Here is a 115343-nt window from a genome sequence, read left to right as displayed (position 1 = left end):
AATGTAATATCGTAAAAAGGAAGCGTTACCGCCTTTATTTCATTATAAGTGAGTGCTGTTGGAAATAAGTCTGCTAATAGATACTTAATTATTTCTTGATTATTTTCAATAATTTCAAGGTTATCAATTCCTTCTCTAAACTCTGGTTTGTCTTGAATTTGACCTAATAAACCTTTTGCATAATTGGATCTGTAGTCAATATCTGATAATGCTATTTGTTCCAATCCTTCAATTAATTTGTGAAAAGAAATTAAAATCTTGAAAGGACTAATGTATTTGTAATTCTTAATCATAGAATTGTATTTAAAACAAATTTAAGCAATATTTTACTTTTTTATTGTTAAAGACTTCTTTAAACAATTTCCTTCATTATTGTATATAAAATGTAATAACAAAATAATATCCACTAAATGCATCATGGCATAAAATGTATTGTAATATTGGAATTCTGATTCTAAAAAAAATGCTTTGAGAAAAGATAATTGCACATAAAAAATTGAAATAAAAATAAATATACCAAAGTCTCTCTTCGTTATTTTTCTTATTGTAAAAAAAAGCAAAGCACCAATTAAACAGGGCAAAATACTTGAAAAAACAACGTTCAACATCGTTAATGGTACACTAACATCAACTTTAAGTCCATTTGAAATTTTTCCATTACTAAAAAATATAAAAAACATAATTCCATTAATTACCAATGCAAAACCAGAAGCAATTATTCCTGCTAAAAGAGACTTTTTAAAACTTTTATTTGGTTTCATCATTTTGTAATTCTTTAAAATTAAATCTCAAAATATTTAATCTATAAACGTATATTTTTTACTTATAATGAGAAAATCCCTATATATGAATTCCTCCTGACACTTCAATTCGCTGTGCATTTATCCATTTTGAATCATCAGAACATAAAAATGCAACTACACTTCCAATATCATCAGGTAAACCAACTCTGCCTAAAGCAGTATTGTTAGCAATCATATCATTTAAAACTTTATTATCTCTTACAGCACCTCCACCAAAATCAGTTTCAATAGCTCCAGGCGCTATAGAATTCACCCTAATTTTTAAAGGTCCAAATTCTAATGCTTGATAACGTGTTAAAGAATCTATTCCTGCTTTCATTATAGCATAAGCAGCATAATTTGGATAACTAAAGCGTACTAAACCTGAAGATGTATTAACAATACTTCCTCCTTCTTTAATCAATGGAAGGAGCTTTTGCGTAAGAAAAAATGGTGCCTTTAAATGAATACTTGACATAGCGTCAAAAGCAGCTTCTGTTGTTTCAACAATTGGAGCATAATAAGCCGAACCAGCATTGTTAACTAAGGCATTAATCTTAGTTTCACTGAAATCTTTTTCTAAAGTTTCTTTTAGGTTCGAAATGAAACCTTCAAATGATTCTGATTTTGAAACATCTAACTGAAGTGTGGCTGATTTTTTCCCTAAGTATCTTATTGTATTTGCTACATCTTCTGCATCCTTTTTATTTGTATGAAAGGTGATAATTACATCAAAACCACTTTTTGCTAATTGTATAGCCGATTCTTTACCAAGTCCTCGACTTCCGCCTGTTAACAGGACTATTTTATTATTATTTGTCATTTTTTATACTTTATAGTTTTATCATTTAGTTGACTTATGGTCTTATAAACTATTTTAACGCTGTGAGTTAAATTCTACCACCACCGTTTACAATTATTTGTTGCCCATTTACCCAACCTCCTTCAGCACTTGCAAGAAATGCCACTACACTAGCAATGTCTTCTGGCTCACCTAATCTTCCTAAATTCATTCCTTGAGCAATTCGTTCCATTTCTTCATTAGAAACTTCTTTTTCCATCATAGGCGTTCTGGTTGGTCCTGGAAAAATACTATTGACTGATATTTGACGATGACCAAGTTCTTGTGCCAAGATTTCGGTAACTACTTTTCCAGCTGCTTTACTAGGAGAATAAATACCAAGACCTGCTGCTGGATAAAGTGCACTTGTAGAGGAAATTTGTATAATTCTTCCGCCATCTCTTACTTTTTTGGCTGCTTGTTGCAAAACAAAATAAGTTCCTTTATAGTTCACAGCATTAATACGATCGAAGTCGTCTTCTGTAACATCAGCAATCGGGATTCCCATTTTTGCTATTCCTGCATTAGCAACTACAATGTCGATTCCTCCAAATTCTTGAATTACAGCATCAAAAAGACCAATGATTTCTGAAACTACACCAACATTTGCCTCAAAGCTAACTGCGTTTCCTCCAGTTTTCTTAATTTCATTAACTACTTCATCGGCTGATGAAGAATTGCCAATATAATTAACGACTACCGTGATTCCGTCTTTCGCTAAACGTATTGCAATAGCACGACCAATGCCTGTTGCTGCTCCAGTTACCAAGGCTATTTTTTTTGTTGAGGTTGTCATAATTTGATAATTATTTTACTTGAGATTTTATTATTGTATCAGCAATTTTTTCAGCAACTGCAATTACCGTTATATTTGTTGCTGCTGAAATAATATCTGGAAAAATAGACGCATCAACTATGCGAAGTGATTCCACGTGATGAACTTTTCCTTCTAAATCAACAACAGCTTCTTTAGAATTTATATCTCCCATCGGAGCACTACTTGTAGGATGAGCGTAACTTGCGATATTTTGCTTAATGGCTATTTCCAATTCTTCATCTGTTTGCACTGAAATACCAGGAGCTAGTTCAGAATGAATAAAATTAGAAAACGGAGGCATTGCGGCTATTTGTCTTGCAATTTTAGCTCCTTCTATTATTCGTTTAGTATCGTATTCGTCATCCAAAAAATTTAAATCTACTTTTGGATTGATGTTTGGATCTTTTGTTTCAATCCATACTTTTCCTTTAGAGTTTGGCGTGGTTACTGCTACTCCCAAGACAAAACCCATTTGTGTTGGGCTATATTCATGTGGGAAAAGATGGGTAGCCGTAATGTGTAAGTCTAATTCTCCTTCTTTCGAAATAGATGTTGATGTCCATAGATTTGCAGCAATGGGAGGAGTTATTTTGTCCACCATTTCTTTATGTAGTGCAAAAGCAGCATAATGAAAAGGATGGTCTTTCATATTCTTTCCTACAGGAAGATTAGCAATAACAGGTATGTCTAGTTGTTCTAAATCGCTTTTTGTTCCTATACCTGAACGAAGTAGTATTGCTGCACTCCCATAAGTACCACCAGAAAGTATAATTTCGTTAGCAAAAAATTGTTCTCCATTTTCCAATAAAATTCCAATTGCTTTTTTACCTTCAAACAAAACCCTATCAACAATTGCTTCTGATATAATCGTAAGGTTTTTACGTTTGCGAACAATATCATTAAGATAGGCCATTCCTGTATTTACTCGCACACCATTTAATACATTCATACGATAAGGACTAACACCATTAGCATCAGCTCCGTCATAATCTTCGATGGCTTTGTAGCCTACATTGATTGTTGAGTCAACAAAAGCTGCCTGAACCGCAGTTAAATCATTCTTTCCTAATTGACGAATCGGTAATGGACCATCAAAACCATGTATTGCTGGGTCACCTGAATCACTTGTTTCCAATTTTTTGAAATAAGGAAGAACATCTTCATAAGACCAACCTGGAAGATTCCAGTTTTTGAAATCTTGTGAACGTGCTCTTACAGCAGCTGCTCCATTAATAGCAGAACTCCCTCCTAAAACTTTTCCTCGTGGTAAATCTATTTTGTTTCCATAAGTAGTAGGTTCCGATTGAAATCCCCAGTTATGCTCTGCATCTCCTCCAGGATTATTGGCACTTGAAATTGCACTAGGATAATCTGAGGCTGGATAGGCTTTCCCTCCTTCAATTAATAAAATATTTTGATTGCTTTTCTCACTCAAACGTGATGCTAATACAGCTCCTGCTGATCCACCTCCAACTATTATAAAATCATAATTAACGGAAGGGTTTTGTGAATTTTTCATAAGATTTATTTTTTAATCGTTAAATTCTTTTTGATTTATTTTGAACAGATTATGCCAAGTAAATCATTCTTAACTATGCTAAAACCGAATAATCGGTATAACCTTTTTCATTTCCTCCATAAAATGTAGTACGGTCGGCTTCATTGAGTTCAGCGTTAAGTTCAAAACGTTTTACCAAATCGGGATTTGCGATAAAAGACACTCCAAATGAAATCATGTTTGCAATTCCTTTTTCTAATTCTTGTTCTCCTGTTTCACGTGTATAACCCGCATTTGCAATTAAAAAGTGTTTGGTTAGCTTACCCAATGTTCCTATTACATCTCTTGGGTATTGAGGTAATCCATTTTCAGGTAGAAATAGCGCATTCATAAGATGAATGTATGCTAATGGTAATACATTCAATTTTTCTATCAAATAAGTATAGTCTTCAAGTGGATTACTATGTAAAATACTATTGTAGGGCACGCTTGGAGATAGCTTAATTCCTACTTTATCAACACCAATAGCTGTTACCATTTCTTGCATTATTTCCAAAATAAAGCGACTGCGATTTTCAATATTACCACCATACTGATCTGTACGAAAATTTGAACTTTCAGCTAAGAATTGGTTTGGTAAATATCCTGTAGCAGCATGCAATTCAACTCCATCAAAACCTGCTTTCATTGCATTGATAGCAGCTTGCTTGTAATCTTGAATAACTACTTTTACTTCAGCTGTTTCTAAAGCTCTTGGAATTTCATAATCCAAAAGACCTTGAGACGAAAAATGTTGTTGTCCTTCAATTGCAATAGCTGATGGAGCAACTGGTAGATTTCCCATTTTATCTACTGAATGAGCAACTCGACCAGTATGCCAAAGTTGAGCAAAAATTTTACCGCCCTTTTGATGAACTGCATCGGTGACTTTTTTCCATCCAGCTATTTGATCTTCGGTATAAATTCCTAAAGTGAATGGACTCCCTAATGCTTGTTCTGAAATATTTATCCCTTCTGTTATTATTAATCCCGCACTCGACCTTTGTGTGTAATACAAAGCCGTTAGATTATTAGCAATTCCGTTACCTTCACCACGAGCTCGAGTCATCGGTGCCATTGCTATACTATTTTTAAATTTTAAGTTTCCTATTTGATTTGGTACTAATAATTTCATTTTAAGCACTTTTTTTAATTAATTTGATTTCTCCATATTTTCCTGCGTAAAAATCTCGGTATGCCTCCGCAATTTCACCTAACGTATTCATTACAAATGGTCCTTCAGCTACTATTGGTTCAGTGTATTCTTCTCCTCCAAATAATAACACCTCAATCGCAGTATTAGACGTGTTTTTAATTTCTATTTCGCCTGCATTTCTTCCAAATTCGATAAACTCTCCTGCTTGAAATTCTTCATCATTAAGAAGAGCATTTTTAGTAGGTAAAAAAGCTGCGACTTCCGTTTTTTCAACCATGTTAATCGAAAATTCTTTACCTGCTTCCAATTGAATATGATATAGAAACTGTTCGGAATAATTTGGAATTTTAGAATTCAATCCTTCATAATTACCTACAATCACTTTAATCCAACCGCTATTGTTTGACAGTTTCTTCATAGGTATTTCCTCTGCTTGGATAGCAATATGAGCTGGGCTTTCTGCTTTTATTTTTGCAGGAAGATTAATCCAAAATTGAAAACCATGAACGTATTTACTATCAGTAAGAGAATCATAATTAAAATTCTCATCGTGGATAATTCCATTACCAGCTTTCATCCATTGTGCACCACCAGAATGTATTTCGCCTGTATGACCAGCACTATCAAAATGTTCTACTTCACCTTGGAGAATATAAGTTAATGTTGCAATTCCCCTATGCGGATGTGCTCCCATCCCATTTTTAGTAATTGTCTTTTTAATTGCAGGAGCTACATAATCAAGAAAAACAAAAGGTCCAACTTTATCAGCATAACGATTAGGCAATAATCGATTAATTGTCAAAGGTCCTAAATCGGCTCTGTATCCTTTTGTTGAAAAACTAGTTTGCTTTTTCATTACTTGCTTCATTATTATTTAATTTGTTCTGGAAATAATAGGATACAACCAAAATCACTAAAAATACAATTGGTGGAATAGCAACAGACATAGCATCACCAACTGAAATATGTGCAATAAATGCAGAAAGGAAAGTTATAGCAAATCCGAAATAAGCAAATGATTTTATCTTATTTGAAACCATTGGAAGTAATAAAGCTAAAGCACCTAAGACTTTCAATACGCCTAATTCAATTCTGAAATAATCTGGAAATCCTAAATGCACGAATGCCGCTTTCATATCAGGATTAGTAAAATAACCAAATGCACTAAAAAGCATCATAGCACTAATAATTCCAGTTGTTGTCCAATAAATAATTTTGTTTGTTTTCATTTTTTTTTAATTTTTAAATGTTATTTTTTTTAATTTCTATGATGTAAAGTTGCATCTAAAACAAACCTGAAAGCGATGAGATATGATAAAAAAAACCGTTGATAAATGTCAACGGTTTTTAGTTTTATTAGGTTTTACGACAACTATATTTTTACTACAATTTTTCCAAATTGTTGGTTAGATTCTAGATAATTATGAGAAGCAATGATGTCATTAATGTTAAAAGTTTTATCGATAACTGGTTTTAATTTTTCTTCTAATAATCCTTTATCAATAAAAGTGATGGCTTGCATCAAAACTTCCATATTTCCCATTACCTCAATGGCAGAATACCCTCTAATGGTTGGTGTTTTCATTAAAACATCAAATGCTGGAAAACTTGCTGGTTCATGACTTAAGGCACCATAAACAAATACTTTTCCGTTTTCGGCTACAGAACTTAATAGATTGCTGAATTTAGCTCCCACAACAGGATCTAAAATTAAATGTGCGCCTACATTATCAGTAATCTTTAAAACTTCAGTTGCAATATCTTGTTCCGATGTTACAATTACATGAGCTGCCCCAGCTTTCAGTAAAGCTTCCTTTTTCTTAGGTGAAGTAGTTAGTGCAATAGCAATTCCACCAACATAGTTTGTCATTTGAATAGCTGCCAAACCCGCACTGCTTGAAGCAGCATTAATTAAAGCAAATTGACCTGCCTTTAATTGACCTGAATGTACTACCATTCCATACATTGTTAAATAACTTGTCCAAACAGAAGCAGCTTCATCAAAAGTCAGATTAGAAGGATATTTGTGAACGGCATAGGCTGGCATATTAATATATTCACCATAAGAAGCATAATTGTGTAATGAAAAACCTGGAATAACATTTACGACATCACCAACTGCTAAGTGCTTAACGTCATCACCAACTGCCTCTATAATTCCAGCCGCTTCATAACCTATTTGTGCTGGAAAAATAGGATTTTCAATATACATTCCTTGACGGTACATAGCATCTGCTCTATTAATTCCAATTGATTCAACTTGTATTCTTACTTCTTGAGCAGCTGGAAAAGCTACTTCTATTTGTTCTACTTTTAATACTTCAGGAGCACCTGCCTCGTGAAAAACAACTGTTTTTGATAATTTTGTATTCATTTGATTTTTTTATTTGATTAAATTTAATTTGATAGGCAAATTTGCGATACAAGTAAGCCTCACAACAATGAGATTTGATAAAAAAAACCGTTGACATTTATCAACGGTTTTAATTAGATTGAGTTATTCAGCAGCAAAACTTCCACCACTCATTGCTTTCATAAATGCTTGTGGGTTCCAGTATTCACGATAGTTTACAATAAGTCCATCTCTAAAAGTTACGAAAGTTGCATAACTCATTTCATAAGGATTACCATTACCAATTACAACACCTGATGCACTCCACTCTGCAATAGCTACATTTTCATCATTTGTAGGGTAAATTTTTAAAGTAGGAAGAGATTTTACATCAATGTAACTTGGGTAATCTTTTAAATAAGCATATAGTGCATCACGACCTTCAAATCGTGATTGAGCGCCTTCTGGGGCAAAAGGGAATTCTGCAACTACATCTTCCGCACAAAGCTCAGACCAAGCTATCATATCTTTAGCAAGAAAAGTATCTAAACTATTTTGTAATAATTGGGTTGCTGGTGTGTTTTTTAAATTTTCCATTTTTGTTTCAATTTTAATGTTATTTTATTTTCTAATTTGATAAGGCAAAGTTGCATTAGAAAGTAATTCTATAACAATGAGATTTGATAAAAAAAACCGTTGATATTTATCAACGGTTTTTTATAAATGGATAAAAACTTTATATTATTTTAATGATTGTTTCCTTATTCTACTTAGGGTTTCTTTAGTTATTCCTAAAAATGACGCTATTAGATGTTGTGGAAATCGTTGAATAAATTGTGGATGATTTTTAGCAAATTCATCATAACGCTTCTCTGCAGTTGTACTCAAAGTTGCATTTAATCTTCTTTGATTTGCTATTGCATTTCTCTCATCCATTGAACGAATCATTTGAACTAAAGCAGGTATCTTTTCCATTAAATCTAACATTTCTGCCCTTGTAATAATTAATAAATCTGTATCTTCCCAAGCATCAATATTATATTTGGATGGAGTAAGCATAGTGGAACTTTCACGGTCATTTGCCCAATAGTTTTCGATATAAAGATGTACTATATGTTCAGCGCCTTTATCGTCAACACTATATTGACGCATTGCACCCTTAACAATAAATCCAGCGAACTTACAAACATCACCTTCTTGTAAAAAATATTGCTTTTTTCTAAGCTTTTTAGGTTGAAAAGTGGCAATAACTAAATCTTCTTCTTCTTTAGAAAGAGGTGAAGATGTATGTTGGTTTATATAGGCTATTAATTTTTCGTGCATTAGTTTACTAATTTTATTAAAAACAATGCAAGGTATAAAAAATGATTTTATTTAATCGCATTATTAACAGTTTGACTATCCACAAACTGTTCAAAGCTTATAATTTTTCCATCTCTCAATTTCCAGAGGTGAGCTACTCTTGCTGAAAATACTTTACCTGTAAGCTTGTAGGTTCCTAAATAAGTTCCGTATGCAACAACTTTGTTATCACTTGCCACATAATCCTCTGGAGTAAATTTATAATCTATCCATTCACTGCCCAATCTACTAAAAACATTTTTGATTACATTGTCTAATCCTATATAAGTTCCTGCATAAGGAAAACCTTTAGCTTCAGTCCAACTAATATCATCAGCAACATATTTTGCTAAGTTTTTACCATTTTCTTCCGAAGTTTTACCTTCGTAAGTACTCTTTATAATTTCAAGATTTGTCATTTCACTATTATTGATTGAACAACTTGACAACACAAAAAACATTATCAAGTTGTAAATAATTGATTTTACCATTTCATTTCACCTGTAGTTACTTTTGCTCCAATTTGTAATGCAATTTCAAAAGTTAATGTTGGATATTTTACTTTAATAGCTTTTATTAAATCTTCTGATTTTTTGCTTATTTTCAAGGCTTCTTCGTAAAATTGAATATACGTTTTTGTATGCTTTACAGCCGAAATATCGAATGGAGAATTAGTATTTGCGTGGGCTGGAATTACAATTTCAGGATTCAATGCTGTAATTGTATCTAAAACAGAAACCCAACTTTTTCGAGCTTCTGGCGTTTGCGCATCTGCCATCCAAAGGTTAAATGTTGTACCAAAAACATTTATTCCACCAACTACTGTTCTAATTGAAGGAATCCAAACAAAAGTCTTTGTTGGAAACTCTTCTAAACCAATAATTTCTAATTTATGACCTTCCAATTCAATAGTGTTTCCTTTTAAAACTTGGGGTAAAATTACGTTTGATGTAATATTTTTACCTAATCTTTCTCCCCAGACTTCTAATTTCTTTTGAGCTGTAGCCTTGATATGTTCTACTGTTGCAGGAGAGGAAAAAGCGATAACTTCAGGAAAATATTTTTTAAAAACTTCCAATCCGAAATAAAAATCAGGATCACCGTGAGATACATAAATAGTGGTTAATTTTTTCCCACTTGTTTTAATTTCCTGTGCTACTTTTTCGGCATCAGCCAAAGTAAATTGTGCATCAATTAAAATCGCATCTGTTTTTCCAGATACGATTACCGATGCTACTCCAAAACTATTTTCTGAAGCGTTATAAACTTGAATTTTTAAATTGTTAGCTTCAATAGTCTTGAAACTTTGTGCTTGTGATTCCATATTGAATAAAATTAAAATTGTTAATACTAGTTTTGTGATACTTTGTTTCATGTTCTTTAATATTTAAATTAATATTACAAAGATGAAACCTAATGCTATCTCAAAACATTAAACTAGTTTAATAAATCAAAATGTAATTTTTTATTTTTTTAAAGCAATTTTCTTTCGAATATTACTTAAAAAAACATTAGTTATTCCTAAATAAGCAGCTACTTGTATATTAGAAAGACGTTGTATTAATTGTGGATATCTTTGTGCAAATTCTAAATATCTATCTTCCGCTGTTTTACTCAGATTATTTATCATTCTTCGTTGAAGCGCTACATGTGTTTTTTGAGTCATTACTCTGAATAATTTTTCAATTTTTGGTAGATTGGTGTAAGCAAATTCTTTATCTGTTTTGGAAATTACGAACACCTCACTATCTTCCAGAGCTTCAATAAAAAGTTGTGATGGTTTTTCATTTGTGAAACTATCAATATCAGTGATCCACCAATTTTCCATAGCAAAATAGAGTATTTGCTCATTACCATTTTTATCAATATGAAAAACTCGAAAAAGACCTTTAGTAACAAAACCTTCAAACTTACAGACTTCACCTTCTTTTAATAAAAAACTCTTTTTAGGTATTAACATTTGCTCGAATAAATTACAAAATGCTTCCACTTCATTTTCGGAAAGTGATATGTGTGCTGTAATATTATTTTTGAGAAGTTTAATCAAGGCTTTAAATTATTGAACATAAATATAATCATATTTGATAGTTAGTTGAAATTTTTTTTTCTGGATTTAAGTTTCTCTTTTTATTACGATATGATTTATCATAAAACTAAATTTTGGAACAATAACTTCAAATCATCTTTAAAAAAGTTCGAAGCACCTCCGCTTTGCTCCACAAAAAACCCTGTAAAGTATTGAATTTACAGGGTTTTTTATTTTAGTTGCCGTTTTTGTTACCGTTTAATTATAAGATTTTGTTATATCAATGTCATTGTAAATTCAATATCTTGAAGTTTTTAATCAATACTACAAGCCAAATGTTGATGAAAAAATTGATTTCATGCAATCAGTATTTATAGTATGGATAAATCATAATTTAGTATCGTAATGAAAATTTAATTCTTTTTATGATTTATTCTATAATAAACAACAAAATCTGAGAAAGAAGATATATAACCTTTTTTCTGTAAGATGCTTAATAAATTATAATTTAAAGTATTCTTTTCAATTTTTGCTTTAATTTTTTTGTTTGTAATTTGACTGTAATTACCCCCAAGACTCAATAGAAATGATTCAATAAATGAGAGACTATATTTTTGATAATTTTTATTAAAAATCAAGATACGCTCGTTAACGGAAACTAAACTATTGTTAAGAATTGAATTCAAAATTGTATCATTTACAACAAACGAATTATCATTTGAAATTAATAAACTTAATTGTTTTAATATATTATTATTTTGGATTATAATTCCCTCTGAACATCTCCCTAATATTATTAGTTTTTCTGAGTTTGTAATAATTTTTGATTTTAAAATCGATTCAACATCATAACTATCAAAAGTTAGTTGATCTAAAATTTTAAAATATTCTTTTTTCCTAGACTCGAGTAAATAAATATTTAATCCTTTGAAATTTTCTTTTAATACATTAAAACTTTTATCTGTGGGATTAATACAATTATTATCTATTAGCGATTTAATCTTGTTTTCAGATAAATTTTCAAATTCGAGACTATCATACCACCAAGGACTTGATTTTGTAATCAAACTATAATTCTCATCATTAATTTCATTAACTTGAATGAGTTTTCTCCAAAATTTTCCATAGATGTTAACACTGTTAACTTCTTTTGGAATCCTTTCCATTGATAATTCTTTAGCATTCTCAATTTCATTTATAAATTCAATTATTGAATCAGAAATTTCTTGATCCAAATTTTCTTCATTATCAGTTTCCTCATTTTCGATATATCTATTATTATACTCATATAATAAATTATCCCATCTGGGAACTATTTTATTATTTACTAATAATAGAGTATAAATATCTGAATCGTCTATTTTTTGCATCACTGAAATTTTTGTTTCTACTTTTTCAATGATTTTTGTTTTTAGTTCAATATCTAATTTTTCATCATTTAACAGATCAATTAATGCTTCTTCGTTTTCTTTAACATTATCCTCTAACTTTAAATATACCTCATTGACATATAGATTAATTTCTGAATTAATATAGTCAATTAAAGGTTGACAATTTGAACTCATAATCTCATAATAATTTGATGTTTCAAAATCATCAAAATTTATATTTTGTCCAAATGATTTAAGAATTAGAATAATGTTTTTACTATTTATTTTATAATGTCCATTTTGATAAATGAATTCATTCAATTTATATAAATTATCATTATTAAACTCTAAGCTATCAAATTTAACATCTAACTTAGTAATCAAGTCTTGAAGCTTATTTTTTAAGGTTATATCATAATCCTTACCATCTCCTTTTAGAATTATTTTGATAAAGTCAATGTTAGTTTCAAATGCTTCTTTTATTTTTTCTTTATTTTGATTAGCTAATATTGAATCAACTGTACAATAATCAATTATTAATCTTAAATAGATTAATTGTTTTTCATAACTGTAGTTAGAATAACAATATTCCCAAAACCTTATCCAATTATTAGATAATTTAGTAATAAAAACAGAAAGAGGTCTCTCTTCATTTTTAATATATTCATCTATAAACTGTATTGATTTTTCTTTTTCATTACTTAATAATCGAATAGTGGAATCATATTGTTCGGCATGTTTATTATAGTTATTTCCAAGGTAATCTAATAAATCAAAATTTAATATTACTTCTCTTTCAAAATAGATTTTATTAATTCTTTCTACTAAATTTTCAATTTTATCGCTTAATCTATAATTAAAATCTGTTGAATATCCTCCTTTAATATTTCTCTCAAAATTATAATCTTCCTTTGTTATAGATACTTCATGAAATAATGAAATGTAATCATTATAATTTTCATTGATGTAGCCATTTAAAATAAAATTCCTTAACAAACCATTATTTGAAAAGTCGTTTAAGAATTGATCAATATCAATTTCACAAAATACTCTTTTTAATTCCCAATTTTCAATTTCAGATTTATTTGATTGCAATTCTTCAATTTCGCTCTTTAATAAATTGATCTTATTATTATTTTTAAATCTTATTAATTCAGATCTTTTTAAATATGAATAATTAGGATTAACTTCATTTTCGATTTTATTAAAATTAAAAGAAAAGTTATTATTAGATTTAACATACATATTATAAGAACGGTGAAAAGAAAATTGTTCATAATCTAAATTACCATTAATTATAGCTTTAAACCCCTCTTCACTTATAAGTTCAATTAATACATCCTTATTAATCACTGCTTCAGATGGAAGCTTAGCCAAAACTTTATTAACATAAATACCTCTTAATTCTTCAATATCAGATATTGTGTGTTTTTCAATTTCGGTTATTAAAGAATTTTTAAGCAATATTTCAACATCTATCTTTTCAATAAATTCTTTAACATATTCTTTTTTATTATTAACTAATTCGTATAAATTGCCCTCTCTCTTATTAAGCTTATTAAAATCTTTAGGATCTATGTTTTTATAAGTTATCATTGCAAATAACTCATCATTTTTCTTAATAAACTCAGGTTTTAATGCTTTTCTATAAATTACAAATTCATGAAAGATATTTGTTAACAATCGCATATCTATATCATCGATAAAAATCGTTACATCAGAAATAAATTCTTTAGTAAAAATACTTTCATCTAAACCAGAGTTTCTAATTAATGTTTTTAGTTGATCATCTGCATTAGAAGAATTAATAAAAGGAATAACAGGTATAATGTATTCAAAGAATTTTACTCTCTCTTTTTTATCATCAAATAAATCGTCTCCAACCGCATAAACAAAATTAATTTCTCTGTTTATGAGTTTTGAATTATTTAAAAGAATATTTATTTCTCTAAGTTTTGTAAAGATATCAGTACTATCAAATCTATCTAAATCTTCTATTATTATAACATTATATTTTGTTCGTTCAAAGAAGTACAATATTTCTTCTAAATGTTCATTAAATACGGATTTATTTGCATTATCTCCTAACTCTAATTCTCCCTTAATGTTTACTTTATTAATTTTTGAGTTACTGAATAATTTGATAATCAACTTTGAAAATAAACCTAATCCACTAAATGCTATTGTAAATATTAATAGTGCAAAAAAATCGAAACTATCCTTGCTATCCCAGCTATTCGGATTAATTTTATCTAAATAATCGTATTTTAATAATAAAACTGAACTTGAAACCCACAGAATAAAACCGATTGAAATACACCATATCTTCCAATCAGGAATATTGATAATTCTTTTAAAACGAGATTCAGGAATTTCATCTGGTTTAACATGATAAAATATTTGTTGTAAAATACTAACCTCTAATAATCTTTCTAATTCTTCTTTTTGCAACTTTAATTCTACTGCTGTTAATGTATCATCCGTTTTTTTCTTATTAAATGATGCTAAAGAAATATTTAAGAACTCATATTGTGGGTTTAATTTTTTAAATGTAGCTAGAATTGTACTTTTTCCGGAACCATATTCACCCGTTAAAGCAATGTTATTAATCCCTTTTGAATCTATAGTTTCATTAAGCTTGTCTAAATAAGGTTGAACCTTATCTAAATCTTCTTTTTTAGTTAAAATTTTTGGCGCAAGTGAAGATATAGGAGATTCACTTTTTCCATCTTTACTCAATTTTATTTTATCCCAAGAAAAAATATGGTTTTTAATTTTAACTTTAATCACTTTATTTGTCTTTACAATTGTTAATTCTCCAAACATAACTAAAATAAAACACCCATACAACCCGTAAAAATACCTGATTTTCAAACCAGGTATTTTTACGGGGGTACCTTTGGGAGCTAAAGTAAATAATGGGTTTCAATAAATTTTACGGAAAACCGTAAACCATATTAATAAAAATAAATATTTTCAAAAATTAATTATTGAGCCAAATCAACAGACAACCAATAACTAAACTGTCTATATTTTGATCATTTATAAAATCAATTTACTTCATCTTTTTTTTAAATAGCAAAATATATTCGATTACAATTATGAGTTGATTAAAAATAATTATTTGCAAAATAACTTATTAACAATAATTACAATTAAATTGTTGATTACTATTTATTCAAACAAGACTAAAAAGTCTTTTTAATATCTAAATTTGCTCCATACCACAATAAAATTCTGCAATATGGACAAATTTGTAATCAAACGAAATGGCACGTATTTACCCTTTGAACCTTTCAAAATAGAAGAAGCCATTACAAAAGCTTTTGCCAGTGTAAGCGAAACTTTAAACCTAAAAGTTATTGAAACGGTGTTCCAATTGTTGTCTCATCAAGACACTTGGGCAGTAGAAGACATTCAAGATAAAATTGAAAAAACACTTTACGAATATGGACATTATGAAGTAATGCGTTCTTTTATGTTGTTCCGTCATACTCGAAAACTTCAACGCGAACACGTATTAGGCTTGAATGATGACACCACTTATGTTGACAGTACCCAAACCATAGAAGAATACACTAACCAAACCGATTGGCGCATCAATGCCAACGCTAATACTTCGTATTCCAACGCAGGTTTAGTGAATAATGTCGCAGGAAAGATAATTGCAAATTATTGGTTAGACAAAGTCTATTCTAAAGAAGAAGGCTACGCACATCGAAATGGCGATATTCACATTCACGACTTAGATTGCTTAACCGGTTATTGTGCGGGTTGGAGTTTACGTGTTTTATTAAATGAAGGTTTTAACGGTGTTCGTGGAAGAGTGGAAAGCAGACCACCTAATCATTTCAGAGAAGCATTAGGGCAAATGGCCAATTTTTTAGGAATTTTACAAAGCGAATGGGCAGGTGCTCAGGCTTTTAGTTCTTTTGATACCTATTTGGCTCCTTATGTTTTCAAAGATAATTTAGCGTATGAAGATGTTTTAAAAGCGATTCGAAGTTTCGTTTACAATTTGAATGTTCCAGCACGATGGGGACAATCGCCGTTTACGAATATTACTTTGGATTGGGTAGTTCCAGACGATTTAAAAGAGCAAATTCCAACACGAAACGAACAACATCTATTCAAGGGAATTAACAATGATGACTTTATACAAAGAGCACAAGAAAGAGGCGTTTCAGATGTAATTGAAATGCGTTACGAACATTTTCAAAAAGAAATGAATCTCATCAATAAAGCGTATTATACCGTTATGACTGAAGGCGATGCGCATGGACAACCCTTCACCTTCCCTATTCCAACGGTTAATATTACCGAAGAATTTGATTGGTACGGAGAAAACACAGATATTCTTTTCGAAAATACAGCTAAAATCGGTTCGTCTTATTTCCAGAATTTTATCGGAAGTCAATATACCTATGATGAAAACGGAAATAAAGTTGAAAATCCAAATGCCTATAAACCGAATGCCGTAAGAAGCATGTGCTGTCGTTTACAACTCGATTTACGTGAATTATTAAAAAGAGGTAACGGTTTATTCGGGAGTGCTGAAATGACGGGAAGTATTGGTGTCGTGACAATCAACATGGCAAGATTAGGTTATTTGAACAAAGGCAATAAAGCCAAATTATATTCCGATTTAGATCGTTTGTTAGAAATTTCGAAAGCTACATTAGAGAAAAAACGTGTTTTTATTCAGGAAATGTATGACAGAGGATTGTTTCCATATACTAAACGTTATTTGCCACATTTCAGAAATCACTTCTCCACAATTGGCGTAAACGGTATTAATGAAATGATTCAAAACTTCACCGATGGAAAAGAAGACATTGTTTCCGATTACGGAATGGTATTCGCAACCGAAATTTTAGAACAAATCCGAACCAAAATGAGAGCCTATCAAGAAGAAACAGGTAATTTATACAACTTAGAAGCGACTCCAGCAGAAGGCACTACATATCGTTTTGCCAAAGAAGATAAAAAACGCTATTACGATATTATTCAAGCGGGAGAAGGCGAAAATATTTACTATACAAATAGTTCGCAACTCCCTGTAGATTACACCGAAGATCCGTTTGAAGCTTTATTATTACAAGACAATTTACAATGTCAGTACACTGGCGGAACGGTCTTACACTTGTATATGAATGAAAAATTGAGTTCGGTAGAAGCGTGTCGCAATTTTGTTAAAAAAGTAATTACCAATTTCAAATTGCCTTACATCACGGTGACTCCTGTTTTTAGCGTTTGTCCTAAACATGGTTATTTGAATGGCGAACACGAATATTGTCCTAAATGCGATGAAGAATTATTAGCAACCTTAAAAACAACATCTTATGCAAACAAAAACGACTGAAGCCTTGCTTCAACACAACGAAAAGAGAACCAAATGTTTGGTTTACACACGAGTAATGGGCTATCACAGACCCGTAGAAAGTTTTAATATTGGAAAAAAAGGTGAACACAAACAACGTACCCATTTTAGAGAATGTAAATCTTGATTTTCTAAACAAAAAAGCCATTCATAGTTTTACACCCTTCACCCTATTAGATTATCCTGATAAATCGGCTTGTATCTTATGGTTTGCAGGGTGTAATATGAAATGTGATTATTGTTATAATCCAGAAATAGTTTTCGGGAAAGGCTTGTTTTACTTTTCTGAAATCTTTTCGTTTTTAAAAACCAGAAGAAATCTGTTAGATGCTGTTGTGCTTAGTGGTGGCGAATGTTTGATTCACAAAGACATTATTCCATTTATCAAATTAGTCAAAAGTTTAGGTTTTTTAATTAAAGTGGATACCAATGGAAGTCAGCCTAAAGTACTTGAAAAACTAATTAAAGAACAGCTTATTGATTATGTAGCTTTGGATTTTAAAGGCACCAAAGAGAAATTTTTTGCTATTACAAAATCGGATTTTTATTCACAATTCATTTCTTGCTTTGAATTACTTCAGAATAGTTCTATTCCGTTTGAAATTCGCACTACTTATCATTCTTCTCTATTAAATTCTGATGATATTGCTGCAATGCAAAATGTTTTATTGGAATTAGACTACGATAAAACCTATTACATTCAAAACTTTAGAAATTATCAAAACACCATTGCTCCACTCGCCGATTCGCAATCTATTTCGGAAAAGGATATTCATCAGAATATGACTAAAATCATATTTCGATGATTTAAAATCCCTAACTTTGTGTAAATTTTAAATATGTTTTCAAAAACCTGTGAATATGCTATACGAGCTACCATTTACATTGCCTCAGAATCGTCTGCTGGTAAACGTTGTGGTATTCGAGATATTGCCAGAAAAATTGAATCACCAGAACCTTTCACTGCTAAAATATTACAGCGTTTGGTAAAAGCGAACATCATAAATTCTATCAAAGGAAATGGAGGTGGTTTTGAAATTGAAAAAGCACAATTGAAACAAATAAAATTAGACCAGCTGGTAAAAGCTATAGACGGAAATGACTTATTTGACCGATGCAGTTTAGGACTTCACGATTGTTCAGACAAACAACCTTGTCCATTTCATCATAAATATAAGCCATTACGTGAAAATTTGAAGAAAACTCTTAGAGAGACTTCCCTTCTTGATTTAATTAGTGAATTCAATACTGGAGAGACTTTTCTTAAGCTTTAAAAAATTTACTTATATAGAAGATAAAAACATCCTTTAATGAAAACGATTACGGATTTAAAAGAAAAGATTCTTGCTCTAAAGAAAGAAAAAAATGCAGTTATTCTCGCCCATTATTATCAAGAAGAAGCTATTCAAGAAATAGCGGATATTGTAGGTGATAGTCTGGAATTATCAAGAAAAGCATCTCAAGTTGATGCTGATATTATTGTTTTTGCAGGTGTTTATTTCATGGCAGAAACAGCTAAAATTGTCAATCCTAATAAAAAAGTAATCGTTCCTGATGTAAAAGCAGGATGTTCACTTGCCGATGGATGTACACACGATGAATTCAAAGCCTTTTTAGAAAAATATCCAAATCATACCGTTGTAACATACATCAATTGCACAGCCGAAGTGAAAACTTTAACCGATATAGTTTGTACTTCTTCCAATGCTAAAAAAGTGATTGCTTCCATTCCAGAAGACCAACCCATTGTGTTTGCTCCCGATAAAAATTTAGGCAAATATTTAATCGCACAAACTGGAAGAGATATGGTTTTATGGGAAGGCTCTTGCATTGTTCACGAAGCGTTTTCCTTAGAAAAATTAATCGACTTATATAAAAAACATCCAACCGCTACCATCATTGCTCATCCTGAATCGGAAACGCATATTTTAAAAGTAGCACACTACATTGGTTCCACTTCGGGAATGCTGAATCATGTAAAAACTAGTTCGAATGACACTTTTATCGTAGCCACAGAAGCGGGAATTTTACACCAAATGCAATTGGATAATCCAACCAAAACATTAATTCCAGCGCCTTCAAAAGAAGACAATACGTGTGCGTGCAGTGAGTGTGCGTTTATGAAAGTCAACACCTTAGAAAAACTCTATCAATGTTTACAAGATGAAAGTCCAGAAGTACATTTGGATAACGAAATCATCGAAAAAGCTTTACTTCCTATTCAAAGAATGTTAGCGCTAAACTAAAACATCATGCAAAATTTAGAAACAGATATATTAATAGTAGGCACAGGATTAGCAGGATTATCTCTAGCGAAATATCTCAGTGAACAAAATCCAAACCTACAAATCACCTTACTTAGCAAAACTTCCATTGACGAGTGCAATACCTATTACGCTCAAGGCGGAATTGCCGTAGTACACGACTTTATCAAAGACAGTTACCAACAACATATTCAAGACACCTTACTTGCAGGAAAAGGCATTTGCGATAAAAAAGTAGTCGAACATGTGATTACAGAAGCTCCTGCCCGATTGCAAGAATTGATTCAATGGGGCGTGGAATTAGATAAGAATAATTCAGGCGAATTGGATTTAGGATTAGAAGGCGGCCATTCTCAAAATCGTATTGTACATCACAAAGACAAAACAGGATTAGAAATTGAAACCAAGTTGATTCAAGTCGTTCAAAATTTGGCGAATGTTACCATAAGAACTTCTTTTTTTGCCACAGATGTTTTGCTAGATGATCAAAAATGCATCGGAATCATTGGATTTGATGAAAAAAGTGAAGTGACTTCCATCGTAGCAAAAGCAACTGTTTTAGCAACTGGTGGATCGGGACAAGTGTTTAGCGTTACTTCTAATCCGTTTGTTTCTACTGGAGATGGTGTGGCGATGGCATATCGAGCGGGCGCTAAATTGGAAAAAATGAAACATATTCAATTTCATCCCACAGCACTTTACGAACCTAATAAAAGTCAGGCGTTCTTAATTACCGAAGCGATTCGAGGATTTGGAGCTCATATTTTAAATCATAAAATGGAGCGTTTTGTTTTCGAATATCATCCTGATGGTGAATTAGCAACTCGAGATATTGTTTCGAAAGCCATTTCTGACGAAATGAAGAAAGAACATTCTAAACACGTTTGGCTCGACGTAAGACATTTACCGTTAGAAACGTTTAAAACAAAATTTCCAAAGGTTTACAACTATTGCTTTGAAAACGGAATTGATGTTTCCAAAGATTTAATTCCGATAACTCCTGCAGCGCATTATCAATGTGGCGGAATTGTGGTGAATGAAATGGGAGCTACTTCTATCAAACAATTGTTCGCCATCGGAGAATGTTCGCACACGGGACTTCATGGCTCGAACCGATTGGCTTCTAATTCACTATTGGAAGCGATTGTTTATGCGCATGATTCGGCTAATCATTTGATTTCTCTAATGGATACTATTAAAATGAATAAGGTTGAAATTATCCCTATTCGTTATAAAAACATTCATCATGACGAAGTTTTGCAATTTAAAAACCAACTGCAACATTTCATGAAATACGATTCGTTATATGCCAATACCAAAAACACTGAAAAAGTATTTGAAATGGTAACTGAAATGAGCAAACGATTCAAAATGAAATTTAAAAAATACGATTCGCATCCATTTTTATGTGAAACGTACAATTTAATTCAAACGGCTGAAATTATTTTAAAAGATAGTTTACCCAAAAGATATCGAGTAAAATCTGTCAAAAAAGAAAAAACTACTTCATAATGCTGAACCTTTTTGCCCATCCGAGACGCATTTTTTTCGTTCTTTTCCTTTGTTTCATTGGATTTAGCATTTGGATTTATGCTATTCCCCTTTTTAGTCCAACTAAATATTCTGAAAAAGAACTTCAAATAGTAGGCGAAGGACGATTGGTTTGGCAGAAATACAACTGTCATACGTGTCATCAATTGTATGGTTTAGGCGGTTATTTGGGTCCTGATTTAACCAATGTGTATTCTAGAACTGCCAACAATGAAGCGTATATAAAAGGCATAATAAAATCAGGTGTAAAACAAATGCCTGCCTTTGAAATATCGGAAGAGGAAATGAACGCGCTTTTGCAATTTTTAAAAAATGTAGATCAATCGGGAACATCTAATCCACAAGATTATCAGCCTGAAATACTAGGAACTTTTAGCTTAGAAAAGAAATGAGAAATATTGGAATTTGGCTCATCAGAATCGCCTTGTTATTATTGTTAGCAGGACTTTTTTTTGGACATTTAGCTTCTGAAAGCTACAGAATAACCGAACCAAAATCGGGTGTAATGGGATTTTTGTCGCTTCGACCACTTCATGTGAGTAGCGCCTATTTGGGCATCATAACAGCGGGCTTAGGTTTTTTAACTTTAATCATTCAGAAAAAAAGAACTTCACAGTTTGGTACCTTTCTACAATACCTTCATTTTACGCTTTGGATAATTGCTTTAACTGGGATTTTCTACAGTTACTTTACAGGTGATTTTGGAGGAAGAGAATATTGGGAATTCAATCCAGTGTGGGCTTTGCCTATTTTTATCTCTTTCATTGTCTTCTTGATTTTCTATATTCATCAAATTGGATTTAAAGTAAAATGGCCTGTATATTATTGGATGTGGCTAACCGGATTGGTATTCTTCATTTTTACTTTCATTGAAAATTATTTGTGGATTTTTCCTTATTTCAGAGAGCATTTTATTGCCGATATGACCATTCAGTGGAAAGTAAATGGTTCGCTAGTAGGTGCTATAAATCAAATCATTTATGGTGTTGCATTTTACTTGATGGAAAAAATTAGTGGCGACGAAAAATCGTCCTACCAAAAACTATCATTTGCGATGTATTTTTTAGGAATGTTTAATTTGATGTTCAATTGGGGACATCATATTTACTTGCTTCCAACCGAAAAATTCATTCATTACATTGCCTATGCCGTGAGTATGACTGAATGGATTATCTTGATTCGAATTTTTTATAAATGGAGCAAACAAATAAAGGAAAACAAGCAGTTTTATTATTTCTTTCCTTACCGATTTTTAATGGCTGCTGATTATTGGGTAACCATAAACTTATCACTTGCGCTATTTATGTCAATTCCCGCGATTAACTTGTTCACACACGGAACACACATTACAGTGGCTCATGCGATGGGAACCACCATTGGAATTAACACCATGATTATCATTGCTGCTGCCTTTTATTTCATAAAACCTACTTTTAATAACAGTAAATGGAAACAATTTGGTACCATTACCTTTTGGGTAGTACAAGGTACACTCTTCCTTTTTCTGAGTTCATTGATTGGGATGGGAATTCATCGTGCGATTTGGCAAGCAGGATTAACTTCGGAAAGCTTTAGTAAAATGAGTAGTTCTAGTGAAAATTGGGTTTTACTATTTATTATATTTGGAACTATTTTATTTTTAAGTATGGGAACTTTTATCGTGTATTTGTTTGTCAAATCTTGGAAAAAAAACAAATTCGATTTTCCTTATTAAAGAATGTTTAATTGAAAAAGTGATGATAAAAATCATCCTATTAATACTAATTACATTGTATATTTGGCACTTAATTTTATAATTAACAACCGATTATGTTTTCAAAATCATGTAATTATGCTATAAGAGCTACCATATTTATTGCCAAACATTCTTTAGAAGAAAAAAAAGTAGGTTTTGTAGATATTTCAAAAGAAATTGATTCACCACAAGCTTTTACGGCCAAAATTCTACAAATATTGGTTAGAGCTGGAGTCATTGATTCTGTTAAAGGTGTTAATGGCGGATTTTATATTCCAAAAAAACGGATTGCTACAACTTTTTTAGTTGAAATTGTTAACGCAATTGATGGTGATGCAGTTTTTCATGGTTGTGGATTAGGTTTATCACAATGTTCAGAAACGCATCCTTGTCCAGTACATGATAAATTTAAAAGTATAAGAAATGAACTGGCTCACATGTTAGAAACCACTAATTTAGAAGAATTAGCTTTAGGCATCAAATCAGGGGAAACTTTCTTAAAGTCGTTGTGATTTGTAAAACCAATTCTTCTAAAAAGCAGTAAATTTTAAAACTGAAACATCAAATTTATAAAGATATTTCGTCCCATTCTTGGAAGATTTTTCCAATCGGTGTAGGTAGTATAATTGGAATCGAAAACGTTTTCAACACCCGTGTTGAGTACTAATTTAGCTTTATCAAAAGTAAATTTGTAACCAAAGTTAGTGTTTAATATCACATAATCAGGCGTTTTGTCTTCTCCATAAAAAGTATTGTATTCGGTTTGTGTGGCATTCCCTTTTAAAATTATTTCAGAGGTAAATTTTCCTGGTCTAAATCCTAAAGAAGTCATGTAGTTAAACGGACTCATAAAAGGCAATCCTTTGCTTTCATTGTCCTTTCCTAAGTTATACACCAATTGTCCTTTCCAAATCCAATCATCTGAAAATTGATAACTAACTGTAAAATCGGAAGAAAAAATAGTAGCAAAATCTAAAGCGGTATATACTTTAATTCCATTGGCGCCAATAGTCATAGGCGCTACCGAAGCATCCGGAATTCCGATGATATAATCGTAAATATGAAAATAGGAAGCCGAAATTTTAGTTTGCCATTGTGCTTTTTTGTAGCCAATAGTCGCATTTCCTTCTAACGATTTTTCATTTTTTAAATTTGGATTCCCAATATAATCAAATCCGTCAAAACTATTGAACAGATAAAACCCATAACCTTCCGAAACCGATGGAGCGCGTTCGCCATACCCCATTCCAAATCCATACGAAATCCCGTCTTTGTTATAGAAATAATTAGTCGAAATACTTTTTAGGAATCGAGAATTTGAAGCTTCCATTTCAGGATAGAAAATCTGTAAACTTTGTAAGCCAAAATCACTTGCTACATTGTTATTATGAAATCCCAAATTCGTAGTTAATTTCAAATTAGAATGGCAATTGATTTCGTAATTATCTTCCAAATAAATTCCAGAATACAACGTGCGAACATCAGGCCAAGTGTACATGAACATCAAGTTTTCGTTTGGATCGGATGGATACATCGTCATTTCGGCAACGGAACGATTATAAAACGAATTCAAATTGCCTAAAAATTGATGTTTTTTATATTTTCCATTGATTTTTGAATAAAAACCATAGGTATCACTCCAACCTGGCATGTCCATGTGAATATGGACATCAGGACGTTTGGTGTCGTCCATGGTGTGCGTAATTGTATTGAAATAGAGTTTGGTTTCCCAATTATCGATTTGCTCTGAATTAGGTTTATAATTGTATTTCAACGAAGTAATTAAAGCTTCCGCCAAAGAAACATCCATTGGTAATGCAGGATAACCAACATCGGTAGCTCTATCAAAAATTACTGAAGCTTCAATGTTTTTATTAGGAGACAATCGATAACCAGAAGTGGCCGATAAATTCAATTTTCTGAACTGTGAAAAATGAATTTCTTTATCATTTCCTGCTTTATAATTTTCGGCATCGCGATACATTACATCAGTATCTACATAAAACAAACTATCGGCATAATTGATTGCTGAACCAATGATTTTTTGATGGTTATTCGTTTCATAACCTGAGTTGACGAAGAATTCCCAACCTGCATTGGTAAATTGGCGTTGGCTTCTTTTTAAATCTATTGAACCACCAATCGTATTTCCATGACAACTTCCTTGTTGTCCTGATGAAATCGTAGCTTCTGATAAATTAGATACTTCAACATACGAAGTTACTGGGTCCATTTTATCAGTACAGGCGCCAAAGATTCGCATTCCGTCAATAGTTATAATAGTGCGTTCGGATGCCATACCATTAATAATAGGTTCCCAGGCATAAGCACCTCTTTTAATTAAATCTACTTTGGTTGATTTTTGCAAAAATTCGTCTAAAGTAGCGAGTGTTTTTCCTTGTTTTTCATGCAATGGTGCTTTTGTTCCCACCACCAAAACTTCTTTAAGTTCTTTGGTTTTTAGAGAATCTAATTCCTGACTGAATGAAAAATAAAAGGAAAATGACAGAAAAAATACTACTAATTTTTTCATGATAAGTATTTTTTAAAAAAGGTCATTACTAAAAGAGATAATGACCTTTTTTAGATGAGATTATTAGAATTCAATTTCAAAGAAAATACTACTAGCAGTAACGGTTTCTGTTATTTCTTCTCCTTTTAAAACAGTTCCTTCTGCATTTGCTAATTGTAGGTTTATTTTCCAATACCCCGTCATAGTCAACGATAATTTTCCATCGTATAATCCACCAGTAGTAGCTTGTGTAGCATGAACGTTATTTGGAGAAGTATGATTTCCCATACTGGGCATTCTTGGGTCGATTTTTACAGTATAACCATCCACAACTGGGAAAGTCATCATATTTTGCATTTTCCAAACACCAACTTGCATGTTATTAATTGCAACTTTTGGGGTATTCGGTTCAATTAAAGCTACTAAGTATTTTGTACCATCCGAACCCATAAATGTATTTACTTTACGTTTTGCAGAAGCTGGTACATCAATAACTTCAGTTATAGTGTAAGTTACTTCATCAATTGTGTAATCAATTTTTAAATCCCAATATTCTGTTTCATTTTGAGCCATTTGAAACATAATATAACCACTATATAAAGTACCTTTTTCGGTTACTTTTTCTACTGCTGAATATGGGCATGAATGCGACATAGAAGTCATGTGCATTAATGGTGCCCAACTTACCTCTGCATTTTTGATGTATTTATCTGTTGTATTGTCTTTAATTCTTAGGCTAATTTCATTGTATCCTTGCTCTAAACTTCCCATTTGAGAATACAATTCAATCGTATGAATATCGTTTGTAATTTCTTTTATTTTAGTGATTCCGTCTAATTCATTTACTGTAGTTTCATCATCATTTGAACAAGACACAAAAGTGAAGGCGATAGCAAAAATAGCTACTAAATATTTTATTGAAGTTTTCATTTTATTTTTAATTAAAGTGTATTATAATTGTATCCGAAATCTATTTTCAGACAAATTATGACATAAGTTGAGTGGGTTAATTCATTGTAAGAACTAACAAAAACCAATATTTAATTAAGAAATAAATGTAGGCGGATGAAAGAAGGCACAATCATTCAAGTGAAAGTATAAGTTAGAATAATTGTTACCAATAGAAGTTTTATTTAAAAAATAAATTTGTCTAATCTCAATAGGTTTAATTTCTAGAAAAAATACAATTTCAGTTTGCTCGAAAGTTATTTTTTTATCAGAAGAATTATCAGAATTACCTTCTGAAGCTTTTGCTAATTCTTTTGTTAAATGACACTTCCCATTACATTTTAGTTCAGGTTTCAATTTATTTTCACAAAGTTCATTAACAATATAATCATAATTAACCACGTATTCTAAAACCGGAAGTATTGGCTTTAAAAACATTAAAAAGGTTAGTATGACTAGTAATTGCTTCATGGTACAAATTTAAATGAAATAAATAAGGGTTTAATATGATTTCAGTCATATTTTGTTTAATTTTATTGAGATTAATTTGTGCTTTATCTAAAATAACTGAAGCCTATAACATCCCCCTTATGCAGATAGACTTAGATTTATTATTTACTTGGGGCGCTATTGCCAAAGAGTATAAGAAAAACGAAATTATTTTCCATGAAGAGGAATCGGCAAATTTTTACTATCAAATCATTGATGGTTGCGTAAGAATGTTTAATTCAAACGAAGAAGGTAAAGAATTTACTCAGGGCTACTTTAAATGTGGTCAGAGTTTTGGAGAACCTCCTTTATTTATTGATGAAGTTTATCCATCAACAGCGATAGCTTTTAAAGATTCTAAGCTAATTAAAATTTCGAAAGAGAAGTTTTTAAGGATTTTAGAGGAATATCCATTTATTCAGAAACAGTTCTTGAATCTGATGGCCGAACGAATTCACACTAAAGCTAGAACTACAAAAGACATTGTAAATCAAAAACCTGAATTTAGAATCATTGCGTTTTTAAATGCACATAAAAATCCAAATTGTCCTAAAAAAGAATTGGTTGAATTTACAAGACAAGAAATCGCCAACTTTACTGGTTTACGTGTTGAAACTGTGATTAGAGAACTTTCAAAATTGAGTAAAACAAATAAAGTGGAAATTATTAATCATAAATTATATTACTAATGCTGTTTAAAACATCATTTTGGATCCGATTTTCAATATTTAATCTACTTTTAGTAGCTCTTCTTGGTCTTTTAATGCGCTATAAAATAGGTTTCGAATTTCCACTACTTGATCAAAAAAGTTTACAACATTCGCATTCTCATTTTGCCTTTGCTGGTTGGGTTAGTCATACTTTGATGACCTTACTTATTTCGTTTCTACAAAAATATGACCTTAAGAATAAAATCATTTTTAAAAAATATAATTCTATTTTAATTGGGAATTTAATTTGTTCTTATGTGATGCTATTCTCATTTATTATTCAAGGATATGGCACCGTTTCAATAACTTTTTCTACCCTTTCAATTTTTGTTTCTTATTGGTTTGCTTATGTATTTTTTAAAGATTGCAAACAAATTGAAACGGAATCTATTGCTGTAAAATGGTTTAAAGCAGCTTTATTTTTTAATGTAATTTCTTCTTTAGGTACTTTTGCATTGGCTTTTATGATGGCCACCAAAAACATCCATCAGAATGAATATTTGGCTTCCATTTATTATTATTTACATTTTCAATATAACGGTTGGTTTTTCTTTGCTTGTATGGGATTACTATTGGATTATTTAAAAATCACAACTAGTTCAAATCGTATTTATTCTCAATCGTTTATACTTTTATTTTGGTCATGTATTGCGGGTTATTTTTTATCAACGCTTTGGTTAAATTTACCTCTTTGGATTTATATTATAACTGCCATTTCTGCTGTTGTTCAAGTAATTATTTGGTATTTATTATTCAAAACTATTATTAAAGAGAACAAATCCATCTTTGTTAATCTTCCAGGATACTTAAAATATTTAATTATTTTTATCAGTTTGGCTTTAAGCGTAAAATTTTTATTGCAATTAGGTTCAACTATCCCTGCAGTAAGTGAATTAGCTTTTGGTTTTCGACCAATTGTGATTGCTTATTTGCATTTGATTTTATTAGCTATTATTTCGCTATTTCTTCTATTTTACGTTTATGCAAATAATTTTGTAGTAATAAATAAAAAAACCATTTTAGGACTGATTTTATTTAGTCTTGGAGTTATTTTAAATGAAGTAGTTTTAGGAATTCAAGGGGTTGCATCATTAAGCTACACTTTAATCCCTTTCATAAACGAGAGTTTATTTGGGATTGCCCTACTTCTTTTTACAAGTATTTTATGGACAACTTTTTATTCAAAAAAAAGATAAAAAAGTATTTTTTATGATTCAACTCATAAAATAATATTCAGATAATCAAGTACTTTGTGTATATAATTTTTTACACATTGTACATTATGAAAAATTCCATTAAAACTTTATTATTAGCCAGTTTACTAATTACATTTGGTTGTAAACAAGGCGAAGAAACAACTTCAGAATCTACATCTGAAACAACTGAAGTACCATCTGGCGGACAGGAAAATGTGGTTGATGCTACATCAAATCCAAATATTGTACAAGTTGCATCTGGAAGTAAAGATCACACCACATTAGTAACAGCAGTTAAAGCGGCTGGATTGGTAACTTCTCTCAGTAACGCTGGACCTTTTACTGTCTTTGCTCCTACTAATGCAGCATTTGATAAATTACCTGCTGGAACCGTTGAAGGGTTATTAAAACCAGAGAAAAAAGGTGATTTACAAAATATATTAGGTTATCATACTTATGTAGGCTCACTTAAAACAGAATATATGCAAGATGGTCAAGAATTTGATATGGTATATGGTGGGAAAGTAAAAATTACCAAACAAGGAGAAAAAACGTTTGTTAATGGATCTGAAATTGTTGCTACAATTGAAACATCAAATGGTATCATACATGTAATTGGTGACGTTTTACTTCCAAAATAAGAAACAATTATTAATTCATCTTTTTTATAAAGGTAAAAAGCGTAGACTTTACTAGTTTACGCTTTTTGTTTATATGCTTGCTATGATAATTATTAATAAAGATATATTAACTTAATGTTTTATACATGATTACATTGGCAATATTGAGTGCTCTCTCTTTAATTTCTGTTGCTTTTTCGCCTTCAAATAACGTATCAACGGTAGCGGTAAACAAGTGTACCCAATGTTCGAAATGTTCGGGTCTCATAGGACATTTACTATGTAAATCCTTATGTACTTGCATTGGACTTCCGCTATAATTTCCGGTGTAAAAAAGTATGTTTTCCCAAAAATCGTACATTTTAGGTAAGTGTTCATCCCAATTTACTTTAGCAATTTCAGTAAACAGAAATCCTATTACCGAATCGGTTTTAATAGTATCGTAAAAAGTATTTACTAAAAGTTCAATATCTTTTCTATTTCTTATATCTGTTTTCATTATTGCAATTTGATTTAGTAGAAAAGCAAATTTCTGTTATAAGTCTTTCTTGTTGAATTTTCGCAATGAAATGAAAAAGGGAATAATTGCCCACAAACTCAACAATCCAAAAGAAACAATTAAGCCAATGAATGTACCAAAGAAATCTTTAAATATAGCGCCGGTGTACCCCATCATTGCTGAAACATCTAAATGCAATAAAATTTGAATTCGAGCCAAATCTATCGGACTAAAAGCGGTTATACCTACCATCATATTTTCAATAGGATATTCGGCTAATTGAAACAATAAAAACAATACCATTCCGTCAAATAATAGTGCGAAATACAACCAAATCATAATCGCTAAACCAATTCCTTTTGCTTTATCTCGTGTTAAAATTGAACTCAAAAAAGCCAAAGCAACAAATATGACCGAAATTAGACATCCATTGAGCAACATCATAAAACCGATACTATCTGGAGAATTAATCAATAACGGAATCCCTGCTCCAATAAAAAAAGCAAAAACCATTGCCGATGAAAGTCCAAAAAACAAACTCAACCAAATTTTTCTTCTTTTTATGGGTTGACTTAGCAAAAGCTCAATAAACTCAGCACTGTTGTACAAATAAATAGTCGCAAATAATATTGAAACCAATGGAACTGTAAATAAAATTACGTTTAAGATAGTCAATAATCCTTTTGCAGAATTATCTTCCAACGCAAAAGAACTCCAAGATAAAATTGACAAAATCAGCGTGTAAGCTAGAACAATCTTATTTCTGATGATATCTGATAAGATGATTTTAATTATTCGGTTCATTTTTTTTGTCCTTTAAAATTTTAGCAATCGCTTTTGATATTTTTTCTTCTCCGGTATTTTCTTTTAACTCGTCTACTTTTTGATGAAAATGCACTTTTCCTTCCTGCATGAAAATGATTTCAGTAATTAAATCGTCAAGTTCACTTAGTAAATGCGAGGTAATCAAAATCAATTTTCCTTTCTCTTTTTCTTTGATTATTTTTTCTTTTAAGACCTCAGCTGCTAATGGATCTAAACCAGCAGTGGGTTCGTCTAAAATCAAAACATCTGGATTAAAAAGAAACGCCAAAACCGCACTTACTTTTTGTGTGGTTCCACCAGATAAAGTTCGCATTTGCTTATCAAACATTTTCTCTAATTCGAAAGCATTGAATAAATCTTCGTCCAAATTGTTAGAAGAATTTCGAATTTTTTTTATCATTTCAATAATTTGACCAATAGTCATATTATCTGGATATCTTCCAATCTGTGGCATGTAGCCAATTTTTTCTCTGTACAGATATTCTCCTAAAACAGAGTTTCCGTTAAAATGAATTGTTCCGGTATCAGGCAGAACCATTCCTAAAACCGCTTTTATCAAAGTGGTTTTTCCACATCCGTTTGGACCAATTAAAGCGATGCATTCTCCTTTTTTACAAGAAAGATTGATGTTCGTTAAAACTTCAAATTTTCCAAACTTTTTATTCAGGTCTTTTATCTCAATCATAGTGGCAGTGACTTCATTAAGGGCTTATTATCAATAAAATTATCTGGTGTTATACTAGGTAATACTTTTTCAGATTTATCTAAAAGCGTTATCATAAAACTTCGATACAACAACATGGCAGAAGGCGTGTTTTCGGTAAGTACAGCAAATAAACTGAGCGGATGATAAGGAACGTCGCCCATCCCATCTTTATTTAAATCATAACCTTCATATTTATCCCAATAATTAGCATTGAATGTGTTTAAAACCAAGCTACCATTGGTACTAATATCAAAAGTGTTTTTTAAAAAATTATTGTTTACAATTTCGTTATCCATACAACTAGCTTGGATTTTCATTCCCCAACCATTTGATTTAAAAACGTTTTTTTCTACTTTAATTCGGGAAGTTCCTTCCATGTAAATTCCAGAAGTATTTTGAGCGAATCGATTATTGAAAATATAACTATCTGAAATTTCTTTCAGCAATAATCCATAGGCCGAATCTCCCCAATTTTCCTCAAAATAGTTATTGAACATTTTTACATTTTTGGTAAACATAACAGCTACTCCAGCACCATTATTTTTAAAAACATTAGTAATATAAGCATCGTCATTTGAAAACATGAAATGTAATCCGTATCGTATGTTGTTATTAGCAATATTTCTCCAAATTACGGAATTCGTAACAAATTCGAAATAAATTCCGTCTCGGTGACCTTCAATTCTATTAGCAATAATTAAAATATCTTTTGATTTCCAACAATGAATACCGTTGCCTAATTTTTGCTCTTCTTTTCCATATGCCTTTAGCGTATTATTTTTAATAATACAGTTTTGAGAATTTTGTAGATATATTCCAAAAAAATTATCGTCTAAAACATTATTTTGAATTAAAACATGACTTTTATTGTAAACTTTGATGCCGCATGGATCTGTAATAGTTGCATAAGCGCTTCGTATTACCTTGAAACCATCAACTACAACACTATCAGCGTGTATTGATAAAACTTCATGCTTTTTTTCACCATCTAAAACAGGTAAATCCTTTCCTAAAAAAACAATTTTTTTATCAATTATTATATTTCCTTCTTTGTACCATCCACTATGTACAATAACTGTATCACCCACTTTAGCTAAACTAATTCCTCTTTTAACAGACTTAATTGCATATTTTTTACCTACGTGAATAGTGGTGGCTTTTAGAGAAAGTGAAAAAAAAAGGAAAATAATTAAAAAATATTTCATTTGATTTTATTTAATTATTTCACTCCAAGATGTTGGATTTGCTTTATATTTTTCAATTACTTTATTTGCTTCTTCCTCTGTTTTTACAGCAATTATATTGCCACGCATTGGGCTATTAATCTCCCCTCCTTTCGCATAAAAAGCAGTTTCAGCAGGAATCAAAATATTATTTTCATTAAAATCATGAATATAAAAAGATTGAATATTTGTTGTTTGATTTTCTTTGTGATAACTAATCATACAATGCATATCATCAAACTTATAAATTCTTCCTTTATTAGTAATTAATTCTGCTCCGAATTTTCCGTCTGAAATTTTCATTTTACAAAACTCACATGCGTCTGAATTTAACTTAATTGGTTCTGCTTCTTTTGTTACACAAGAAACCGATACTAATAAAATTAAAAAATAAGATAACCATTTCATTATGTTAATTTTTTAAATTTGAATTCTTTTAAAACTATTGCAAATAATATTCCCCCAGCAACTACAAGCATCCAACCACCAGTATCTGGTATTGAATAAGCACCAAAATTTAACAATTGCTTATACCCAATTAATGGAGGTTGATAAGCCATGCCTGGCACTTTTATAGCGGCATTTGGATCAAGATTATGTCCATATTCGTAATTCCATCTATAAAAATCAAATCCTGCAAGAATTACAAAGAGTATAAATATTACAAGAAAACCAAAAACAGCTTTTCTATTGTTAATGAATACTAAAATTAATGAAGTTAATGCAAAAGCACCAAAAATATAGGGAAGAACTGTAAATTCAAAAAAGTTTTCTGAATGTAAAGTTGCCATACCAATGTAGTGATTTAACCCATTTATTATATCAACATCTCCACCAATTTTATTTGCATGAAGTTGTAACATTAATCCTTCTGGGTATTGTGGAGCATCTAATTCAATTCTCCACATGGGCACAAATAATGAACCAATAAATAATAATCCTACTAGTACCAACAAAACTTTAGAAAGTATTGTTAAATTGTTTTCTTTCATGATTTCTATTTTTATGTTAAAATCATAGATTGTTTCAAATAAATTATTGTAGTTTTTCTTACAATTAGAAAAACAATAATGACTTTTAATTATAGTTTTAAGTGAAGATTTTTTGTTTTATTGGTTAAAAAAAATTAGGGAGCATTCCTGCTCCCTAAAAAAATTATTTTGTTGAAGAAGCTGGTAAATTTGTACCTAAGCTATAACTAATTGGCACATTACTTCCTGCAGGAGAAACTCTAATGTATCCTGACATTTCTTGGTGTAATGCACTACAGAAGTCTGTACAATAAAATGGAACAATACCAACCTTAGATGGTTTCCAATTTAAAGTTGCAGTCTCTCCTGGCATAATTAGTAATTCAGCTGTTTGTGCTCTTCTAATTGAGAATCCATGAGGAACATCCCAATCTTGTTCAAGGTTTGTAATGTGGAAATATACATCATCTCCTACTTTAATTCCTTCAATATTATCTGGAGAAAAGTGTGAACGAATCATGGTCATGTAAACATGTACTTTATTTCCTTCTCTAACTACTTTTGTTTCCTTTTCACCTTTGGAAACTCTTGGATGTTTATTGTTTTTTAAATCGTAAAATTTCAACTGTCCATTATTACGAATCAAATCAGCTGGAGCTGCTTGAGCATAATGAGGTTCTCCAATAGTTGGGAAATCTAATAATAGCTTCATTTTATCTCCACTAATATCATATAATTGAGCAGATTGTGTTAATTCTGGACCAGTTGGTAAATATCTGTCTTTCGTAATTTTGTTATACGCAATTAGATATTTTCCGAAAGGTTTTTTTGAATCACCACCAGGAATACATAAGTGACCTACCGAGTAATAAGTTGGAACTCTATCTAAAACTTTTAATGTTTTAATATCCCATTTCACTACTTCAGAAGATACGAAGAATGTGGTATAAGCATTTCCTTTCCCATCAAACTCAGTATGTAAAGGTCCTAATCCTGGTTTTTGAACTTCTCCATGAAGAACAGAGTTGTATTTTAAAACTGGAATTCCTTCATAATCACCTTCATAATCTTTTTTACCAATAGCTTTTACCATTTTATCAAAGCTAAATACTGGAATTAATGCTGCTAATTTACCAGAACCCACTATGTATTCACCTGTTGGGTCAACATCACACCCATGAGGTGATTTCGGACATGGCATTAAATAACAAATATCTTTCATCGCCATAGCGTCTAAAACTAAAACTTCATCTTTAATTACTGAAGTTCCTGTATGCGTTTCGTCATTCCATGTGTTATGTGCATATTTTGTTTTTTCAATTTTACCTTTACCAGCTTTGATATATTCTTCAGCTTTTTTCCAATTGACAGCCATGATAAAATCTTTATCATTTTGAGAAGCATTTACTTCTAAAAGGGTATTTGCTTGTTCAGAATTGTAACAAGTGAAGAAAAACCATCCATGAGATTTTCCTTTACCAGCATGGGAAAGGTCAAAATTCACACCTGGTAAACGTAATTGGAAAGATAAATCCATTTTACCAGATTCTTTATCTACTTTAATAAAACTGATGTGAGCTTTAAAATTTTCTTTATACGTATTAATTGGCACATCTCCTTTATCGTAATCCCCAGGTACACCAAAACGTGTTCCAGCAACTACATATTCTGTGTTTTCAGTAATAAAAGGTGAAGAGTGGTTACCAGCAGAGTTTGGTAACTCAATAATTTCTGAAGTTTTAAAACGTTTTAAATCAACTCTTGCGATACGTGGTGTGTTGTTTGCATTAGCAAATATCCATCTACCATCAACTTCACCGTTAGTTTGAGATAACTCTAAGTGATGTTGATCATCCCAAGGAATAAAACCTTCAGAAGTGTTTAACATAGGTTTTGTTTCTTCACTAAAACCCCATCCACTTTCAGGATCAACAGAGAAAATAGGAACAACCTTCAACATTCTACCGCTTGGAAGTCCATAAACACTCATTTGACCACTAAAACCACCAGATACGAAATTATAAAATTCATCGTATTTACCAGGTGCCACATAGACACGTTGGGCAGCATCTCCACTCACGGCATCCCCTGAACTTTTTGGTTTACATGAAGTAACCAAAGCACTTCCCAATACAATTACTAGAATTGCTTGTACAAATTTATTTTTCATGATATATGTAATTAAAATTTGGGATGTTGAGTCACTTTCACCCGATCCAACATCCTTATTCATTTATTTCACACCATCGTTTTGACGCATGTATTCCAAAATTCCTCTGGCTTCATCATCAGAAACACCTTGATTAGGCATACGAACCAAACAAATCTCAAGTTGAGCTTGCACTTCTGGGTCTTTGTCAATCATAGGATCTGGATTGGTAATGAAGTTCATAATCCATTGAGGAGTTCTTCTTTCGGTTACTCCTTTCCATCCTGGTCCAACTAATTTTTCATCTGTCATTTTATGACACGATGTACATTTTACACCTGCAACTTCTTCACCTTTTGTGGCCATCGCTTGATCTAAAGTTGCTCCTAACTCAACGGTATCGTATTTTCCTTCACCTCGTTTTGGATCATACGATGCAGGATCTGCTGCTTCAGTTGTAGCTTCACCTCCACCAGGCTGATAATTATCTTCAGCAGACGCTTCTTTTTTACCACATGCTATAGCTAAAGCAAGAGATAAAACAAGTAAAATTGATTTGTTCATGATTTTTTAATATTAAAATTATTACTACAAATTTCTGAAATTGAGCCGCTTAAAAGTATGATTACAATCATAAAAAAGGATATTTTTATCTTTATTATTAACAATTGTTTAATAAAAAAGGTTGTCTCCAAAACTGGAAACAACCTTTACAAAAACCTATTTATAAAAATTACACTACCTTCACTTCAAAATCTAAAACCACATTTGAAATAATCGAATTAGAAATTAAACACGCCTTTTCTGATTTGTGCAAAATGCGTTCTGTTTTTTCAATTTCTTCTTGATTTTTGATGTACACTATTGGTTTTAAAATAATTTCTGTCATCAAAAATTTTCCTTCAATCGATTCTAAAATTCCTTCTGCTTTGCATTCAAATTTTTCGTATTCTAGCTTGGAATAGTCGGCAATGGCCAAAAAAGTAGTCATAAAACAACTTAAAACCGAAGCAGTAAATAAATGTTCAGGAGACCAATGGCCTGCGATTCCTTTATCAAATTCAGGAGGCGTAACCACCTCAATTGTAGATGGAAATTCAGGTGATGATAAAATCCCTTTTCTATCTCCTGTCCATTCTAAACTTAAATTATAACTGTGTTTTTCCATAATTAAGCGGGTATTGTATTAAATTCTAAACTTGTTAGTTGGGATTCCATTTTTAGCATTTCTTTTCTTATTACTTGGTTGTTACCTTGAAAATAAGAACTGTTTTCAAAAAACGATTTGTAATATGAAATTCCATTTAAAAGATTGATTTTAAACGTTTCCCATTTTTTAATCTGTTGAGGCGTTATTTCCAAAGCCTCATTAATTTGGTTAGTTAAATAGGAAACATATAGGCCTAATTCCTTAACAAACATATTGGGTCTATTTGTGTGATTTTCTATTTTCTTTTTTCCATAGATGTGCTGAATCATCTCTTTTAGAGACACTTCATTTGAAAAATACGCCATATTAGGTCCAGGACAAACCACAACGCCTTGAGACTGTCCTTTAATTGGAATTCCAAGCTCTAAATGACTTGCATTTGCTAATCCAACACACAAACATGATTTTTCGGTAATGGCTGTATATTCTTTCATATATGCTTCATAAGAAATCGAGTTACGTTTATCTTCTAATTCTTCAATTTTCTTGTCTTGATGTTTTTTAGATGCGGTACAACTTCCTTCCTTTTTATATTCTTTACTTAATGCTAAATATTTCTTAGGGCACGAACTTCCAGCTTTTCCAGACGCAATACGTTGGCTTTTAAAAAAATCATTGGTTGTGCCTTTGATCGTATTGAACGGAACTCCTAAAGGCGAAATGTTACTCAAATACAAATCTTCTTCTTTGGCATTGGCCAATAATTTTCGTGTTTCTATATCAACTGAAGTAGCTTCTGGTACTAGAAGAAATGGAGAACCCCATCCTACCGCATCCACTTGATAATGGTCTAATAAAAACTGGTGTTCTTCTGCTGTTCCTACTCCACCTTGCACAGTAATTTTTAAAACGGGTGGTTCATTTGGAACTTCTTTATTTTTCGATGTCAGAGCTTGTGTAAACAAAGCATAAGCCGATTGCATCAACTCGTCTTTCTTATTTTTAAATTCTTCTAAAATAGGTCCTAATAAAAATCCGTCGGTAGCAAAAGCGTGTCCACCACAATTTAGTCCTGATTCAATTCGGTATTCTGAAACCCAAAGACCTTTTTTAGCTAAAAAATTTCCTTGAATCATGGCCGAACGGAAATCGCTTACTTTTAGAACAATTCTCTTTTGAAATTGTCCGTTGGTATCGGGATAAAATTCGTTAAAGGATTCCATGTAACTGTATAATCTTGGATTCATTCCAGCAGAAAAGATTACTGATGAATTTGTTGTACTGTTTACAAAACCTCTCAAAGCGGCATGAGCATCGTTATAGATTACTGGCAATTGTTCGTCATCAATAAAGTTATCTTTATCAATTTTTGTCATGATATTCACATCGATACTTCCTGGTGCAAAATGATGGTCTAGAATAGTTTTTAACTCCATCATATTGTTTTTTCCAGACGCTATTACTTGTTCCAATTGCAATTTTAATTCAGAACTTGAAGGTAAAATGGAGATAAAATCTTCTAATTGTGTTCTTTTTTCTATCAATTCTGATTTGAATGATTCGAATTTTTGAGTCACCACTTTATCTAATAAATTCAGATAATTAGTAATTCGCTTTGCTCTAAAATCTTCTACCTTTTGTGATATTTCTTCGTAAGGATGTTTGAATTTTTCTGCGTAAAAAGCGGTCATTTTTTCAATCAAATCGTCATCCATTATGGAAATTACAGAATCAATTCCGTATTGAGCTACTCGCACGGGACTGTCAATAGTAAAAGCTAATCCCATAACTGGAATATGAAAGCTGTGTACGTTTTTTTGTAAAATCATTATTTATATTTTTTGTTCGTTGCGATTTCAATTTATTTCTTCCCAAAATAAATAGGAACAAATAAAACACAATCTATCAGATTAATATATGATTATTATCATGCTTTGAAATTTGAAGAAACTAGAGTAAAATAACTAAAATGATTCCCATCAAACCACCAAAACCTAAAATCAAATATTTCCAAAAAGGATGTGCTTTTTTTAATTCCATAAACTGAAAAGCTACTAACCAAAATTTAATAAACGCCAGGGCAACAACCGTGGTAACAATGATTTCTGGACTAACATTAGATGCCGCAAACGCAGCCACTAAAGTAAGCGTGAGCAATAAAATAAACGTTGAAGTAATTGTATCTTTCATAACCTATATAATTAAAAAAGTAAATAAATAACTGGAAATAAAAGCAACCAAATTAAATCGCACATATGCCAAAAACTGGCGCTGGCTTCAATGTCTTCAAAGGATGCTTCTGTTTTTTTTTCTCTGATAGAAAACGTAATTATTATTAAAATTACCAATCCCACAATAACATGTATAAAATGAAAACCCGTTAATAGCCAATAAAATCTAAAAAACGAATTATAATCCATGTGTAATCCAGCTTCTAATTTTTCATAATATTCTATTGATTTTAAAACTAGAAATCCGAAACCTCCAACCATTGCCCAATTGAAATAGGTTAATGTTTTTTTGACATTGGATGCTTTAAAAAAGTGAATTCCTTTGGCTACAAAAAATCCGCTGGTTAATAAAAGAATCGTGTTTATTGTTCCAATTGTTTTATTCAGTTTCAAACTACTATTGTGAAATAATTCTCGTTCTTCCGAACCGTAATAAGCCAAGGCTAAAATGGCCATTCCAAAAGTGATAAGTTCCAAATAAATGATTATCCAAATTAAAATGCCTCCTGGCGGATAATATATTGATTTTGTATTGTTCATTATTATAAAAATTCTACTTTACCTGTGTGTAAGTCATAAAATGTTCCTACTATTTTGATTTTTTTCTTGTTGACCAATTCTCTAATAATTTGACTTGATGACAAAATATGATCTATGGTTGAAAGTACGTTTAATCGTCCTGCTTCATTGGATAAATGTTCTGGTAATGGATACGTTCTGTGATGGCTAAAAGCGACTTTAATTTGATTGGTTAACTGCGTAAGATGTCCCAAATTCACATTATCAATTGCTCCTTGAACCGCACCACAATTGGAATGTCCTAACACAACCAATAATTTGGTTCCTTTTACCTGAACAGCATATTCCATGCTTCCTAAAATATTGTCGTCTTCGATATTTCCAGCAACACGCGCTACAAATAAATTTCCAATTCCTTGATCAAAAACAATTTCGGGCGGTACACGCGAATCGATACAAGACAACACAAAAGTGTGCGGATGTTGGTCTTTTTCTGAATGGTGTGCTTCATCAATAAAATCATGATGCATCAATTTATTGTTTACAAATCGCTCGTTTCCTTCTATCAATTCTTTTACTGCTTCATCCGCTGTTTTAGGTACATGATGATATTCTATTGTTTCACAAGAAAAAATAAAAAGGATAAAAATGCTGAATAAAATGGTACCTATAATTCTCATAATTTTCTAATTAATTATTTCCATTCTAACAATCGTTTTTCACCATCAATTTGCTTGATTTCGGTGATGTCTTGTGACATTTCGATTACGCCTTTATATTTTTTTTGTTCATCTCTAACTGCGAAATAGCGAATGTATATTAGACGTTCTTTATAATTTATCCAGAAGGATGCTTCATTTTTTTCTCCTTTTCTAAAGGCTTCTAAAATTTGTAAAACGGTATCGACACTTTTCGGTGGATGACAAAAACGAACTTCCCTGCCAATAATTCCTGCACTTCTTGGAAAAACACGTTCTTCGCCTCGATTATAAAAAATTACTTTATCGTTTTCATCTACATAAGTTAAATCGATAGGTAATGTTTTGAACATTAAGTTTACTTGTTCTACCGTCATATATCCTTCATCGTAATGCGCTGCTTTTTCGTCAAAAACAACATCCGTTCTTCTTTCTGTATCTTGAGATGGATGAATGTACTCCGATTCTTTTGGGAATTTTGGCGGCGCTTCGGCTAACATCCAACCAATTTCTTCTTCTCCTTTTCGCATTTTAATCCAATCTTCTTCTGATAATAAATCCAACGCATTTGGAAACAACACATTTTCTTCTACATCCAATAAGCGATATAAACTTTGAGTTATTAAATTGGTATTGTGTTTGGCTGAAGTAAAATCTTGTTCTTCTAAATTTTTTCTAACAATGCGAAACATTTCTCTAATCGTATCGTGAAACGACCACATATTTCGAGAAGGTCCTGTCCAACCTTTTTGCTCTAAAAACGGAAATAATTGATTTTCTTTTCGTTCAAAACGTTTTTCAACTGTTGCTAAATGATTAAAGACATTATAGAATTTCTGAAATTCTTCTTTTGGATTAATGGTATTTAATTCTTCTAATAATTGATGTATTAAATCGCTTTCTACGAAATAAGTATGAATGGGATGTCCTTCAATCACGTTTGTATGTGTTTCTGATGTTGACATTTTATTGATGTTTGATTTTCTCATAAAGTTTTACCAATGATTTCAGCAAAGCTTCAGGAGATGTTAATATTTGATAATGATTTTGACCGAACATTTGCGGTAAATAATATTTGGCTTGCGCTTCAATAGCTAACGCATAGGAATTAATTTTTCGTTCATTTAGTTCTCGTAACGCTTGTTTGATGTCTTGAATACCGTGTTGACCTTCGTATTTATCGTAATCGTTTGGTTTTCCATCGGAAAGAACGATAATCCATTTATTTTTGGCATCCAATTGATCCATTCGTGCTCCTGCATGACGTAAAGCGGGACCAATTCGAGTGTAGCCATTAGGTTCAACTGCGCCTATTTTATGTTTGGCTTTGTCCCAACTTTCGTTGAAATCTTTCAAAGTTAAATAGGTTGTGAAATTTCTGGTTTTGGAATAAAATCCGTCAATCGCAAAATCGATGTCGAACTCATGTAAAATTTCACCAAATAAAATGGAAACTTCTTTTTCTACATCAATCACCCGATTTCCAGCGGCATAACCATCGCTTGAAAGACTAATGTCTAACAAAACCAAAATAGCAATTTCTTTATTTTTCTTTCTTTGGGATAAATAAATGCGTTCGTCAGGCGATTTTCCAGAATGAATATCGGTATATAAATCGGTTAACGCGTCTAAATCGAAAGCGTCACCTTGTAATTGTCTTCGTTGTTGTTGCATTTTATTATTCACGCTAGTAAGCATTTTTCGTAAACCATTTAAAGTGGTTTTGTACTTTGCCATCGTGTTTTTATAATAAGTTGCGTGAGTTTTAAGTTGGGTTTTCGGATATACTTTACAGAAGTTTGTTAAGTAATTTCGTTTTTTGAAATCCCATTCGTTATATTTTAAATGGAAGCCTTTTTCATCTACCTCAGCACTTTCGGCTATGGAAGTATTTTCGACAAAATCCGCTTGATAAACGGAATGCACCATATCATCTACACGAACGGTGAATCGCATGTTCATTTCTTCTAAAGCTTCTTGATGTTGTTCTAAATCATCGGCACCATCAAAATCGCGCCAATTTCCGTTGAATTCTTCTGCTGTTTCAATTTTCTCGAAACTGTGCATTAATACGTAATCTTCTTGTTGTTTTTTGTCAATCGCAAGCGATTCTATTTCTTCAACGGCTTTCGCATGAAGTGTGGTTTCGGCTACTACGTTATTTTGAATTTTCTTAGTATTGTCATCAAAGCTTTTCAACACATTTTCGTCTTCAATTTCGGGCGTATTTTTCATCCATTTTCCGTACAACCAAGAATAATCAATGGTTTGATCTTTTTTATTGATGGGTAATTTTGACACAGCATCATAATAAAACTCTTGCATGGATGGATAATCCTGAAACATTTTTTCTAAAACCAATGGTGCGGTTTCTGTAGCTTTTTCCAAAGAAAGTTCAGGTAAAATGTCTTGGTTATCCCAATTCAAATTCAATTGTTTTTGAACACTCAAATACACCGTTCTAAAAAAATAGAATTTTAGATTTTCTTCTTTTGTTGGAAATAGCGAACAATTAATTGGTAAGAAAAAGTTTTTGTTTTTGTAACCCCCTTCGCGTTCGGCAGGAAAAATTTCGATTGGAGCACCAGAGATGGCTCTTGCAAAAAGTGTTAATCGTGGCTTAATATCAGACAAGTTGATTTGACGGCTAAGAGTTTCAACATCATTTAGTCGCTTGTTTTTAAAGTATTTGAGTACTTTTTTATAAATAATCTCATCTAATTCAAAGCCCATTTTTCAATTCTTTTAAATCATTAAATCACACAAATCTTTTAAGGCTTGAATGGTTTCTTGTTCGTCTGTTAAAGGTTCTACAACGGCAACGTGAACCGCTAATCGTTTTGGTAATCCGTTGTTGATCAATTTGGCTGCGTCAACTAATAATCGAGTAGAAACGGTTTCGGTTAAACCTAATTCGGTAAGATTTCTAATTTTAGTTCCTATAGTAACTAACTTTTGAGCAATATCAGCTTCAATTCCTGTTTCGTTAATTAAAATTTCTGTTTCAACTTTTGGATTTGGATAATCGAATGAAAGGGCAACGAATCGTTGACGAGTGGATGGTTTTAATTCTTTAAATCCTTTTTGATAACCTGGATTAAACGAAGCGACTAATAGAAAATCAGGATGTGCTTTAATAGTTTCTCCTAATTTATCAATGAAAAGTTCTCTTCTGTGATCGGTTAAGGAGTGAATGGCTACGATGACATCTGGTCGTGCTTCGGCAACTTCATCAAGATATAAAATATATCCGTTTTTTACGGCTATGGATAAAGGTCCATCAATCCAAATAGTTTCGGCTCCTTTGATAATGAAACGCCCAATTAAATCGGTTGCTGAAGTTTCTTCGTGACAACTTACGGTGACTAATGTTTTATTCAATTCATTCGCCATGTATTCGATAAAACGAGACTTTCCAGAACCTGTTGGCCCTTTTAATAATAAAGGCAATTGCAATTGGTTAATCTGATTGAAAACTTCAATTTCTGAACCTACTGCTTTATAAAATATTGTTTTTTCTGCTACTATCATGACAATTTATTTTAAAAAAAACCGAAACCAAATGCTGGCAGCGACAACTCTGGGCACTTGGTCTCGGTTAGCTATTAATTTTAAATTTCTAACCAAAATAATTAATAACTATTCTTCTTTTACAAGTGCTTCATCTGTGGGTTTACCATATTTGATAAACTCAATAATGAATAATGTAATTCCTATTGTAAAAAGGGTTGCACAAAGCAGTAACACTACGAAGTGAATTGCAATTTCATTTTGAACATCCATAAAATCTAATTTCATTTTACGTTCTAAATATACTTGAGCAACACCAGCAACTCCAAAAGCTACCGTCATTCCTAACATTCCCACATTTGACAACCAAAAAGCCATATGACCACTTGTATTGTTGTAACGTTTTCTTCCTGTTAAATTGGGCAACGCATAGCTGATAATTGCTAAAACAATCATAGCATAAGCACCCCAGAATGCGTAGTGACCGTGCATTGCTGTTACTAATGTTCCGTGTGTGTAAAGATTCGTTTGTGGTAATGTATGTGCAAAACCTAATAACCCAGCTCCTACAAAAGATACGATAGAAGCGCCAATTGTCCAGAATAAAGCAATTTTGTTTGGATGTGATTTTTCACCTTTTCTATACATGTACACCGCGAATAATGCCATCGCTAAGAACGCTAATGGTTCTAATGCTGAGAAAATTCCACCTACGATTAACCAAATTTTATTAACTCCTATATAATAATAATGGTGACCTGTTCCTAATAAACCTGAAAGGAACGTTAATCCTACAATTACATATAACCATTTTTCAATAACTTCTCTATCAACACCAGTAAGTTTGATTAATAAGTACGATAAAATACCTCCCATGATTAGTTCCCAAACTCCTTCAACCCATAAATGCACTACCCACCAACGGAAGAATGAATCGGTGACTTGACTATCAAACCAAATCATACCAGGTAAATATAACAATGCTGCGAAAACCAATCCCATTGTTAAAACCAAGGAGGTTGTTGTTCGTCTTTCTGCTTTATATAAAGTGGTGAGGATTAATCCTAAGAACAATAAAACATTGATAACAACCAAAATATCTAATTCTCTTGGAATTTCAAGGAATTTTCTACCTTCCCAAATATTAAAGTGATACCCAACAATAGCTAAAACTCCAACAACTGCTAAGGAAATCAACTGTACATATGCCAATTTTACATTGACTAATTCTCTTTGTGCTTCTTCAGGAATAATATAATATGCGGCTCCCATGAAACCAGTTAATAACCAAACTACTAATAAATTAGTGTGAACGGCTCTCGCTGTATTGAACGGAATAAAGTCATGAAGACCATCCATTCCTATTCGGGCAAAGCCCATAATAAAACCATAGATAATTTGTAATGCAAATAATAACATGCATAATCCAAAGAACCAATACGCTACTTTTTGTGATTTATATTTCATAACTCTATATTTTGGATTATTTTTTGTCTTTAGCTAAAGGAGAAACCACTCGATCAAAACCATTCAAATCAATGTTACCAATCCATTTAAAGTAAGCGACCATCGCTTCTGCATCGGCATCATTCATTTCGTATTTGACCATTTTTCTGCCTTTTGGTCCCCAAGGAACAGGAGATTGTAAAACGGCTTTTACGTAGCCTTCTCCTCTTCTTTCTATAACTTTTGTTAGCTCAGGAGCATAATACGCTCCTTCACCAAGTATGGTATGACAACCCATACAATTATTCGATTCCCAAATTTCTTTTCCTCGAATAACTTTTGCATCAATCTTATCATGATAAGTTTGATCATTTTTAGGCATGAACGAGTAGATAGTTAAGCCAATAAAGACTAAAAAGGTAACTACTGTTCCGCCTAAAAAAAATGCTCGTGCTTGTGATTTTGATAACATATTTTAGATATTAGTTAAGAATAATTTATAATTAAGGACTTTTTTATCCTTTTTAATTATACAGCAAAATAAACAACAAAAAAAAACATTAAATATGATTAAAATCATATAATGAAAATTAAATTAAGGATAAATTTGTCTTTTATAATATTAAATATAGAAATATGGTTATAGATTCAAACAAAACAGTAGGCACAATAGTAGCTGACGATTACAGAACCGCAGGTGTTTTTAGTCAACTAGGTATCGATTTTTGTTGCAAAGGGAACCGAACTATTGATGAAGTATGTGCAAAAAAAGGACTAGATAAATTTGCTCTTTTAGATGAATTAGAAAGAGTAACATCTAACAACAATAATCAAGGCATTGATTTTAAATCTTGGGAATTAGATTTACTGATTGATTATATTGAAAAAAAACACCATCGTTATGTGGAAGAGAAAATCCCGCAATTGCTTTCGTTTTTAATTAAGCTAGAGCAAGTACATGGTGCACAACATCCAGAACTTTTTGAAATTAAAAAATTATTCAAAAGAAGTGCTGATGAATTAACGCAACACATGAAAAAAGAAGAGTTAATTTTATTTCCATTCATCAAAAAAATGGTGGAAGCCAATAGAAATAATTCACCTATAAATATTCCTGGATTTGGTTCTGTAGCCAACCCAATTGCCATGATGATGGAAGAACATGAAAATGAAGGTGAACGATTTGAAAAAATTGTAGAATTATCAAACAATTATACACCGCCTGCAGATGCTTGTAACACGTACAAAGTAACGTACCAAATGTTACAAGAATTTGAAGCAGATTTACATGCGCACATTCATTTAGAAAATAATATTTTGTTTCCAAGTGCCGTTGTTTTACAAGATAAGTTTTATTAGTTAATTAGGTTCTTTAAACGGAGTCGTCATAATTACATGGCGACTCTTTTTAAAGTAAAAGGACTGCTAAACTTTATATTAGCAGTCCTTTTTTAATTAACAATAACCCTATTTATAATTAATTAACCTATTTTTTATATGTAAACAATTGCGGATTAAATGATACCATTACCCAAGCCCAATTGTTACAATTGTTGTTATTCCCTCCTTTTAAAATTTCCATAGTGTTGCTTCCAAACATTTTAGAAACACCTCCAGAAATTATAAAGTTTTTATCTAATTTATAAGTCCCTGTTATATCGATTTCTGTTCCTAAATAATTGTCTTGTTCTTCTAAAGTAGTCATGTTGTAAACTGATGCCGAACTATAAAATAAATGTGGAGATAACGTTACTTGCCATTTATTTTTATCGTAAATAAACTTAGTGTAAACATCTTGCAATCCTACTGAGTTTTTATGATTTCCAACATAGAAATAATCCATAAAACCATTGAAGCCGTGGTTGGTTCCAAATATTGGCGTGAATGATTTTACTTTTGTATCAGTATCATTTTGATCTTTTCCTGATAAATATTCAAAACCTAATTCGGCTTTAAATGGAGCTGTGAATTTGTATCCTAAATTAAATCCCGCATAATACGCACCAACATCAACTTTATCGTTAATAACAGCAGCTTCACCTGTTTGAGCATACAAACCGAAATTACCATAGAATTTTGAAGTATCCCATTTTCCATAAGTTCCAAGGGTTTGCAAATACGCTACTTGGAATTTATTTTCGGTTAAATTTTCATATTGATAGCCATTATTCAACGCTAAAAAGCTTAAACTTAGTTTTGAAAATTTTTGGTTGAACCAAATAAACTGCATGTTTTTATAGTTCGTCACATATGCAGATTCGTAAAGAGCTTCATTGTTATTATTCAACGCAGCTCCGAAATCCATTTGGTAGTTATTTTTTTTATTTGTAACCAAAACCGCATCGTGACTTTGGCCTTGTTGTAACCAATCGATTCCACCCATAATTCTTTGATTATCGTATGAAAGCACTTGTCGACCGAATTTAGCTGTCCAGTTTGTATTGAAATCATACGAAATCCAAGATTCGAATAGAGCCACTCCATTTTTATCAGATGGTGAAGTTGTAGCCACATCGCCCCAAACTCTTACGTTTTGAAGTGATAAATTGGCTTTAAATTTTTCTTGTTTGTAGAAAAAAATCATTCTCGAGCGTTGGGAAACAAACGAAGTTGGATAAAAATCATCTTTCATTAGTTCTTTGAATCCATTTCGGTATTCAAAACGAGGTCTTATTTGTAGGTTAACTTCTAACTCTTGAGCAAAAGAACCCGCTGTTGAAATTGCAAAAGCAACTGCAACCATAAATTTATTGTGAAGTTTCATGTTTTTTTGTAGATTTTGAATTGGAAGCCACTACTCTACTTTCTCTGCTTCTTCTTTGATTTTTGAAACCGTTTTATCGTAACTAACTCCTAAACCTTCTTGTTGGAATGCTAATTCACCTTCCGCATTAAATACACTAATTATATTGGAATGTGAGAAATCAATTGGAGATATTTTTTTATAATTTACTGCTAAAACCGCTGCAAACTCTCTAGTGTTTTCTTCATTAGAACGTAAGAAAACCCATTGATTTCCAGTCATTTTATTTTCGATAGAGAAATCTTTTAATCGTTCTGGAGTATCTACTGTTGGATCGATACTTACTAAAACCATTTGGACTTTATCTTTGTATTCTTCCGGAATTTTAGATTCAATATTTCGCATATCAGCTACTAATCTTGGACAAGCAGATTTACATGAAGTATAAATCATCACCATAACTAGTACTTTTCCTCTCAAATCTTTCAGCTCAATATCTTTTCCGTCTTGATTGGTCCATTTTTCAGGCAAATTATAAATTGATAAATCGGTTATAGGTTTATCTTTTATATTTTGTTTTTCTTCTTTTGAATTGCATCCTAAAATAAAAATAGAGGCAATTACTAGTAAAATTATCTTTTTCATGACATATTTTTTTAATTGAAAACTCAATTAGAGATGTTTTTGGCACATCTGAAGCCTAAATTTTTTGTAGTGTAATTCGCTTTTATACTGCCTCTAAAAGCATAGCGCATAAAAGCGGCATAATTCATTAAATCGGTTGCGTTGACAGAACCACTTCCGCAGAACAAATCTTTATCGGTATCTTTATCTTTTCTAGATTCTCCTGATAAAAAGATGCTATTAAAATCGAAAGTCCATTCCCAAACTAGTCCGTGCATATCGTAAACACCCCAGTAATTTTTGAATGTTTTCCCAACAGAATTATTATAGGTTTTGTTTTTTTCGTACCAACTCAAAATGTATTTATTGAATTCTTCTCTTGAACGAGCGTCTTTTCTTTTTTCGTCGGCCATAGCTACATATTCCCATTCTTCTAATGAGGCTAATCTTTTGCCTTGGCATTCACAATATTCTTTTGCCGCAAACCAAGAAACATTGGTAACAGGTGCATTCGGATTTAATTTACCGAAATTCAAATCGCCACTCCATTCATATAAGTAAGTGGTATTGGCAAAAAGACGTTTGATTTTTGATTTTCGGTAAGCCGAATTGGTTTTTAAGAATTCTAAATATTCTTGATTTGTAACCGGATATACATCTAACAAAAAGGATTTGATGTAGACTGGTTTTTTATCTGCAGTTCCATATAAAGGAACATAACTCCCTGCTCCTATGGTTACCATATCTTCGGATACCTGAGAAAAAGAAATGGAAACCCAAAATAATAAAATTAGGCAGTAGTGAAATCGTTTAATAAATTGAGCTTCCATTCTTTATTTTTTTATATTAATGTATATCTTTTGTTTTTGGTGCTGGTTTTGCTCTCTGCATTTTAACCATTTCTGGAGTTACTTTTGTTTTGTTGTTTCCCCAACTATTATATACATAAGTTAAAACATCTGAAATTTCTTGATCCGTAAGGTTTTGACTAGTCATTACTGAATTAAATTTTTTACCATTCACTGTAATTTCGCCGCTTAAACCATGAAGTACTGCGCTTATAGCTCTATTTGGATCTGCATTTAAGAAATCTGATTTAGATAGCGGAGGGAACGCTGCAGGAATACCTTGTCCTTCTGACTGGTGACATGCAAAACAAGTTCTTGAATAAATGTTTTTACCATCTGTCATTTGTTGGCTTAAAGTTTTATTAACGACAACTTCTTTACCATTACCAGTTTTTGGCATATTTTGGATGGTTCCTCCTTCTGGATGATATATTCCTTCTTGTGTAGTACCTGAGTAAATTTTAGCATTTTCGGCTCCTTCTACTTTTAACATTCCTAAGGCTCCTTTATTAAATGCTCTAAAAATGGAATGGTCTACTAAAATAAATGTTCCAGGAACATCCACTTTAAACTCTACAATAGCTGAACCACCAGCAGGAATTAAAGTAGTTTGTACATTTTTGTTGATCATGTCACCACCTTCTATATGTACTTTATCAAAAATTTCTCCAATAACGTGAAAGGATGAAACTAAGTTTGGACCACCATTACCCATGTAAATTCTAACTGTTTCACCTACTTTAGCGGTTAAAGCTTTATCACCTGTTAAAGCACCTACTTTTCCGTTAAAGACTACGTAATCCGCATGTTCATCTACTGCTTTTGTCATGTCAAAAGGTTGCATTCCTGGTTCTCCATATTTACCTTTCGTATAAAAATCACCCTGCATTACGTAGTATTCTTTGTCTACTGGAGGTAAACCACCTTCTGGTTCTACCAAAATTAAACCATACATTCCGTTTGCAATGTGCATTCCCACAGGAGCTGTTGCACAATGGTACACATACAATCCAGGATTAATACATTTAAAATTAAATGTTTTTTCATGTCCTGGCGCTACTAAAGAAGATGCTGCTCCACCACCTGGACCTGTAACGGCATGTAAATCGATGTTATGAGGCAATTTGTTGTCTGGGTGATTTTTCAAAGTAAATTCAACTTCATCACCTACTCTAGTTCTAATAAAACTTCCTGGAACACTACCTCCAAAAGTCCAGTAAACATACTTAACACCGTCGGCCATTTCTCCTTCGATTTCTTTGATTTCCATGTTTACAATTAATTTTTTAGCAGGACGATCTCCAACAGGTTTTGGAACAAATGGAGGTGCTGTTAGTTCTGCAATCATTTGATCACCAACTGCAATATCAGCATAATTGGTGGTTGAGTCACCGTTTTGTTTACATGCTATACTTGCCGCACAAGCTACACATAATACCAAAACTTTTTTAATAAAATTACTCATGGTAGAAAAATTAGTTTTAAATATTGGTTTAAATAATAGTTTCGTTACTATCATTTTATAGGTCAAAATTAAAAGACAAAAACATCCTTTAATATGATAAAAATCATGTTTCAAAAAAAAGTTAAAAAAATATTAAAATGATTTATTAATAGTTAAACTGAAATAAAAAAAGTACATTTGTTAACCAAATGGTTAAACCAAATAGTTAACTTATGACAACAGAAGAAAAAATATTTGAGGCCGCATTTAGAGTATTCCAATTAAAAGGGTTTAAAGGAGCAAGAATGCAAGAAATTGCAGATGAAGCAGGTATAAATAAGGCCATGCTTCACTATTGTTTCAAAAACAAAGAGTTATTATTTGAAGCTGTATTTATGAATGCATTTGGAAAATTAGCTCCACAAATAAATGAAATATTTAAATCTCAGGATTCCATCTTTGAAAAGATAAAAAAATTCACTGATAGTTATATTTCATTTGTAATGAATTATCCATTCTTACCACAATTCATAATTCAGGAAATGAATAATAACCCTGAGTTTGTTACAAAATTTCTTAAAAAAGAGAATCGACCAGATCCAACAAAATTAATTCATCAAATTGAAAATGAAATCAAGTTAGGTATTCTAAAACCAATTAATCCAAAACAATTATTGATAGATATTTTTTCAATGACAGTTTTTCCTTTTGCAGCTCAAGCTTTGCTTAAAGGTATGATTCAGGTATCTAATGAAGAATTTATGCAACTAATGGAAGAACGTAAAAAATATATTTACGAACAAATTATCACCTCAATTAAAAAGTAATGAAAAATCTAATCTTAATCTTTTTTGTAACCTTATATGGTTATACAAATGCACAAGAGAAAATTTCTCTTGATAAATGTTATGAATTAGTACGAATTAATTATCCGTTATCTAAACAAAATGAAGCTTTAAATTCTCAGCTCAAATTACAAAATGAAATAATAGAATTAGATAAATTACCAAAAGTATCATTAAACGCTCAAGCAACCTATCAGTCAGAAGTAACACAAATTCCATTTTCACTACCTAATGCAACTATAGAGCCATTAAATAAAGACCAATACAGAGCAACTCTTGATGTCAATCAGCTGATTTATAATGGTGGATTGTTAAATGCTCAGTCAAAACTAAAAGAAATTCAATTTAAAACACAACAACAACAAATTGAAGTGTCTCTATATCAATTAAAAAATATTGTTAACCAATACTTTTTTGGCATTTTATTATTGCAAGAAAAAAATGAATTATTGCAATCAAAAATGAGTTTATTAATAGAGAAGAACAAAGAAGTGAAAACGGCTGTTAAATTCGGTGCAATATTGCCAGCTTCTGAGCAAGTTTTAGAAGCTGAAATCATTAAAATTCAACAACAAATAAACGATTTACAATTTGATAAAAGAAAACTACTGTATCATCTAGAAAAATTAACCGCAACAAATTTTGATGAGAATATAATTTTAGAAAATTCAATATCATTAGAAACTACAGAAGCATTACGTCCTGAATTTGATTTTTTTAATTTACAAAACCAGCAATTAGAAGCTTCACAAATCATCGTTTCTAAATCAAATCTCCCTAAATTAAATGCTTTTATACAAGGCGGTTACGGAAACCCCGCATTGAACATGCTAAATAATTCATTTGAAGCTTTTTATGTGACAGGAATTGGATTGAATTGGACATTATTTGATTGGAATAAAACAAAAAAAGAAAAAGAAGTTCTTGAAATATCAAAACAATTAATAGCATCTGAAAAAGAAACTTTTCAATTAAACTTAAATAGACAATTACAAGAAACAGATTTTGAAATTCAAAAAATAAATCAACAACTAAAATCGGATGAAGAAATAATTGATTTACGCCAAAAAATAGTAAAATCGTCTGAAGCTCAAATGAAAAATGGTGTTATTACAACTTCGGAATATTTAAATGAAATTGATAAACTTTTTGAATCAAAAAACAATCAAAAATCACACCAAATACAGCTACAATTAACTCAAGCAAATTATCAAATTATTAAAGGAAATTAAAATGAAAAATATAGCCTTACTTGTATTAGCAATGTTTATAATAAGTTGCAATGAAAATAATGAAAAAGCAGATGCTTATGGAAATTTTGAAACTACAGAAATAACTGTTTCGTCTGAGAGTAATGGAAAAATTGAGTTTCTAAACCTCGAAGAGGGTGATGTTGTGGAAAAAGGTAAAACTGTTGGTTTAATTGATACTTTGCAATTATATTATACTAAAATGCAACTTATAGCATCTCAAAAAACAGTTAGTTCAAAATCAGGAAATGTGTTGTCTCAAAAACAAGTGTTACAAGAACAATTAAAAACAGCAAAAATAGAACAAACCCGAATTAAAAATATGTTTTCAGAAAATGCTGCTACAAAAAGGCAAGTTGATGAAATTAATGGAAAAGTAAAAGTCATTGAAGAACAAATTAAAGGTGTAGGAACTCAAAATGCACCTATTAAAAATGAAGCCAATTCATTTTCGGTGCAAATTGAAAAAATTAACGATCAAATAAAAAAATGCAATTTAGTAAACCCTATTAAAGGAACTGTTTTAACTAAGTATGCTGAACCTAATGAAGTTACAACATTTGGAAAACCACTTTACAAGATTGCCAATCTTGAAGAAATGAATCTACGTGTTTATATTTCAGAAACTCAATTATCAAGTATTAAAATTGGACAACAAGTTAAAGTAAAAATAGATGATTTTGAACAAACCAAAGAGTATACTGGAAACATTATATGGATAAGTTCACAAGCAGAATTTACGCCGAAAATTATACAAACCAAAGAAGAAAGAGCTAATCTAGTTTATGCAGTTAAGATAAGAGTAAAAAATGATGGAAGCTTAAAAATTGGAATGCCTGCAGAGATCTGGATAAAATAAATAGTATTAATTAATCAAAAAAAATAAAAGAATGAAACAAATTGCCATAATCGCAGTATTATCAATAGTTATTGGATGTAAAACATCTGAATCAAATTTAAAAACAACAAATACTATGAATTTAAAAAACCTACATACTGAACAAAAAGCAGTACAAACTCAAATTTTATTTCAGCCAACAGAGGCTAAAGTAATTTCATTACAAATAGCAAAAAATGAACAATTAGCAGAGCATATAACAAAAGTACCAGCACTCTTAGTTTGTGTATCTGGAAATGCAACTTATAATGATGAAAAAGGAGAAAAAATAAATCTAAAATCTGGTAGTTATGTAAATATTCCTATCAACATAAAACATTGGATTGACGCTCATGAAGAAAGTAACTTTCTTTTGATAAAATAAAGCGAAATGAGTATTTCAGTACAAAACATATCAAAATCATTTAAAAATGTTTCTGCCATACAAAACATTTCATTTGAAGTGAAAAGCGGAGAATTGTTTGGCTTAATTGGTCCCGACGGTGCTGGAAAAACAACGCTTTTTAGAACCTTAACTACATTATTGATTCCAAACGAAGGTAATGCTATTGTTGCAGGGCACGATATAATAAAAAACGTAAAAGAAATTCGAAATTCAGTAGGTTATATGCCCGGAAAATTCTCGTTATACCAAGATTTAACGATTGCTGAAAATTTAGCTTTTTTTGCGACAATTTTCGGAACAACTATTGAAGAAAATTACGATTTGATTGAAGATATTTACGTGCAAATAGAACCTTTTAAAAATCGAAGAGCTGGTGCATTATCAGGTGGGATGAAACAAAAATTAGCGCTTTGTTGTGCCTTAATTCACAAACCAGAAGTATTATTTTTAGACGAACCTACAACTGGTGTAGATCCCGTTTCAAGAAAAGAATTTTGGGAAATGCTAAAACGCTTAAAACAAAAAGGAATTACAATTTTAGTATCTACTCCATATATGGACGAAGCGGTTTTGTGTGACCGAATCGCCTTAATTCAAAAAGGTGAAATTCTAAAAATTGATACCCCCGAAAATATAGTTAGCTCATACAAAAAAACGATTTATGACATAAAAACCAATAAAATGCATCAATTGATTGAACATTTAAAGAAATTCCCAACTCAATATAGTGTTTTTGCATTTGGCGAGTATGTGCATTACATCGACAATAATATCGAATTAGATCTTCAAAATTTAAAAATTTATCTCGAAGAAAAACAGCATACAAATATTATTATTCAAAAAGCAACTACAACAATTGAAGATGTTTTTATGGATTTATAAAAAATGAAAAAATGGTAAACCATATTAGTAATGAAAAAGTCATAGAAGTAGAAAATCTTACCAAAAAATTTGGTGATTTTACTGCTGTAAAAGGAATTTCTTTTCATGTGAATAAGGGCGAAATTTTTGGCTTTCTTGGAGCAAATGGCGCAGGAAAAACTACAGCAATGAAAATGCTAATAGGTATTTCAAATCCTTCAAGCGGTAATGCTAACGTGGCGGGTTTTGATGTGCATACCCAAAGCGACGAAGTTAAAAAAAGTATTGGCTATATGAGCCAAAAATTTTCAATGTACGATGACTTAACTGTTCAGGAAAATATTACCTTTTTTGGAGGAATTTATGGTCTTCCAAGAAAACAAATTAAGAAAAAAACAGCTGAACTTATTGAAGAATTGCAATTAGGAGATATTACAAAATCAAGAGTAGGATCATTACCATTGGGATGGAAACAAAAACTAGCTTTTTCAGTTTCTTTGTTACATGAACCAAAAATTGTTTTTTTAGATGAACCTACAGGTGGTGTAGACCCTATAACCAGAAGACAATTTTGGGAACTTATCTATACGGAAGCAGATAAAGGAACCACTATTTTTGTAACCACACATTACATGGATGAAGCCGAATATTGTGATCGTGTTTCTATTATGGTAGACGGTGTTATTGAAGCCTTGGATACACCTAAAAACTTAAAAAAGCAATTTGATGTGGACTCTATGAATGAAGTATTCTTAAAATTAGCTCGAAATATTGAATAAAAGTATATACTATGAAACGATTTAAAGGTTTTGTAAAAAAAGAATTCTACCATATTTTTAGAGACAAACGATCATTGTTTATACTATTTGGTATGCCAATTGCTCAAATTTTACTGTTTGGCTTTGCTATAACAAACGAAATCAACAATGTAGATATTGCCATTTTAGATTATGCAAAAGATGCTGAATCTGAGAAAATTATCCAAAAAATAAAAGCATCAAAATATTTTAATATAGAGAATCAAATAGATAATGAAAAAGCTATTGAATCCGAATTCAAAAATGGAAAAATAAAAGCTGTATTACTATTTGAAAGAGACTTTGCAAAAAAATTAGAAAATCAAAAAAAAGCAACTGTTCAAGTTATTACTGATGCTACAGAACCTAATGTTGCTAATACTATTACAAACTATACACAATCAATAATTCAAAATTATCAAAATCAAAAAAACACAACTCAAGAACAAAGTGTTTCAATTGTTATGCAAACTCGAATGTTATACAATGCTGAACTAAAAAGCGTTTTTAACTTTGTACCTGGTGTAATGACAGTGATTTTAATGTTAGTTTCTGCCATGATGACCTCTATCTCTATTACAAGAGAAAAAGAATTAGGAACTATGGAAGTATTATTGGTTTCACCTCTAAAACCTTTTCAGGTGATTATTGGAAAAGTTTTTCCTTACGTTTTTTTATCAATTATAAATGCCGTTGTTATTGTTTCAATGGGCTATTTTATTTTTGGAATGCCAATAAGAGGAAGTCTTTTTTTATTAGCTTTTGAAAGTATTCTATTTATCATTACGGCACTTTCATTAGGTATTTTGATTTCAACAGTTTCAAATTCGCAACAAACCGCAATGATGCTTTCTTTAATGGGGTTAATGCTTCCTGTTATAATACTTTCAGGGTTTATTTTTCCTATTTCGTCCATGCCATTACCCATGCAAATTATGAGTAATATAATTCCCGCAAAATGGTTTATTATTATTGTAAAATCAATTATGCTTAAAGGAGTAGGAATAAGCTATATTATCAAAGAAACATTGATTTTGACATTAATGACATTGATTTTTATTGGGCTAAGTATCAAAAATTACAAAACCCGATTAGAATAAAAATTTAAAAAATGAGAACTATTTTATTCATAATACAGAAAGAGTTTAAGCAAATTTTTAGAGATAAAAGCATGCTGAGATTGATATTTATATTACCAATATTACAACTATTAATCCTTTCTAATGCAGCAACTTTTGATGTCAAAAACATTAGAATTTCATTTATAGATTCAGATAATTCTATTTCTTCACGTGTTTTAAAAGATAAATTTAATGCTAACAGTTATTTTAGTGTGACTAAAGAACTTACAAACCCAAAAGAAGGTTTAGATTTTTTACAAAAAGGAAGTACAGACATTGTGATAGAAATTCCCAATCAATTTGAAAAAATGCTTCAAAACGAAAAAAAAGCAGAATTACAAATCCAAATTAATGCCATAGATGCTGCTACAGCAGGAGTTCAAAATGTTTATGTCTCTCAAATAGTACAACAAGTAAATCAAGATATTGCTGTTAAAATTTATAATACAACTGAAAATCAAATTATTCTTAGTAGGATTGAAACTATACCCTCATTTTGGTATAATAACACTTTAAATTACAAGACCTTTATGGTACCTGGAATATTAGTTTTATTGGTAACAATGCTAACGCTTTTTCTTTCAGCTATGAATATTGTTAGAGAAAAAGAATTAGGAACTTTAGAACAAATTAATGTTACACCTATTAAAAAATATCAATTCATAATTGGAAAATTATTCCCTTTTTGGGTGCTTGGACTTATTATATTGAGTGTTGGATTAGTTATTTCAAAAGTAGTTTTTAATGTTCCAATGTTAGGAAGTATTCTTTTAGTTTATGGATTTACTTCTATTTATTTACTCTTAATTTTAGGATTTGGACTTTATATTTCTAACCACACTGAAACACAACAACAAGCGATGTTTATTGCGTGGTTTTTTATGGTAATTTTTATATTAATGAGTGGTTTATTTACACCTATTGAAAGTATGCCAAAATGGGCTCAAAACATCACCTTATTAAATCCTATTCGTTACTTCGTTGAGTTTATAAGAATGGTTTTATTAAAAGGTGCTGGCCTTAAAGAAGTACTACCTAATTTAGCAGCAATTTTAATTTTTGCAATATTAATTAATGGCTTAGCTGTGTGGAGCTATAAGAAAACGAATTAAGACCAAGGTCATTTCTTCTTGTTTTCAATTGATTTTGTCATTGGAATTTTAGAAATATCAAATATAATTGTCTCAGATCTTCCTTAAAAAAGTTCGAAACGCCTCTACTCTGCTCCACTAAAAACCCTGTAAAGTACTTATTTTACAGGGTTTTTTATTTTTATTGTGCGTTTTATTCTAAAACAAATCTACATTTTAACCGAATCTTAAATAAAGATATTCATAGTTTTTTATGAATACATTTTATTTAATAAAAAATAATCTGCAATTACTAAAGCAGCCATAGCTTCTACAATAGGAACAGCTCTTGGAACTACACAAGGATCATGTCTACCTTTTCCTTGCTGCTCTATAATATCACCCTGATTAGTTAAAACTTCTTGTTTTTGAATCAATGTTGCAACAGGTTTAAATGCTACTCGAAAATAAATATCCATCCCATTTGAGATTCCACCTTGAATTCCTCCAGAAAGATTACTTTTTGTAGTTCCATCAGTATTATATGAATCGTTGTGTTCGCTTCCTTTCATTTTAGCACCACAAAATCCGCTTCCAAATTCAAATCCTTTTACTGCATTTATAGAAAGCATTGCTTTTCCTAATTCGGCATGCAATTTATCAAAAACAGGTTCTCCTAAACCTATTGGCACATTTTGAATTACACAAGTAATTGTTCCACCTACAGTATCACCTTGTTTTTTAATTTCTTTAATATGATTTTCCATTTTTTGAGCTGTCGCCAAATCTGGACAACGAACTGAATTACTTTCAATCTTTGAAAAATCTAAATCTTGATAAGGTTTATCAATGAAAATTTCGCCTACAGATGAAACAAAAGCGTTTATTTTAATTTCAGAAATAATTTGCTTTGCGATGGCACCACCTACTACTCTACTTGCTGTTTCACGAGCCGAACTTCTTCCTCCTCCACGATAATCACGAATACCATATTTTTGTTCGTATACATAATCGGCATGACTTGGTCGATACGAGTCTTTTATATGTGAATAATCATTTGATTTTTGATTGGTATTTGGAATAATAAAACCAATCGGAGTTCCTGTAGTTTTACCTTCAAAAATTCCAGATAGAAACTGTACTTCGTCTTCTTCTTTTCGCTGCGTAACAATAGAAGATTGACCAGGTTTTCTTCTTTGCATTTCCGCTTGAATAAAATCAAAATCTAAATCAATTCCCGCAGGACACCCATCAATGATTCCTCCTAAAGCTTCTCCATGAGATTCACCAAAAGTCGTTAATTTTAATAATTTTCCAAAAGTATTTCCTGCCATAGCTTTATTTTTTCATCAATTACAAATTTAGCATAATTAAGTAACTAATTTCTTTCAAAATAATAAAAAACTAAAAATCAATTAAAGAGTTTTTTTATATCAGCATAATTAAAAAAGTAAAAAAATGAAAAATGTACATTTTATTGTCAGTGTACTATTAATTTCAATAATGTTTTCCTGTTCAAGTGATGATTCTAGTTCAGAAAATTCGAGTAATTTTTTAACGCCTTTAACTGTTGGAAGTTATTAGACTTATGATGTTGAAGGTCAATCAGGAAGTAGTAGAGATTCATTGTTTATAGATTCAGAAACAACAGTTAATAGTAATACATATAACGTTTTTAAAACAAGAGATAATATTGCTACAGGCTTTTATTCTTCTGCATTTCAAAATAATAAAGTTAGAGAATCTAACGGTAAATTATTGTTAACTGGTGATTTAGCTATATCAGCAGGTGTAATACTTCCTATTGATTTAGATTTAACCTTAAATGATTTTATAATTTTCAACAAAAATGCTTCAAATAATCAGGTATTAAACAGTTTTCCAAAAACGGGAACAATTAATGAAACCGTAAATGGTTATCCACTTTCAATAAATTATTCTTTACAATCTTATGGAGGAGAAACTCTTTCATCTTTCACAACTAACGGAATTACGTATACAAATGTTAAATCAACTAAAATTAAATTAAATATCAGTATTACAACTGTTATTACGGTTTTAGGATCTCCACAAACCATTACTGCTTTAGCGGCTCAAGATGTATTAGTTTCTACACAATATTTAGCTGATGGAATTGGGGTTGTTTACACTAATACTGTAACTTCATACAATCTCAATAGCTTTATTGCAGGTGAACTTGGAATACCTGCTACTTATACGCAAACACAAGAAGAATTTTTAGACACCTATCTTATAAACTGATAATAAACTATATTTTGGCATAGATTTTGTAAAACTATACCTATATTTGTAAAAACAGATTTATATGAAAAAAGCAATTTTATCTGCTATTATGCTACTAGGTTTAGCATTTAGCGCACAAGCTCAGGACATTTCAAAAAATGCATTAGGATTACGTATTGGAGATAATGATGGTTTCGGAGGAGAAATTTCTTATCAAAGAGGAATTGGTTCTAACAATCGTTTAGAATTTGATTTAGGTTGGAGAAACAGCAAAGATGTTGATGCTTTAAAATTAGTTGGTTTATATCAATGGGTTTGGAACATTGAGGGTGGTTTCAACTGGTATGCTGGTGTTGGTGCTGGTATTGGTAGTTGGAGTTATGACAAAAATGGATTTAGCGACAGCGGAACATTTGCTTTAGTTGCTGGAGATTTAGGTATTGAATATAACTTCCAAGAAGCTCCTTTTCAATTATCTTTAGACATTAGACCTGAATTCTATTTAAACAATAGTGGTGATAACCAGTTTAGAGAAGATAGTTTTGGTCCAGATATCGCTTTAGGTATACGTTATAAATTTAACTAAAATAAATAAAAAAAAGTCCCAATTAAATTGGGACTTTTTTTATTCAATTATTATTTTATCTCCTTTTGGAATTAAAGCTATACAATAAGGTGCTGTTATAACTGTTGTAGCTATTTCTCCTTTTTTAGGACCAGTTTCTTTCTTCTTAACAATAATAGACTCTTTACTCTTTGATAGAGATTCAATATCTATTTCATATCCACCAGAGTTTTTTTGTCCTTGATACAAAACTAAAACATTCTTCTTCTTAAAATCGACTGCTAAAAATTTAGCGTATTCAGTTTCATCTAATTTAAGTGATTCTATGAATTGAATATACATTTCATTATCTTGAATTAATAGATGACCTGATTTTTCAGCTCCACCCATTTCACTTTTGTAAATAACAGAGAATGAATTATCCATAACTTCTTTTGGAGCGCTACAAGACATTATTAGTACTAATAAAGGTAAAATTTTAATCATTATTACGAATTTAAAGCTTTAAAATACACTTGTTCATATAAAGGCATAATATTTTGAATATCAAATAATTTAGCCGTTTCCAAAGCGTTAACTTTAAACTGAGCCAACTTATTTTCGTCTTTTAAAAGTGAAATAGCATCGCTACTCATTTTAGCAACATCTCCTACATCACTTAAATATCCTGAAAAGCCATCTTTATTCACTTCTGGTAATCCACCGGAATTACTTGAAATCACAGGAACACCACAAGCCATAGCTTCTAAAGCAGCTAATCCAAAACTTTCGGTTTCTGAAGGCAACAAGAACAAATCAGAGAAGCATAAAATTTTATCAATTTCGTTACTGTTACCAAAGAAAATTACTTTGTTTTGAATACCTAATTGTTCACACAAATATTCTGCATTCTCTTTTTCTGGACCTTCGCCTACCATCATTAATTTGGATGGTACTTCTTTTTGGATTTCAAAGAAGATTCTAACGATATCATCTATTCGTTTAACTTTTCTGAAATTGGAAATATGAGTAATAATTTTTTCATTATCTGGTGCCATTAAAGAACGATGACACGGAATATTTTCTTTTAATTTGTCTTTGTTTAATTCGATGAAATTTGGAATTACTTCGATTTCATTTTTAATGTCAAATAATCGATACGTATCGTCTTTTAAACTTTGAGAAACGCTTGTTACCACATCTGATTTATTGATACTAAAACTTACTGCTGGCTTATAAAATGGATGATTCCCAACCAAGGTAATATCGGTTCCGTGTAATGTGGTTACCATTGGAATATGAATGCCTTCATCGGCTAACATTTGTTTTGCCATGTAACCTGCATAAGCATGAGGAATGGCATAATGTACGTGCAAAACATCAATTTTGTACAATTTAACCATATCAACCAATTTGCTTGAAAGCGCTAATTCATAAGGTTGATAGTGAAACAAAGGATATTCTGGAACGTGAACTTCATGATAATGTACATTTGGATTCAACAAGGCCAATCGTACGGGTTGACTGTAAGTAATGAAGTGAATTTCATGACCTCTTTTAGCTAATTCCAAACCAAGTTCAGTCGCAACAACTCCACTTCCTCCAAATGTAGGATAACAAACTATAGCAATTTTCATTTACGTAAATTTTGAAATAAAATTACCACTTCTAGAATTGGCAATTATAAAACATTTGTTAAAATTATTTTTTAAACGCAGATTCGTAAGTAGCAATCCAATCGGCAACTGTGATTTTTTTTACCAATTCACCAATCAATTCAAACGGAATGTTTTCTGGTTTTTTAATACGTAAACAACTTTTACCAATATCTAATTTTTGTTTCGAATGTTTTGGATATTCAGTTACAAACCATTCATACAATTCAGGAATGGCATAAATTCCCATGTGATAAAAATTGATGCTATTTTTTTGACTAGCAAATCCCATAAAAGGCAAAGCTTGCTTTGGATCACAATGATATCCTTTTGGATAAATAGAATGTGGTACCACGTAACCTGCCATACCATAACCCATTCCTTCTTGAAAACCTTCTGGAAGATTTTCTAAAATTATATTTCTTAATTTTTGCAACGCTTCTCTTCTATCTACTGGAGCTTCGTTGATGTATTGATCTACTGTAGTTGCTTCTGATGTCATGGTTAATTTTTTGAAATTAGAGAATTAAATTTACGAAAATTACTCAACAATTGCTTCATAAATCACTTTTTGAATATTCTCTCTGATATTTTCTTTCGATAATTTATTTGTTGCATTAGAATCTGGATAGGTTCTATTTGATAAGAAAACATAAACAATTTCTTTTTCTGGGTCAGCCCAAGTCATAGTCCCTGTAAAACCTGTATGCCCGAAACTTGTTAATGAAACACAACCGCATGTTGGACCTTCGTTTCCTAATTGTGGTTTATCGAAACCAACTCCTCTTCTATTTCCATCTTTACAGAAATAACACGTATTAAACATGTTAAACGTATTTTCAGAAATATATGTTCTTCCGCCATAACTCCCTTTCTGAAGATACATCTGCATCACTTTTGCTACATCTAAAGCATTAGCAAACAAACCAGCATGACCTGAAATTCCACCTTGCATGGCTGCCGCCATATCATGTACATAACCTTGTACTGGTTGATGTCTGAAATAGGTATCATTTTCAGTTGGAATAATTCTATTTGAATTCATTTTTCGTAATGGATTGTACATAATAGAATTAGCACCTAAAGGCTCAAAAAAATTAGTATGTGCCAAATCTTCAAGTGATTTTTTATTGTGTAATTCTAAATATTCTTTAAAAAGAATGAAAGTAAAATCACTGTATTTGTATTGTTTTTTAGGCAACAATTCACTGTCTAAAATGGTTTTTACAATCGTATCATTATAATCTTTTCTCAAATACAATTTATCGGCTACATGAATTGGAAATTCATCTGAAGACTCGCTTCTATAAAAATGTGTACTCGGTCGGTTTAAACTGTCTAAAGTGGCTTTATAAAACGGAATCCATGGCTGAAAACGAGCTTGATGTGTTAACATGTCTAAAACTGTTGCATTTGCTTTGTTTGAATTTTTAGCTTCTGGCAACATGGTTTTTAACTTGGTTTCTAATGTTAAATGACCTTGATCAAATTCTTGCATTACATTTGGCAAAGTAGCAACAATTTTGGTTAACGAAGCAATATCATAAACATCCGAATTATTTACTTTTTGGTTCGATTCATACGTGTGATTTCCGAATGATTTTTGATAAATTACTTTTCCTTTTCGAGCCACAACTACTTGAAGTCCAGGTGTCATTTTCTTAGAAATCGCATAGTTTGCAATCGAATCAATTTTAGTCAAAACTTTTGAATTCATTCCAACATTTTCTGGAATTGAAAATCCCAAACGTTTAATTTCTAAAGTTTCTATTCCTTCATTTACTTTGAATTCATCATCAATAGAAACAGGTAATTTTCCTTTAGCTCCCATTGATCCAAAGATGATTTGAGGAGCAATAGTTTGGGCAATATCATTGTTTTGATAGGCAACTACAATGGTTTCAATATCTTCGAAGTTTTTTAAATTTGTTAATGAATATGGTTTGGTAAAACAAGTTAAAATCACATCATTTTGTTTGGAAATTTGATTAATCCAAAGCATTTCTTTGAAATTTAAATTGTGATTTCTCCAAGCGCCATCTTGTTTATGATAACCAATAATTACTTTAGTATAATCTTGTAATTGTACTAAAACCGAATCTAAATTCTTGTTAGTAATTTCACTAATTGAAGCGTAATTTCTCAAATTAGCCAAAAACGTATCTGATTTATCGTTTCCTAATTTGATGTAAGCTATTTTCTCTTTTTCAATATTGCGAACCGGAATTAACTTATCGTGATTTTTAATTACCGTTACTGCATTTTCATATAATTTGTAATTCAAAGCGTCATATTCAACTGCATTCAAATCTTGGTATAAATTATCTAAAACGATGGGTTGATAATTATTCAAATTTGCTTTGTATTTATAAGCTAAAATTTTTTTAACCGAATACATCAAACGTTCTTCGGTGATGATTCCTTTATCAAATGCTTCTTTAAACTTTTTTATTGCAACTGGAACATTTTCAGCAAATAACAATACATCATTCCCTGCTAAAAAAGCCTCTAAATCAATATCTCCAGGTTTTTTAAAATTACTAGCGCCTTTCATATTTAACGCATCGGTAAAAATTAAGCCTTCAAATTGCAGTTCTTTTTTTAATATATCGGTAACAACTGGATACGAAATTGAAGTTGGATAATTGGTTCTTGGTTCTAAACTTGGCACATTCAAATGCGCTACCATTACACTTGTTAATCCGTTTTTAATCAATTCTTTATATGGAAAAAGCTCTACATCATTCAAACGATTTCTGTCGAAATTAACAACGGGTAATGTATGATGTGAATCGGTTGAAGTATCACCATGACCTGGGAAATGTTTGGCTGTTGCATAAACGCCTTCATCTTGTAAACCTTTCATTAATGCAATCGCTCTAGCGGTAACATTTTCTTTAGTTTCTCCAAACGAACGATTGCCAATAATTGGATTTTTTGGATTCGTATTGATGTCCACAACTGGAGCAAAATTGAAATGAATTCCCATTCGTTTTGATTGTTTTGCCATTTGATTTCCAGCTTTTTCAATTAATTTCATATCTTGAACAGCTCCAAGCGTCATGTTCCAAGGATAACGATAGGTAGAATCCAATCGCATGCTTAATCCCCATTCGGCATCAATTCCTATGAATAAAGGTACTTTTGATTTAGCTTGAAAACGATTGGTTAATTTCGCCTGACGAACTGGTCCGCCTTGGAAAAAGATTAATCCTCCAATTTTATATTCTTCTACTAATTTATCGATTGATTTATTATGTGCTTCGTCTTTATTTGAATAAGCAGCAACCATAAACAACTGCCCTACTTTTTCTTCAAACGAAAATTGGTTGTAAATACTGTCTACCCAAACTTGTTGTGAAACTACTTTTTTAGCAGTTAAAACAGGTTTAGTTGTATTTTGGGAAAATGATATATGTATAAAAACTACCGAAAACAGTAGTGTGAGCACTCTTTGCATAAATTATAGTTTGATTTTTTAACTTAGAACTAAATCCATGCCAAAATACTACATCTTTACTTTAAAATAAAGCGTTTTAGGTTTATTTTATGAAGAAAGTTGTTAACTAGAGATTCTAATCTTTTTCTGGAAGACATAAAAAATTAATCTATCAAATCGATATGGCGGTCGTGATAGCCTAATAAATACAAAACACCATCTAATCCAATGCTCGAAATAGAACTTTGCGCATTATCTTTTACTTTAGGTTTCGCATGAAAAGCAATTCCTAAACCAGCAAGATTAAGCATTGGTAAATCGTTAGCACCATCACCAACGGCAATTGTTTGGTTAATATCAATTCCTTCTCTACGTACTATTTCTTTTAGATATTCGGCTTTTTTATTACCATCTACAATTTCACCTACATAACCACCGGTAAGAACTCCGTCTTTGATTTCTAATTCATTTGCATAAACGTAATCAATTCCCAATTCTTTTTGCAGATATTTTCCAAAATAAGTAAATCCACCGGAAAGAATTGCGGTTTTAAAACCATACGATTTTAAAGTATCTATTAATCTTCTTGCTCCTTTGGTTATTGGTAAATTAACAGCAACTTCTTCAAGAACTTCTTCTCTTAAACCTTTTAAAAGCAGCATTCTTTGTTTAAAACTTTCTTGAAAATCAATTTCGCCTTGCATGGCTAATTCGGTAATGGCTCTAACTTGTTCGCCAACACCGGCAAGTTCGGCAAGTTCGTCAATTACTTCGGTTTGAATTAAAGTGGAATCCATATCAAAACAAACTAAACGACGATTTCTTCTAAAGATATTATCTTCTTGAAATGCGATGTCTAAATTTAATTCAGAGGAAATAGCCATAAATTTTTCTGTAAATTCTGACTTATCTTTTATTTCACCACGAATTGATAATTGAATGGAAGATCTTGGATAATCGTCTTCTTTAACTAAAGAAACTCTGCCTGTTAAACGCTTGATAGCATCTATATTTAAGTTTTTTTCCGAAATTACTTTCGTAACTTGAGAAATCTGTTCGGCTGTTAATTTTTCTCCTAAAAGCGTTACGATATAGCGGTCTTTACCTTGGAGTTTTACCCATTTTTCGTAATCTTCTAACGAAATGGGTTTGAATTTAGCCTTAATTCCTAATTCATAAGATTTGAATAAAATATCTTTTAATACAGCAGCTGATTTTTTTCCCGATTTGATTTGGAACAAAATACCCAATGAAAGTGTGTCGTGAATATTAGCCTGACCAATATCTAAAACATTTGCATCATATTCTGCTAAAACAGCAGTTAAAGAAGAAGTTAATCCGGGCTTGTCATGCCCGGAAATACTTAATAAGAATATATCGCTATCCATGAAATATTTTGAGAAATGAATCTAAAAAAATCTATTATGCCAACTTTCGCTAGCTGGAACTTCCCAAAAATCTTGCCATTCACCTAGTGTGTTTACTAAATTATTGAAAACAATAGTATTTCCAGAAACAGCTTTTTCTTTTGCTAATTTTTTGAAATCGATAAGTGGTTTAAAAGCAACGTGTTCACCCATTTTAAAGGTTACATTCATTTTATCCAGTAAATCAACCTCATATTTTTGTTCCAAATTTTGAATAAAAGCAACTGAAGCATCAATTGAACATCCAGTTGCCGCTTGTACTTCCTGATTTACTGCAATAATTATAAAGCGATTGTATTTTGTTACAAAAGAAGCTTCTAATTGTTGACCGTGAGCAGACCACTCTTCTAAAAAAGAAGTCAAATCTGTTTCAATTTCTTGAATTTCTTCGTCAGAAAATTTTCTATTGGATTGATAAATCCAAATTTTTGATTCTTCTGGCAAGCTATCAAATGGTACAAACATGTTTATTTTTTTATGATATCAGTAACAATTTTATACGATACAAACTTGCCTAATTTAGCATCAAATAATTCCATTTCATAATATATAACATCAACAGCATCAGATGCTTTTAATACTTTATCCGTTAATAAAAAGGCATTATCAAAACTACTTAATAAGATGAATTGATTAGTTTTACCAGAATCTTCTTTTACAATAAATGTTATGAATTGCTCTGATTTAATTTCTGAAATTTTTCCAGAAATTGTAAGTTCTTCAGCATCAACAACTTCTTCATTATCTCCTGATTCTTCATCTAACATAAATTTAAAAACAGCTGGACATTTTAAACCCATTCTAGCACCAATATTAGTTGCTAACTCTTCCATTTTTTTATCGTTAGAAATTACATTTTTTCCATAATGTTTTTCTACATCTTTCTCATAAGCATTGATACCTTCAATCAAACAGATTCCGATGGTTAATTCAAAATTTTCTTTTGTAAGCTCTTGTTTTTCAGTACACTCACAAGCTTTTTCGGCTAATTTATCAGATAATTGATCTTTAGTAAGTTTTTGTGCAAAAGCAACATTTCCAACAAGGATAAATAATAATAGAACTTTTTTCATTTTTAGTTTTTAATTTATAAATTTTGTGCGTTTGCGATTATTTCTGCAATATCTAAGACTTTAACATCATTTTCTTTGTGTGCAAATTTCACTCCATCAGTCATCATTGTATTGCAATAAGGACATCCAGTAGCTATAATATTTGGAGTAGTTTCAAGAGCATCTTGTGTTCTTAAAACGTTGATTTCCATATTCCCTTTTTCAGGTTCTTTAAACATTTGAGCTCCGCCAGCACCGCAACATAAAGCAGAACTTTTACTTCTCTTCATCTCTACAATTTGGGCATTTGTTTGAGACAATATTTCCCTTGGAGCCTGGTATTCATTATTGGCTCTACCTAAATAACACGGATCATGAAAGGTTATGCGACTACCTTTATAAGTATCTTTATTAAAATCAATACGCCCTTCTTTTAAAAGCTGTTGAATAAATTGAGTGTGATGTAAAACTTCATAATTTCCACCTAAACTAGGATATTCATTTTTTAAGCAATTAAACGAATGAGGATCACAGGTTACAATTTTTTTTACTTCGTAAGCATTAAGCAACTCAATATTCATAAAAGCTTGCATTTGAAATAAAAATTCATTTCCAGCTCTTTTTGCTACATCTCCAGTACAACTTTCTTCGGTTCCTAAAACTGCAAAATTTACATTTGCTTTATTTAAAATTTTAACGAAAGCTCTTGTGATTTTTTTTGCTCTGTCATCGAAACTACCAGCAGAACCTACCCAAAATAAAATCTCAGGTTGTTTTCCTTCGGCCATCATTTCGGCCATTGTTGGTACAATTAAATTTTCTGACATATTATATACTATTTATGATAGTTAATGTAAAATTATTCGTTTACCCAATTTAAACGATCCATTTGATTGTAAGGCCAAGGCGCACCATTGTTTTCAATATTACTCATCATATTGTTCAATTCCATTGGTGCTGCGCTTTGTTCCATTACCAAATAACGACGCATATCAATAATAATTGATAACGGACTAATATTAATAGGACATTCTTCAACACATGCATTACAAGTTGTACAAGCCCATAATTCTTCTGGTGTGATATAATCGTTTAATAATGATTTTCCATCATCTACAAATACACCTTTATTTAAATCGATATTTCTTCCTACTTCCTCTAAACGATCACGCGTATCCATCATAATCTTACGAGGCGATAATTTTTTACCTGTTTGATTTGCTGGACATGAAGACGTACAACGACCACATTCGGTACAACTATATGCATTTAATAACTGAACCCAGTTTAAATCTTGAACATCAGAAGCTCCAAATTTAGCTGGAACTGCATCTGGATTTGCTGGCGCTGCAAACGGGTCAGCACTTGGATCCATCATTAATTTTACTTCGTTTGTAACACTTTCTAAATTGTTTAATTTTCCTTTTGCATTTAAATCTGCAAAGTAAGTATTAGGGAAAGCTAGTAAAATGTGCAAGTGTTTAGAGAAATATAAATAGTTCAAGAAAACTAAAATTCCAGCAATGTGTAACCACCAAGCAGCTCTTTCAATAATTACAACTAAACCTTCGCTCATTCCGTTGAACATTGGAGCGATAAATTGAGAAATCGGAAAACTTCCTGCTTGATTATAATGTCCTATTCCTAAATTTTGCAAGTGAAAATCAGCAGCATTCATTAATAGGAATAACGTCATCAATACAACTTCAAAATATAAAATGTAATTAGCGTCATTTCTTGGCTTTCCATCTAAATCTGAACTAGCGAAACGCCCCAATTTGGTAACATTTCTTCTAATCCAAAAGATAATAACGGTGATTAAAACTAAGAAAGCTAAAATTTCGAATGAGCCAATTAACACATCATAAAATCCACCCATGAATGATAACACTCTGTGAGTTCCGAAAAGTCCATCGATGATAATTTCGATTACTTCGATATTGATAATTACGAATCCAACATAAACTATGATGTGTAAAAATCCTGCAATAGGACGCTTTACCATTTTAGATTGACCTAAGGCAACCATAGTCATATTCTTCCAACGTTCAGAAGAATTATCGCTACGATCTACATCGTGTCCTAATTTAATATTACGAATTAGTTTTTTTACATTAATTGCAAAATAACCAATACCTATTGCTAAAAGCAATGCGAAGAAAATATTATCTAAAAATTGCATCGTATAAAATTTACTTTTTGATTGTATCGTTTACTGGAGCTACATAAGGCTTGTTTTTCTTTCCAAAAACAGAAACATTTACATAACGTGTTGGATTTAGTCGAACGTCTTGTAATAACAATTCTAATTCTTTAGAAGTATTAGTGAAGTTATTATACATAGCATCGTCTTTCATCAATTTCCCTATAGTTCCTTTTCCTTGTTCTATGTCGGTCATTATTTTATCAACATTTGCTAATGTTTTTTCTAAATTTTTAACCGTTTGTCCCAAATTAGCTTTAGCTAGAGAATCAGACATTTTTGAAAAATTAGCAGCCGTTTTATCAAAATTAGTCATAGTTGAATTGATTTTCAATTTGTTATCAGCAATCATTTCGTTGATATTTTTTGAAGCTACACTAAATTCGGAAAGTGTTTTATTTAGCTCAGCAATACTATTTTTTAGATTTTGCTTCGTTCTTTCGTCTAGGATTTCATTTACGTTTGTAAATAAAACATCTGCATTGTCAAGTAATTTTTGAACTTTATATTGTAAAGGTTCTAATTGTTGCGCTAAAGCATCAGTTAATCCTAGCTTACTACTTGCTTTTAAGTAATCACCTGTTTTTATATAATCTTTATCTTGAAAATTAGGTTTGATAGCAATTTGTCTTCCTCCTACTAAACCAGAATCATAGATTTCAGCAACACTAGATTTAGCAATTGGAAAATCAGTTGTTATTTGCATTTCTACTAATAACTTTCCATCAGGTTGAATGGTAATTGAGTTTACTTTACCAATAGACAAGCCGTTTAACGTAACTGGAGCTGAATTTACAAGTCCGGCTACATTATCATACACAACATAAACTCTTGTGCTGCTATCAAATAAGTCTTTGCCTTTTAAAAAATTATATCCCCAAATAAATAAAAATATTGAGACAATAACGAGGATGGCGGTTTTGATTTCTTTAGTTAGTTTCAAAGCTTGATAATTTTTAACAAAAATAAACTTTTATTTTATTTTATTGCATCGGTAACGTTTATTTTTATTCCATCTTTATAAGCTACAATAAACGCAGTAGAATATCCTTTTTTCTTGGCTTCTTCTAATTTTTGCTTAGCAGCATCATAATTTTTTTCTGAGGCGTAAAAATATTTAAATAAACTACCTGAAGATTCAACCGAAATTGGACTTAATCCTTTAAAGTTTGAAGGGGTTGTAGCTAATTCTTTTGTACTAGCCGAAATTTGAATTTTAAAAACAATTCCTTTTTCTGTGGCTTTTTCTACTTTCTTAACAACTTCCTCTTTTTTAGGAGTTTCTTTGACAATGGTTTCTTCTTTTTTATCAATGATTTTAATATCTTCTTTTACATTATCATTATTTGAAGGATTGAAAAATTCGTTTTTATAATCCATTATAGCACCTGCAATTGCCTCAGCTAATTTATTTTGCCCCTCTTCTGAATTTAAAAATTCTCCCTCTTCTTTATTAGACACAAATCCCATTTCAACCAAGACTCTTGGCATCGTAATTTGACGCAGTACTAAGAATCCTGCTTGCTTTACACCTCTGTTTTTGTTGTCGGTTTTCTTGGTGAAAAATTCCTGAACTCTTCCTGCTAGTTCAATACTTTGGTCAAGGTGTTCTTCTTGTAAAATTGAAATTCCGATAACTGATTCGGGTGAATTTGGGTCAAAACCATCATATTTAATTTTATAATCGGTTTCCAAAGTAACTACTTCGTTTTCATTTTTTGCTACTTCTAAGTTCGAAGCATTTCGGGTAATACCCATTACATAAGTTTCGTTTCCAGAAGCGGCTTGATTTTTATTCGCATTACAATGCATCGAAACAAAAATACTTCCCTTCGATTTATTGGCAATATTGGCACGTTGTTGTAATTCAATAAAAACATCCGATTTGCGTGTATACACCACATCAATTTGCGGGTCTTTTTCTAAAATAGCTCCTACACGAAGTGTTGTTTGCAAAGCAATATTTTTTTCAATGTTACCATGATATACAGCACCATAATCTTTTCCGCCATGACCAGCATCTAAAACTACTTTAAACTTTTGACCTTGACTATATCCTGATAAAAAATGCATTGCAATGACTACAAATACAATTCTCTTAAACATACGCTTTTCTTTTTATTTTGTAAATGTTACTATGTAAGCAGAAGTATATCCTTTTTTCTTTGCTTCTTCTAATTTTTTCTTACAAGCTACTAGATCTGTTTCTTCTCCGTAAAAATACTTGTATAACTTTTTGTCTTTTTCAACTGATATTTGCTTTAAACCTTTAAAATTTGAAGGTTTAGTATCCAGCTTTTTTGTTCCAGCTGCAATTTGAACCTTATAATAGGTCTTATTTGATTTTTCGCTATTCGAATTATTATTTTCAGAATTTGAATCTGTTTTTGTAGGCGTTCCATTTTCAACCGTTTCTCTTTCCGCAACTACCCCATTAAAGAAATTATTTTTATAAGATACAATAGCATTTGAAATCGATTCCGACATTTCTTCTTTTCCTTTTTCAGAACTTAAATATTTACCTTCAACTGGATGCGAAACAAAACCTAATTCAATTAAAACTCCTGGCATAACTGTAGCATCTAAAACCCAGATAGGTTGTTGCTTTACTCCTCTTGAAAATCTATTATTATTTTTAACAAAGTTAGTTTCAATTTCAGATGCTAAACTAATACTTTGGTCTAAAAACTCTTCTTGTAAAATTTTCAAACCCAATAAAGTTTCTGGATTATTTGGATCAAAGCCCTTATACTTTTCATTATAATCTTTTTCTAAAAAGATAACGCCATTCTCTTTTTTTGCAATATCTAAATTAGTATCGGTTCGAGACATTCCCATTACAAAAGTCTCTGTTCCTCTTGCTGCTGTACTTTTAACTCCATTACAATGCACTGAAATAAATAAATTAGCTTTTGCCTTATTAGCAATATTAGCACGCTCTTTTAATCCTATAAAAACATCTGTTTTTCTTGTGTAAACTACTTCAATACTATTATTTTTCTCTAAAATTTTACCAATTTTAAGTACCACATCTAAAACTACATCTTTCTCCTTTATTCCGTTTTTTATTGCTCCAGGGTCTTCTCCTCCATGACCAGCATCTAAAACCACCTTAAATTTAGAAGTGTTTTGACTAAATCCAAAGCTGAATGTGAAAAATAAAACCAGTAAAGACAAGTATTTAGTGTTTTTTTTAGATGGCATAAAACAATTGATAAGTTTATAAGTTATAATTTTATTAAAACATTATTTTTGCAAAAAAATATATGTAAGTTTGACACTTCAAAAAGTGAGCCAAATTTTTACAAAAATACTATTAAAAGCATTGCATACAAAGTTATTTCATATCGTTTTTTCAGTAATTTTTCTAACACTAGGAACTACTTTCGTTTTTTCTCAGGAAACTCCTATACCAAATACGGTTACTTTATCAAAATCTGACATTGAAAAAGTAAAAGATTCTACTGCTTCCACTAAAGACACCATTAAAAAGAAAAAACCTTTTTTAGATGGAGTAGTCAACATGAAAGCTAAAGAGTATGAAAAACTTGACCAAAAGAAAAAAACTGTTACTCTTCATGATGAAGCAGAAATCTACTATACCGATTTTGAACTTAAAGCAGGGAGAATTGTTTTAGACTATGAAAAAAATCTAGTTTATGCAGGTAGATTAAAAGATTCGGCAGGAAATTATATTCAACGTCCTATATTCAAACAAGGAGAGAACGTTGTTGAGCCTGATTCTATTATTTTTCATACCAAATCTAAAAGAGCTAAAGTTTGGAATTCTCGAACGCAACAAGGAGAACTTTTTATAAAAGCTGAAATTTCTAAAAAAGAAAACGATTCGGTTTATTTTATGAAGAATGCCAGAATGACTACTTCTAAAAATATTGACGATCCTGAATATTATTTTTTAGTTAAAAGAGTAAAGTTTGTGCCTAAGAAAAAAGTAGTTATCAGTTCTACTCAAATGTACATTGCGGATGTTCCTACTCCTATTTGGTTGCCGTTTGGTTATTTTCCTATGACTGAGAAAAGTACTTCAGGTTTTATCATGCCAACACCCGGACAAAACAATCAGCAAGGATATTTTTTACAAAACGGAGGTTACTACTTTGCACTTAGCGATTATTACGATTTGGCAGTTTTAGGAGATTATTACACAAATGGTAGTTATGGTTTAAGAGCCGAAAGTAGTTACGCGAAACGCTATAAATTTAATGGTCGTGTAAATCTTAGATTTGAAAACAACATTCAAAGTGAAAAAGGTTTTCCAGATTATCTAAAATCCAGACAATACAACATCCAATGGTCACACAACCAAGACACAAAAGCTTCCCCAAATTCTAGATTTTCAGCATCGGTAAATTTAGGAAGTAGTCAATACTTTAGACAATCGATAAATTTGAACAACATTGGTTCAACAGTAAACAACAACTTAAGTTCTTCTGTTTCCTATTCAAAGACCTTTCAAACGGTTCCTCAAGTAAACATGTCATTGTCTGCAACGCATTCTCAAAATACAAATACGCAACAAATCGACATGACACTTCCAACATTTCAAGCAAGTGTTGATCGTATTTTTCCCTTTGCTTCTGGGGATGGTGTTAAAAAAGGATTCATAAAAAATATTAATTTACAATATAATATTAGAGGAGAAAACAGAATTCGTACAACTGATTCGTTATTCTTTAAACCTCAAATGTTTAGAGATGCTCGAACAGGGTTTCAACATTCTATTCCTATTAGTACTAATTTTAAAGTTTTTAGACACTTTAGTGTTACAGCTAGTGCTAATTATAATGAAGTTTGGACGTTAAACACTATCGAAAAATTTTATAGCGCTACAGAAAACAAAGTAGTTACTGTAGATCAAAAAGGTTTTGAATCTTACCGTACTTATAATTTCAATGTTGGAATTGGAACAACACTTTATGGTACTTTTAATTTTGGAGAAGGTAAAAAAATTGAAGCTATTCGCCATGTAGTTCGACCAAATATTTCATATGGCTATACTCCAAGTTTTGATCAATACTTTGAAAGATATGCTTTAGATGCTACTGGAATAAATTTTGCCGATTATACAAAATTTGATAACGGTCTTTTTGGTTCACCTTCAAATAGTATTTCCAATGCATTAAATTTATCAGTAAGTAATACTTTTGAAGCTAAAGTAAAAGATAAGGAAAGTAAAAAAGGTGAGACTAAGAAAGTAATGCTTTTAAACAACTTAAATTTTGCTACTCGATACGATTTTACAGCCGATTCTTTAAAATTAAAAGAAATTTCGGTTAGTGGTGGAACACAATTGTTCAAACAAAAAATGAGTGTCAATTTTGCAGCTGTTCTTGATCCGTATGCGATTGATAATTCGGGAAGAAGAATAGAAAAATTCAACATTGATAATGGTGGAAGTTTACTAAGATTGCCTCGCGCGAATTTAACTTTAAACTATAGTTTTTCAAGTGCTGATGGTGACAATAAAAATAAATCAAATGAACAAAATGTTCAAAATGGAGGTCGTGAAGACGATTTATTTGGTGTAGGTGCTGATTTAAGTGATAACCGCCAAAGTTTGTTTAAAAAAGACGAAGAAGGTGAGAAAAAAGATTCTAATTCAGAATGGTACAATACTAAACTGCCTTGGGATTTAGTTATTGCTTATTCAATGAATTATAACAATACAAACAGACAAAACGAAATTGCTTCTCACTCTTTAATGGCATCAGGAAATATCGAATTAGCGCCAAGATGGAAAGTTGGATTTTCATCAGGATATGATTTTGTTCAAAAAGGCGTTACGTTTACACAATTGCGTTTTGAGCGTGATTTAGAAAGCTGGAGAATGAGTTTTAACTGGGTACCATTTGGACAAAACACCTATTGGGGCTTTTTCATAGGAATTTCATCTTCTATATTAAGTGATATTAAATACGACAAACGTCAATTACCAGATCGCGTTTTTAGACAATAAAAAACTACAACATGAAAAAAATTATTTATACCGATAAAGCGCCTGCTCCTATTGGACCCTATAACCAAGCAGTTTTAGTAGGTAACACCTTATACACTTCTGGACAAATTGCTTTAAACCCAGTCACTATGGAGTTGGTTTTAGACGATATTGAAACCGAAACCAAACAAGTAATGGAAAACATGAAAGCTGTTTTAACTGCAGCCGACATGACGTTTGAAAACGTAATTAAAACCACCATTTTCATTATGAATATGGGCGATTTTGCAAGAATTAATACCGTTTATGGTAGCTATTTCGACGAAGCTACAGCGCCAGCAAGAGAAACCGTACAAGTAGCTTGTTTACCAAAAAATGTAAATATTGAAATCTCAATGATAGCAGTTAAATAAATTTGCTAGACATTATAATATGAAATCCTCACAATTTTTGTGGGGATTTTTTTATATATTAGCTAAATTATGTTTTTATTTACTAGTTAGCAGAAATATTATCATGACAGTGGAGAAAATAGGAGTTGCAGTAATTCAATCTTTAAGCTCAGATGAAAAACAAACTGGAAAAGAATTGTTTGAAACTACTTTGAAATATATTTCTTTTTCAAAAAATTATCTTGAAAATGATTTTTTTGACGTCAGTAATAGTGAAGATTTTTTCAAAGTATTTACTGAACTAATTAAGAAAGCAGTAACCGAAAATAAATTCTATTTTCTACATTTTGAAATTCATGGAAGTGAATATGGAATTGAATTAAAAAATGGTGACTTTATAACTTGGAAACAGTTACTCGAGCCACTTAGAGAATTGAATATTTTATACAAAAATCAATTGAGTATTTATCTTGCTGTTTGTCACGGTAATACTTTACTAAGATCAATAGAACCATTAAAAAGATCCCCTTTCGCTTTTATCATTGGTAGTTTCTTTGAAATCTATAATTCAGATATTTTAAATGGATTTGAAAAATTCTATTCAATTTTTTTTGAAAATTTTAAAATCGAGTACGCATTACAGGAAATGAAAAAAACATGTAAAAAGAGTGATTTCACAATTATCACAAGCAATTATGTGATAGATACATTGTTAGAAATGGAATCGAAAAGTAATGAAAAAGAAAAACTAATAAAAATGTTAAACGAAACTTTTGATCAGGATAGTAAAATTGAAAAAAAATTAGCAGAAGAAATCAAAGAAAAAATTATTCAGGAGTTTGAAAACCATAAAATCGATAAAGATTATTTTTTAATGAATGATTTAACAAATACTTATGATAACAGCGGTTTAGGTCAATTATCTTAATAAAATCTCGGTCGCTCGGAATTACATTCCGTAACTACAAAATACATAAAAGTTAAACTTCATCCAATCCCAACAATAACAACTGCGCTGTTGCTTCATTGGTAGCTAAAGGCACATTGTGTACATCGCAAATACGAATTAGCATATTAATATCCACTTCGTGGGCGTGACTGGAGTTTGGATCTTTAAAGAATAAAACCATTTTTGTTTTTCCTTCTGCTACACGCGCTGCAATTTGAGCATCGCCACCTAATGGTCCTGAAAGCATTTTCTTTACTTTAAAACCGGCTGCTTCTGCCCTGCCGCCTGTTGTTCCGGTAGCAATAATTTTAAGATTATCTTTTAATAAAAGGGCTTTGTTTTTATTTAAAAACTGCACCATATCGGCTTTTTTTCCGTCGTGTGCTATAATAGCTATTTCCATGTTTTTTAATTTCATTACAAATATAAAAAGAAAAAATCCCAAATCAATTGCTTCTGATTTGAGATTTTATCTGTTTCATTTTAATTATTTGTTTAAAATGTGATATTCAATTAAACCATCAATTGGTCTTCGTAACACATTTCCAATTGTAATTCCTCGTTTATTTAATATTTCCGTTAATTCCTCTTTCAAATAAAACGCAATCGAACCTATAAAATGTACGGGAACTTCTTTACAATTTTCAAACTGTTCTACGTAGTTTTCTACAAAACATTCCATTTCTTCTTGAATGAATTTTTGGCAAAATTCGGTGTCTTTGTGTTTGATTAAGAATTTTGCAAATGTTGCTAAATACGCATTTGGATTTGGTTCTTTATACAAGTTTTGCTTAATATAATCAGCATCCACATTGTATTCTTCTTCAAATTCTTGTGCTAACTCTTTTGGCATTTTTCCAAAATAATAGCCCCGAATTAAATGACGTCCAAAACGATTTCCAGAACAATCATCCATCGCAATATAACCGAGAGATTGTACTTTTTGATGCAATATTTTTCCATCAAAATAAGAACAATTCGAACCTGTTCCTAAAATACAAACAATTGCTTTTTCATCTTTTGGAGTAGTTGCATAAACCGCAGCATAGGTGTCTTCATGAACCACAACTACTGCATTTTTAAAATATTCTTGAAAAACTAAAGTTAGAAAGTCTTTCATTCTATCAGTTCCGCAACCTGCTCCGTAAAAGAACAAGTGAGTAGCTTTGTCTTTGTTGTGCGAAATATCAAATTTATCGTCTAAACGATTGATTATTTCTTCTTTGTGTAATACTTCAGGGTTTAATCCTAAAGTTTGAGTAGTGAATAATACTTTTCCGTTATCATCAATAGCAATCCAATCGGCTTTAGTAGAACCACTGTCAACTAATAATTTCATTTGGTTGGTGTTAGTTTAGTTTTGGGAATAAAAAATCCCGCACACAAATGTAACGGGATTTTTTTAAAGAAATATTATTTTAAACCAGCAATATGTACTGATAAGTCGATTAATTTACTTGAATATCCGTATTCGTTATCGTACCAAGAAACCAATTTAAAGAAAGTAGAGTTTAACCCAATTCCAGCTTTAGCATCTACTACAGAAGTTCTTGAATCGCCAACAAAATCTTGAGAAACTACATCATCTTCGGTATATCCTAGAATACCTTTCATTTCGTTTTCGGAAGCCGATTTTAATACTTTCATGATTTCTTCATAGGTTGTTTCTTTTGCTAATTTAACGGTTAAATCAACAACAGAAACATCAACTGTTGGTACACGAAATGACATTCCTGTTAGTTTTCCGTTTAATGCTGGAATCACTTTTCCAACCGCTTTTGCAGCTCCTGTTGAAGATGGAATAATGTTTACACTTGCAGCACGTCCGCCTCTCCAATCTTTCTTAGAAGGACCATCAGCTACCATTTGTGTTGCTGTTGATGAATGAACGGTTGTCATTAATCCTTCAACAATACCAAAATTATCATTGATAACTTTTGCTAACGGTGCCAAACAGTTGGTTGTACATGAGGCATTAGAAACAATAGTATCTGTAGCTTTTGCTTCTGTGTGATTTACTCCCATTACAAACATTGGAGCATCTGCCGAAGGAGATGAAATCACTACTTTTTTCGCACCACCGTCAATATGTGCTTGAGCTGTTTCTAAAGTGGTAAAAATTCCTGTACATTCTGCAACTACGTCAACATCTACGTCTTTATCGTCCCATTTAATTAATTTTGGGTCTCTTTCTGATGTTACACGAATAAATTTATCATTTACATATAATTTACCTTCTTTTACTTCGACTTTTCCATTAAAACGCCCATGAACTGAATCGTATTTTAATAGATAAGCCAAATGATCTACATCTAATAAATCATTGATAGCTACAACTTCTACATTATCTCTGTTAAATGTTTCTCTGAATACAATTCTTCCGATTCTACCGAATCCGTTAATTCCTAATTTTACTTTTGACATTTTCTTTTCTTTTATTTACTATTTTTATTATGATGATACGATATCAGATACCTTTACCAATTCCATATCTATTTCACTTTGTCCTTTAATGGCTTGTTCTAATGGTGTTAAGGTTACTTTGTCTTGATATAAACCCACCATAAAATTTGATTTTCCTTCTAATAAAGTTTCAACCGCTTTAACTCCTAATCTAGAAGCTAAAACTCGGTCAAAACAAGATGGAGAACCACCGCGTTGCATGTGGCCTAAAACCGAAACACGAACGTCATATTCTGGCATGTTTTCTTCTATGTAATCTTTTAATTCGAAAACATTTTTACCAATTTTATCTCCTTCAGAAACTACAACAATACTTGAAGTTTTTCCTGAACCTTTACTTCTTTTTAACGATTCTACTAATCGGTCTAAACCAAAATCTTCTTCTGGGATTAGAATTTCCTCTGCTCCTGCTCCAATACCTGCGTTTAGTGCTATGTGACCTGCATCTCTTCCCATTACTTCTACGAAGAATAATCGGTTGTGTGAGTTTGCGGTATCTCTGATTTTATCAATGGCATCAATTACCGTATTTAAGGCGGTGTCATATCCTAAAGTGTGGCTTGTTCCATAAATATCATTATCAATGGTTCCAGGAATTCCGATTACAGGAAATTTATATTCTTCATTAAAAATTTCAGCACCAGTGAAACTACCATCTCCACCAATTACAACAAATGAATCAATCCCTGCGGCTACTAAATTTTCGTACGCTCTTTTTCTTCCTTCTGCGGTACGAAATTCTGCAGAACGTGCTGATTTTAAAATGGTTCCTCCTTTATTAATAATGTTTTTCACATCACGAGGTCCCATTTCTTTAAAATCACCTTCTATCATTCCTTGGTATCCTCTGTAAATACCAACACATTCTATATTATAATAAGCACAAGCTCTAACTACTGCACGAATGGCAGCATTCATCCCTGGAGAATCTCCTCCAGAAGTTAAAACACCTACTCTTTTAATCTTTGTTGACATATATTTTGATTGTTTATGTAAAGTTATAAAACGAAAAATTAAAAAACAGTGATTCTTGCAAACTATTTAGTAATAGCTGCAAATTCAAACGTTTTCGTTAATAACTTTATGATTTTTATACTAAAAAACTACGAATTAATCTATTTCAGGAACTTTTTCAGGTTCCTCTTTTGTTGCATCGTTAGATTTGGCTTTACGCTGATTGATGAATTCAATAAATTCAGGTGGAAATTCTGAATCAGGTAAGTCATCTTGTGATTTAGATGGATCTTTCTTCTTTTTATTTGTATTGAATATTTTTTGCATCATTTCTTTAAACGTATTAAATTCAACATTATACGTAATTCCAAGACCTTGTGTATATCCAATACCTTCTCCTACGTAATTGATGTCGTTTTCACGGTTAAATACGTGTGCGTTAAGCGAACCATCTTCATTAATTTGAATTAAAACTTCTAAATTTCCAACAATAACAGACTCAGTAACACCTCCTACAGGAACTCCAACTTTACCATTAATAGAAATTCTATCATTGATTCGAGTATTCATAGTCACTCCAACCCTATCTGAAATATCCGTTAATCTATTTCCTTGAGAATAATCTAATCCTAATTGCAAGTTGCTATCTTGATCTGCAAACAAACCATTAATAATAGAACTTGCTCCTTCAATTAATGATCCATAAGCAGCGTTACTAGAGGATTCTGCTGTAACAAATGAACCCGTTGCCATTAAAGCAAATGCTTGTGTTTGTCGTGTATCTTTATCCTGCAATTTATAATCAATTTCGCTCTTTAAAACCGAACTAACCGTAGGGAAATCGATATTGAAATCAGGTTGAGGATTACTTAAATTACCGTTTAATAAAATAGTTACGTTTGTATCTACTTTTCTATTTAAGGACGAACTCTCAACTAAAACTGCTGGATTTGCCATTGTTTTATAAGTTGCTTTTAAGTCTAAAACAGCATTCATTGGGTCACCATCCCAACGTATGGTTCCTCCTTTTTCTACATTAAATTTTTTATCAATAATACCGCCATATTTGAAATTGTATTCTCCTTCCTGAACTTGAAAATCTCCATACATTTCAAATTTACCTAAAGTATTAATATTCATTTGCATAGAACCATACCCCTTACCTTTCATGGCGTGTCCGGTTTCTCGATTTAATATAATTTCTATATCTGTATCGGTATCAATATCGAAATTAAAATCAAGCTCTATTCCCTCATATCTATTTTCTTTAACAATTTTTTCAGTTAATGATTTTTGATATTCTTCTACTGTCATAAAATTGATAAAAGAATTGTTTCCTAAATCTTCTTCATCATTAACAGGAATTTTAATAGAAGTACCTTTTTCAGATTCACCTGCTACTTTGATATTTAAAGCATCTACAGAACCAGTGATACTAGCTTTTCCTTTCATAAAAGCTGTTCCGTAATAATAGGCATCTTCTGAATCTTTGGTGTCTAAAGCCAAAATATTATCAGAAACCAAGTGCAAATCAAGCTCCCAATCTCCAAGATTTTCATGTCGGATGGTACCATCAATTACCCCTTTGGTTTTGTATTTGGTATCGGTTACTTCAATTTTTCTCAAGCTAAATTGATGCTCGGTTAAATCTATTATGGCATTTTTCTCAAAAGCATAATCTACATTCAAATATGGAACTCGCATTCCTGCATCGTTAAGATATAGACGTCCATCCATTTCGGGCTCTGTCAATGAACCTCCAATTGTAGCACGACCTGTTGCATTTCCTCTAACATCTGACAAAACATTACCTAGTAATGAACCAAAAGGCGCTAAATTAAACTTCTCAAACCCAGCTACCAAATCCAAACTAGATTGTTGACCAACAAAATTTACATTCCCATCTAAGAAAAAGTGTTCTTGTCCGTCTTGCTTTAAACTAGAATTGACTTTAAACTGATTAAAGTTTTCATTTCCTTCAATTTTAAAATCTAAATCGCCTAATAAAAACTGATTGATTTTTAAGCTATCAATGGTAAGATTAGAAATAGGTTCGTATTTATTTCGATCTTGTTTGTATGTTATATTTCCATTTACTTTTCCACCAAAAGACAAACTATCTAATGAAGGCGTTACTTTATTTAAATCTACATCATCAAAAGTTAACTTAAAATCTTTATACGTTGAATCGCGCATGGTACCAAAGAAATCAATTTTTTGGTTATTATGAGATAAAGTCAACTTTTCAAAATTGAAATTTTTAAGGTATTTATCAAAAATTATTTTATTGTCGTTGGTTTCACCTTCATTGATGAACCATACATAATCTTTAAATTTTACTTCTGATTTTTTAAATCCTAAAATAGATTGTTTCTCTTCATTTATTGTGTGATACAAGTTTAAATCATAAGTATCCTCACTTTTTGGACCTCCTTTAAATTCGGAACGCACAAACAAAGTATCGTTTAACGTAACGTTAATCAAATTAAAATCGGCAATCTTATATTTGTCATTTTTAATAGAATCAACCGTTATGTAAGCGTTGTATATCGGATTTTTATTATCGATATCAATTTTTATATTGTCAATAGTATTGTTGAATGCGACTATATTAGGCGAAGTAAAATCGAAGACAAATTTTCCTTCATCTCCATTAATTTTTCCTTTAAGCTTAGTGTTTTCAGATATTTTAACATCGGGAACAAATACTTCTACAATTTTGTCGTGAAGCGTTAAATCGAAGTTTATGAATTGTCCTTTTTCTAATTTATTTGGAGAATAATTGGCATACAAACTTCCAAGCGCATTTTCTACCATTTTTTGCACCTGACTAACCTTGTATTTTCCAACAATTTGACCAGTAATAATATCTGGAGAGTTGACATCAATTGTTCGTACTCTATCACTATCAAAAGAAGAAACAATTTCAAAATCATCAAAAAAGTAGGAATCTTTGCTGTTTTGATACGAAACATCATTAATTTGTAAGGTTCCTGCTAAATCGTCAACAGAATTTCCTGCCGCTTTAAAGTTGATATTTCCTTTAAAAATAGAAATAGAATCTTTCTTGTATAAATTCAAAATATATAAATCGGCATAGTCAATTTGGGCTTTAAAATCATAATTTTTAGCTTTTAAACTCAAATCAATTGTTCCATCAAAATCCATTTTTAAATTAGGATCATTACTATTAAAATACCCTTTATAATAAGGCATTTTCATACTTCCATCAACCGTGATATTTTGATAGTTGTAACCGTTATAATAGAATTTTTGTATTTCTCCTTTAATTGCAGTATTCAATAATTTTTGAGTAAATCCTCTTCCGTCTACATCTAAATTTACGGTTGCTCTACCAATTTCTTGTTTGCCTAACAAAGTTCCTAAATCAAAATCATTTAAAATTAAATTTCCTTTGTACAATGCGTTATCAATAACATCAATATTTTGCATTGACAAATTACTTTCTAATTCGCCTAATTTAGACATCAAATAAACATCCGCGTTAATATATTTCTGAGTTAATTCGACTCCACCAATCATGTTTACAGTACCTAACTTATCTAAAGTTGATGGTAAATTTTTACCTAAAATTCGAGGCAAAATCGCTTTTAATCGCTCATAACTAGAAGTAAGTCGGTCAAAGTTTCCTTTCATGTAAAAACTCTGATCGCCTTTGCTAAAAAGATTCTGAAAATTAATGGTTCCAACAATCTCTGATTGATTTTTATCAACTAATTTTAAATTATGTGTTGTGAAATTGTTCAACGTTCCTATCAAATGCGTATCCACATAGAAAACATTGTTTTTTCCAAATTCGTTGTAGAAATAATTCAAATCGTTTGACGCAATCGAAGCTTTATCAAATTGAACATCAAAAACTACCTTGTTATTAAAATCAGAAAAATCTTTTCGGTTGTATTTCAACTCTACTCTGCCTTTCATTTCCGATTCAGGCGTTTTCATCGACAAACCATCTAGCAAAATATTCTTTTTAGTATAGGTAAAATCAGATGTAATATTTTCAACCACTAATCCTCGATGATCTTTAAACGATAACTTATCAATGTAAGTAGTAACATTTGCTCCTTTAATAAAAAAATTTTCAATTTCTCCATTAAGCTGAGTAAAATCAAGCATTTTTGGAGTTTTAAGATTGTGATCGATGTATTGAAAACGGCTGTTAAAAACAGTCATTTTATTGGCTTTCATTCTAAATTTTCCAGAAGAAGGCGAACCATCATCAAATGCTTCAATGAATTTATCAAGATTAGTATACTTTTCATCTTTGTAATTCACAATACGTGCGTCTAATCCGTGAAGTACAACATCATTCATGTAAGGATGACCTGAAACATAAATTTCTTTGAAACTTAAAATAGAAGTATTTAGTTTTTTAATATAGAATAAAGTGTCTTGATGATGGTCTAAAACCAACACTTCCCCTAATTTTACACTACCAAAAGGCGTTATAGCAACTTTACCAATTGAAATATTGGTTCCAAATGATTTGTTTAAACTATCGGTTGCATATTTTCCTAAATAAGTTTGAACAAAAGGCAACGACAAAAGAATACCCAATAACAAGAGAAGCAATAATATTGCAACTAAGGTTCGAAATAGTATTTTTTTAAATTTTTTGATACGTTCTTTTGTTTTAAATTTGCGTCAAAATTATCCCTTTTGTGTATAACCCAACAAAAATAGGGAATTTTGTAAGATAATTGTAATATCTTTAGTTCAAATTTCATGCCTAAAATGACAGAAAGAAAAATATATACTTTAGCAATTGAAAGTTCGTGTGATGACACTGCTGCTGCTGTACTTTGTAACGATGTAGTATTATCAAATATTGTGGCGCGTCAGGCAATTCATGAAGAATATGGTGGCGTTGTTCCAGAATTAGCATCTAGAGCGCACCAACAAAATATTGTTCCAGTTGTTGATGTTGCTATTAAAAAGGCTGGAATTACAAAAAACGACTTGAATTGCATAGCTTTTACGCAAGGTCCAGGATTAATGGGTTCACTTTTAGTAGGTGGTTCATTTGCTAAATCAATGAGTATGGCGTTAGACATTCCGTTGATTGCAATTAATCACATGAAAGCTCATATTTTAGCCCATTTTATTGCCGAAGAAGGTTATGAAAAACCAACATTTCCGTTTATTGCCTTGACTATTTCTGGTGGACACACGCAAATTGTAAAAGTGAATAGCTTTTTTGATATGGAAATTATTGGCGAAACTACCGATGATGCTGTTGGTGAAGCATTTGATAAAAGCGCCAAAATATTAGGACTTCCCTATCCCGGCGGACCTTTAGTTGACAAATTTGCCCAAGAAGGAAATCCGAAAGCGTTTCCGTTTACCAAACCAAAAGTTGACGGATTGAACTTTAGTTTTAGTGGATTAAAAACTCAAATTTTATATTTCGTTCAAAAAAATGTGGCTTTGAACCCTAATTTTATTGAAGAAAACAAAGCCGATATCTGTGCTTCTATACAATATACCATTATCAATATTTTAATGGATAAGCTGAAATTAGCGGTTGCTGAAACGGGAATTAATCAGATTGCAATTGGTGGTGGTGTTTCGGCAAATTCTGGAATTAGAAGTACATTGAAAGAAGCAGAAAAAAAATACGGTTGGAAAACTTACATTCCTAAATTTGAATACACAACCGATAACGCAGCGATGATTGGAATTGTAGGTTATTACAACTTTTTAGAAGAAAATTTTAGTAACGCTGAAATAACGTCTAAAGCACGAATTGAATTTTAAATCAATGAAAAAAATCTTTTTTCTACTCTTAATATCTTTAATAACTTTTGGTCAAAAAAAACCAGAAGATTTTGGATATAAGCATTTAACTTTTACATATAAAAAAACAATTGTTGATGTTTTAGTCCAATCTAAAAAAGGAGAAGAAAATAGTAAGAAGCCATTATTTTTTTTCTGTCAAGGAAGTATGCCTCAACCCTTGTTAAAATATGATGAAAATGGTTTGTATGGTACTTTTCCTTTTGATGTTAACGATTTTTTAAATGAATTTCATGTAGTTATCGTTGGTAAACCAGGCATTCCTGTAATTTCAGATGTAAAAGATTTAAAAAATAATTATCAACATTTAGTAGAAAACGATAGTATTCCAAAAGTATATTCAGATCACAATTATTTAGATTATTATGTTGAACGAAATAATTTTATAATCAACAAATTAATTAAAGAAAAATGGATTTCAAAAGACAAATTAGTGCTTGCTGGTCACTCAGAAGGAAGCACAATTGCAGCTAAATTAGCTACTAGAAATAAAAGTGTAACACATTTAATTTATTCTGGTGGAAATCCTTACGGTAGAATTTTAAATATTCTTGAAGAAGAAGTATACAAACGAAAAAATTATAATTTAATCGATTATTGGAAATTTGTCGTTGAAAATAAAAACAATTTAGAATATAATGGTGGTGATACTTATAAAGCAACTTATGATTTTTCTCAACCATCAGCTAATTATCTTAAAGAACTTAAAATTCCTGTTTTGATTACATTTGGCACAAAAGATTGGAATGCGCCATTTATTCATTTGTTACAAATTGAAAGCATTCAATCAGGTTTAAAAAATTTAGAATTCAAACCTTATTTCGATGTTGAACATAATTTTTTTCCAGTTAATGAAAAAAGAGAACCAAACTATGAAATATACAATTGGGAAAGCGTTGGTAAAGATTGGAAAAATTGGCTAAATAAAAATTAAATCACATGCAACTATTCTATAATTCCGATATTAAACAAGGTGATTTAAACTTCTTTTTCGACAAAGAAGAAAGTAAACACATAGTTAAAGTATTACGTAAAAAAGAAATCGATAAAATATTTATTACTAATGGATTAGGATTTTTATTTGAATCTGAAATTGTTTTAGCCTCTGAGAAAAAATGTGAAGTTAAAATAATCAAAGAAACCTTCAAAAAACCAGATTCTTTTTACACACATATTGCCGTTGCACCAACCAAAATGAACGACCGATTAGAATGGTTTTTAGAAAAAGCAACTGAAATTGGTATTCACGAAATTACACCTATAATATGTGATCATTCGGAACGAAAAGTGTATAAAATTGATAGAGCGGAAAAAATTATTCAAGCCGCTATGAAACAATCGTTACATTATTATTTACCTAAAATTAATGAACCAATTTCGCTTTCTCAATTTGTAAAATCAAACATTGACGGACAAAAATTCATCGCTCATTGCGAAAAAACGGATAAAAAATCGTTTAAAAATGAAGTGAATAAAAATGAAAAAGTAACTATCTTAATTGGTCCGGAAGGCGATTTTTCTACAAAAGAAATCAATTTGGCTATTGAAAATAATTTTATTCCTGTAACTTTGGGAAATACAAGGTTACGAACAGAAACCGCAGCTTTAGTAGCTTGCCACACCATTACATTGATAAATGAATAAATTTTTAGCTTTTGGAATTTTATTAGTTTGGAACTTGGGCTTTACCCAAGAAATCGCTGTTGCTAAATATTCTGGTGGTGGCGATTGGTATGCGAATCCAACTTCTTTACCCAATTTAGCTAAATTTTGTAATCAAAATATCAAGACCAATTTAAATACTAAAATCGCTACTGTTGAAGTAGGAAGTGCAGAAATATTTACCTACCCATTTGTCCACATGACTGGTCATGGAAACGTAGTTTTTAGCACTAATGACGTAATTAATCTGAGAAATTACCTTACTTCAGGTGGTTTTTTACATATTGATGACAATTACGGAATGAACGAATTCATTCGAAAAGAAATCAAAAAAATATTTCCTGATAATCCTCTTACTGAAATTCCTTCCAATCACATTTTATTTCAAGAACCTTTTACCTTTTCTGGTGGATTACCTAAAATTCACGAGCACGACAATCAAAAACCGCAAGCTTTTGGTATTTTTATTGATGGTAGAATTGTTTTACTTTACACCTATGAAACTGACTTAGGTGACGGTTGGGAAGATGCCGAAGTACATAATAATCCACAATCAACCCGAGAAAAAGCATTGAAAATGGGTGCTAATATCATCAATTACGTTTTTAAGAATTAACTTTTTTTAAAACTTAAAAATTTACTTTTAACTCCTCTTTGTTTTAAAAAACTTCATTTTTTTTTCAAAATCTCAATAAACATTGAAAAATTAAATTGAAAATATACAGAAAATCTGTAACAATAATTATACAGAAGTTTTTTAGTTTTGAATTGAAACATTTAATAACTATTTAGAAAAAATAATGAATACCTTTTTACAAAAACTTTGATTTATTGTAGAAAAAACAAACATTATAATAAAAAATTAAAATATCGTTATTAAAATGATTATCAACCAAAATCAACTAACTAAAATGTATTATTTATGAAAAAACTTCTTTTATCAGCAGTTTCGTTACTATTATTAGTTTCCTGTAGTAACGAAGAATCTAGTTCTTCTAGTGAATTAGCAGCAACTTCAAAACACGATCACAGAGGATGTGCATCACACGAAGTACATGAACAACAATTAAGAGAAAACCCTGAATTAGCCGCAAAAATGCAAGAAATTGAGAGATTTACTCAAAATGCTATTACAAACGGAAGACTGGTTAATGGTAAAATTCAAATTCCAGTTGTGGTAAACGTATTGTACAGAACTGCTGCTGAAAATATTTCTTTAACACAAATTCAATCTCAAATTGATGTTTTAAATAAGGATTTTAATGCTTTAAATAGCGATTTTAATCAGGTACCTACTACTTTCTCAGGTGTAAAAGCTAATGTTGGAATTTCATTTGTACTAGATGCTGTGTACAGAAAATCAACTACAAAATCATCATGGGGAACTCGTGATGCTATGAAAAAAAGTAATCAAGGAGGACTTAATCCTACTTCACCAACAACTAAATTAAATTTATGGGTTTGTACTATTGGTGGTGGAATTTTAGGTTACGCACAATTCCCAGGTGGTTCATCTGCAACTGACGGAGTTGTTATTGATTCAAAATATTTAGGAACTACTGGTACTGCAACTGCTCCTTTCAATAAAGGAAGAACAGCAACTCACGAAGTGGGTCACTGGATGAATTTAAGACATATTTGGGGCGATACTACTTGCGGTAGCGATTTAGTAAGCGATACTCCTACTCACAATACAGCTAATTACGGAATTCCTGCATTCCCACACTACTCTACTTGTTCAGGAACACCTATAGAAATGACAATGAATTACATGGACTACACAGATGACGCTGGAATGTACATGTTTTCAAACGGACAAAAAAGCAGAATGCTAGCCATTTTTGCTTCTGGAGGTTCAAGATTTTCATTTGCACAGCCATAATCAAATGAAACATTTGAGTTAATTAGGAAAACTCACCATTATGTGGTGAGTTTTTTTTATTTTAGCCAAAAAGAAAGCAATGACATCAAAAGAATTATCAATAGGAATTGTAAGAGCTGTTGCTATATTAGTTGCATCATGCTTGGTTTTGTTTTTTTTGTATCAAATTACAACTGTAATATTGTATTGTATTATCGCAATTGTAATTTCATTACTATTGAATCCTTTAGTTAATTTTTTAAAACGAAGATTCAAATTTAGAAATACATTAGCCGTTATTTCGTCTTTACTAATAGCTTTCCTTGTTATATCTGGATTTGTATTGCTTTTCGTACCCTTATTATTAGCACAAGGCGAAAATTTATCGTTATTAGATGTTAGCTCATTGGAAAAAAACTATCATTTATTACTTGAAAACATTACAGTTTTTTTAGACTCATATAACATAAATACTAAACAACTCATACAAAGTAGTAAACTTTCTTCATTTGCAACTTTTGAGTTTATACCTAATTTTTTAAATAGTTTTTTAAGCACATTAGGAAGTTTTAGTATGGGATTTGCATCGGTACTTTTCATCACATTCTTCCTTTTAAAAGAAAAAGACGTATTATATCTAAAATTCAAACGATTACTACCTGAAAATCAAAAAGAAAAAGTATTGAATTCTATACAAGATATCAATCATCTGTTATCACGATATTTCTTAGGATTGTTGCTGCAATTAACTATTATAATGCTTTTATATCTAATTATATTTATAATTTTTGGTGTTGAAAATGCTATTATAATTGCCTTATTATGCGCTATTTTTAATATTGTACCTTACGTAGGTCCTCTAATTGCATCAATTGTTGCAGGATTATTAATTATGACTAGCGGTATAGGTTCTGGTGCAGATTTTGCTACCGAAACGCTTCCAACAGCAATTTATGTGCTAATCGGAATGTCTTTAGTACAAGTAATAGACAACAATTTTAGTTCGCCTCTTATTTTTTCTAAAAGCACCAATTCGCATCCTTTAGAAATTTTTTTAGTGATATTAATTGCTGGAATTTTATTCGGGATTTCAGGAATGATTATCGCAGTTCCGTTTTATACTTCTTTAAAAGTTATTGGTAAAGAATTTTTACCTGATAATAAAATCATAAAGGCGCTTACTAAAAATTTATAGCTTTGAATTTAGAATATCTTTTACATACTGAAATACAGGATTTTATTAACCAAAATCTGAATGAAGATAGCTCGAAATTAGCTTTAAAGAAAAACCCTTTTCCTGAAGTAAATTACACAACTATCATCAATCAAATCATCGCGAAAAAGAAAGCGAAAGATAAATTGCCTACTTGGTTTTCATCTGAAAATATTATTTATCCAGAGAAAATTTCAATTGAGCAAACGTCATCAGAAATAACCGCAAAATATAAAGCTTCATTAGTTTCTGGCGAAAAATTAATAGATTGTACGGGCGGATTTGGGATTGACGATTACTACTTTTCCAAACAATTCAAATCCGTTATTCATTGTGAATTGAATGCTGATTTATCTAAAATCGTAACACATAATTTTGAAGTTTTACAAGTAACAAATATCGAATGTTATCAAGGAGATAGCACAGGAATATTGGAACAATTGAATCAAAAGTTTGATTGTATTTACATTGATCCTTCTAGAAGAAATGATGCGAAAGGCAAAGTCTTTATGTTAGCCGATTGTTTGCCAAATGTAGTTGATTTGCAAGATTTTTATTATCAATTTACGGATACCATTTTAATCAAAACCGCTCCTATTTTAGACCTTCATGCTGGATTATTAGAATTGAAAAATGTAGCAGAAATTCATATCGTAGCGGTTGACAATGAAGTAAAAGAATTGCTTTGGAAAATTGAAAATAATTTTAATGAAGCACCAGAAATTATAGCGGTGAATATCGAAAAAGAAAAACAAACGATAACCAAAATTGAAAGTTCAAAATCGTATTCAGCGCGTTATAGTTTACCGAAAAAATATCTATACGAACCCAATGCATCTTTAATGAAATCAGGCGGATTTGAAGCCGTTTCCGAATTGTTTGCTGTTGGAAAATTGCACCAACATTCGCACTTATACACATCGGACGAACTCATCGATTTCCCTGGAAGAAAGTTTCAAATTGATGCCATTGTTCCGTTTCAGAAAAAAGAAATTTCACAACATATTCAAGGCAAAAAAATGAATGTTTCTACCAGAAATTTCCCGATAAAACCTGAAGAAATTAAGAAAAAATATAAAATTACAGATGGTGGAACAATTTTTGCTTTTTTTACCACCAATATGAATAATGAAAAAATAATTTTACTTTGCACCAAATTATAATCCAAATGAAACACATTTTATCGCTACTACTATTACTAACATTAAGTGTTAACGCTCAAAATAAAGATTGCATTTACGACATTGAAGAAAAAACCGATTCTACTTCATTAAAAGTTTTACCGAATGTGTTAATGCATGAAAAAATATTTGGAAACACTAATGAATACTTATTTTTTGGGTTATTAAACAACAATGGAGTTCCAGTACTTGGTATACAACAATTGCAAAAAAGTAAAGACTTTATTAAAACGAGTTGCATATCAAAAAACTCAAAAATCATATTACAATTAATGAATGGAAAAATCATTACATTAATAAATTCTGACGAAGAAATTTGTAGTGAACTTATGTATGATTCAGGAGAAAAAAATAATATAAGAATATTAACTGGTTATTTTTACTTCACAAAAACCAATTACGAAGAATTAAAAAACAGTCCCATAAGTTTAATGCGAATTCAATTTGCAGGTGAAACAAAAGATTACGTTCTAAAAAGCGAATTAAATTCAGAAACTTTAAAAACAACTTCTAAACCTGATAGTTATTTTATGCAGTTTATGAAGTGTGTGGAGTAAATAAACGTTTTATTTTAAATCTAAATTTAGTTCCATCTTAGGCAAAAATCTATCTTTTATAGAAGTTTCAATTTGTCCAACTGTCTTGAATCCGTGCTTTTTATAAAAATTCTCAGCGTTTGGATCAGCATCAAGAATTACTTTCTGAAATTTTAAATCTTTACATCTATTTAAAAAATCATTCATTAAAAAAGTTCCCAATCCTAATCCAATAAATTTAGGAAGTAAAAATAAATTATCCAATTCAACAATATTTTCTTCTAAGATAACATAAGAATAATAACCAACAATTAAATTGTCAATTACCAATTTATACACTTCACTAATTTCAATATAATTTGTAGTTATTGTCAATTGTAAAGACCAATTCTGCATTTGTTCGTTAGAATAACCCCAATGTGATTTTGACTTTTTGGTAATATTAGTCAAAATTTTAGCATCTTCAGTGATCGCTTTTAAAATTTCCATTTGAGATTCAATTTTAATAATTAAAAAATAAACAAAAATGTTTTTTAAAAAAATATTGATGTAAAAGTAAAAATATAAAAACAAAAAAGCCTTGCGTTTGCAAGGCTTTTTGTGATCGCGCCAGGATTCGAACCTGGGACCTACTCATTAGAAGTGAGTTGCTCTATCCAGCTGAGCTACGCAACCTATTTTATTATCGTCGGGGTGGCAGGATTCGAACCTGCGGCCTCCTGCTCCCAAAGCAGGCGCGATAACCGGGCTACGCTACACCCCGCAAAAAACAAAAAAGCGGAGAGACAGGGACTCGAACCCTGGCGACGGTTACCCGTCGACAGATTAGCAATCTGCTCCGTTACCACTCCGGCACCTCTCCTATTTTGTTGTAAGAACTTATCTTTTTTGCGGTTGCAAATGTATATTTTCATTCTTAATTATACAACATTTTCGGGAGTTTTTTTCAATATATTTTTCTAATTTCTAAAAAAACGCTTACAATCAATACAATAGCTTTTCAATAAAAATGAAATCAAATTGGTAATATCAAAATAAAATTCGATTTCAACTTAGAATATCAATAAAAACCTTGCCTCAATTCGAATAAAAATAGTAATTTCGCAATTCAAATAAAAAACCTTTCTATCATGACTAAAAGAGTAGTTATCGTTTCTGCCGTTAGAACTCCAATTGGAAGTTTCATGGGAGCTTTATCTAGTGTACCTGCTACAAAATTAGGTGCTGCTGCCATCAAAGGCGCTTTAAATAAAATCAATTTAGACCCTAAATTAGTTGACGAAGTATTAATGGGTAATGTAGTTCAAGCTGGAAACGGCCAAGCTCCTGCAAGACAAGCCGCTTTATACGCTGGTTTATCTGAAAGTGTAGCTTGTACTACTGTAAATAAAGTTTGCGCTAGTGGTATGAAAGCCGTTATGCAAGGTGCTCAAGCTATCATGGCTGGAGACGCTGAAATCGTAGTTGCGGGTGGTATGGAAAACATGAGTTTGATTCCACATTACGTTCACTTAAGAAACGGTGTAAAATTTGGACCAACTTCTTTAGTAGACGGAATGCAGAAAGACGGTTTAACAGACGCATACGATAATAACGCTATGGGCGTTTGTGCTGACTTATGCGCAACTGAATATAACATTACAAGAGAAGCGCAAGATAACTTCGCAATTCAATCGTATGAGCGTTCTGCTGCAGCATGGGAAGCCGGTAAGTTTGACGCAGAAATTGTTCCAGTTGAAGTTCCTCAAAGAAGAGGTGACGCAATCTTAGTTTCTAAAGACGAAGAATTCACTAATGTAAAATTAGATAAAATTCCTTCATTAGCTGCAGTTTTCACCAAAGAAGGAACAGTTACAGCTGCTAATGCCTCTACAATTAATGACGGAGCTGCGGCTTTAGTTTTAATGAGCGAAGAAAAAGCACAATCTTTGGGATTAACTCCTTTAGCGTATATTAAATCATACGCCGATGCGGCTCAAGAACCAAAATGGTTTACAACTGCACCTGCAAAAGCATTACCAAAAGCATTAGACAAAGCTGGTTTAACAGTTGCTGATGTTGATTTCTTTGAATTCAATGAAGCTTTCGCTGTGGTTGGATTAGCTAACGCACAAATCTTAGGATTAGACAATGATAAAATTAATGTAAACGGTGGTGCAGTTTCTTTAGGTCACCCTCTAGGATGTTCTGGAGCTAGAATTATCGTAACTTTAATCAGTGTTTTAAACCAAAACAATGCTAAAATTGGTGCGGCTGCTATCTGTAATGGTGGTGGTGGTGCTTCAGCAATTGTTATTGAAAGAGCATAATTTATAACTTTTATTAATGGTGAATTTTGAATTTTAGTTACATTTGTAATTAAATTCTTAATTCATCATTTCTTATTTTGACCAAACATGTTTGGAATTTGTAATTTAGCCATAGTACCCGTAAGAGCAGAAGCCAGTGACCGAAGCGAACAAGTTTCGCAATTGCTCTTTGGCGAACACTTTAAAATTATTGAAATGACTGCCAAATGGGTGCAGGTAGAATTGGCATTTGATAATTACATCGGGTGGATTGATGCGAAACAATATCAAGCTATTTCAGAAGAACATTACAACATTTTAAACGATACTCCTATTGTTTTGAATGCTGATTTAGTAGAATATATTACCGCTCCAAACAACCAATTGACTTCGATTACATTAGGTGCTTCGTTATCATTTTTAGATAATGAAGAAATAAACACTAGCAAATATAGTTTTGAAGGCATTAAAGTTTGCGGTCAAAAACCGAAATCAGATTTAGTTAAAACCGCTTTCATGTATTTGAATGCGCCTTATTTATGGGGAGGAAAAACGCCTTTTGGAATTGATTGTTCTGGTTTTACTCAAATGGTTTATAAATTAAATGGGTATTCACTTTTAAGAGATGCTTCGCAACAAGCCACTCAAGGGGAAGCTTTAAGTTTTATTGAAGAAAGTGAACCAGGTGATTTAGCTTTTTTTGATAACGAAGAAGGCAGTATCATTCACGTTGGAATTATGATGGAAAACAATTACATCATTCACGCCTCTGGAAAAGTACGAATTGACCGTTTAGACCATTTAGGAATTTACAATGCAGAAGTCAATCGACACACACACAAACTAAGAGTTATTAAAAAAATCATATAAAAAAATCCCGATTTTCATCGGGATTTTTTGTTTTAATTGATGGCTTTTGCTTTTTCAGGCTGACCAAGCAATTCATATGTGGTTTTTAAAATAAACTTTGTGTTTGCATCTGTAGGAATGATGGAATATGCTTTTTCAAAATCTGGTAATGCTTTTGTAAAAATTTCTTTTCTTTTCTTTACAAGTTCGTCATATTTTTTTTTATCAGAAATTGAATTATTAATTTCGGTGACTAATTTTTCATCTCCTGCTAATAATGCGTAACCCGAATTATAATAAGCATCAAATTCTCCTTTTTTTAATTCTTCATCGTTTGGGGCTAATTTTCTAGCGTCAGCATAAACTGTCTTAGCTTTTTCATTTTCGCCATTTTGAATATATAGTAATGCTAAAACTTTTAGTACTTCTTGTTTTTTAGTACTGTTTTTAATGTCTTTTGGCTTTTCATGTGAACCTAATGAAATATATTTTGTTCTCTCTTCTTTAGAATTGAACTCTTCTTCAACACCATTTACTTTATTAACACCAAAGTAAGATACACCATTAATTAAAAAATCACTAGTTGAATACTCTTCATACATTTTTTGAGCTAATATGTAATCTTTACTCTGAACAGCTAAAATAGATGCGTTTTTTAAAGCTTTTCCTTCGCTTTTGGGATCAAATTGATATAAGCTGTAAAAAAATAATGATGCTTCTTTGAACTTTGAAGAATTATTCAAATTCATAGCCAACGTATTTAAAGTTTCTTTGAAACCTTTTTTCTCTTCAATTAATTCATCAGTATAAATCTTTTTTCCTGATTTTTTTTCAAACTCCAAGGTTTCATTAATAACTTCTCCATATTCTTTTATAAACTCAGGCTTATATAAACCCATTTGATCTTGCATCGTTGCCTTATTACCTTTTGAAGCTAAAACTAATGTTGGATACATCGTTTTATAAAATTTGGCATATACTTTATCAGACTCTTCAGTTGCTAAAGTTTGCAAAGCGTCACTTGCAGTTTTATACTCTTGTAAATCTTTATCAGAAATAACGTCTTTACTATAAATTTTCTTTAATGTTTTTAGCTCATTTTTTTGAGCAAATGTGGCAACAGACAATAAAAGTGTTGCACTTAATAGTAATTTTTTCATTGTTTTAAAATCTGGGTTAAACAAAAGCCCAAAATAAATTTGGGCCTTATCTTATTTATTCTTGTATTTCTTCTTCTGTTGAATCAATATCTGTGCCAGTTTCAGCATCAGAAATATCTCCATTTTCATCTAACACTACTTCTTCATCTTCACGAAGTACTTTAGTTACAGCAGCGATTGAATCGTTTCCTTTGATGTTAATTAGTCGAACTCCTTGCGTTGCTCTTCCCATTACTCGTAAATCAGAAACCATCATTCTAATCGTCAATCCTGATTTGTTGATAATCATTAAATCATCAGCATCAGTTACGTTATTAATTGCAATTAAAGCCCCTGTTTTCTCAGTAATATTAAGAGTTTTTACACCTTTACCTCCACGATTCGTGATTCTATATACATCTTCTCCATCGTCATCAACTAATTTAGTACGTTTTCCGTAACCATTTTCAGTAACCACTAAGATTTGAGATTCTGTAACGTGATCTTTATCAATAGAAACCATTCCAATTACTTCGTCTTTTTCATCGGCTAAAGTGATACCTCTAACTCCTGAAGCCGTTCTTCCCATTGGACGCGTTTTCTCTTCTTCAAAACGAACTAATTTACCAGACTTAACTGCCAATAAAACTTGACTGTTTCCTGTAGTTAATTTTGCTTCGATTAATTCATCGTCTTCTTTAATCGTAATCGCATTGATTCCGTTTTGACGTGGACGTGAATATTGCTCTAATGGTGTTTTCTTAACTTGACCTTGTTTTGTAGCCATAATTACATAGTGGCTATTGATGTAATCTTGGTCTTTTAAGTCTTGAGTACAGATAAATGCTTTTACTTTGTCATCACTTTCGATATTGATTAAGTTTTGAATAGCACGACCTTTACTTGTTTTTGTTCCTTCTGGAATTTCGTAAACACGCATCCAATAACATTTACCTTTTTGCGTGAAATACATTAAATATTGGTGATTTGTTGCCACAAATAAATGCTCTAAGAAATCTTGATCTCTAGTTCCAGCCGATTTTTGTCCAACCCCTCCTCTATTTTGTGTTTTGTATTCTGATAATGAAGTACGTTTGATATAACCTGCGTGAGAAATCGTAATTACAACACTTTCATCAGCAATTAAATCTTCGATACTAACGTCTCCACCAGAATATTCGATTTGCGAACGACGCTCATCTCCATATTTGTCTCTGATTTCCGCTAATTCATCTTTAATTACTTGCATTCTCATTTCTTTGCTTGCCAATAATTCTTTCAAATACGTAATCAATTTCATGATTTCTTCGTATTCAGCGCGTAATTTATCTTGCTCAAGACCTGTTAATTGTCTTAAACGCATTTCAACGATTGCACGTGCTTGAATTTCCGATAATTTGAAACGTTCAATTAATTTCGTTCTAGCTTCGTCACCATCTTTAGAAGCTCTAATGATTTTGATTACTTCGTCTATATTATCAGAAGCAATGATCAAACCTTCTAAAATGTGAGCTCTTTCTTCTGCTTTTCTTAAATCATATTGAGCTCTACGAACTACAACATCATGACGGTGTTCTACGAAATGGTAAATCAAATCTTTAAGATTCAACATTTGCGGACGCCCTTTTACCAATGCAATATTATTAACACTGAATGAAGCTTGTAATTGCGTATATTTATAAAGTGTATTTAAAACTACGTTTGGAACCGCATCACGTTTTAATTCATACACCACACGCATACCATTTCTATCCGATTCATCACGAATATTCGATATACCTTCAATTTTTTTATCATTAACTAAATCGGCAGTATGTTTAATCATATTTGCCTTATTCACTTGATAAGGAATTTCAGTTACAATGATAGCTTCTTTTCCGTTTACTTCTTCAAAACCAACTTTAGCACGCATTACGATACGACCTCTACCTGTTTTGAAGGCTTCTCTTACACCTTCGTACCCATAAATAATTCCTCCTGTAGGGAAATCTGGAGCTTTGATATAATTTATTAACTCATCAATTTCAATATCATTGTTATCGATATAAGCCAAAATACCATCAACAACTTCAGTTAAGTTGTGAGGCGCCATATTTGTAGCCATACCTACAGCAATACCCGAAGCTCCGTTTACTAACAAAGTTGGTATTTTAGTTGGCATAACCGTTGGCTCTTGTAATGTATCATCAAAGTTTAATTGAAAATCAACAGTTTCTTTATCGATATCTGCCAACATTTCTTCCGAAATCTTTTTCATTCTGGCTTCCGTGTAACGCATTGCTGCTGGACTATCTCCATCGACAGAACCAAAGTTACCTTGACCGTCAACCAATAAATAACGCATACTCCATTCCTGAGCCATACGTACCATAGCGTCGTAAACTGAGGAATCTCCATGTGGGTGATACTTTCCTAAAACCTCTCCGACAATTCTCGCCGATTTTTTGTGGGCAGATCTTGAGTTAACTCCCAAATCATACATTCCATAAAGTACTCTTCGGTGAACAGGCTTTAAACCATCTCTAACATCAGGAAGTGCTCTTGATACAATAACAGACATCGAATAATCGATGTAAGCTGATTTCATTTCTTCCTCTATGTTAATAGGAATTAACTTTTCTCCTTCTGACATAAGTATTTACATTAAAATTATATATTAGTACTAAAACGTGCCAATATACGGCTTTTTGAACTTTTAACACAAATTTTGAACCAATAATTTCGACTATTTATTAACAATTTTGTTTACAAATTGCTTATAAATCCTATCCTACTTTCTTTCATTTTTCAAATATTTTTTGTCATTTAGCCTATCTGTCTTTTTATAAGGTATGATTTTTGTATTTCCTTATAGAATTTTGTACTTTTACTTATATTACTAATGCTATGGACGATAATTTTTCACCGAGAGTTAAAGACGTAATTACCTACAGTAAAGAAGAAGCTTTACGATTAGGTCACGACTTTATTGGTACCGAACACTTAATGCTAGGAATACTTCGAGATGGCAATGGAAAAGCAATTAACATCTTGAATAATTTAGCTGTGGACTTATCTCACCTACGAAAAAAAGTAGAGATACTAAGCCCTGCAAACCCTAATGGCATTCAAAATATTGAAAAGAAAAACTTGCACCTTACGCGTCAAGCAGAGCGTGCATTGAAGACTACTTTTCTAGAAGCGAAACTTTTTAACAACTCTGAAATAAGTACCGCTCACCTATTGCTATGTATTTTACGCAATGAAAACGACCCAACAACTAAATTGATGGGTAAATTAAAAATCGATTACGAAACAGTTAAAGAACAGTATACAGCCATGATGACAAACGAAGACGATTATTTAGAAAACTTGCCAAAAGCGGAGTCGTTCAATGACGATTCCGGACAAGATGACAGTTTAAAAGAAAGCTCATTTAACAATCCGCCTTCAGGTGGAAAAACCAATAAAAAATCAAAAACTCCAGTTTTAGACAACTTCGGTCGTGACTTAACCGAAATGGCAGAAGAAGGAAAACTAGACCCAGTTGTGGGACGTGAAAAAGAAATCGAACGTGTTTCTCAAATTTTAAGTCGTAGAAAGAAAAACAACCCGCTTTTAATTGGAGAACCTGGAGTTGGAAAATCAGCTATTGCTGAAGGTTTAGCTTTACGCATTATTAAGAAAAAAGTATCTCGTAATTTATTCAACAAACGTGTTGTTACGCTTGATTTAGCAAGTTTAGTTGCTGGAACAAAATACCGCGGACAATTCGAAGAACGAATGAAAGCGGTAATGAATGAATTAGAAAAAAACGATGATATCATTTTATTTATTGATGAAATTCACACTATTGTAGGTGCTGGAGGAGCAACAGGTTCTCTTGATGCATCCAACATGTTTAAACCAGCATTGGCACGAGGAGAAATTCAATGTGTAGGTGCAACAACGTTAGATGAATACCGTCAGTATATTGAGAAAGATGGCGCTTTAGAAAGACGTTTTCAAAAAGTAATTGTAGAACCAACATCTGTTGAAGAAACAATTACCATTTTAAATAACATCAAACCAAAATACGAAGACCATCATAACGTTTTATATACACCAGAAGCAATTGAAGCATGTGTTAAATTGACAAATCGTTACATGACCGATCGTTTTCTTCCAGACAAAGCTATTGATGCTTTAGACGAAGCAGGTTCTCGTGTTCACATTATTAACATTGATGTTCCAAAACAAATTTTGGAATTAGAACGTCAATTGGAAGAAGTTCGCGAATTGAAAAACACGGTTGTTAAAAAACAAAAATATGAAGAAGCCGCAAAACTTCGTGATGATGAAAAACGCATCGAAAAAGATTTAGCAATTGCGCAAGAACAATGGGAAGAAGATTCTAAAAACAACAAAGTTACCGTTACAGAAGACAATGTTGCTGATGTAGTTTCTATGATGACAGGAATTCCAGTAAATCGTATTGCTCAAACTGAAAGTAATAAGTTAGCTCACTTACCAGAACTTATTAGAGGTAAAGTAATTGGGCAAGACGAAGCGGTATTGAAAATTGCAAAATCTATCCAAAGAAATCGTGCTGGTTTAAAAGACCCAAACAAGCCGATTGGTTCGTTTATTTTCTTAGGTCAAACAGGTGTTGGAAAAACACAATTGGCTAAAGTTATTGCAAAAGAATTATTTGATTCTGAAGATGCTTTGGTTCGTATTGACATGAGTGAATACATGGAGAAATTTGCTATTTCTCGTTTAGTTGGAGCACCTCCAGGATACGTTGGATACGAAGAAGGTGGTCAATTAACAGAAAAAGTTAGAAGAAAACCATATTGCGTGGTACTTCTAGATGAGATTGAAAAAGCACATCCAGATGTTTTCAATATGATGCTTCAAGTTTTGGATGACGGACATTTAACGGATAGTTTAGGTCGTAAAATCGATTTTAGAAATACGATTATCATTATGACTTCTAACGTTGGAGCTCGTCAATTAAAAGATTTTGGAACAGGAGTTGGATTTGGAACAGCTTCAAAACAAGCACAAACAGAAGAACATTCAAAAGGAATTATCGAAAACGCTTTGAAAAAAGCTTTTGCTCCAGAATTTTTAAACAGAATTGATGATGTAATTGTCTTCAATGCTCTTGAAAAAGAAGATATTGATAAAATTATTGATATCGAAATGGACAAATTATACGACCGCGTTAAAGATTTAGGTTATACTCTAAAACTTTCTGAAGCAGCCAAAGATTACATTGCTGAAAAAGGTTTTGATAAGCAATTTGGAGCGCGTCCGTTAAAAAGAGCCATTCAAAAATATGTTGAAGATGCTCTAGCTGAAGAGATTATTACTCAAAAAATTCATGAAGGTGATCAAATTTTCATGGACTTAGATGAAACAGCTCAAGAACTCAAAATAGAAATTAAGAAATTAGAAGAACCAAGCTCATAGCTTGGTTTTTTTATTTTATGCAATTTTAAAATTATATTAAAAAAAATACTACATTAGATTCTTAATTTATTCGTTTAAAAATGTTAGACAAAGTTATTGTAGGTAGCGAAGAATGGTGTTCCTTCCCTACTTTAGGAATCCCAACAATTAAAGCACGTGTTGATTCTGGTGCAAAAACATCAGCATTACATGCTATCAATATTGTTACGTTTGAAAAAGATAGTGAAAGTTGGGTTAAATTTGATATCAACCCAATTCAAAATAATGCAAAAGCAGTAATTCATTGTGAAGCTCCTTTAATTGATAAAAGAGTCGTTAAAAGTTCTAGTGGTTTTAGAGAACAACGTTATGTTATCAAAACCAAATTAGAAATTGGTGGGAAAACTTGGGAAATTGAGGTTACACTTACCAACCGTGATTCGATGGGTTTCCGAATGCTATTAGGTCGTGAAGCAATGTCTGGACGTGTTTTAGTTGACCCTGAACAACGTTATTTATTAGGACAACCTACAACCGAAAAACTAAAAGAATATTATTACGCTTCTAATGAATCCAAAAAAGGTTTAAAAATTGGTTTATTAGCGAGTAATCCAGAATTATATAGCAACAAACGTATTCTAGAAGCAGGCGAATTAAGAGGTCATGAAATGCATTTCTTAAATTTGAAATACTGCTACATGAAATTAGACGCAACAAAACCTGAAATTCACTATCGTGGAGGAAAAGTTCTAAACGATTTTGATGCTGTAATTCCGAGAATTCGTCCTAGCATGACGTATTATGGTTGTGCGTTAACGCGTCAATTTGAGGCTTTAAAAGTATTCGCTTTAAATAACGCTTCTGCCATTACGCAATCAAGAGACAAACTATTTTCATTACAATTATTATTAAATAACGGTGTAGACATTCCAACTACTGGATTTGCCAATTCACCTTTAGATACAGACGATTTAATTAAAATGGTGGGTGGTTCACCTTTAATTGTAAAATTACTAGAAGGAACACAAGGAAAAGGTGTCGTTTTAGCAGAGACTAAAAAGGCTGCCGAATCCGTAATCAACGCATTCAAGAGCTTAAACGCTAATATTTTAGTTCAAGAATTCATCAAAGAAGCCAATGGTAAAGATTTGAGACTCTTTGTTGTAGATGGAAAAGTAGTAGCCGCTATGCAACGTGAAGCTGCTCCTGGAGAATTCAGAGCCAACATTCACATGGGAGGAACTGCTTCGGTAGTAAAAATTACTTCTGATGAAAAGAGAATTGCTATTAAAGCAGCAAAAGCTATGAATTTAAAAGTAGCTGGTGTTGATATTATTCGTTCTTCAAAAGGACCTTTATTGTTAGAAGTAAATTCTTCTCCTGGTTTAGAAGGAATTGAAGGTGCAACTCAAAAAGACATTGCAGGCGAAATGATTAAAGCAATTGAGAAGAACTTTAAGTGGAAATAGTTCAGAGTATTCCAAAATTAAATAAGTCATGAAAAAGCAATATACAGTTCCGTTGGTTTTATTCCTTTTAGGAATGGCGATTACAATAATTGGTTCTTTATTCAAAATTATGCATTGGCCTGGAGCTGGAATTATGTTAACTGTAGGAATGCTTTCAGAAGCTATTGCAATCATTACATTAATAGTAGTTTTACTTAAAAACACAAAATGAATCCGTATATCGACATCACTCTAAGAAGTGTAGCTGTTTATTTTTTTATGATAATTGCATTGCGCATATTTGGTAAAAAAGAGCTTTCACAACTTAATACGGCAGATGTTATTCTAATTTTATTGATTAGTAATTCCGTTCAAAATGCAATGGTTGGATCTAATACTTCTTTGTATGGAGGTATTATTGCTGCTTTTTCGCTTTTCTTAATAAATTATATTTTTAAGAAAGTGATGTTGAAATCAAAATTTATTAAAGAATTAGTTCAGGACAAACCTGAAATTTTGATTCATAATGGAAAAATTGAATTTAAAACTATTGTACGATTAGGAATTACAGCAGAGGAATTAGAAGAAGCCATGCGTGAGCACGGAATCGAATATTACAAAGATGTGAAATTAGCCATGTTTGAAATTGATGGAAATATTAGTATTATTTCAGGAAATGAAAATTTAAAACAAACACATCACAAAAGAAAAGCAAACAAAACATTAGGAGAACTAAACAATTAATATGAACAAAAACCGATTAGAAGCCTTTAGCGATGGCGTTTTAGCCATTATAATCACCATTATGGTTTTGGAGTTCAAAGTTCCGGATGATACTACCTTTGAAGCCGTTACTAAATTATCGCATAAGTTTCTAAGTTATATATTAAGTTTTATATATGTCGGAATTTATTGGAACAACCACCATCATTTAATTCATTCACTAAAAAATGTAAATGGAAAAATACTTTGGGCAAACTTACATTTACTGTTTTGGTTATCCTTGATTCCCTTTACAACGGCTTGGATTGGCGAACACCATTTTGCCTCTTTTCCAATGATGCTATACGGAATTGTCTTATTGATGAACGCTTTTGCCTACTTCATTCTGCAACGATTAATTTTAATTGACCACGGAAAAGACTCAGCTCTTTCAAAAGCTATTGGAAAAGATTACAAAGGAAAATTATCAGTAGTTTTATATCTAATCGCTGTTATTGTAACCAAATATTCTGTTGAAATTTCAGGAGCCATTTATATTTTGGTTGCTTTAATTTGGTTAATTCCAGACAAGAGAATTGAACGCACTTTTAACGAAAAAGAATAAAATATGCATTTCATCAGTAAAATACTTATCGTAATTATAGCTTTATTTCACCTATATTTTTTATGGTTAGAAATGTTTGCTTGGACAACCAGTGCCAAAAAAGTATTCCGAACTATTCCTGAAGATTTATTCGAAAAAACAAAAGTTTTAGCAGCAAATCAAGGTTTGTATAACGGATTTTTATCAGCAGGGTTGCTTTGGTCTTTAGCTATTTCTGATGAAATTTGGAGCAAAAATATAGCTATCTTCTTTCTTTGTTGTGTGTCGGTTGCTGGAATTTTCGGAGCGTATTCTGCTTCAAAAAAAATATTTTATGTGCAAGCACTTCCTGCAATTATAACTATTATTACAATTCTATTTTTATAAAAAAAGCTCAAGAAAATCTTGAGCTTTTTAATTTTATATACTTTGTATTAATCTTCCATTTCAATTTGAAAGCTATTCAAAAACGAAACCGATTTTTCAATATCGTAATGTAAAATTCTATCTTCCGATACAAACGAAACTTCCTCTCTATACGATTTTACAAAACTTTCAATAAATTCACTTGATTGTAATGGTCTTCTGAATTCTAAAGCTTGCGAACCGTTTAATAATTCAATTCCTAAAATGCGTTCTACGTTTTCAATAATACGTAAGGTTTTAGTAGCTGCGTTAGCTCCCATGCTCACGTGATCTTCTTGTCCGTTTGACGAAACAATACTATCAATACTTGCCGGAGTTGCTAATTGTTTGTTTTGACTCGCGATACTTGCCGCTGTATATTGTGGAATCATGAAACCTGAATTCAATCCTGGGTCGTTTACTAAAAACGCTGGTAAACCTCTTAGTCCAGAAATCAATTGATAGGTTCTTCTTTCCGAAATACTTCCTAATTCTGACAATGCTATTCCTAAGAAATCTAACGCTAAAGCCAATGGTTGTCCGTGGAAATTTCCTCCAGAAATAATCAAATCTTCTCCTACGAAAATATTTGGATTATCAGTAACCGAGTTGATTTCGGTACGGAATACTTTCTTTACATAATCAATCGTATCTTTCGAAGCACCATGTACTTGCGGAATACATCTAAAAGAATAAGGATCTTGCACATGCACTTTTGGTTGTGCAATAATTTCACTATCTTCTAACAAATCACGCATTCTTTCAGCGGTTTGTACTTGACCTTTGTGTGGACGAACTAAGTGAATTAAATCTGTAAATGGTTCTAATCTTCCATCAAATCCTTCTAATGAAACTGCACTGATTACATCTGCTAAATACGAAATTTTCTCTGCTTTAATCAAGCAATAAACACCATAAGCACTCATGAATTGTGTTCCGTTCAACAACGCCAAACCTTCTTTCGATTGTAAAACGATTGGTTCCCAACCAAATTTCGCTAGTACTTTAGCTGAAGGTTGTCTGAAACCATCTAAATACACTTCGCCTTCTCCTAATAATGGTAACGATAAATGCGCTAACGGAGCTAAATCGCCCGAAGCACCTAACGAACCTTGTGTATAAATTACTGGAAAAATATCATTATTATAAAAATCAATCAAACGTTGCACCGTTACTAATTGAACACCTGAATGTCCGTAGCTTAACGATTGGATTTTCAATAACAACATGATTTTTACAATTTCATGAGGTACTTCCTCTCCTGTTCCGCAAGCATGCGATTTTACCAAATTCTCTTGAAGTTTTGATAAATTTTCATTCGAAATCTTCACATTACATAACGAACCAAATCCAGTGTTAATTCCGTAAATTGGATCTGAGTTCGATTTCATTTTATCATCTAAGTATTTTCTACATTTCTCAATGTTTACGATAGCTTCCTCTGATAATGCCAACTGTTTTCCTTGAAAAACAATCTCGTTAATCATGTCGATAGACAATAAATCTGAACTTATATAATGTGTAGTTTCCATTTGGTTAATTTTAAAAGTCCAAAATTCCGCAAACAATTGTTAAAATGCAAGATTTATCAGCATTATTAACAAAAAATAAATATCTATCAAATTTTAAGGGAAATCTGGGTGCATTTTTAAGAATTTTCAATAAATTAGCGCTCTCTAATAATACAACATCAAATCATGAAAAATACAGCGTTAACGCACATTCACGAAAGTTTAGGAGCTAAAATGGTTCCGTTTGCAGGATATAATATGCCTGTGCAATATGAAGGAGTAAATGCAGAACACGAAATCGTTAGAAATGGCGTTGGTGTTTTCGACGTTTCTCACATGGGAGAATTTTTCTTAAAAGGAGAAAATGCGTTGGCTTTAATTCAGAAAGTAACTTCAAATGATGCGTCTAAATTAGTTGATGGAAAAGCACAATATTCTTGTTTACCAAATAACGAAGGTGGAATTGTTGACGATTTAATCGTTTATAAAATTGCTGACAATCATTATATGTTGGTTGTAAATGCTTCAAATATTGAAAAAGATTGGAATTGGATTTCTTCGCACAATGATTTAGGCGTGGATATGCAAAATCTTTCTGAAGGCTATTCATTATTAGCTATTCAAGGACCAAAAGCTGCAGAAGCTATGCAATCCTTAACTTCTATCGATTTAACGAATATGGGATATTACACATTCCAAATTGGTGAATTTGCTGGAAAAAGCGATGTAATTGTTTCAGCTACAGGTTATACAGGTTCTGGAGGATTTGAAATTTACTTCAAAAACGAAGATGCAGAATACATTTGGAACAAAGTTTTTGAAGCTGGAGCAGCATTCGGAATTAAACCAATTGGATTAGCAGCACGTGATACGTTACGTTTAGAAATGGGATTCTGTTTATACGGAAACGATATCAACGATACGACTTCGCCTTTAGAAGCTGGTTTAGGATGGATTACCAAATTCGATAAAGAATTCACGAATTCAGAAAACTTAAAGAAACAAAAAGAAGCGGGTGTTTCTCGTAAATTAGTTGGTTTCGAAATGGTAGAAAGAGGAATTCCTCGTCACGATTACGAAATTGCTGATGCTAATGGAAATGTTGTAGGAATTGTAACTTCTGGAACACAATCACCTTCTATGGGAATTGCTATCGGAATGGGTTATGTTCCAACGGCTTTAGCTACACCAGATTCTGAAATTTATATTAGAATTAGAAATAAAGATATTAAAGCGAAAGTGGTTAAAATGCCGTTTTACAAGAAGTAATTAGAGTATAAAGTCTAGCGAAATCTTTTTTAAACACATAGTCACATAAGTTTTACTTTGCATTTAAAAGTCGTTACACTTTTCATAGAATAACATAGCATTACAAATTATTGAAAATTAGTGTTTTAAGTTTTATCACTTGCGAACTTTGCGTAAAACTTTGCGAGCTTTGCGTTTAAATTTGAAATTATTATTTTTGCAACCTGAAACTTGAAACTTTAAACCAAAAAAGAAATGGGAAGAGCGTTTGAATTTAGAAAAGCCCGTAAAATGAAACGTTGGTCAGCAATGGCTAAAACGTTTACACGTATAGGAAAAGATATTGTAATGGCCGTTAAAGAAGGCGGACCAAATCCTGAAACCAACTCACGTTTAAGAGCGGTAATTCAGAATGCGAAGGCAGCTAATATGCCTAAAGATAACGTAGAACGCGCTATTAAAAAAGCATCGGATAAAGACACGGCTAACTTTAAAGAAGTGTTGTTTGAAGGGTATGCACCACACGGAATTGCGATTTTAATTGAAACGGCTACGGATAACAACAACAGAACGGTTGCTAACATTAGAAGTTACTTCAACAAATGCAACGGAACGTTTGGAACACAAGGTTCGGTAGAATTTATGTTTGATCATACGTGTAATTTTAGAATTCCAGCAGAAGGACAAGATGTGGAAGAATTAGAACTAGAAATGATTGATTTTGGTGTAGAAGAAATCTTTGCTGACGAAGACGGTATTTTAATGTACGCTCCTTTTGAAAGCTTTGGAACTATCCAAAAAGAATTAGAAACTCGCGGAATAGAAATCTTATCTTCTGGATTTGAAAGAATACCACAAATAACAAAAGAATTAACACCAGACCAAGTAGCTGATGTTGAAAAACTATTAGAAAAAATTGAAGAAGACGATGACGTAATGAACGTATATCATACGATGCAAGAAAGCGCTGAGTAATCCTTTTTCTATCTTATATACTAAATCCTCGCAAGAAATTGTGAGGATTTTTTTATATATTAGCGTAATGAAAAGTATTTTTTTGATGAAAAAATCTTATCAGTAATAATTATATCAAAAAGCAATATTCATGTCCATAATAATTGCAAAAATCGAAAACAATCAATGTCTTTTTTTATCAGATACAAAAGTTTCTATTAACAATGGAGATAAAAGTATTACAGGTGAAAATAAATTAAGAATGTCTCCAGATCAAGGAGTTTTAAAAATTCATATTTTAAACCCTAAAATTTGTATCGCCTACGCTGGCAATGTAGAATTATCTGCTAATATAATTCAATCACTCATAAAAACTAAGCCTGCACTCTTTATAGATACAATTAAGCACATTCAAAATACCTTAATATTGGAAAATGACCCATCTGAATTCATAGTTTGTCTAGTTTCTGATATTAATAAACCAAGCTTATTTAAGATTGATAAAAATAATTACGAATTAGGTAGTACTTTTTGGATTGGTGAAAAAGAAGCTTTCAATGAATTTCAGTCATTTTTTTTAAAGCCTGAAAACAAACACAAATCAATACTTAATAACTCATCTACCTCTTTTTCACAAATGATTAATAACACTAATATTGATACAATTGGTGATTTTATCATTTCAGCGAGTTATGATACTTTTCTAAATGCGTTTCAATATGAAATAAGATCAGAAGTATTTGGAGGTAACAAAACAACAACAATAAAGCAAGGAAAAACACAAAAATTATCCGAAGGCACAGTTCAAGATGGTTCGTTTATTGTTTCAAATTTAATTTCAAATAATCCAAACAAACAAGCTATTTGTTTATATTTTGCAAAAGGGAAAACTGGTTATCTTTATATACCTATTTCAGAAGAAAGCAAAACAGTAAAGCCAATTAAATATACTAATGTAAATAGAGAGGAATTAAATAATATTGTATTAAATGACTATGGGATAAAACTTATTGGTTATGAAATCAACGATGGAATAATAAAATTCACATAAATAATCTCGATAGCATAGAATTATATTCCGTACCCACAAATCAAAACCCAATCATTTTTTTTCATAAATTAGTAATAAAAAAATATGGCAGATAATTTTGTATCATTACATCGCGTAGTAACGGCACCACCTGAAAAGGTGTTTCGCGCATTTACTGAGAAAAATGCAATGGCTTCGTGGATTCCACCATATGGTTTCTTGTGTGAGGTTCACAGTATGGAAGTAAAAATTGGAGGTAGTTTTAAAATGTCGTTTATCAATTTTACAACCTGTAACTGACATTCTTTTGGTGGAACTTATCTCGATGTCAAACCCAACGAATTTTTAAAATACACTGACACTTTTGATGACCCGAATTTACCAGGTGAAATGACAACTTCGGTTTGGTTAAAAGAAGTTTCGTGTGGTACCGAAATCAAAATATTACAAGAAAATATTCCCGAAATGATTCCTACCGAAATGTGTTACTTGGGTTGGCAAGAATCGTTAGAAAAACTAAAGAAGTTAGTAGAACCAAATATTCCGGATAATTAAAAAATAAAAATCCCAATCTTTCGATTGGGATTTTTTTATATCTAAAATCAATTACTTGATAATTTCAATTTTTAAAGCTTCTTCTTGGTTAACCGAATCAAAGAAACCTTGTTCGTTCATCCAATCATCACTAAATACTTTACTCATGTAACGTGAACCATGATCAGGGAAAATGATAACTACTTTACTGTTTGCATCAAATTCTCCTTCTTCAGCATATTGCTTCACTGCTTGAAAAGCTGCTCCAGAAGTATATCCTACGAATAAACCTTCTTTCTTAGCTAATTCTCTTGTAGTGTGTGCACTTTCTTCATCAGATACTTTGATAAATTTATCAATGATATCAAAATCAGTAGCTGTTGGAATTAAGTTTTTACCTAAACCTTCAATACGGTATGGATAAATTTCAGCGTTATCAAATTCTTTTGTTTCGTGGTATTTTTTCAAAACCGAACCAAAAGCATCTACTCCTAAAACTTTAATGTTTGGATTTTGCTCTTTTAAGAAACGTGCAGTTCCAGAAATTGTTCCACCAGTTCCACTACACGCCACTAAGTGTGTAATTTGACCGCCAGTTTGTTCCCAAATTTCTGGTCCTGTAGATTTATAATGTGCATCAACATTTAACTCGTTGAAATATTGGTTAATATAAACCGAACCTTTAGTTTCCTCGTGTAATCTTTTTGCAACATTGTAGTAAGAACGCTCATCATCAGCTGAAACGTGTGCCGGGCAAACATATACCTTAGCACCCATTGAACGTAACATATCAATTTTATCTCTAGATGATTTTGAACTCACCGCTAAGATACAATCGTACCCTTTGATGATACTTACCATGGCTAAACTAAAACCTGTATTTCCTGAAGTAGTTTCAATAATGGTGTCTCCTGGTTTTAGGATACCTCTTTTTTCTGCTTCTTCAATAATATATAATGCGATACGGTCTTTTGTAGAATGACCTGGATTAAAGGCTTCAACTTTTGCATAGAAATTACCTGGTAAATCAGCTGAAACTTTATTCAGTTTGATTAATGGTGTATTCCCAATTAAATCTAATACACTATTATAGGCTTTTATTTCTTCTTTCATATGAAGATACTGTTTGTTTTAATGTTTCCAAAATACTATGCACAACTAGCATTTAAAGTATTTTATACTTGATTTTTTGTTTAAAAGTGTGTTTTTGACACCTCCAAAACCTTGCAAATTTAACAAAAAATATTGAACTACTTCTTAATTTTTTCTAAATCTAATAAAAATGTAAATTCCTTAGCTAATTCTTTAAGTGCTTCAAATCGTCCTGAAGCTCCTCCATGTCCTGCATCCATGTTAGTATCTAGGAATAATTGTTTGTCATTAGTTTTCATAACACGCAATTTTGCCACCCATTTTGCAGGCTCAAAATACTGTACTTGCGAATCGTGAAGCCCTGTAGATACATACATATTTGGATAATCTTGCTTTTTAACTTGGTCGTATGGCGAATACGAAAGCATGTAATCATAATACACTTTTTCGTTCGGATTTCCCCATTCGTCATACTCTCCAGTTGTCAACGGAATCGTATCATCTAACATGGTGGTAACAACATCTACAAACGGAACTTGTGCAATTACTCCGTTGTACAATTCTGGCGCCATATTAACAATTGCTCCCATTAGCAAACCACCAGCCGATCCACCTTCTGCGTACAAATGTGCTGCCGAAGTGTATTTTTCTGCAATCACAAATTTTGAACAGTCAATAAAATCGGTGAAAGTGTTAATTTTTTTCAAAAGTTTTCCGTTCTCATACCACTCTCTTCCTAAGTCCTCGCCTCCTCTAATATGTGCAATCGCATAAATAAATCCTCTATCCAATAAACTCAAACGAGTTGATGAAAAATAAGGATCCATAGTAGCGCCATACGAACCATAAGCATATAACAACAACGGATTTTTACCGTCTTTTTTTATTCCTTTTCTATACACCATAGAGATTGGCACTTTTGTTCCGTCTGTTGCAGTTGCCCAAACTCTTTCTTCGATGTAATTGTTTTTATCGAATTTTCCACCCAATACTTCTTGCTCTTTCAATACTTTTTTCTCCTGAGTACTCATGTTGAAATCAATCACAGAAGATGGTGTTGCCATTGATTGGTAACCATAACGAAGAATTTCGGTGTCAAAATCTACATTAGTTGTTGTGTAAGCTGTATAGGTTTCACTTTCAAATGGTAAATAGTACTCGCCTTTTCCATTCCAAGGACGAATTTGAATTTTATTCAAACCATTTGAACGTTCTTCAACCACTAAATAATCTTTGAAAATTTCAATTCCTTCTAATAAAACATCTTTTCTGTGTCCGATTAAATCTTTCCAGTTTTCAGCAGAAGTAGCCGTTTCTGGCGTTTTCATTAATTTAAAGTTCGTTGCTTTGTCTTTATTGGTTACGATGTAAAAACTATCGCCATAATGCGAAATCGAATATTCTAATCCACGCGTTCTTTTTTGGAAAATTCTGAATTCACCATTCGGATTTTTAGATTCCAAAATTTGGTATTCAGAAGTCAAAGTACTTGAAGAACCAATGACCAAATATTTTTTAGATTTTTCTTTGTAAACAAACGTGCCAAATGTATCGTCTTTTTCATGAAAAACCATGGTATCAGCCGAAGCATCAGTTCCTAAAGTATGTTTGTAAATTTTATCTGAACGCAAGGTTTGCGCATCTTTACGAGTGTAAAACAACGTTTTATTATCGCCAGCCCAAGTAGAACCTCCTGTTGTATTTTCTAATTTCACTGGAAGAATTTCACCTGTTTCAAGATTTTTAATTTGAATCGTATATTGTCTTCTCGAAACCAAATCCACTCCAAAAGCAGCCCATTTATTATCTTCACTAATATTTAAACCGCCTAAGTTAAAATAAGAATGCCCTTTTGCCATTTCATTGCAATCAAACAAAATTTCTTCTTTGGCATCTAAACTTCCCTTTTTACGCGAATAAATAGGATAATCTTTACCTGTTTCATAACGCGTAATGTAATAATATCCGTTATAGAAATAAGGAACCGAACTATCATCTTCTTTAATTCTTCCTTTCATTTCCAAAAACAATTCTTCTTGAAATTGTTTGGTATGAGCAGTTGATTTTTGGTAATATTCGTTTTCTTTATTCAAGTAATCAATAACTTCTGGATTTTCTCTTTCGTTTAACCAATAATAGTTATCAATTCTTTT

109 protein-coding genes, 3 tRNA genes and 1 pseudogene (1 of these 113 running past the window's edge) are annotated in these 115343 nt (G+C 31.5%); 46 read left to right on the top strand and 67 right to left on the bottom strand.

The genetic code is table 11. The features are described from left to right. The 15 genes from B2741_RS10310 to B2741_RS10240 all read right to left on the bottom strand — a co-directional run. Positions 1 to 293, bottom strand: the 5' portion of a protein-coding gene (locus B2741_RS10310; protein WP_349680407.1) for an HD domain-containing protein. Its footprint begins 2611 nt before the window's first position; only the first 293 of its 2904 coding nucleotides appear in the window; it begins with the start codon at positions 291 to 293; its stop codon lies off the left edge, out of view. Between the two features lie 33 nt (positions 294 to 326). Next, positions 327 to 764 (bottom strand): hypothetical protein, encoded by a 438-nt coding sequence (locus tag B2741_RS10305; protein WP_291138553.1) that lies wholly within the window; start codon positions 762 to 764, stop codon positions 327 to 329. 76 nt (positions 765 to 840) lie between these two features. Then, a complete protein-coding gene (locus B2741_RS10300) occupies positions 841 to 1605 on the bottom strand; it encodes an SDR family NAD(P)-dependent oxidoreductase (RefSeq protein WP_291138549.1) in 765 nt (254 codons plus the stop codon). Between the two features lie 67 nt (positions 1606 to 1672). Then, entirely contained in the window at positions 1673 to 2419 is a 747-nt protein-coding gene (locus tag B2741_RS10295) for a glucose 1-dehydrogenase (protein ID WP_291138546.1), read from the bottom strand. Positions 2420 to 2429: 10 nt separating this feature from the next. Next, positions 2430 to 3959, bottom strand: a complete 1530-nt coding sequence (locus B2741_RS10290) for a GMC family oxidoreductase (RefSeq protein ID WP_291138543.1) — start codon at positions 3957 to 3959, stop codon at positions 2430 to 2432. Between the two features lie 73 nt (positions 3960 to 4032). After that, positions 4033 to 5112, bottom strand: coding sequence for an alkene reductase (locus tag B2741_RS10285; RefSeq protein WP_291138540.1), 1080 nt, complete (start codon positions 5110 to 5112; stop codon positions 4033 to 4035). A gap of 1 nt (position 5113) precedes the next feature. Then, positions 5114 to 6001 carry a pirin family protein gene (locus B2741_RS10280; RefSeq protein WP_291138537.1) on the bottom strand — a complete coding sequence of 296 codons (888 nt, stop codon included), beginning with the start codon at positions 5999 to 6001 and terminating at the stop codon, positions 5114 to 5116. Then, positions 5973 to 6362, bottom strand: a complete 390-nt coding sequence (locus B2741_RS10275; RefSeq protein WP_291138534.1) for a DoxX family protein — start codon at positions 6360 to 6362, stop codon at positions 5973 to 5975. Before B2741_RS10275 ends, B2741_RS10280 begins: the two co-directional genes overlap by 29 nt. Before the next feature lie 143 nt (positions 6363 to 6505). Next, a complete protein-coding gene (locus tag B2741_RS10270) occupies positions 6506 to 7507 on the bottom strand; it encodes a zinc-dependent alcohol dehydrogenase family protein (RefSeq protein ID WP_291138531.1) in 1002 nt (333 codons plus the stop codon). Positions 7508 to 7630: 123 nt separating this feature from the next. Further along, positions 7631 to 8062, bottom strand: coding sequence for a nuclear transport factor 2 family protein (locus B2741_RS10265; RefSeq protein ID WP_291138528.1), 432 nt, complete (start codon positions 8060 to 8062; stop codon positions 7631 to 7633). 144 nt (positions 8063 to 8206) lie between these two features. After that, positions 8207 to 8788 (bottom strand): Crp/Fnr family transcriptional regulator, encoded by a 582-nt coding sequence (locus tag B2741_RS10260; RefSeq protein ID WP_291138525.1) that lies wholly within the window; start codon positions 8786 to 8788, stop codon positions 8207 to 8209. 47 nt (positions 8789 to 8835) lie between these two features. Further along, entirely contained in the window at positions 8836 to 9225 is a 390-nt protein-coding gene (locus tag B2741_RS10255; RefSeq protein ID WP_291138522.1) for a nuclear transport factor 2 family protein, read from the bottom strand. A 65-nt stretch (positions 9226 to 9290) separates the two neighbouring features. Next, positions 9291 to 10181 (bottom strand): MBL fold metallo-hydrolase, encoded by an 891-nt coding sequence (locus B2741_RS10250; protein ID WP_291138519.1) that lies wholly within the window; start codon positions 10179 to 10181, stop codon positions 9291 to 9293. A gap of 90 nt (positions 10182 to 10271) precedes the next feature. After that, complete coding sequence (locus B2741_RS10245; RefSeq protein WP_291138516.1) at positions 10272 to 10853, bottom strand: Crp/Fnr family transcriptional regulator; 582 nt, start codon at positions 10851 to 10853, stop codon at positions 10272 to 10274. Between the two features lie 392 nt (positions 10854 to 11245). Continuing rightward, positions 11246 to 15028, bottom strand: a complete 3783-nt coding sequence (locus tag B2741_RS10240; RefSeq protein ID WP_291138513.1) for a hypothetical protein — start codon at positions 15026 to 15028, stop codon at positions 11246 to 11248. Positions 15029 to 15446: 418 nt separating this feature from the next. On the opposite strand from B2741_RS10240, the gene B2741_RS10235 reads away from it, so the two are divergent. From B2741_RS10235 to B2741_RS10195, 9 genes are all read left to right on the top strand, one after another. Continuing rightward, the gene (locus B2741_RS10235; protein WP_291138510.1) at positions 15447 to 17564 is read left to right on the top strand and encodes a ribonucleoside triphosphate reductase; all 2118 of its coding nucleotides are present in this window, start codon (positions 15447 to 15449) and stop codon (positions 17562 to 17564) included. Next, positions 17545 to 17709, top strand: coding sequence for an anaerobic ribonucleoside-triphosphate reductase (nrdD, locus tag B2741_RS10230; RefSeq protein WP_291138507.1), 165 nt, complete (start codon positions 17545 to 17547; stop codon positions 17707 to 17709). Before B2741_RS10235 ends, nrdD begins: the two co-directional genes overlap by 20 nt. Beyond that, the gene (locus tag B2741_RS10225) at positions 17666 to 18388 is read left to right on the top strand and encodes an anaerobic ribonucleoside-triphosphate reductase activating protein (protein ID WP_291138504.1); all 723 of its coding nucleotides are present in this window, start codon (positions 17666 to 17668) and stop codon (positions 18386 to 18388) included. The genes nrdD and B2741_RS10225 overlap by 44 nt, the downstream gene beginning before the upstream one ends. 33 nt (positions 18389 to 18421) lie before the next feature. Continuing rightward, positions 18422 to 18856: an RrF2 family transcriptional regulator gene (locus B2741_RS10220; RefSeq protein ID WP_166236733.1), complete on the top strand. Its 435-nt coding sequence runs from the start codon at positions 18422 to 18424 to the stop codon at positions 18854 to 18856. Between the two features lie 36 nt (positions 18857 to 18892). Continuing rightward, positions 18893 to 19828, top strand: coding sequence for a quinolinate synthase NadA (nadA, locus tag B2741_RS10215; RefSeq protein WP_291138499.1), 936 nt, complete (start codon positions 18893 to 18895; stop codon positions 19826 to 19828). Positions 19829 to 19834: 6 nt separating this feature from the next. Beyond that, the gene (nadB, locus tag B2741_RS10210) at positions 19835 to 21358 is read left to right on the top strand and encodes an L-aspartate oxidase (protein ID WP_291138496.1); all 1524 of its coding nucleotides are present in this window, start codon (positions 19835 to 19837) and stop codon (positions 21356 to 21358) included. Beyond that, positions 21358 to 21789: a c-type cytochrome gene (locus B2741_RS10205; protein ID WP_291138493.1), complete on the top strand. Its 432-nt coding sequence runs from the start codon at positions 21358 to 21360 to the stop codon at positions 21787 to 21789. The genes nadB and B2741_RS10205 overlap by 1 nt, the downstream gene beginning before the upstream one ends. Continuing rightward, a complete protein-coding gene (locus B2741_RS10200; RefSeq protein WP_291138490.1) occupies positions 21786 to 23111 on the top strand; it encodes a cbb3-type cytochrome c oxidase subunit I in 1326 nt (441 codons plus the stop codon). Before B2741_RS10205 ends, B2741_RS10200 begins: the two co-directional genes overlap by 4 nt. A 95-nt stretch (positions 23112 to 23206) precedes the next feature. After that, positions 23207 to 23644 (top strand): RrF2 family transcriptional regulator, encoded by a 438-nt coding sequence (locus tag B2741_RS10195; protein ID WP_291138487.1) that lies wholly within the window; start codon positions 23207 to 23209, stop codon positions 23642 to 23644. A 35-nt stretch (positions 23645 to 23679) separates the two neighbouring features. Here B2741_RS10195 and B2741_RS10190 read toward each other — a convergent pair whose 3' ends face one another. From B2741_RS10190 to B2741_RS10180, 3 genes are all read right to left on the bottom strand, one after another. Then, positions 23680 to 25665 carry a TonB-dependent receptor plug domain-containing protein gene (locus tag B2741_RS10190; protein WP_291138484.1) on the bottom strand — a complete coding sequence of 662 codons (1986 nt, stop codon included), beginning with the start codon at positions 25663 to 25665 and terminating at the stop codon, positions 23680 to 23682. Positions 25666 to 25728: 63 nt separating this feature from the next. Continuing rightward, on the bottom strand, positions 25729 to 26574 hold the full coding sequence (locus tag B2741_RS10185) for a hypothetical protein (RefSeq protein WP_291138481.1): 846 nt from the start codon (positions 26572 to 26574) through the stop codon (positions 25729 to 25731). Positions 26575 to 26688: 114 nt separating this feature from the next. Beyond that, the gene (locus B2741_RS10180) at positions 26689 to 27063 is read right to left on the bottom strand and encodes a hypothetical protein (protein ID WP_291138479.1); all 375 of its coding nucleotides are present in this window, start codon (positions 27061 to 27063) and stop codon (positions 26689 to 26691) included. 119 nt (positions 27064 to 27182) lie between these two features. Here B2741_RS10180 and B2741_RS10175 point away from each other — a divergent pair, with 119 nt between their 5' ends. The 3 genes from B2741_RS10175 (at position 27183) to B2741_RS10165 (ending at position 29628) form a co-directional block, all read left to right on the top strand. After that, complete coding sequence (locus B2741_RS10175) at positions 27183 to 27770, top strand: Crp/Fnr family transcriptional regulator (protein WP_291138476.1); 588 nt, start codon at positions 27183 to 27185, stop codon at positions 27768 to 27770. Then, complete coding sequence (locus B2741_RS10170; protein WP_291138473.1) at positions 27770 to 28987, top strand: hypothetical protein; 1218 nt, start codon at positions 27770 to 27772, stop codon at positions 28985 to 28987. The genes B2741_RS10175 and B2741_RS10170 overlap by 1 nt, the downstream gene beginning before the upstream one ends. 86 nt (positions 28988 to 29073) lie before the next feature. Beyond that, the gene (locus B2741_RS10165) at positions 29074 to 29628 is read left to right on the top strand and encodes a fasciclin domain-containing protein (protein WP_291138470.1); all 555 of its coding nucleotides are present in this window, start codon (positions 29074 to 29076) and stop codon (positions 29626 to 29628) included. Between the two features lie 106 nt (positions 29629 to 29734). On the opposite strand, the gene B2741_RS10160 is transcribed toward B2741_RS10165, so the two are convergent. The 18 genes from B2741_RS10160 to B2741_RS10075 all read right to left on the bottom strand — a co-directional run bounded on the left by B2741_RS10160 (position 29735) and on the right by B2741_RS10075 (position 46006). Next, positions 29735 to 30106, bottom strand: a complete 372-nt coding sequence (locus tag B2741_RS10160; RefSeq protein WP_291138468.1) for a group III truncated hemoglobin — start codon at positions 30104 to 30106, stop codon at positions 29735 to 29737. 36 nt (positions 30107 to 30142) lie between these two features. Continuing rightward, a complete protein-coding gene (locus B2741_RS10155) occupies positions 30143 to 30910 on the bottom strand; it encodes an ABC transporter permease subunit (RefSeq protein WP_291138465.1) in 768 nt (255 codons plus the stop codon). Beyond that, a complete protein-coding gene (locus tag B2741_RS10150) occupies positions 30894 to 31616 on the bottom strand; it encodes an ABC transporter ATP-binding protein (RefSeq protein WP_291138462.1) in 723 nt (240 codons plus the stop codon). Before B2741_RS10150 ends, B2741_RS10155 begins: the two co-directional genes overlap by 17 nt. Then, positions 31613 to 32842, bottom strand: a complete 1230-nt coding sequence (locus B2741_RS10145) for a nitrous oxide reductase family maturation protein NosD (RefSeq protein ID WP_291138459.1) — start codon at positions 32840 to 32842, stop codon at positions 31613 to 31615. Before B2741_RS10145 ends, B2741_RS10150 begins: the two co-directional genes overlap by 4 nt. Positions 32843 to 32848: 6 nt before the next feature. Further along, positions 32849 to 33268 (bottom strand): nitrous oxide reductase accessory protein NosL, encoded by a 420-nt coding sequence (locus B2741_RS10140; protein WP_291138456.1) that lies wholly within the window; start codon positions 33266 to 33268, stop codon positions 32849 to 32851. Continuing rightward, entirely contained in the window at positions 33268 to 33852 is a 585-nt protein-coding gene (locus B2741_RS10135) for a hypothetical protein (protein WP_291138453.1), read from the bottom strand. The genes B2741_RS10140 and B2741_RS10135 overlap by 1 nt, the downstream gene beginning before the upstream one ends. Before the next feature lie 163 nt (positions 33853 to 34015). Next, positions 34016 to 36001: a Sec-dependent nitrous-oxide reductase gene (nosZ, locus tag B2741_RS10130; protein ID WP_291138450.1), complete on the bottom strand. Its 1986-nt coding sequence runs from the start codon at positions 35999 to 36001 to the stop codon at positions 34016 to 34018. Positions 36002 to 36064: 63 nt separating this feature from the next. After that, a complete protein-coding gene (locus B2741_RS10125; RefSeq protein WP_291138447.1) occupies positions 36065 to 36544 on the bottom strand; it encodes a c-type cytochrome in 480 nt (159 codons plus the stop codon). 169 nt (positions 36545 to 36713) lie between these two features. Further along, positions 36714 to 37148 carry an OsmC family protein gene (locus B2741_RS10120; RefSeq protein ID WP_291138444.1) on the bottom strand — a complete coding sequence of 145 codons (435 nt, stop codon included), beginning with the start codon at positions 37146 to 37148 and terminating at the stop codon, positions 36714 to 36716. A 2-nt stretch (positions 37149 to 37150) separates the two neighbouring features. Beyond that, positions 37151 to 38956, bottom strand: a complete 1806-nt coding sequence (locus B2741_RS10115) for a hypothetical protein (RefSeq protein WP_414655309.1) — start codon at positions 38954 to 38956, stop codon at positions 37151 to 37153. Between the two features lie 124 nt (positions 38957 to 39080). After that, complete coding sequence (locus tag B2741_RS10110; protein ID WP_291138438.1) at positions 39081 to 39320, bottom strand: cytochrome C oxidase subunit IV family protein; 240 nt, start codon at positions 39318 to 39320, stop codon at positions 39081 to 39083. Positions 39321 to 39331: 11 nt separating this feature from the next. Then, positions 39332 to 39901, bottom strand: coding sequence for a cytochrome c oxidase subunit 3 (locus B2741_RS10105; RefSeq protein WP_291138435.1), 570 nt, complete (start codon positions 39899 to 39901; stop codon positions 39332 to 39334). 2 nt (positions 39902 to 39903) lie between these two features. After that, positions 39904 to 40560 carry a carbonic anhydrase gene (locus tag B2741_RS10100; protein WP_291138432.1) on the bottom strand — a complete coding sequence of 219 codons (657 nt, stop codon included), beginning with the start codon at positions 40558 to 40560 and terminating at the stop codon, positions 39904 to 39906. Between the two features lie 14 nt (positions 40561 to 40574). Continuing rightward, complete coding sequence (locus tag B2741_RS10095; protein WP_291138429.1) at positions 40575 to 41543, bottom strand: DUF438 domain-containing protein; 969 nt, start codon at positions 41541 to 41543, stop codon at positions 40575 to 40577. Position 41544: 1 nt separating this feature from the next. Further along, positions 41545 to 43311, bottom strand: coding sequence for a nitric oxide reductase activation protein NorD (locus B2741_RS10090; RefSeq protein ID WP_291138427.1), 1767 nt, complete (start codon positions 43309 to 43311; stop codon positions 41545 to 41547). A gap of 12 nt (positions 43312 to 43323) precedes the next feature. Further along, the gene (locus B2741_RS10085; protein ID WP_133606766.1) at positions 43324 to 44109 is read right to left on the bottom strand and encodes a CbbQ/NirQ/NorQ/GpvN family protein; all 786 of its coding nucleotides are present in this window, start codon (positions 44107 to 44109) and stop codon (positions 43324 to 43326) included. 108 nt (positions 44110 to 44217) lie between these two features. Then, positions 44218 to 45555 carry a cbb3-type cytochrome c oxidase subunit I gene (locus B2741_RS10080; protein ID WP_291138423.1) on the bottom strand — a complete coding sequence of 446 codons (1338 nt, stop codon included), beginning with the start codon at positions 45553 to 45555 and terminating at the stop codon, positions 44218 to 44220. Positions 45556 to 45571: 16 nt separating this feature from the next. Continuing rightward, the gene (locus B2741_RS10075) at positions 45572 to 46006 is read right to left on the bottom strand and encodes a c-type cytochrome (RefSeq protein WP_291138420.1); all 435 of its coding nucleotides are present in this window, start codon (positions 46004 to 46006) and stop codon (positions 45572 to 45574) included. Positions 46007 to 46170: 164 nt separating this feature from the next. On the opposite strand from B2741_RS10075, the gene ric reads away from it, so the two are divergent. Next, positions 46171 to 46893: an iron-sulfur cluster repair di-iron protein gene (gene ric / locus B2741_RS10070; protein WP_291138417.1), complete on the top strand. Its 723-nt coding sequence runs from the start codon at positions 46171 to 46173 to the stop codon at positions 46891 to 46893. A 127-nt stretch (positions 46894 to 47020) separates the two neighbouring features. Here the strand turns inward: ric and B2741_RS10065 are convergent, their stop codons facing one another. The 4 genes from B2741_RS10065 to nirK are packed head-to-tail and all read right to left on the bottom strand — an operon-like array spanning position 47021 to position 51214. Then, positions 47021 to 48298, bottom strand: a complete 1278-nt coding sequence (locus B2741_RS10065; protein WP_291138414.1) for an alginate export family protein — start codon at positions 48296 to 48298, stop codon at positions 47021 to 47023. A gap of 30 nt (positions 48299 to 48328) precedes the next feature. After that, entirely contained in the window at positions 48329 to 48922 is a 594-nt protein-coding gene (locus tag B2741_RS10060; RefSeq protein ID WP_133606758.1) for an SCO family protein, read from the bottom strand. 23 nt (positions 48923 to 48945) lie between these two features. Then, entirely contained in the window at positions 48946 to 49731 is a 786-nt protein-coding gene (locus B2741_RS10055; protein ID WP_291138410.1) for a formylglycine-generating enzyme family protein, read from the bottom strand. 16 nt (positions 49732 to 49747) lie between these two features. Beyond that, complete coding sequence (gene nirK, locus B2741_RS10050; RefSeq protein ID WP_291138407.1) at positions 49748 to 51214, bottom strand: copper-containing nitrite reductase; 1467 nt, start codon at positions 51212 to 51214, stop codon at positions 49748 to 49750. A gap of 212 nt (positions 51215 to 51426) precedes the next feature. On the opposite strand from nirK, the gene B2741_RS10045 reads away from it, so the two are divergent. Genes B2741_RS10045 through B2741_RS10010 form a run of 8 tightly spaced genes read left to right on the top strand, consistent with a single transcriptional unit; the run spans position 51427 to position 58462 of the window. Beyond that, entirely contained in the window at positions 51427 to 52020 is a 594-nt protein-coding gene (locus B2741_RS10045; protein ID WP_133606754.1) for a TetR/AcrR family transcriptional regulator, read from the top strand. After that, positions 52020 to 53270: a TolC family protein gene (locus B2741_RS10040; RefSeq protein ID WP_291138403.1), complete on the top strand. Its 1251-nt coding sequence runs from the start codon at positions 52020 to 52022 to the stop codon at positions 53268 to 53270. Before B2741_RS10045 ends, B2741_RS10040 begins: the two co-directional genes overlap by 1 nt. A 1-nt stretch (position 53271) precedes the next feature. After that, positions 53272 to 54147, top strand: coding sequence for an HlyD family secretion protein (locus B2741_RS10035; RefSeq protein ID WP_264369735.1), 876 nt, complete (start codon positions 53272 to 53274; stop codon positions 54145 to 54147). A 31-nt stretch (positions 54148 to 54178) separates the two neighbouring features. After that, the gene (locus B2741_RS10030) at positions 54179 to 54550 is read left to right on the top strand and encodes a hypothetical protein (protein WP_264369736.1); all 372 of its coding nucleotides are present in this window, start codon (positions 54179 to 54181) and stop codon (positions 54548 to 54550) included. 6 nt (positions 54551 to 54556) lie between these two features. Next, the gene (locus tag B2741_RS10025; RefSeq protein WP_291138398.1) at positions 54557 to 55453 is read left to right on the top strand and encodes an ABC transporter ATP-binding protein; all 897 of its coding nucleotides are present in this window, start codon (positions 54557 to 54559) and stop codon (positions 55451 to 55453) included. Positions 55454 to 55464: 11 nt separating this feature from the next. Next, entirely contained in the window at positions 55465 to 56211 is a 747-nt protein-coding gene (locus B2741_RS10020) for an ABC transporter ATP-binding protein (RefSeq protein ID WP_414655308.1), read from the top strand. Between the two features lie 11 nt (positions 56212 to 56222). Continuing rightward, positions 56223 to 57329 (top strand): ABC transporter permease, encoded by a 1107-nt coding sequence (locus B2741_RS10015; RefSeq protein WP_291138395.1) that lies wholly within the window; start codon positions 56223 to 56225, stop codon positions 57327 to 57329. Positions 57330 to 57340: 11 nt separating this feature from the next. After that, the gene (locus B2741_RS10010; protein WP_291138392.1) at positions 57341 to 58462 is read left to right on the top strand and encodes an ABC transporter permease; all 1122 of its coding nucleotides are present in this window, start codon (positions 57341 to 57343) and stop codon (positions 58460 to 58462) included. Positions 58463 to 58692: 230 nt separating this feature from the next. On the opposite strand, the gene aroC is transcribed toward B2741_RS10010, so the two are convergent. Next, positions 58693 to 59754, bottom strand: a complete 1062-nt coding sequence (aroC, locus tag B2741_RS10005; protein WP_291138389.1) for a chorismate synthase — start codon at positions 59752 to 59754, stop codon at positions 58693 to 58695. Positions 59755 to 60046: 292 nt separating this feature from the next. Between aroC and B2741_RS10000 the strand changes: the two genes are divergently transcribed. Further along, positions 60047 to 60682, top strand: a complete 636-nt coding sequence (locus tag B2741_RS10000) for a hypothetical protein (protein WP_291138386.1) — start codon at positions 60047 to 60049, stop codon at positions 60680 to 60682. Positions 60683 to 60746: 64 nt separating this feature from the next. Continuing rightward, a complete protein-coding gene (locus B2741_RS09995; RefSeq protein ID WP_291138385.1) occupies positions 60747 to 61250 on the top strand; it encodes an outer membrane protein in 504 nt (167 codons plus the stop codon). A 39-nt stretch (positions 61251 to 61289) separates the two neighbouring features. Here the strand turns inward: B2741_RS09995 and B2741_RS09990 are convergent, their stop codons facing one another. From B2741_RS09990 to B2741_RS09935, 12 genes are all read right to left on the bottom strand, one after another. Then, on the bottom strand, positions 61290 to 61715 hold the full coding sequence (locus B2741_RS09990) for a protease complex subunit PrcB family protein (protein WP_291138382.1): 426 nt from the start codon (positions 61713 to 61715) through the stop codon (positions 61290 to 61292). Between the two features lie 2 nt (positions 61716 to 61717). After that, positions 61718 to 62845: an N-acetyl-alpha-D-glucosaminyl L-malate synthase BshA gene (bshA, locus tag B2741_RS09985; protein WP_291138379.1), complete on the bottom strand. Its 1128-nt coding sequence runs from the start codon at positions 62843 to 62845 to the stop codon at positions 61718 to 61720. 64 nt (positions 62846 to 62909) lie between these two features. Beyond that, on the bottom strand, positions 62910 to 63365 hold the full coding sequence (locus B2741_RS09980) for a DUF1801 domain-containing protein (RefSeq protein ID WP_291138377.1): 456 nt from the start codon (positions 63363 to 63365) through the stop codon (positions 62910 to 62912). A gap of 39 nt (positions 63366 to 63404) precedes the next feature. Then, positions 63405 to 66323 carry a glycoside hydrolase family 3 N-terminal domain-containing protein gene (locus B2741_RS09975; protein ID WP_291138374.1) on the bottom strand — a complete coding sequence of 973 codons (2919 nt, stop codon included), beginning with the start codon at positions 66321 to 66323 and terminating at the stop codon, positions 63405 to 63407. Between the two features lie 143 nt (positions 66324 to 66466). After that, entirely contained in the window at positions 66467 to 67690 is a 1224-nt protein-coding gene (gene serB / locus B2741_RS09970) for a phosphoserine phosphatase SerB (RefSeq protein WP_291138371.1), read from the bottom strand. A gap of 21 nt (positions 67691 to 67711) precedes the next feature. Then, the gene (locus B2741_RS09965; protein ID WP_291138368.1) at positions 67712 to 68194 is read right to left on the bottom strand and encodes an ABC transporter ATPase; all 483 of its coding nucleotides are present in this window, start codon (positions 68192 to 68194) and stop codon (positions 67712 to 67714) included. Positions 68195 to 68196: 2 nt separating this feature from the next. After that, positions 68197 to 68802, bottom strand: a complete 606-nt coding sequence (locus B2741_RS09960) for a hypothetical protein (RefSeq protein ID WP_291138365.1) — start codon at positions 68800 to 68802, stop codon at positions 68197 to 68199. 14 nt (positions 68803 to 68816) lie between these two features. Beyond that, positions 68817 to 69608 (bottom strand): (Fe-S)-binding protein, encoded by a 792-nt coding sequence (locus B2741_RS09955; protein ID WP_291138362.1) that lies wholly within the window; start codon positions 69606 to 69608, stop codon positions 68817 to 68819. Between the two features lie 32 nt (positions 69609 to 69640). Next, positions 69641 to 70963, bottom strand: a complete 1323-nt coding sequence (locus B2741_RS09950) for a (Fe-S)-binding protein (RefSeq protein ID WP_291138359.1) — start codon at positions 70961 to 70963, stop codon at positions 69641 to 69643. 10 nt (positions 70964 to 70973) lie between these two features. Continuing rightward, positions 70974 to 71927 (bottom strand): MlaD family protein, encoded by a 954-nt coding sequence (locus B2741_RS09945; protein ID WP_291138356.1) that lies wholly within the window; start codon positions 71925 to 71927, stop codon positions 70974 to 70976. Positions 71928 to 71962: 35 nt separating this feature from the next. Further along, a complete protein-coding gene (locus B2741_RS09940) occupies positions 71963 to 73090 on the bottom strand; it encodes an N-acetylmuramoyl-L-alanine amidase family protein (protein ID WP_291138353.1) in 1128 nt (375 codons plus the stop codon). 12 nt (positions 73091 to 73102) lie between these two features. Continuing rightward, a complete protein-coding gene (locus tag B2741_RS09935; protein ID WP_291138351.1) occupies positions 73103 to 74188 on the bottom strand; it encodes an N-acetylmuramoyl-L-alanine amidase family protein in 1086 nt (361 codons plus the stop codon). Between the two features lie 70 nt (positions 74189 to 74258). On the opposite strand from B2741_RS09935, the gene B2741_RS09930 reads away from it, so the two are divergent. The 3 genes from B2741_RS09930 (at position 74259) to B2741_RS09920 (ending at position 78260) form a co-directional block, all read left to right on the top strand. Beyond that, complete coding sequence (locus B2741_RS09930; protein ID WP_291138348.1) at positions 74259 to 76961, top strand: putative LPS assembly protein LptD; 2703 nt, start codon at positions 74259 to 74261, stop codon at positions 76959 to 76961. A gap of 11 nt (positions 76962 to 76972) precedes the next feature. Then, entirely contained in the window at positions 76973 to 77353 is a 381-nt protein-coding gene (locus B2741_RS09925) for a RidA family protein (RefSeq protein ID WP_291138345.1), read from the top strand. A 103-nt stretch (positions 77354 to 77456) separates the two neighbouring features. Next, a complete protein-coding gene (locus tag B2741_RS09920; RefSeq protein WP_291138342.1) occupies positions 77457 to 78260 on the top strand; it encodes a hypothetical protein in 804 nt (267 codons plus the stop codon). 52 nt (positions 78261 to 78312) lie between these two features. Here B2741_RS09920 and B2741_RS09915 read toward each other — a convergent pair whose 3' ends face one another. The 5 genes from B2741_RS09915 to B2741_RS09895 all read right to left on the bottom strand — a co-directional run bounded on the left by B2741_RS09915 (position 78313) and on the right by B2741_RS09895 (position 86285). Next, a complete protein-coding gene (locus tag B2741_RS09915; RefSeq protein ID WP_291138339.1) occupies positions 78313 to 78684 on the bottom strand; it encodes a methylglyoxal synthase in 372 nt (123 codons plus the stop codon). Between the two features lie 84 nt (positions 78685 to 78768). After that, positions 78769 to 79620: an N-acetylglucosamine kinase gene (locus B2741_RS09910; protein ID WP_291138336.1), complete on the bottom strand. Its 852-nt coding sequence runs from the start codon at positions 79618 to 79620 to the stop codon at positions 78769 to 78771. Between the two features lie 74 nt (positions 79621 to 79694). Beyond that, complete coding sequence (gene gap / locus B2741_RS09905) at positions 79695 to 80705, bottom strand: type I glyceraldehyde-3-phosphate dehydrogenase (protein ID WP_291138333.1); 1011 nt, start codon at positions 80703 to 80705, stop codon at positions 79695 to 79697. A 27-nt stretch (positions 80706 to 80732) separates the two neighbouring features. Further along, positions 80733 to 81719, bottom strand: coding sequence for a 6-phosphofructokinase (pfkA, locus tag B2741_RS09900; RefSeq protein WP_291138330.1), 987 nt, complete (start codon positions 81717 to 81719; stop codon positions 80733 to 80735). Between the two features lie 135 nt (positions 81720 to 81854). Beyond that, a complete protein-coding gene (locus tag B2741_RS09895) occupies positions 81855 to 86285 on the bottom strand; it encodes a translocation/assembly module TamB domain-containing protein (RefSeq protein WP_291138327.1) in 4431 nt (1476 codons plus the stop codon). Positions 86286 to 86456: 171 nt separating this feature from the next. Here B2741_RS09895 and tsaD point away from each other — a divergent pair, with 171 nt between their 5' ends. From tsaD to B2741_RS09855, 8 genes are all read left to right on the top strand, one after another. Further along, positions 86457 to 87479 carry a tRNA (adenosine(37)-N6)-threonylcarbamoyltransferase complex transferase subunit TsaD gene (gene tsaD / locus B2741_RS09890; protein ID WP_291138324.1) on the top strand — a complete coding sequence of 341 codons (1023 nt, stop codon included), beginning with the start codon at positions 86457 to 86459 and terminating at the stop codon, positions 87477 to 87479. 4 nt (positions 87480 to 87483) lie between these two features. Then, the gene (locus B2741_RS09885) at positions 87484 to 88452 is read left to right on the top strand and encodes an alpha/beta hydrolase family protein (protein ID WP_291138321.1); all 969 of its coding nucleotides are present in this window, start codon (positions 87484 to 87486) and stop codon (positions 88450 to 88452) included. A 5-nt stretch (positions 88453 to 88457) separates the two neighbouring features. Further along, on the top strand, positions 88458 to 89162 hold the full coding sequence (locus B2741_RS09880) for a 16S rRNA (uracil(1498)-N(3))-methyltransferase (protein WP_291138319.1): 705 nt from the start codon (positions 88458 to 88460) through the stop codon (positions 89160 to 89162). Next, a complete protein-coding gene (locus B2741_RS09875; protein WP_291138317.1) occupies positions 89155 to 89796 on the top strand; it encodes a DUF4159 domain-containing protein in 642 nt (213 codons plus the stop codon). The genes B2741_RS09880 and B2741_RS09875 overlap by 8 nt, the downstream gene beginning before the upstream one ends. 306 nt (positions 89797 to 90102) lie before the next feature. Next, complete coding sequence (locus tag B2741_RS09870) at positions 90103 to 91062, top strand: zinc metalloprotease (RefSeq protein WP_291138314.1); 960 nt, start codon at positions 90103 to 90105, stop codon at positions 91060 to 91062. A 79-nt stretch (positions 91063 to 91141) separates the two neighbouring features. Next, positions 91142 to 92236 carry an AI-2E family transporter gene (locus B2741_RS09865; RefSeq protein ID WP_291138311.1) on the top strand — a complete coding sequence of 365 codons (1095 nt, stop codon included), beginning with the start codon at positions 91142 to 91144 and terminating at the stop codon, positions 92234 to 92236. A 2-nt stretch (positions 92237 to 92238) separates the two neighbouring features. Next, entirely contained in the window at positions 92239 to 93417 is a 1179-nt protein-coding gene (locus B2741_RS09860; RefSeq protein WP_291138308.1) for a THUMP-like domain-containing protein, read from the top strand. Between the two features lie 5 nt (positions 93418 to 93422). Continuing rightward, positions 93423 to 93992: a hypothetical protein gene (locus B2741_RS09855; protein ID WP_291138305.1), complete on the top strand. Its 570-nt coding sequence runs from the start codon at positions 93423 to 93425 to the stop codon at positions 93990 to 93992. A gap of 9 nt (positions 93993 to 94001) precedes the next feature. Here B2741_RS09855 and B2741_RS09850 read toward each other — a convergent pair whose 3' ends face one another. The 4 genes from B2741_RS09850 to B2741_RS09835 form a co-directional block, all read right to left on the bottom strand. Next, positions 94002 to 94460 carry a GNAT family N-acetyltransferase gene (locus tag B2741_RS09850; RefSeq protein ID WP_291138303.1) on the bottom strand — a complete coding sequence of 153 codons (459 nt, stop codon included), beginning with the start codon at positions 94458 to 94460 and terminating at the stop codon, positions 94002 to 94004. 112 nt (positions 94461 to 94572) lie between these two features. Continuing rightward, a tRNA-Arg gene (locus tag B2741_RS09845) sits at positions 94573 to 94646 on the bottom strand. A 13-nt stretch (positions 94647 to 94659) separates the two neighbouring features. Next, positions 94660 to 94734 (bottom strand) — tRNA-Pro (locus B2741_RS09840). A gap of 15 nt (positions 94735 to 94749) precedes the next feature. Then, positions 94750 to 94833 (bottom strand) — tRNA-Ser (locus tag B2741_RS09835). A 268-nt stretch (positions 94834 to 95101) separates the two neighbouring features. Here B2741_RS09835 and B2741_RS09830 point away from each other — a divergent pair. Continuing rightward, positions 95102 to 96280, top strand: a complete 1179-nt coding sequence (locus B2741_RS09830) for an acetyl-CoA C-acyltransferase (protein ID WP_291138301.1) — start codon at positions 95102 to 95104, stop codon at positions 96278 to 96280. 87 nt (positions 96281 to 96367) lie between these two features. Then, positions 96368 to 97129 (top strand): C40 family peptidase, encoded by a 762-nt coding sequence (locus B2741_RS09825; protein WP_291138298.1) that lies wholly within the window; start codon positions 96368 to 96370, stop codon positions 97127 to 97129. 32 nt (positions 97130 to 97161) lie between these two features. Here the strand turns inward: B2741_RS09825 and B2741_RS09820 are convergent, their stop codons facing one another. Together B2741_RS09820 and gyrA are read right to left on the bottom strand one after the other, a co-directional pair. Beyond that, the gene (locus tag B2741_RS09820) at positions 97162 to 98268 is read right to left on the bottom strand and encodes a tetratricopeptide repeat protein (RefSeq protein WP_291138294.1); all 1107 of its coding nucleotides are present in this window, start codon (positions 98266 to 98268) and stop codon (positions 97162 to 97164) included. 55 nt (positions 98269 to 98323) lie between these two features. Then, a complete protein-coding gene (gene gyrA, locus B2741_RS09815) occupies positions 98324 to 100879 on the bottom strand; it encodes a DNA gyrase subunit A (RefSeq protein ID WP_291138293.1) in 2556 nt (851 codons plus the stop codon). A gap of 254 nt (positions 100880 to 101133) precedes the next feature. On the opposite strand from gyrA, the gene B2741_RS09810 reads away from it, so the two are divergent. The 6 genes from B2741_RS09810 to B2741_RS09785 all read left to right on the top strand — a co-directional run bounded on the left by B2741_RS09810 (position 101134) and on the right by B2741_RS09785 (position 106803). Continuing rightward, entirely contained in the window at positions 101134 to 103683 is a 2550-nt protein-coding gene (locus B2741_RS09810; RefSeq protein ID WP_291138292.1) for an ATP-dependent Clp protease ATP-binding subunit, read from the top strand. 80 nt (positions 103684 to 103763) lie between these two features. After that, entirely contained in the window at positions 103764 to 105131 is a 1368-nt protein-coding gene (rimK, locus tag B2741_RS09805) for a 30S ribosomal protein S6--L-glutamate ligase (RefSeq protein ID WP_262318555.1), read from the top strand. Positions 105132 to 105159: 28 nt separating this feature from the next. Then, positions 105160 to 105342, top strand: a complete 183-nt coding sequence (locus B2741_RS09800; protein WP_291138276.1) for a GldL-related protein — start codon at positions 105160 to 105162, stop codon at positions 105340 to 105342. Further along, positions 105339 to 105854 (top strand): DUF421 domain-containing protein, encoded by a 516-nt coding sequence (locus tag B2741_RS09795; protein ID WP_291138275.1) that lies wholly within the window; start codon positions 105339 to 105341, stop codon positions 105852 to 105854. Before B2741_RS09800 ends, B2741_RS09795 begins: the two co-directional genes overlap by 4 nt. Before the next feature lies 1 nt (position 105855). Next, positions 105856 to 106437, top strand: a complete 582-nt coding sequence (locus B2741_RS09790; RefSeq protein WP_291138273.1) for a TMEM175 family protein — start codon at positions 105856 to 105858, stop codon at positions 106435 to 106437. Positions 106438 to 106440: 3 nt separating this feature from the next. After that, positions 106441 to 106803: a DUF1304 domain-containing protein gene (locus B2741_RS09785; RefSeq protein WP_291138272.1), complete on the top strand. Its 363-nt coding sequence runs from the start codon at positions 106441 to 106443 to the stop codon at positions 106801 to 106803. Positions 106804 to 106850: 47 nt separating this feature from the next. Here the strand turns inward: B2741_RS09785 and hutH are convergent, their stop codons facing one another. Next, the gene (gene hutH, locus B2741_RS09780) at positions 106851 to 108353 is read right to left on the bottom strand and encodes a histidine ammonia-lyase (RefSeq protein WP_291138270.1); all 1503 of its coding nucleotides are present in this window, start codon (positions 108351 to 108353) and stop codon (positions 106851 to 106853) included. A 165-nt stretch (positions 108354 to 108518) separates the two neighbouring features. On the opposite strand from hutH, the gene gcvT reads away from it, so the two are divergent. From gcvT to B2741_RS09760, 4 genes and pseudogenes are all read left to right on the top strand, one after another. Then, a complete protein-coding gene (gene gcvT / locus B2741_RS09775) occupies positions 108519 to 109601 on the top strand; it encodes a glycine cleavage system aminomethyltransferase GcvT (RefSeq protein ID WP_291138269.1) in 1083 nt (360 codons plus the stop codon). A gap of 234 nt (positions 109602 to 109835) precedes the next feature. After that, complete coding sequence (locus B2741_RS09770) at positions 109836 to 110555, top strand: YebC/PmpR family DNA-binding transcriptional regulator (RefSeq protein WP_291138268.1); 720 nt, start codon at positions 109836 to 109838, stop codon at positions 110553 to 110555. Positions 110556 to 110685: 130 nt separating this feature from the next. Further along, the gene (locus tag B2741_RS09765; protein WP_291138267.1) at positions 110686 to 111585 is read left to right on the top strand and encodes a hypothetical protein; all 900 of its coding nucleotides are present in this window, start codon (positions 110686 to 110688) and stop codon (positions 111583 to 111585) included. A gap of 84 nt (positions 111586 to 111669) precedes the next feature. Next, positions 111670 to 112119: pseudogene (locus B2741_RS09760) on the top strand (SRPBCC family protein). A gap of 51 nt (positions 112120 to 112170) precedes the next feature. Here the strand turns inward: B2741_RS09760 and B2741_RS09755 are convergent. Together B2741_RS09755 and B2741_RS09750 are read right to left on the bottom strand one after the other, a co-directional pair. Next, positions 112171 to 113211: a PLP-dependent cysteine synthase family protein gene (locus tag B2741_RS09755; protein WP_291138265.1), complete on the bottom strand. Its 1041-nt coding sequence runs from the start codon at positions 113209 to 113211 to the stop codon at positions 112171 to 112173. A gap of 137 nt (positions 113212 to 113348) precedes the next feature. Next, positions 113349 to 115343 (bottom strand): S9 family peptidase (locus B2741_RS09750; protein ID WP_291138263.1); only part of this gene is annotated, 1995 nt, incomplete at its 5' end.

Origin of the sequence: Flavobacterium sp. UBA7663 (assembly GCF_002483315.1) — a bacterium.
Lineage (GTDB): Bacteria > Bacteroidota > Bacteroidia > Flavobacteriales > Flavobacteriaceae > Flavobacterium.
This window is presented reverse-complemented; position numbering and strand designations above follow the sequence as displayed.

Bases quoted from the DNA above. Each gene is read 5' to 3' on its own strand.
- B2741_RS09920 (WP_291138342.1), top strand. From the start codon at position 77,457: ATGACAGTGGAGAAAATAGGAGTTGCAGTAATTCAATCTTTAAGCTCA.
- B2741_RS10035 (WP_264369735.1), top strand. From the start codon at position 53,272: ATGAAAAATATAGCCTTACTTGTATTAGCAATGTTTATAATAAGTTGC.
- gyrA (WP_291138293.1), bottom strand. From the start codon at position 100,879: ATGTCAGAAGGAGAAAAGTTAATTCCTATTAACATAGAGGAAGAAATG.
- B2741_RS09820 (WP_291138294.1), bottom strand. From the start codon at position 98,268: ATGAAAAAATTACTATTAAGTGCAACACTTTTATTGTCTGTTGCCACA.
- B2741_RS10285 (WP_291138540.1), bottom strand. From the start codon at position 5,112: ATGAAATTATTAGTACCAAATCAAATAGGAAACTTAAAATTTAAAAAT.
- B2741_RS10260 (WP_291138525.1), bottom strand. From the start codon at position 8,788: ATGCACGAAAAATTAATAGCCTATATAAACCAACATACATCTTCACCT.
- B2741_RS10275 (WP_291138534.1), bottom strand. From the start codon at position 6,362: ATGAAAACAAACAAAATTATTTATTGGACAACAACTGGAATTATTAGT.
- B2741_RS10290 (WP_291138543.1), bottom strand. From the start codon at position 3,959: ATGAAAAATTCACAAAACCCTTCCGTTAATTATGATTTTATAATAGTT.
- B2741_RS10180 (WP_291138479.1), bottom strand. From the start codon at position 27,063: ATGAAGCAATTACTAGTCATACTAACCTTTTTAATGTTTTTAAAGCCA.
- B2741_RS10040 (WP_291138403.1), top strand. From the start codon at position 52,020: ATGAAAAATCTAATCTTAATCTTTTTTGTAACCTTATATGGTTATACA.
- tsaD (WP_291138324.1), top strand. From the start codon at position 86,457: ATGACAGAAAGAAAAATATATACTTTAGCAATTGAAAGTTCGTGTGAT.
- nosZ (WP_291138450.1), bottom strand. From the start codon at position 36,001: ATGAAAAATAAATTTGTACAAGCAATTCTAGTAATTGTATTGGGAAGT.
- B2741_RS10155 (WP_291138465.1), bottom strand. From the start codon at position 30,910: ATGAACCGAATAATTAAAATCATCTTATCAGATATCATCAGAAATAAG.
- B2741_RS09765 (WP_291138267.1), top strand. From the start codon at position 110,686: ATGTCCATAATAATTGCAAAAATCGAAAACAATCAATGTCTTTTTTTA.
- B2741_RS10195 (WP_291138487.1), top strand. From the start codon at position 23,207: ATGTTTTCAAAATCATGTAATTATGCTATAAGAGCTACCATATTTATT.
- B2741_RS10175 (WP_291138476.1), top strand. From the start codon at position 27,183: ATGCAGATAGACTTAGATTTATTATTTACTTGGGGCGCTATTGCCAAA.
- B2741_RS09915 (WP_291138339.1), bottom strand. From the start codon at position 78,684: ATGGAAATAGCTATTATAGCACACGACGGAAAAAAAGCCGATATGGTG.
- B2741_RS09965 (WP_291138368.1), bottom strand. From the start codon at position 68,194: ATGTTTGTACCATTTGATAGCTTGCCAGAAGAATCAAAAATTTGGATT.
- B2741_RS10200 (WP_291138490.1), top strand. From the start codon at position 21,786: ATGAGAAATATTGGAATTTGGCTCATCAGAATCGCCTTGTTATTATTG.
- nirK (WP_291138407.1), bottom strand. From the start codon at position 51,214: ATGAGTAATTTTATTAAAAAAGTTTTGGTATTATGTGTAGCTTGTGCG.
- B2741_RS10010 (WP_291138392.1), top strand. From the start codon at position 57,341: ATGAGAACTATTTTATTCATAATACAGAAAGAGTTTAAGCAAATTTTT.
- B2741_RS09870 (WP_291138314.1), top strand. From the start codon at position 90,103: ATGAAAAAACTTCTTTTATCAGCAGTTTCGTTACTATTATTAGTTTCC.
- B2741_RS10150 (WP_291138462.1), bottom strand. From the start codon at position 31,616: ATGATTGAGATAAAAGACCTGAATAAAAAGTTTGGAAAATTTGAAGTT.
- B2741_RS10270 (WP_291138531.1), bottom strand. From the start codon at position 7,507: ATGAATACAAAATTATCAAAAACAGTTGTTTTTCACGAGGCAGGTGCT.
- B2741_RS10235 (WP_291138510.1), top strand. From the start codon at position 15,447: ATGGACAAATTTGTAATCAAACGAAATGGCACGTATTTACCCTTTGAA.
- B2741_RS09855 (WP_291138305.1), top strand. From the start codon at position 93,423: ATGAAACACATTTTATCGCTACTACTATTACTAACATTAAGTGTTAAC.
- B2741_RS09850 (WP_291138303.1), bottom strand. From the start codon at position 94,460: ATGGAAATTTTAAAAGCGATCACTGAAGATGCTAAAATTTTGACTAAT.
- aroC (WP_291138389.1), bottom strand. From the start codon at position 59,754: ATGGCAGGAAATACTTTTGGAAAATTATTAAAATTAACGACTTTTGGT.
- B2741_RS10205 (WP_291138493.1), top strand. From the start codon at position 21,358: ATGCTGAACCTTTTTGCCCATCCGAGACGCATTTTTTTCGTTCTTTTC.
- gap (WP_291138333.1), bottom strand. From the start codon at position 80,705: ATGTCAAAAGTAAAATTAGGAATTAACGGATTCGGTAGAATCGGAAGA.
- B2741_RS09910 (WP_291138336.1), bottom strand. From the start codon at position 79,620: ATGAAATTATTAGTTGACAGTGGTTCTACTAAAGCCGATTGGATTGCT.
- B2741_RS09785 (WP_291138272.1), top strand. From the start codon at position 106,441: ATGCATTTCATCAGTAAAATACTTATCGTAATTATAGCTTTATTTCAC.
- B2741_RS09865 (WP_291138311.1), top strand. From the start codon at position 91,142: ATGACATCAAAAGAATTATCAATAGGAATTGTAAGAGCTGTTGCTATA.
- B2741_RS10185 (WP_291138481.1), bottom strand. From the start codon at position 26,574: ATGAAAACTTCAATAAAATATTTAGTAGCTATTTTTGCTATCGCCTTC.
- ric (WP_291138417.1), top strand. From the start codon at position 46,171: ATGGTTATAGATTCAAACAAAACAGTAGGCACAATAGTAGCTGACGAT.
- B2741_RS10085 (WP_133606766.1), bottom strand. From the start codon at position 44,109: ATGATAGTAGCAGAAAAAACAATATTTTATAAAGCAGTAGGTTCAGAA.
- B2741_RS10015 (WP_291138395.1), top strand. From the start codon at position 56,223: ATGAAACGATTTAAAGGTTTTGTAAAAAAAGAATTCTACCATATTTTT.
- B2741_RS10065 (WP_291138414.1), bottom strand. From the start codon at position 48,298: ATGAAACTTCACAATAAATTTATGGTTGCAGTTGCTTTTGCAATTTCA.
- B2741_RS10160 (WP_291138468.1), bottom strand. From the start codon at position 30,106: ATGAAAACAGATATAAGAAATAGAAAAGATATTGAACTTTTAGTAAAT.
- nrdD (WP_291138507.1), top strand. From the start codon at position 17,545: ATGCAAACAAAAACGACTGAAGCCTTGCTTCAACACAACGAAAAGAGA.
- B2741_RS09925 (WP_291138345.1), top strand. From the start codon at position 76,973: ATGAAAAAAATTATTTATACCGATAAAGCGCCTGCTCCTATTGGACCC.
- B2741_RS10020 (WP_414655308.1), top strand. From the start codon at position 55,465: ATGGTAAACCATATTAGTAATGAAAAAGTCATAGAAGTAGAAAATCTT.
- B2741_RS10025 (WP_291138398.1), top strand. From the start codon at position 54,557: ATGAGTATTTCAGTACAAAACATATCAAAATCATTTAAAAATGTTTCT.
- B2741_RS10105 (WP_291138435.1), bottom strand. From the start codon at position 39,901: ATGAACAATACAAAATCAATATATTATCCGCCAGGAGGCATTTTAATT.
- B2741_RS10255 (WP_291138522.1), bottom strand. From the start codon at position 9,225: ATGACAAATCTTGAAATTATAAAGAGTACTTACGAAGGTAAAACTTCG.
- B2741_RS10140 (WP_291138456.1), bottom strand. From the start codon at position 33,268: ATGAAATGGTTATCTTATTTTTTAATTTTATTAGTATCGGTTTCTTGT.
- nadA (WP_291138499.1), top strand. From the start codon at position 18,893: ATGAAAACGATTACGGATTTAAAAGAAAAGATTCTTGCTCTAAAGAAA.
- B2741_RS10060 (WP_133606758.1), bottom strand. From the start codon at position 48,922: ATGAAAAAGATAATTTTACTAGTAATTGCCTCTATTTTTATTTTAGGA.
- B2741_RS10045 (WP_133606754.1), top strand. From the start codon at position 51,427: ATGACAACAGAAGAAAAAATATTTGAGGCCGCATTTAGAGTATTCCAA.
- B2741_RS10295 (WP_291138546.1), bottom strand. From the start codon at position 2,419: ATGACAACCTCAACAAAAAAAATAGCCTTGGTAACTGGAGCAGCAACA.
- B2741_RS09790 (WP_291138273.1), top strand. From the start codon at position 105,856: ATGAACAAAAACCGATTAGAAGCCTTTAGCGATGGCGTTTTAGCCATT.
- B2741_RS09755 (WP_291138265.1), bottom strand. From the start codon at position 113,211: ATGAAAGAAGAAATAAAAGCCTATAATAGTGTATTAGATTTAATTGGG.
- nadB (WP_291138496.1), top strand. From the start codon at position 19,835: ATGCAAAATTTAGAAACAGATATATTAATAGTAGGCACAGGATTAGCA.
- B2741_RS09800 (WP_291138276.1), top strand. From the start codon at position 105,160: ATGAAAAAGCAATATACAGTTCCGTTGGTTTTATTCCTTTTAGGAATG.
- B2741_RS10220 (WP_166236733.1), top strand. From the start codon at position 18,422: ATGTTTTCAAAAACCTGTGAATATGCTATACGAGCTACCATTTACATT.
- B2741_RS09960 (WP_291138365.1), bottom strand. From the start codon at position 68,802: ATGAAAAAAGTTCTATTATTATTTATCCTTGTTGGAAATGTTGCTTTT.
- B2741_RS09810 (WP_291138292.1), top strand. From the start codon at position 101,134: ATGGACGATAATTTTTCACCGAGAGTTAAAGACGTAATTACCTACAGT.
- B2741_RS10145 (WP_291138459.1), bottom strand. From the start codon at position 32,842: ATGAAATATTTTTTAATTATTTTCCTTTTTTTTTCACTTTCTCTAAAA.
- B2741_RS09975 (WP_291138374.1), bottom strand. From the start codon at position 66,323: ATGCAAAGAGTGCTCACACTACTGTTTTCGGTAGTTTTTATACATATA.
- B2741_RS09825 (WP_291138298.1), top strand. From the start codon at position 96,368: ATGTTTGGAATTTGTAATTTAGCCATAGTACCCGTAAGAGCAGAAGCC.
- B2741_RS10080 (WP_291138423.1), bottom strand. From the start codon at position 45,555: ATGAAATATAAATCACAAAAAGTAGCGTATTGGTTCTTTGGATTATGC.
- B2741_RS10075 (WP_291138420.1), bottom strand. From the start codon at position 46,006: ATGTTATCAAAATCACAAGCACGAGCATTTTTTTTAGGCGGAACAGTA.
- B2741_RS09940 (WP_291138353.1), bottom strand. From the start codon at position 73,090: ATGTTTAAGAGAATTGTATTTGTAGTCATTGCAATGCATTTTTTATCA.
- B2741_RS09990 (WP_291138382.1), bottom strand. From the start codon at position 61,715: ATGATTAAAATTTTACCTTTATTAGTACTAATAATGTCTTGTAGCGCT.
- B2741_RS10110 (WP_291138438.1), bottom strand. From the start codon at position 39,320: ATGAAAGATACAATTACTTCAACGTTTATTTTATTGCTCACGCTTACT.
- pfkA (WP_291138330.1), bottom strand. From the start codon at position 81,719: ATGTCAACAAAGATTAAAAGAGTAGGTGTTTTAACTTCTGGAGGAGAT.
- B2741_RS10055 (WP_291138410.1), bottom strand. From the start codon at position 49,731: ATGGAAGCTCAATTTATTAAACGATTTCACTACTGCCTAATTTTATTA.
- B2741_RS10305 (WP_291138553.1), bottom strand. From the start codon at position 764: ATGATGAAACCAAATAAAAGTTTTAAAAAGTCTCTTTTAGCAGGAATA.
- B2741_RS09770 (WP_291138268.1), top strand. From the start codon at position 109,836: ATGGGAAGAGCGTTTGAATTTAGAAAAGCCCGTAAAATGAAACGTTGG.
- B2741_RS10095 (WP_291138429.1), bottom strand. From the start codon at position 41,543: ATGTCAACATCAGAAACACATACAAACGTGATTGAAGGACATCCCATT.
- B2741_RS10170 (WP_291138473.1), top strand. From the start codon at position 27,770: ATGCTGTTTAAAACATCATTTTGGATCCGATTTTCAATATTTAATCTA.
- B2741_RS09980 (WP_291138377.1), bottom strand. From the start codon at position 63,365: ATGACATCAGAAGCAACTACAGTAGATCAATACATCAACGAAGCTCCA.
- B2741_RS09795 (WP_291138275.1), top strand. From the start codon at position 105,339: ATGAATCCGTATATCGACATCACTCTAAGAAGTGTAGCTGTTTATTTT.
- rimK (WP_262318555.1), top strand. From the start codon at position 103,764: ATGTTAGACAAAGTTATTGTAGGTAGCGAAGAATGGTGTTCCTTCCCT.
- B2741_RS10120 (WP_291138444.1), bottom strand. From the start codon at position 37,148: ATGGAAAAACACAGTTATAATTTAAGTTTAGAATGGACAGGAGATAGA.
- B2741_RS09875 (WP_291138317.1), top strand. From the start codon at position 89,155: ATGAATAAATTTTTAGCTTTTGGAATTTTATTAGTTTGGAACTTGGGC.
- B2741_RS09935 (WP_291138351.1), bottom strand. From the start codon at position 74,188: ATGCCATCTAAAAAAAACACTAAATACTTGTCTTTACTGGTTTTATTT.
- B2741_RS10135 (WP_291138453.1), bottom strand. From the start codon at position 33,852: ATGAAAGAAAACAATTTAACAATACTTTCTAAAGTTTTGTTGGTACTA.
- B2741_RS10280 (WP_291138537.1), bottom strand. From the start codon at position 6,001: ATGAAGCAAGTAATGAAAAAGCAAACTAGTTTTTCAACAAAAGGATAC.
- B2741_RS10125 (WP_291138447.1), bottom strand. From the start codon at position 36,544: ATGAACAAATCAATTTTACTTGTTTTATCTCTTGCTTTAGCTATAGCA.
- serB (WP_291138371.1), bottom strand. From the start codon at position 67,690: ATGGATAGCGATATATTCTTATTAAGTATTTCCGGGCATGACAAGCCC.
- B2741_RS10240 (WP_291138513.1), bottom strand. From the start codon at position 15,028: ATGTTTGGAGAATTAACAATTGTAAAGACAAATAAAGTGATTAAAGTT.
- B2741_RS09885 (WP_291138321.1), top strand. From the start codon at position 87,484: ATGAAAAAAATCTTTTTTCTACTCTTAATATCTTTAATAACTTTTGGT.
- B2741_RS09950 (WP_291138359.1), bottom strand. From the start codon at position 70,963: ATGCAATTTTTAGATAATATTTTCTTCGCATTGCTTTTAGCAATAGGT.
- hutH (WP_291138270.1), bottom strand. From the start codon at position 108,353: ATGGAAACTACACATTATATAAGTTCAGATTTATTGTCTATCGACATG.
- B2741_RS10265 (WP_291138528.1), bottom strand. From the start codon at position 8,062: ATGGAAAATTTAAAAAACACACCAGCAACCCAATTATTACAAAATAGT.
- B2741_RS10030 (WP_264369736.1), top strand. From the start codon at position 54,179: ATGAAACAAATTGCCATAATCGCAGTATTATCAATAGTTATTGGATGT.
- bshA (WP_291138379.1), bottom strand. From the start codon at position 62,845: ATGAAAATTGCTATAGTTTGTTATCCTACATTTGGAGGAAGTGGAGTT.
- B2741_RS10165 (WP_291138470.1), top strand. From the start codon at position 29,074: ATGAAAAATTCCATTAAAACTTTATTATTAGCCAGTTTACTAATTACA.
- B2741_RS10300 (WP_291138549.1), bottom strand. From the start codon at position 1,605: ATGACAAATAATAATAAAATAGTCCTGTTAACAGGCGGAAGTCGAGGA.
- B2741_RS10090 (WP_291138427.1), bottom strand. From the start codon at position 43,311: ATGGGCTTTGAATTAGATGAGATTATTTATAAAAAAGTACTCAAATAC.
- B2741_RS10100 (WP_291138432.1), bottom strand. From the start codon at position 40,560: ATGAGAATTATAGGTACCATTTTATTCAGCATTTTTATCCTTTTTATT.
- B2741_RS10250 (WP_291138519.1), bottom strand. From the start codon at position 10,181: ATGAAACAAAGTATCACAAAACTAGTATTAACAATTTTAATTTTATTC.
- B2741_RS09830 (WP_291138301.1), top strand. From the start codon at position 95,102: ATGACTAAAAGAGTAGTTATCGTTTCTGCCGTTAGAACTCCAATTGGA.
- B2741_RS09880 (WP_291138319.1), top strand. From the start codon at position 88,458: ATGCAACTATTCTATAATTCCGATATTAAACAAGGTGATTTAAACTTC.
- B2741_RS10190 (WP_291138484.1), bottom strand. From the start codon at position 25,665: ATGAAAAAATTAGTAGTATTTTTTCTGTCATTTTCCTTTTATTTTTCA.
- gcvT (WP_291138269.1), top strand. From the start codon at position 108,519: ATGAAAAATACAGCGTTAACGCACATTCACGAAAGTTTAGGAGCTAAA.
- B2741_RS09955 (WP_291138362.1), bottom strand. From the start codon at position 69,608: ATGTCAGAAAATTTAATTGTACCAACAATGGCCGAAATGATGGCCGAA.
- B2741_RS09995 (WP_291138385.1), top strand. From the start codon at position 60,747: ATGAAAAAAGCAATTTTATCTGCTATTATGCTACTAGGTTTAGCATTT.